Annotated in this window: 76 protein-coding genes (1 of these 76 only partly in view); 33 read left to right on the top strand and 43 right to left on the bottom strand. The window is 55.5% G+C overall.

Going from position 1 to position 115,343, the window contains the following annotated elements:
* Nucleotides 1-275: 275 nt before the first annotated feature.
* The 9 genes from rpsR to waaF all read left to right on the top strand — a co-directional run bounded on the left by rpsR (nt 276) and on the right by waaF (nt 10,243).
* Nucleotides 276-545 carry a 30S ribosomal protein S18 gene (gene rpsR, locus C5Y96_RS27730; protein ID WP_105350180.1) on the top strand — a complete coding sequence of 90 codons (270 nt, stop codon included), beginning with the start codon at nt 276-278 and terminating at the stop codon, nt 543-545.
* A 170-nt stretch (nt 546-715) separates the two neighbouring features.
* Complete coding sequence (locus tag C5Y96_RS03655; protein WP_105350179.1) at nt 716-1,150, top strand: acyl-CoA thioesterase; 435 nt, start codon at nt 716-718, stop codon at nt 1,148-1,150.
* Nucleotides 1,151-1,163: 13 nt separating this feature from the next.
* Nucleotides 1,164-2,108: a prenyltransferase/squalene oxidase repeat-containing protein gene (locus tag C5Y96_RS03650; protein WP_105350178.1), complete on the top strand. Its 945-nt coding sequence runs from the start codon at nt 1,164-1,166 to the stop codon at nt 2,106-2,108.
* A 6-nt stretch (nt 2,109-2,114) separates the two neighbouring features.
* On the top strand, nt 2,115-2,807 hold the full coding sequence (locus tag C5Y96_RS03645; protein WP_105350177.1) for an ABC transporter ATP-binding protein: 693 nt from the start codon (nt 2,115-2,117) through the stop codon (nt 2,805-2,807).
* Between the two features lie 18 nt (nt 2,808-2,825).
* Nucleotides 2,826-6,365, top strand: a complete 3,540-nt coding sequence (locus C5Y96_RS03640) for an FtsX-like permease family protein (protein WP_105350176.1) — start codon at nt 2,826-2,828, stop codon at nt 6,363-6,365.
* Nucleotides 6,366-6,477: 112 nt separating this feature from the next.
* The gene (locus C5Y96_RS03635) at nt 6,478-7,062 is read left to right on the top strand and encodes a hypothetical protein (protein ID WP_105350175.1); all 585 of its coding nucleotides are present in this window, start codon (nt 6,478-6,480) and stop codon (nt 7,060-7,062) included.
* Nucleotides 7,063-7,083: 21 nt separating this feature from the next.
* On the top strand, nt 7,084-7,449 hold the full coding sequence (locus tag C5Y96_RS03630; protein WP_105350174.1) for an amidohydrolase: 366 nt from the start codon (nt 7,084-7,086) through the stop codon (nt 7,447-7,449).
* A 198-nt stretch (nt 7,450-7,647) separates the two neighbouring features.
* On the top strand, nt 7,648-9,153 hold the full coding sequence (gene rfaE2 / locus C5Y96_RS03625) for a D-glycero-beta-D-manno-heptose 1-phosphate adenylyltransferase (protein ID WP_233198755.1): 1,506 nt from the start codon (nt 7,648-7,650) through the stop codon (nt 9,151-9,153).
* A gap of 22 nt (nt 9,154-9,175) precedes the next feature.
* Nucleotides 9,176-10,243 (top strand): lipopolysaccharide heptosyltransferase II, encoded by a 1,068-nt coding sequence (waaF, locus tag C5Y96_RS03620; RefSeq protein WP_105350173.1) that lies wholly within the window; start codon nt 9,176-9,178, stop codon nt 10,241-10,243.
* 85 nt (nt 10,244-10,328) lie between these two features.
* Here waaF and C5Y96_RS03615 read toward each other — a convergent pair whose 3' ends face one another.
* The 4 genes from C5Y96_RS03615 to C5Y96_RS03595 all read right to left on the bottom strand — a co-directional run bounded on the left by C5Y96_RS03615 (nt 10,329) and on the right by C5Y96_RS03595 (nt 13,352).
* Entirely contained in the window at nt 10,329-10,943 is a 615-nt protein-coding gene (locus C5Y96_RS03615) for a hypothetical protein (protein WP_105350172.1), read from the bottom strand.
* Between the two features lie 204 nt (nt 10,944-11,147).
* Nucleotides 11,148-11,387, bottom strand: coding sequence for a BON domain-containing protein (locus C5Y96_RS03605; RefSeq protein ID WP_105350170.1), 240 nt, complete (start codon nt 11,385-11,387; stop codon nt 11,148-11,150).
* Nucleotides 11,388-11,563: 176 nt separating this feature from the next.
* Nucleotides 11,564-12,235 carry an adenylyl-sulfate kinase gene (gene cysC, locus C5Y96_RS03600; RefSeq protein WP_105350169.1) on the bottom strand — a complete coding sequence of 224 codons (672 nt, stop codon included), beginning with the start codon at nt 12,233-12,235 and terminating at the stop codon, nt 11,564-11,566.
* 37 nt (nt 12,236-12,272) lie between these two features.
* Nucleotides 12,273-13,352, bottom strand: coding sequence for an acyl-CoA dehydrogenase family protein (locus tag C5Y96_RS03595; RefSeq protein ID WP_105350898.1), 1,080 nt, complete (start codon nt 13,350-13,352; stop codon nt 12,273-12,275).
* Nucleotides 13,353-13,750: 398 nt separating this feature from the next.
* On the opposite strand from C5Y96_RS03595, the gene glgP reads away from it, so the two are divergent.
* Entirely contained in the window at nt 13,751-15,946 is a 2,196-nt protein-coding gene (gene glgP / locus C5Y96_RS03590; protein WP_105350168.1) for an alpha-glucan family phosphorylase, read from the top strand.
* A 324-nt stretch (nt 15,947-16,270) separates the two neighbouring features.
* Nucleotides 16,271-18,403 (top strand): SHD1 domain-containing protein, encoded by a 2,133-nt coding sequence (locus C5Y96_RS03585; RefSeq protein WP_158261080.1) that lies wholly within the window; start codon nt 16,271-16,273, stop codon nt 18,401-18,403.
* Nucleotides 18,404-18,529: 126 nt separating this feature from the next.
* On the opposite strand, the gene C5Y96_RS03580 is transcribed toward C5Y96_RS03585, so the two are convergent.
* The gene (locus C5Y96_RS03580) at nt 18,530-19,390 is read right to left on the bottom strand and encodes a peptidoglycan-binding protein (protein ID WP_105350166.1); all 861 of its coding nucleotides are present in this window, start codon (nt 19,388-19,390) and stop codon (nt 18,530-18,532) included.
* Between the two features lie 550 nt (nt 19,391-19,940).
* Between C5Y96_RS03580 and C5Y96_RS03575 the strand changes: the two genes are divergently transcribed.
* The 5 genes from C5Y96_RS03575 (at nt 19,941) to C5Y96_RS27005 (ending at nt 23,276) form a co-directional block, all read left to right on the top strand.
* A complete protein-coding gene (locus C5Y96_RS03575; protein ID WP_105350165.1) occupies nt 19,941-20,570 on the top strand; it encodes an antibiotic biosynthesis monooxygenase in 630 nt (209 codons plus the stop codon).
* Between the two features lie 116 nt (nt 20,571-20,686).
* The gene (locus C5Y96_RS03570) at nt 20,687-21,268 is read left to right on the top strand and encodes an antibiotic biosynthesis monooxygenase (RefSeq protein WP_105350164.1); all 582 of its coding nucleotides are present in this window, start codon (nt 20,687-20,689) and stop codon (nt 21,266-21,268) included.
* A gap of 6 nt (nt 21,269-21,274) precedes the next feature.
* Entirely contained in the window at nt 21,275-21,514 is a 240-nt protein-coding gene (locus C5Y96_RS03565) for a hypothetical protein (protein WP_105350163.1), read from the top strand.
* A gap of 272 nt (nt 21,515-21,786) precedes the next feature.
* Nucleotides 21,787-22,776 (top strand): DUF1559 domain-containing protein, encoded by a 990-nt coding sequence (locus C5Y96_RS03560; RefSeq protein WP_105350162.1) that lies wholly within the window; start codon nt 21,787-21,789, stop codon nt 22,774-22,776.
* A 107-nt stretch (nt 22,777-22,883) separates the two neighbouring features.
* Complete coding sequence (locus tag C5Y96_RS27005) at nt 22,884-23,276, top strand: carboxypeptidase-like regulatory domain-containing protein (protein WP_146115500.1); 393 nt, start codon at nt 22,884-22,886, stop codon at nt 23,274-23,276.
* Here C5Y96_RS27005 and C5Y96_RS03555 read toward each other — a convergent pair.
* Together C5Y96_RS03555 and C5Y96_RS03550 are read right to left on the bottom strand one after the other, a co-directional pair.
* Nucleotides 23,195-23,860: a DUF456 domain-containing protein gene (locus tag C5Y96_RS03555; RefSeq protein WP_105350161.1), complete on the bottom strand. Its 666-nt coding sequence runs from the start codon at nt 23,858-23,860 to the stop codon at nt 23,195-23,197. The genes C5Y96_RS27005 and C5Y96_RS03555 overlap by 82 nt on opposite strands.
* Nucleotides 23,861-23,975: 115 nt before the next feature.
* Nucleotides 23,976-24,806 carry a metallophosphoesterase gene (locus C5Y96_RS03550; RefSeq protein WP_105350160.1) on the bottom strand — a complete coding sequence of 277 codons (831 nt, stop codon included), beginning with the start codon at nt 24,804-24,806 and terminating at the stop codon, nt 23,976-23,978.
* Between the two features lie 173 nt (nt 24,807-24,979).
* Between C5Y96_RS03550 and C5Y96_RS03545 the strand changes: the two genes are divergently transcribed.
* Complete coding sequence (locus C5Y96_RS03545; protein WP_105350159.1) at nt 24,980-25,942, top strand: deoxyhypusine synthase family protein; 963 nt, start codon at nt 24,980-24,982, stop codon at nt 25,940-25,942.
* 97 nt (nt 25,943-26,039) lie between these two features.
* Here the strand turns inward: C5Y96_RS03545 and C5Y96_RS03540 are convergent, their stop codons facing one another.
* Both C5Y96_RS03540 and C5Y96_RS03535 read right to left on the bottom strand, forming a co-directional pair.
* Nucleotides 26,040-27,557: a type VI secretion system contractile sheath domain-containing protein gene (locus C5Y96_RS03540; protein WP_105350158.1), complete on the bottom strand. Its 1,518-nt coding sequence runs from the start codon at nt 27,555-27,557 to the stop codon at nt 26,040-26,042.
* On the bottom strand, nt 27,538-29,901 hold the full coding sequence (locus C5Y96_RS03535) for an FHA domain-containing protein (RefSeq protein WP_158261079.1): 2,364 nt from the start codon (nt 29,899-29,901) through the stop codon (nt 27,538-27,540). Before C5Y96_RS03535 ends, C5Y96_RS03540 begins: the two co-directional genes overlap by 20 nt.
* Nucleotides 29,902-30,290: 389 nt before the next feature.
* Here C5Y96_RS03535 and C5Y96_RS03525 point away from each other — a divergent pair, with 389 nt between their 5' ends.
* The 7 genes from C5Y96_RS03525 (at nt 30,291) to C5Y96_RS03495 (ending at nt 47,765) form a co-directional block, all read left to right on the top strand.
* Nucleotides 30,291-31,907: a methyltransferase regulatory domain-containing protein gene (locus tag C5Y96_RS03525; RefSeq protein ID WP_105350155.1), complete on the top strand. Its 1,617-nt coding sequence runs from the start codon at nt 30,291-30,293 to the stop codon at nt 31,905-31,907.
* Nucleotides 31,908-32,155: 248 nt separating this feature from the next.
* A complete protein-coding gene (locus tag C5Y96_RS03520) occupies nt 32,156-36,967 on the top strand; it encodes a hypothetical protein (RefSeq protein WP_105350154.1) in 4,812 nt (1,603 codons plus the stop codon).
* 308 nt (nt 36,968-37,275) lie between these two features.
* Nucleotides 37,276-38,499 carry a hypothetical protein gene (locus C5Y96_RS03515; protein ID WP_105350153.1) on the top strand — a complete coding sequence of 408 codons (1,224 nt, stop codon included), beginning with the start codon at nt 37,276-37,278 and terminating at the stop codon, nt 38,497-38,499.
* Between the two features lie 257 nt (nt 38,500-38,756).
* Nucleotides 38,757-44,066: a hypothetical protein gene (locus tag C5Y96_RS03510; RefSeq protein WP_105350152.1), complete on the top strand. Its 5,310-nt coding sequence runs from the start codon at nt 38,757-38,759 to the stop codon at nt 44,064-44,066.
* Nucleotides 44,067-44,466: 400 nt separating this feature from the next.
* Complete coding sequence (locus tag C5Y96_RS03505) at nt 44,467-44,958, top strand: Hcp family type VI secretion system effector (protein ID WP_105350151.1); 492 nt, start codon at nt 44,467-44,469, stop codon at nt 44,956-44,958.
* Between the two features lie 148 nt (nt 44,959-45,106).
* On the top strand, nt 45,107-47,449 hold the full coding sequence (locus C5Y96_RS03500; RefSeq protein WP_105350150.1) for a type VI secretion system Vgr family protein: 2,343 nt from the start codon (nt 45,107-45,109) through the stop codon (nt 47,447-47,449).
* A gap of 52 nt (nt 47,450-47,501) precedes the next feature.
* Nucleotides 47,502-47,765 carry a PAAR domain-containing protein gene (locus C5Y96_RS03495; protein ID WP_233198753.1) on the top strand — a complete coding sequence of 88 codons (264 nt, stop codon included), beginning with the start codon at nt 47,502-47,504 and terminating at the stop codon, nt 47,763-47,765.
* 67 nt (nt 47,766-47,832) lie between these two features.
* Here C5Y96_RS03495 and C5Y96_RS03490 read toward each other — a convergent pair whose 3' ends face one another.
* From C5Y96_RS03490 to C5Y96_RS03480, 3 genes are all read right to left on the bottom strand, one after another.
* Complete coding sequence (locus tag C5Y96_RS03490) at nt 47,833-49,047, bottom strand: FHA domain-containing protein (RefSeq protein WP_233198810.1); 1,215 nt, start codon at nt 49,045-49,047, stop codon at nt 47,833-47,835.
* Nucleotides 49,048-49,260: 213 nt separating this feature from the next.
* Nucleotides 49,261-54,693, bottom strand: coding sequence for a WD40 repeat domain-containing serine/threonine-protein kinase (locus C5Y96_RS03485; protein WP_105350147.1), 5,433 nt, complete (start codon nt 54,691-54,693; stop codon nt 49,261-49,263).
* Between the two features lie 200 nt (nt 54,694-54,893).
* Complete coding sequence (locus C5Y96_RS03480) at nt 54,894-64,529, bottom strand: beta strand repeat-containing protein (RefSeq protein WP_105350146.1); 9,636 nt, start codon at nt 64,527-64,529, stop codon at nt 54,894-54,896.
* A 445-nt stretch (nt 64,530-64,974) separates the two neighbouring features.
* Here C5Y96_RS03480 and C5Y96_RS03475 point away from each other — a divergent pair, with 445 nt between their 5' ends.
* A complete protein-coding gene (locus C5Y96_RS03475; protein WP_105350145.1) occupies nt 64,975-65,970 on the top strand; it encodes a hypothetical protein in 996 nt (331 codons plus the stop codon).
* A gap of 27 nt (nt 65,971-65,997) precedes the next feature.
* Here the strand turns inward: C5Y96_RS03475 and C5Y96_RS03470 are convergent, their stop codons facing one another.
* The 14 genes from C5Y96_RS03470 to C5Y96_RS03405 form a co-directional block, all read right to left on the bottom strand.
* On the bottom strand, nt 65,998-68,214 hold the full coding sequence (locus tag C5Y96_RS03470; RefSeq protein WP_105350144.1) for an HlyD family efflux transporter periplasmic adaptor subunit: 2,217 nt from the start codon (nt 68,212-68,214) through the stop codon (nt 65,998-66,000).
* 12 nt (nt 68,215-68,226) lie between these two features.
* Nucleotides 68,227-69,063: an efflux RND transporter periplasmic adaptor subunit gene (locus tag C5Y96_RS03465; protein WP_158261078.1), complete on the bottom strand. Its 837-nt coding sequence runs from the start codon at nt 69,061-69,063 to the stop codon at nt 68,227-68,229.
* Nucleotides 69,064-69,150: 87 nt separating this feature from the next.
* Nucleotides 69,151-71,169: an efflux RND transporter periplasmic adaptor subunit gene (locus tag C5Y96_RS03460; RefSeq protein WP_158261077.1), complete on the bottom strand. Its 2,019-nt coding sequence runs from the start codon at nt 71,167-71,169 to the stop codon at nt 69,151-69,153.
* A gap of 284 nt (nt 71,170-71,453) precedes the next feature.
* On the bottom strand, nt 71,454-74,150 hold the full coding sequence (gene tssH, locus C5Y96_RS03455) for a type VI secretion system ATPase TssH (protein WP_105350141.1): 2,697 nt from the start codon (nt 74,148-74,150) through the stop codon (nt 71,454-71,456).
* A gap of 102 nt (nt 74,151-74,252) precedes the next feature.
* Complete coding sequence (gene tssG / locus C5Y96_RS03450) at nt 74,253-75,392, bottom strand: type VI secretion system baseplate subunit TssG (protein WP_105350140.1); 1,140 nt, start codon at nt 75,390-75,392, stop codon at nt 74,253-74,255.
* Nucleotides 75,356-77,188 carry a type VI secretion system baseplate subunit TssF gene (tssF, locus tag C5Y96_RS03445; protein WP_105350139.1) on the bottom strand — a complete coding sequence of 611 codons (1,833 nt, stop codon included), beginning with the start codon at nt 77,186-77,188 and terminating at the stop codon, nt 75,356-75,358. The genes tssG and tssF overlap by 37 nt, the downstream gene beginning before the upstream one ends.
* Complete coding sequence (tssE, locus tag C5Y96_RS03440; RefSeq protein ID WP_105350138.1) at nt 77,185-77,682, bottom strand: type VI secretion system baseplate subunit TssE; 498 nt, start codon at nt 77,680-77,682, stop codon at nt 77,185-77,187. The genes tssF and tssE overlap by 4 nt, the downstream gene beginning before the upstream one ends.
* A gap of 24 nt (nt 77,683-77,706) precedes the next feature.
* Nucleotides 77,707-78,501: a type VI secretion system accessory protein TagJ gene (locus C5Y96_RS03435; protein WP_105350137.1), complete on the bottom strand. Its 795-nt coding sequence runs from the start codon at nt 78,499-78,501 to the stop codon at nt 77,707-77,709.
* Between the two features lie 46 nt (nt 78,502-78,547).
* Entirely contained in the window at nt 78,548-80,140 is a 1,593-nt protein-coding gene (gene tssC, locus C5Y96_RS03430) for a type VI secretion system contractile sheath large subunit (RefSeq protein ID WP_105350136.1), read from the bottom strand.
* A gap of 91 nt (nt 80,141-80,231) precedes the next feature.
* Nucleotides 80,232-81,725 (bottom strand): type VI secretion system contractile sheath large subunit, encoded by a 1,494-nt coding sequence (gene tssC / locus C5Y96_RS03425; RefSeq protein WP_105350135.1) that lies wholly within the window; start codon nt 81,723-81,725, stop codon nt 80,232-80,234.
* A gap of 2 nt (nt 81,726-81,727) precedes the next feature.
* Nucleotides 81,728-82,255: a type VI secretion system contractile sheath small subunit gene (gene tssB / locus C5Y96_RS03420; RefSeq protein ID WP_105350134.1), complete on the bottom strand. Its 528-nt coding sequence runs from the start codon at nt 82,253-82,255 to the stop codon at nt 81,728-81,730.
* 173 nt (nt 82,256-82,428) lie between these two features.
* Nucleotides 82,429-83,562, bottom strand: a complete 1,134-nt coding sequence (tssA, locus tag C5Y96_RS03415) for a type VI secretion system protein TssA (RefSeq protein ID WP_105350133.1) — start codon at nt 83,560-83,562, stop codon at nt 82,429-82,431.
* 208 nt (nt 83,563-83,770) lie between these two features.
* Complete coding sequence (locus C5Y96_RS03410; RefSeq protein WP_105350132.1) at nt 83,771-84,457, bottom strand: sigma-70 family RNA polymerase sigma factor; 687 nt, start codon at nt 84,455-84,457, stop codon at nt 83,771-83,773.
* 3 nt (nt 84,458-84,460) lie between these two features.
* Nucleotides 84,461-84,811 carry a hypothetical protein gene (locus C5Y96_RS03405; RefSeq protein WP_105350131.1) on the bottom strand — a complete coding sequence of 117 codons (351 nt, stop codon included), beginning with the start codon at nt 84,809-84,811 and terminating at the stop codon, nt 84,461-84,463.
* Between the two features lie 507 nt (nt 84,812-85,318).
* Between C5Y96_RS03405 and C5Y96_RS03400 the strand changes: the two genes are divergently transcribed.
* Nucleotides 85,319-87,529: a TolC family protein gene (locus tag C5Y96_RS03400; protein WP_158261076.1), complete on the top strand. Its 2,211-nt coding sequence runs from the start codon at nt 85,319-85,321 to the stop codon at nt 87,527-87,529.
* 107 nt (nt 87,530-87,636) lie between these two features.
* Here the strand turns inward: C5Y96_RS03400 and C5Y96_RS03395 are convergent, their stop codons facing one another.
* Both C5Y96_RS03395 and C5Y96_RS03390 read right to left on the bottom strand, forming a co-directional pair.
* Nucleotides 87,637-89,475 carry a sulfatase-like hydrolase/transferase gene (locus tag C5Y96_RS03395; protein ID WP_105350129.1) on the bottom strand — a complete coding sequence of 613 codons (1,839 nt, stop codon included), beginning with the start codon at nt 89,473-89,475 and terminating at the stop codon, nt 87,637-87,639.
* Between the two features lie 68 nt (nt 89,476-89,543).
* Nucleotides 89,544-90,272 (bottom strand): SAM-dependent methyltransferase, encoded by a 729-nt coding sequence (locus tag C5Y96_RS03390; protein ID WP_158261075.1) that lies wholly within the window; start codon nt 90,270-90,272, stop codon nt 89,544-89,546.
* Nucleotides 90,273-90,641: 369 nt separating this feature from the next.
* On the opposite strand from C5Y96_RS03390, the gene C5Y96_RS03385 reads away from it, so the two are divergent.
* Nucleotides 90,642-91,664, top strand: coding sequence for a DUF1559 domain-containing protein (locus tag C5Y96_RS03385; protein WP_105350127.1), 1,023 nt, complete (start codon nt 90,642-90,644; stop codon nt 91,662-91,664).
* Nucleotides 91,665-91,842: 178 nt separating this feature from the next.
* Here C5Y96_RS03385 and C5Y96_RS03380 read toward each other — a convergent pair whose 3' ends face one another.
* From C5Y96_RS03380 to C5Y96_RS03335, 10 genes are all read right to left on the bottom strand, one after another.
* Nucleotides 91,843-92,271, bottom strand: a complete 429-nt coding sequence (locus tag C5Y96_RS03380) for a hypothetical protein (RefSeq protein WP_105350126.1) — start codon at nt 92,269-92,271, stop codon at nt 91,843-91,845.
* A gap of 52 nt (nt 92,272-92,323) precedes the next feature.
* Nucleotides 92,324-92,674: a hypothetical protein gene (locus C5Y96_RS03375; RefSeq protein WP_105350125.1), complete on the bottom strand. Its 351-nt coding sequence runs from the start codon at nt 92,672-92,674 to the stop codon at nt 92,324-92,326.
* 101 nt (nt 92,675-92,775) lie between these two features.
* On the bottom strand, nt 92,776-94,470 hold the full coding sequence (locus C5Y96_RS03370; protein ID WP_105350124.1) for a type VI secretion protein IcmF/TssM N-terminal domain-containing protein: 1,695 nt from the start codon (nt 94,468-94,470) through the stop codon (nt 92,776-92,778).
* A gap of 121 nt (nt 94,471-94,591) precedes the next feature.
* Nucleotides 94,592-95,233: a DotU family type IV/VI secretion system protein gene (locus C5Y96_RS03365; RefSeq protein ID WP_105350123.1), complete on the bottom strand. Its 642-nt coding sequence runs from the start codon at nt 95,231-95,233 to the stop codon at nt 94,592-94,594.
* Between the two features lie 221 nt (nt 95,234-95,454).
* Nucleotides 95,455-96,918 carry a type VI secretion system baseplate subunit TssK gene (gene tssK, locus C5Y96_RS03360; RefSeq protein WP_105350122.1) on the bottom strand — a complete coding sequence of 488 codons (1,464 nt, stop codon included), beginning with the start codon at nt 96,916-96,918 and terminating at the stop codon, nt 95,455-95,457.
* Between the two features lie 390 nt (nt 96,919-97,308).
* Nucleotides 97,309-98,037 carry an N-formylglutamate amidohydrolase gene (locus C5Y96_RS03355; protein ID WP_105350121.1) on the bottom strand — a complete coding sequence of 243 codons (729 nt, stop codon included), beginning with the start codon at nt 98,035-98,037 and terminating at the stop codon, nt 97,309-97,311.
* Entirely contained in the window at nt 98,037-99,299 is a 1,263-nt protein-coding gene (locus tag C5Y96_RS03350) for a glutamate-cysteine ligase family protein (RefSeq protein WP_105350120.1), read from the bottom strand. Before C5Y96_RS03350 ends, C5Y96_RS03355 begins: the two co-directional genes overlap by 1 nt.
* A gap of 70 nt (nt 99,300-99,369) precedes the next feature.
* Complete coding sequence (locus tag C5Y96_RS03345; RefSeq protein WP_105350119.1) at nt 99,370-100,833, bottom strand: RimK family protein; 1,464 nt, start codon at nt 100,831-100,833, stop codon at nt 99,370-99,372.
* Nucleotides 100,834-100,920: 87 nt separating this feature from the next.
* Nucleotides 100,921-101,655 (bottom strand): C39 family peptidase, encoded by a 735-nt coding sequence (locus C5Y96_RS03340; protein WP_105350118.1) that lies wholly within the window; start codon nt 101,653-101,655, stop codon nt 100,921-100,923.
* Nucleotides 101,656-101,952: 297 nt separating this feature from the next.
* Entirely contained in the window at nt 101,953-102,825 is an 873-nt protein-coding gene (locus C5Y96_RS03335; protein ID WP_105350117.1) for a DUF4410 domain-containing protein, read from the bottom strand.
* Nucleotides 102,826-103,049: 224 nt separating this feature from the next.
* On the opposite strand from C5Y96_RS03335, the gene C5Y96_RS03330 reads away from it, so the two are divergent.
* The 3 genes from C5Y96_RS03330 (at nt 103,050) to mog (ending at nt 105,470) form a co-directional block, all read left to right on the top strand.
* Nucleotides 103,050-104,315 carry a prepilin peptidase gene (locus C5Y96_RS03330; protein ID WP_199188622.1) on the top strand — a complete coding sequence of 422 codons (1,266 nt, stop codon included), beginning with the start codon at nt 103,050-103,052 and terminating at the stop codon, nt 104,313-104,315.
* Nucleotides 104,316-104,381: 66 nt separating this feature from the next.
* Nucleotides 104,382-104,861 (top strand): 6-pyruvoyl trahydropterin synthase family protein, encoded by a 480-nt coding sequence (locus C5Y96_RS03325; protein WP_105350116.1) that lies wholly within the window; start codon nt 104,382-104,384, stop codon nt 104,859-104,861.
* Nucleotides 104,862-104,933: 72 nt separating this feature from the next.
* Entirely contained in the window at nt 104,934-105,470 is a 537-nt protein-coding gene (gene mog, locus C5Y96_RS03320; protein WP_105350115.1) for a molybdopterin adenylyltransferase, read from the top strand.
* A gap of 121 nt (nt 105,471-105,591) precedes the next feature.
* On the opposite strand, the gene C5Y96_RS03315 is transcribed toward mog, so the two are convergent.
* From C5Y96_RS03315 to C5Y96_RS03300, 4 genes are all read right to left on the bottom strand, one after another.
* On the bottom strand, nt 105,592-109,056 hold the full coding sequence (locus C5Y96_RS03315) for a hypothetical protein (RefSeq protein WP_105350114.1): 3,465 nt from the start codon (nt 109,054-109,056) through the stop codon (nt 105,592-105,594).
* Between the two features lie 123 nt (nt 109,057-109,179).
* Nucleotides 109,180-109,383 carry a hypothetical protein gene (locus C5Y96_RS03310; RefSeq protein ID WP_105350113.1) on the bottom strand — a complete coding sequence of 68 codons (204 nt, stop codon included), beginning with the start codon at nt 109,381-109,383 and terminating at the stop codon, nt 109,180-109,182.
* 81 nt (nt 109,384-109,464) lie between these two features.
* Nucleotides 109,465-111,156 carry a dihydroxy-acid dehydratase gene (locus C5Y96_RS03305; protein ID WP_105350112.1) on the bottom strand — a complete coding sequence of 564 codons (1,692 nt, stop codon included), beginning with the start codon at nt 111,154-111,156 and terminating at the stop codon, nt 109,465-109,467.
* Nucleotides 111,157-111,339: 183 nt separating this feature from the next.
* On the bottom strand, nt 111,340-111,786 hold the full coding sequence (locus C5Y96_RS03300) for an Hsp20/alpha crystallin family protein (RefSeq protein WP_158261074.1): 447 nt from the start codon (nt 111,784-111,786) through the stop codon (nt 111,340-111,342).
* Between the two features lie 527 nt (nt 111,787-112,313).
* Here C5Y96_RS03300 and C5Y96_RS03290 point away from each other — a divergent pair.
* The 3 genes from C5Y96_RS03290 to C5Y96_RS03280 all read left to right on the top strand — a co-directional run bounded on the left by C5Y96_RS03290 (nt 112,314) and on the right by C5Y96_RS03280 (nt 114,504).
* Complete coding sequence (locus tag C5Y96_RS03290) at nt 112,314-113,246, top strand: DUF1559 domain-containing protein (protein ID WP_105350109.1); 933 nt, start codon at nt 112,314-112,316, stop codon at nt 113,244-113,246.
* A gap of 99 nt (nt 113,247-113,345) precedes the next feature.
* Nucleotides 113,346-113,624 carry a hypothetical protein gene (locus tag C5Y96_RS03285; RefSeq protein WP_105350108.1) on the top strand — a complete coding sequence of 93 codons (279 nt, stop codon included), beginning with the start codon at nt 113,346-113,348 and terminating at the stop codon, nt 113,622-113,624.
* 124 nt (nt 113,625-113,748) lie between these two features.
* On the top strand, nt 113,749-114,504 hold the full coding sequence (locus tag C5Y96_RS03280; protein ID WP_105350107.1) for a hypothetical protein: 756 nt from the start codon (nt 113,749-113,751) through the stop codon (nt 114,502-114,504).
* A 281-nt stretch (nt 114,505-114,785) separates the two neighbouring features.
* Here the strand turns inward: C5Y96_RS03280 and C5Y96_RS03275 are convergent, their stop codons facing one another.
* Nucleotides 114,786-115,343, bottom strand: partial view of a DUF1552 domain-containing protein gene (locus tag C5Y96_RS03275; protein WP_105350106.1) — the end only. The gene runs 804 nt beyond the window's last position; only the last 558 of its 1,362 coding nucleotides appear in the window; its start codon lies off the right edge, out of view; its stop codon occupies nt 114,786-114,788.

Raw genomic sequence — 115,343 nt, 5'->3', positions numbered from 1 at the left:
TTTTGGCGGGAACGTCGACGTCGTCATGGGGATGGAAGCAGACGTTAGCAAGGGACTTCATCTTCCATTGGCGTCGTCGTACCACCCAAGACAACGTGATTCTGGCATTGGGGGTTGCGACTTCGCCCCGGCAGCTATAAAATCTTGAGTTTCCACTCGAAAGAAATCCGAGGTTAGGGAGCTTCCAAGTTCCTAAACCTAAGTCATATCGAACGTTGCCGCGTCACTGCGTCCTAGAAAGACAGTGCGGCATATCAGACGCCCGAAAGAGAATTATGAGACCAGCCAATAAGACCAAAGCCCGTAAGCGTGCCAAGACCAAAGCTCGAGTATCCAAAAAGGATCCGATCTTCGTCGATGGCAAGCGTCCGCGTCCAATGTTCGTGGATTACAAGGACGTGGAACTGCTCAAGAAGCTGACCAACCGTCATGGTCGTATTGTCGGTCGTCGCAAGAGCGGCTGCACCGCCGTCAGCCAGCACGCCGTTACGCAGGCCATCAAACGTGCCCGCTTCATGGCCCTGTTGGCTTACGTCAAGGACTAGTTCCCCCCGGAACTTTCCGCCCCCAGACACGAAGAAGCCTGCTCTCGGAAAAGAGAGCGGGCTTTTTTCATGCGCTATCCGCTGGATCTCACCACGCAATTGGTAGTCCCTCTGGTTGCCTCGTATTGATTACCGGCCATAAGTGCCAACAATGGGACCAGGAGAACACCATGTCGCAAACCTTTCAAACGACCCGCCGCGTCGAATTCCGAGATACGGATGCCGCCGGCATCGTGCACTTTTCGGCCTTCCTGATTTATATGGAGCAGGCCGAGCACGAGTTCCTGCGTTCGCTGGGGCTCAGCGTTCATCACCAACTGGAAGACACGTCGATGAGCTGGCCCCGGGTATCGGTCGATTGCGACTACCGCGGCCCGGCCAAGTTCGAGGACGTACTGGACGTGTCGCTGATCATTGCCCGGATTGGCTCGCGAAGCGTGACCTACCGGTTCCATTTCCAGCGCGACGAACTGACCCTGGCCGAAGGGACCATGACCGCCGTCTGCTGCCAGGTTCGCCCTGGCCATGCTCCCAAGAGCATGGAGATCCCCGACTGGTTCAAAGAGAAACTCCAACCCTTCGTCGACCCGACGGCCACCACTTAACACCCTGCCCTTCATGCTTTCCTACCACGAACAACTTACGCTTCGTCTGGCAGCCGGGATTGGCGAGCTCGACGAAGCGACTCGCGCGCGGCACACCCAGTTTCTGCTGGCCAAGCAGCAGCCAGATGGTGGCTTTGCCGGCCGTGAAGGGGCCAGCGACCTTTATTACACCAGCTTCGGCCTGCGTAGCCTGGCGATCCTGGGAGAGCTTCACGGAGAGGTTGCCGAGAAGGCCGCGACGTTCCTGCAAACCAGGCTATCCGGCAACGAAGGGGTCGTCGATTTTCTTTCGCTGATCTACGGTGCGAAGCTGCTGGAAACGGCGGCAGGCATTGATATCTTCGCCGATGCCTCGCGCGACTGGCGGCGAAGTGTCGCCGATACGCTGAACACCTTACGGCGTCAAGACGGCGGCTATGCCAAAGGCCCCGAAGGGATGGCCAGCAGTACGTATCACACGTTCCTGGTGCTGTTGTGCCTGCAACTGATCGAACAACCGATCCCGCAGCCCGAAGCGATGGTCACGTTTCTTCTCTCGCAAGAGTCGGAAGAAGGAGGCTTTCGCGAGATCCGGGCCAGCAAGCGAGCCGGCACCAATCCGACCGCGGCGGCGATCGGCGCGCTGCGGATTCTCGATAGCCTGACCGAAGAGATTATCGAAGGCACCCTCGACTTTCTGGTCGAGATGCAAAACGATGAAGGTGGGCTGCGCGCGAACACGCGGATTCCCATCGCTGATGTGCTGAGCACGTTCACCGGCATGCTGACGCTGACCGACCTGGACGCGCTACACGAGATTGAACAAGACGACACCTTGAAATATGTCCGCGCCCTCGAACAAGAGAGCGGCGGCTTCTTCGGGGCGGCCTGGGACGAGGTGGCCGACGTGGAATATACGTTCTACGGACTGGGCAGCCTCGCCCTGCTTCATGTCCCCAACGACTTCACCCTGGAATGAACCATCATGGCAGACCTGGAAATCAAGCAGTTGGCCAAAGATTACCCCACCCGGGCCGAGTCTTTGAAAGTCCTGCGGGACGTTTCTCTTTCGCTTTCCCAGGGTGAAAGCGCGGCGATCCTGGGGCCCAGCGGCTGCGGCAAAAGCACCCTGCTCTACTGCATCGGCACGCTCGAAGAGCCCACCTCCGGCAGCATCACGCTCGACGGTCAGAACCCCTTCACCCTTAGCGAAGTGCAGTTGGCCAAGTTTCGTAGCGAGAACATCGGCTTTATCTTCCAAGACCATCACCTGCTGCCGCAACTGACCGTGCTGGAGAACGTCCTGGTCCCCACGCTGGCGGCCGGCAAGTCAACGCCCCAGCAGATCGAACGAGCCAAGATGCTCATCGAGAGGGTCGGTCTTTCGCAGCGGATCGAACACCGCTCGGCCGAGCTTTCCGGCGGCGAACGGCAACGCGTCGCCGTGGCCCGCAGCTTGATCCATCAGCCCAAGCTGCTGCTGGCCGACGAGCCGACCGGCAACCTCGATAAGACCAACGCCGAGGCAATCGGCAACTTACTGCTGGAGCTACAAAAGGAAGAACGCTCGATCTTGATCGTGGTGACGCACAGCCAGGAACTGGCCGCCATCTTCCAGCAAAAATACCAACTGGACGACGGCCAACTGCAAGGTCAACAACCGGCGGCGCACTCGTAACGTCAAGGAGGCAACATCATGAATCGTTGGCGTTTGATCCTGCGAAGTGCTCAACAGTTCTGGCAAACCAACCTGGCCGTGCTGCTGGGTGTCGCCGCCGCGACAGCCGTTCTGACCGGGGCACTGATCATCGGTGACTCGGTGCGAGGAAGCCTGCGCGACCTGGCACTGTCTCGCTTAGGCTCCATTCAAGAGATTTTGCTGGCCGATCGTTTCTTCCGGCCCAGCGTCGCCGAGCAAATTGAAAAGCAGAACGAGAATACCACGGCCGTTCCGATCGTCCTTATGCAAGGGACGTTGCAAACGGTCGGCGAGAAACCGGACGACCCCACCAAGGTCGCCGGTAACCTGGCCGTGCTGGGCATTGACGAAGCGTTCTGGAAGCTGGGGGATGTCCCCGGCTGGACACCAACCGCCATCAGCGACGAAGAGATCATCCTCAATCAGCCCCTGGCCGATGAACTGGGGGTGAAGCAGGGAGACCTCGTCACGCTACGACTGCCAGGCGGGAACGACGTGCCGGCCGATAGCCCCCTGGGTCGTAAGACCGCCGAGACGCAAAGCCTGCCACGGCTGACCGTGAAAGCGGTGATCCCGGCCGAAGGGCTTGGGCGTTTCGGGATGCATCCCACGCAGCAGTTGCCGCTCAATGCCTACGCTTCCAAGGCCGCCCTGCAAGAGGCGCTCGAACAAGACGACCGCGTCAATGCCGTTATGGTGAGTCACCCCGATGGGCAGACACTCGATCTGAGCAAGCTGTTTCTAACGCTGGCCGACTACAACTTCGAGCTCACCAAGGTCGAGCAGAAGTTCCAAGACCAAACGATCTACGACTATTGGCAGCTGACCAGCAGCCGGATGATCTTCGGCAATGCTGCCGCCGAAGCCGTTGAAAAGGCCTTCGCAGGGGACGCCCACCCGACGTTCACGTACCTGGCCACTTCGATCGGTGTGGGGGAAGTGCCGCAGGGTGAGGACAAGACCTCGATCCCCTATTCGACCGTCACGGCGCTGCAGCCTGCGGGGCTTGATTACCCGCTGGTTGATCTCGACGGGAAACCGATTGAAAAGATCGGCAACGACGAGATCGTCCTGAACTCGTGGACGGTCGATCACTTGAACCTGGCCCGCGCGGCGAAGCTGAAGAAGGACAACCCCGAGCTGAGCAATGAAGAGGCGAAAGCGCAGTCGCAGATCAACGTCGGCGACACGATCTACCTGAAGTTCTTCGAGCCTGAAAGCTCGCATGGCGTGGCCAAAGAGACCGGCCGCACGTTCCGCCTGGCCGCCATCACGCCGCTGACCGAACCGGTAGAACCGTTCCGGCGAAGTCGCCCTCCCGAATTCGATAAGGCACCCACCACCGCGAACGATCCCGACTACACGCCGGTTGTCAAAGGGATTACCGACCAGGATTCGATCAACGACTGGGACCCACCGTTTCCGTATGACAATACCCGCGTCGATGGGGACGACGAAGAATATTGGGACAACTACCGCACCACCCCCAAAGCGTTTATCTCGCTTGGAATGGGGCAAACGCTATGGGGGAGCCGCTTCGGCAAAGTGACTTCGCTCCGCTTCTCTGGCACGAAGTACACCGACGAACATACGCTGCAAACGAAGACCGAAGAGGCCCTGGCACCGCACCGCAGTGAGCTTGGCTTTCGCCTTTTGACTGTGAGAAAGGACGCCTTGATGGCTGCGGCCGGCACGACTCCATTCAACGTGCTGTTCATGGGCTTCTCGATGTTCATCATCGGCTCGGCGTTGATGCTGGTGTCGCTGCTGTTTCGCCTGGGGTTGGAACAGCGAAGCCAGCAGATCGGTCTGCTGCAAGCCGTGGGGCTTAGCCGTAAGGTGACCCAAGGCCTGCTGATCCGCGAGGCGGGCCTGATTGCAGTGGTGGGAAGTATCGCTGGCGTGATCATCGGCATCGGCTATGCGTGGCTGATGCTGGTAGGACTGCGAACGTGGTGGCTGGGAGCGGTCGTTACACCGTTTCTGACACTGCATCTGGATAACCCGAGCAGTCTGGTGATCGGCCTGGTGAGTGGTTCGCTCGTATGTTTGCTGACGATTGTCTTCGGTATGCGAGGGCTGAAGAAGCTTTCCGTGCGCGGCTTACTCCAAGGGAGCACGACCGATACGCAAACCACTTTCGGCAAACGCAGCCGCTGGGCCCTGTTTGCGGGCATCGCTTGTGCCGTGGGAGCGGTCGGGCTGTCGTTTCTGGCCGCTGGCCTGGGCGGCGAAGCCCAGGCCGGGGCATTCTTTGGTTCGGGTGCCCTGGTGTTAACCGCGTGTTTGCTGCTGCTGTGGCACGCGCTGCGTCGTGGGGTTGGTTCAGGCCATGAAGGGACGTTCACCTTGGGGCAACTGGCTCTGAGCAATGCGGCGCGTAACCCGGGACGCAGCACGCTGACGATCGGCTTGATCGCGTCGGCGGCGTTTTTGATCGTGGCGATCGGGGCGTTTCGCTTGTCACCCACCGAGTCTGGCTCTGGAGGCATGAACCTGATCGCCGAAAGCTCGCAGCCGCTGTATCGCGATCTCAACACCGAAGAAGGCCGACTCGAAACCGGCTTCACGGAAGAGGAAGACCAACAGCTTGCGTCGACGACAATTCTTTCACTGCGGGTACAACCAGGAGACGATGCCAGCTGCTTGAACCTGTATCAATCGAACAGCCCTCGCGTGCTGGGCGTGACGCCGAGCATGATGAAGTATTACGCTCAATCGGACGTCACCCATTTCGAGTGGGTAGCCTCGGCAGCGACCAGTGGCGAGTCGAAATGGGAAGCACTGAACAAGAAGGCGGACGGCATCAATGAGCCGATTCCCGTAGCGCTCGACAATAACACGGCCATGTATGCCCTGCATTTGTATGGGGGCATCGGGGAAGAGTTCACCACCACCGACGACGACGGCCGCGAAACGAAATATATTGTCGCAGGCCTCTTATCGAACTGTGTCTTTCAAGGGAATCTGCTGATCAGCGAGGCGAACTTCCTGGATCGTTACCCCGATGTGAGCGGCTACGAGATGTTCCTGGTTCGCACGCCGGAAGGAAAAGAAGAGGCTGTTCGAAGCGTCCTGGAAACCCGCCTGGCGGACCAAGGGTTCGATATCACCTCGGCCGAGAAGATCCTGACGGGTTTGCTGGCTGTGCAGAACACCTACCTGTCGACGTTTCAAAGCTTGGGCGCGCTCGGTCTGCTGCTGGGTACGTTTGGCCTGGCAGCGGTACAACTGCGAACCATTCTCGAACGTCGGTCGGAGTTGGCCCTGCTGCGAGCAGCCGGCTTTGCCAATGGTCGGCTCTACTCGCTGGTGATGCGTGAGACGATGGTTCTGCTCCTGGGCGGACTGGCGACCGGGGTAATCTCGGCCTTAATCACGGTCGTGCCGCATATGGTGTTTGGCAATGCGTCGATTCCGTTCGCTTCGCTGGGGGGCATGCTCAGCATGATCCTGGTGGTGGGGATCGTCAGCAGCAGCCTGGCGGTTCGTTCGGCCTTGAAAGGGGACATTGTGCCGGCGTTGCGTGGTAGTTGAACGCTTCTGTCTGCTGGATCTCGTCAACGGTCGATTCGGTCGTTAGAATGGGGAAAAGTCGTTCTAACAACTATTTTGCGCCCCCCTGATCCAACCTTGGAGTCGTTTTTCCATGCATTTTATTTTCGTCATCTGCGGTATCGCGTTAACGGCACTGGCCTGGGGAAGCTACGGACCTGTTCTGCACGAAGGACAGCATTACCTGGGCAACGATCGCATTAAGCCGTTGATCTGCGTCGGCCTGGCCTATCTGGTAGTGGCGGTGATCATTCCATCGGCCATTCTGATCGCCCAAGGCAAGTTCACCACCGATTGGACCTTCAGCGGGTTCTCGTGGAGCTTTATCGCCGGTACCTGCGGAACGTTTGGTGCGTTCGGTCTGATTCTCGCATTGACCAACGGCGGCAAGCCCTGGATCGTGATGCCGCTGGTGTTCGGCTTCGCTCCGATCGTGACGACGATCATCTCGCTGTTCACCAAGAACCTGTGGAATGAAGCTGGTCCGGTCTTCTACGCCGGGATCATCATGACGATCGCTGGTGCCGTGACGGTGCTGATCTTCGCCCCCAAGGGCGCTCCGCCGCAGAAGTCGGCCCACGCCGAGCCGAAGACCGAAGAGGTCAGCAAGGCCGATCCGACCAAGCAGCCCAGTGCCTTGGAAAAGCTAACCGGCAAATCGGAAGCCGACGGCAAGTAAGTACGAAGGTCTCGTGAAGCGATGAGTGAATCGTCCCTTTCGCCGCACTCCCAGATGGAGGCCATCGACTTGCAGATGGCCCACCTGTGGATGGTGCGTACGTTCCTCAAGCATGCCGAGGAAACGGAAGAAGACGAAGAGCTGCAACAGGTCGCCCGGACGCTGTACGACTACATGCTGGCCCTAGGGCCGGCGGTTCAAGCGAATGACTCGGCCACGTATCTGAAGCAAGCGAAGAAGAAATTCAGCAAGCTGCGCAAAGCGTGCGAACTGTTCGAGGAGATCCAGCCTGAGATCTCGGACCACACTAACTTCAAAATGGCGGCGGTCAGCTGCCGCCAGGTGGTCAACCAGGTCGGAGCGATTTTGGGTGCTAGCACCTCTTAAGGCCTTACAGGGCTAAGAGCCTTCTCAAACATCGAGCGTCCCTCAAAGGTTGTGCCAAATCCTTTGCTGTCAGGTTCTCTATTTGCCCAGTTCACCATTCTGGGTATAACCAGGGTCCGATACACCTTGCCTGGGCTGTCCATGGATCGGAGTTGGCCTGGGTTTTCCGATTAAAAGCCGCGTCAAGGAAGACGAGCCGTGAGCCTCCCCCCGCTCTTGCAAGCGTTTAAATCGATGCGTCCTGCCAAGGTTCTGGTCTTGGGGGACATGATCCTCGACCGCTACACCTACGGCAACGCTCAGCGAATCAGCCAGGAATCGCCGGTGATCGTGCTGCATGCCGACGAGCAGGAACTACGCCTGGGCGGGGCAGCCAACGTCTGCAATATGCTGCGAGGGCTCGACTGCCACGTGGTTGCCGCTGGCGTCCACGGCCGCGACGAGTCTGGCAGCCAGATGGTGGAACTCGCACAGCAGTCGGGCATCGACACTCGCCTGATTGCCTGCGACGCCTCCAGGCCCACGACGCTGAAAGAACGCTTCGTCGGGCGAGCCGGGTCGCGGCATCCAAGCCAAATCCTGCGCGTCGATCACGAACAGACCGAAGCGATCGCCGACTGGCTCGTCGAGAAGATCTACAGCGGCATCGAGAATCAAATCGAAGACTTCGACGTCATTTTGATCTCGGACTATGCCAAGGGAGTCTGCACGCCGAAGCTGCTGCAGATGGTCATTCAACTGGCAAACAAGCACAACATTCCAACGCTGGTCGACCCGATGCGAGGACACGACTACGAACGCTACCGCGGTGCGACGCTGCTCAAAGCCAACCGAATTGAAACCGAACTGGCCAGCGGCGTTACGCTGAAGACGGTTGCCGATGCCTCGGCCGCCGGTAGCCAGTTGTGCCAACAACTGGACCTGCAAGACGTGATCGTCACGCTCGATCGAGATGGCATGGCCTTGGTCAGCCGCGATGGCGTTTCGTGCCACTTCCCCACCCAGGCCCGCAGCGTGTACGACATCACCGGAGCCGGCGACATGGTTCTGGCCATGCTGGGCGCTTGCCTGGGCAGTGGTTTGGATCGTGAAGACTCGGTTCGCCTGGCAAACGTGGCCGCCGGTCTGGAAGTCGAGAAGTCAGGCGTGGCCGTGATTCCCCTGGCCGAGATCGAAGCCGAACTTCGCACCGACCTACTACCTGGCCAGAAGAAGATTGTCACGCACCAGCAGATCGCAGCGATCGCCGAAGAGCATCATCGTCGCGGCGAGAAGATTGTGTTCACCAACGGCTGCTTCGACCTGCTGCACTTCGGCCACGTGACCAACCTGACCGAAGCTTCCAAGATGGGTGAAGTGCTGGTCGTGGGTCTGAACAGCGATGCGAGTGTCTCGAAGCTGAAAGGCCCAACCAGGCCCGTCATCAGCGAGACCGAACGCTCGGCCATGCTCGCCGCGCTGTCGTGCGTCGATTACGTGGTGGTATTCGGCGAAGACACGCCGTACGACCTGATCAAAGCGGTCCGCCCAGACATCCTGGTCAAAGGGGGACACTACGTACCGGAAGAGATTCCCGGGTACGACATTCTGCAGGAATACGGCGGAGAGATTCGCCTGGTCGATATCGTCGGTGGATTCTCGACGACCGACATCATTCAGAAGGTTGCGGCCAACGAAACCATTCGCCGCACGGCTGCTGCTTAGTCTGTTTCCAAGGAGTGGAGCCATGGCGGGCACACGAAACATTGCGGTCGTATTACCGAATTGGATCGGCGACGTGGTCATGGCCACGCCGACCCTGCGAGCCATTCGCGAAGGCCTGAACCCAGGCGATCGCCTGGTCGGCATCATGCGTCCCTACGTGCAAGATGTGCTGGACGGTAGTCGCCTGCTGGACGACGTGATGCTGTGGACCAAGAAGGCAAAGAATCCGAATCAGCGGTTCTTGAACGTTGCCTCGCAGATGCGACGGCGCGGGTTTGATCAGGCCATCCTTTTGCCCAACTCGATCAGTTCGGCCGGTCTGGCCTATCTGGGCGGCGTTAAGCAACGCATCGGCTATCGCCGCTACGGCCGCGGTCCTTTGCTCACGCATGCATTGGATCCACCCACGGAAAATGGCGAGCGGATACCAGTTTCGGCTGTCGATTACTATCTCGCGCTGGCAGAACTTGCCGGCTACGAAGTTCGCTCGCGCCACTGCGAACTTGGTTATACCAATATCGACGACCTGCGTGCCCAGGTTATCTGGCGGCAATATCGTTTCTTCGAGCGGCGCGTGATCATCTTCAACACCGGCGGTGCGTATGGCGGTGCGAAGCATTGGCCGGCCGACTACTACACAGCGCTGGCTCGTCGTTTAGTCGAAGACCCTCGCAACGCGGTGCTGCTGATTTGTGGCCCCAGCGAGCGTGAGACAGTCGCTCAGATCGAACGCGAAGTGAATCATCCGTTCGTACGGAGCCTGGCCGCGGAAGACCCGACCATTGGCATGAGCAAAGCCGTGATCAACATGGCGGCGCTGATGATCACCACCGATTCAGGACCACGCCACTTCGCGGCGGCGTTCAACATCCCATCGGTTGCCATTTTCGGCCCGACCGATCCTCGCTGGGCCGAGAACTACAACCCGTACGAGTTGATTCTCTCGGCTGGCAGCGACTGCGCCCCTTGTGCCCAGCGCGAATGTCCCTTGAAACATCACCGCTGCATGCGAGATCTGGCGGTGAATGACGTGCTGTTGGCTGCCCAGCGACAACTCGACTGGCAAGCGAATCAAACGCGAGCAGCCTAATACTGCCTCCCGTTTCAACAGCGGCCACCCTAACGCCTTCGCAGACATGCGTTTCGCGAGTGCACTGCACTGCTTAAGCAAGTCTTCAGCGCAGCTTTCTTACTTCCAGGGATTTCCAGAACTTATCGATCACCTCTTGCTCCTTGGCAGTGCCATTGGTTTCGATTTGTGTGAAGATCAACAGCCCACAATCACGCCCCGGGATCGAGTAGACTTCTCGGACCCAATTGTCGTCCTTGTAAGTTGTGACGGCTTGCTTTCCCTTCGCTTCAAGCTTGCCAACGTTTTTCGATACCGTCGAGTCTTTGTACGCGTATCCGTATTGGACTTCTTCTTTTGTTAGCTCGTTCAACATTGCGCCGACCAGGAACGTTGGGTCGGTATTGTCATATTCTTGAATGAATACGCCCGTCCCTTCAGGGGTGGCGAGAACAGTTTGGTGTACTCCGCCACCTAAGTCGCTCGTGCTGGGTCGGAACTTGCTCGAGTGCTTGAAGGTAAAGTAAGGGCGGTCGTATTGAAGTTCGTCTTTCATCTTCAATTCGACTTTGAGAACCTCGCCGCCTGGCAGTGTCACCTCCTTCGTCGAGTCGAGCCCGATGTCGTACGGCTTTCCATTGACCGTGAGTACATAGTCATCGGCAGCAAGAGCGTGCGACGCGATTAGTAGCGACAACACCAGCGCAGCAGACTTAATCATGAGATGCAACTTTCTGAGATGAACGACAGACAGGCAAAATCACGAGCCAGAGCGTGAAACGATGACCCAGGATGAACCGGAAGTGTACCATTTCAAAGAGGGGAACACGAACTGGAAGTCGAAGCAATACTTCAAGCTTACGGATCAGGGCCGGCAAACCAATCCCGAGCGGCATAAGCGAACGCTCCGGCGTGATTGCATCTTCTACCAGGTAGAATCGTCTACACGCAGATCATTGCGAACTTCCACGTCGCTGTCGATCGAACGGACCAGTTCCTGGGCGAGTTGCTTTTGATAGAACGAGGCCACTCGGCCGCTGAGGCAAACCGTGTTCTCGTGTTCTTCGTCGAGTTCGACTTGAATGAAGCGTAAACGGGGATTGCTGCTGGCCGCGAGCGCCGTGACGACGCGCGAACGGATATCTTTCATTGAGGAACTAATCATCCGTAAATCCTCACGGGGTGACCATCACCGCGAAAAAACAGCACTTTCGCGCCTGGCCAAGAAGTATGTGCGAGAGTGGGGCATGGGGCATCGCTACGGCAAATCCGTCGCGTGGTGTGTTCATCAGAGCAGCGATGCACCCATTAGTTGTAGGACCTGACCAAGAAATGGTCAAGTTAAACCTGAGGCAACTTCCCTTGCTCTCGAAGATGCGCGATCACTTGATCGGCAAGTTGATCCGGCGTGTAATCTCCACCGGCCAGATGAACTTCGGGTTTGGCTGGGGCTTCGTAGGGATCGTCGATGCCGGTAAACCCTTTGATTTCGCCTGCCCGAGCTTTCTTGTAGAGCCCTTTGGGATCGCGTTGTTCACACACCGCTAGCGGCGTATCAACAAACACCTCGATAAAGTCACCGGCACTTCCGCTCGATTCGACAATTCGCCGCACGGCGTCTCGATCGGACTGGTAAGGACTCACAAACGCGGTCAGCACCAACACGCCTGCCTGGCAGAAGAGATCCGCAACGGCACCAATGCGGCGGATGTTCTCCGCCCGGTCTTGAGCCCCGAATCCGAGACCAAATCGCTGGGCATACTCTGGCGAATAGCTCTCTTCCAGGATCTTGCTACTGGCATTGAGCCCGTGGCGGACGTTGTCGCCATCGAGCAGGAAGGTGTGAATCCCCATCTGATGCAGCTTCCCATCGACGGCATTGGCCACGGTGCTTTTGCCGCTGCCGCTGAGCCCCGTAAACCAAAGCACACCCCCTCCATGCCCGTTCAGCTTCTCCCGATCGGTGCGGGAGACGTGATGGTCGTGCCAGGTGATTTCAACGTTTTCAGACATGGCGATTACTTACACAGATGTATGAAGTTTCGGGGAGCTATCCCTCGATTCTAGCAAGTTCACAGAGGTTCGCAGACAGGACGTTGCTCGGGCAACTCCAGACCAGGAAGAACAACGCCTCGCGGCACCAGCGTCCGACATCGTGGCTTTGCAGATAGCCGGCCCCCTTGGCCGAGCTGAGCGCGGCTTGCGTGATTCGCAGGACCAGGCTATTAGCTCTTGAGCGGATTTGCATCGGATCGCACTGTGGTTCTCCGGCAGCGGCAGCCAGTAGATCGCTCTTGAGGGCCTCGAGTTCCGCCTCGAAGTGCTCGGTTGGCTGGGCGAACTCGCTACGACTTTCGCGCTGAGCAAGCAGAAAACGGTAAGCAGCCATGGAAAGACCAACGGCCAGAGTCGAGGTCTCCAGACCGCCGGTGTTCGCACCACTTCCTTTCTTCATGACATCTTCACGAGGACCATCCAGGATCCACTCGCGTGGGCAAAATGCATCCTTGAAGTTGACCGGGCCAGTTTGGCTGGCCGACAGTCCGACGAGTTCCGCAGGGGCACCCACCTCAATTCCAATTCCCTTCGCAGGCACGGCCAACAGCATTTGTCGGCCATCTTCCAGGCTGGCACCAATGACCAACGTATCGGCCGCTTTCGCCCCGGTGACCCACGGGCTGTAACCATCGAGCTTGTACCCCCCATCCACTTCCGTTGCCAACAGAGCCGTTTTTTTCAAGTGCTGGCGGCTGGTGGTCAGATGAGAGATCCCCACCGTGGCAAAAGTTTTTCCGGACAGCAGATCAGGCAGCAGCGATTGCTTCAGGGGTTCGTTCTCACTTGCAGCAATCCTTCGGCAGGCACCCGTACGCTGCGTAATGACGAACGTAGTGGTCAAACAAGCGGCCGAAAGTTCGAGATACCCCCGCACGACGTCATCGCCTGACCAGCCGAACCCGCCCTGCTCTTGAGCGATGAACCAACGAAAAACCCCGTGCTTTGCACAATTAAGTAGCTGCTCGGCAGGCCAGTCGTGGGCCGTCTGCAGAGAATTCGCCATTTGGCTTAGCTGCGCGCATAAAGCCGCAAGGTTACTTGAATCGGGCGAGATGATTTCTTTATCGGACATCGTCATCCCCATCAGAGGGTCGAGGAGCCAGCACCGCTGGCATGTTGGCATTCGGTTTGCTTGATCAATAATCTTCTATCTCATGGAAACCATCATCCCCAGTGTATGCGATGGTGGCAAGCGATCAGAGGAAGGTCGATCAGGCAGCAGTGCAATAACTGGCCCTTGGAATTGATCTCCCAAAATTGACACTTCATCCGTAAGCTACGCCAAGCTGGCAAGCTACGAAAGAATTGCGGGAAGTGAATCGAGAATGATCACACGCTTGCACGAATTTCCTTACATAAACAGCCCCATGCATTTGCTTGCAGGGGTCGCGTGTCGGAAGTCAACTCGCTACATTGCCAGTGTGCATGGATTCAAAAGCCCTTGTATCTTCAACCAGTTAGGTAACTGAGATGAGCCAGGCTGAAATGACAAGAACCGAGGACGATAACGTGACAGCACCCGTCGAGCTCTCGGCTGAAAAGCTGTACGAGAAGTGCATGTCGTTGGCCAATAATCTTTGGTGGACTTGGCAGCCGGACGTATTCAATCTGTTCCGCGATCTCGATCCCATCCGCTGGCGACAGTTAGACCACAACCCAATCGCCTTGCTCCGCGAGTTCACCCCAGAGCGTCTCGAAACGCGGGTCGCGGAAATGGTGCTTTATAGCCGTATCAATCACGCGTACCGTCGCCTGAAAGAATACATGGTCAGCAGCACCCCGTGGGCCGATACCCACGCAGGCGTGCTTGGTGGTAAGCCGGTTGCTTACTTCTCGGCCGAGTTCGGTATTCACGAATCGATTCAGATTTACTCGGGCGGTCTGGGCGTTTTGTCCGGCGACCATATCAAGAGTGCCAGCGGATTAGGTGTTCCGCTGGTGGCCATCGGTCTGTTCTATGACCAAGGCTACTTCAAGCAATTCCTCAACGACGAAGGCTACCAGGTCGAAGAATATCTCGACACCAAAGTCGAGAACCTGCCGATGACGCCGGCGACCGACCCAAGTGGCAAGCCGATCACCGTCACCATTCAGATGAAGGGTGGCAACTTGCTTGCTAAGGTCTGGCAAATGAACGTCGGTCGCGTGCCGCTGTTCCTGTTGGACTGCGATGTTGATGGGAACAACCCGGAAGACCGCGAACTGACCAGCCGTCTGTACGGTGGTGACGAACGTACCCGTATCCGCCAGGAAATGGTGCTCGGCGTGGGCGGCATCAAAGCCCTCAAGGCCCTCGGCATTACCCCAGGCGTGTATCACTTGAACGAAGGTCACAGCGCGTTCGCCACGCTAGAAGCCATTCGCGATCACATGCACGAAGACGGCATGAGCTTCGACGACGCTCTTCGCGAAGTCGCCAAGCGAACCGTTTTCACCACCCATACCCCAGTGCCTGCCGGTCACGACCGCTTCGATGCCGGTTTGATCGAAGAACATCTGGGCGTCCTGCGAGAATCGATCGGGATCTCGCACGAACAACTGATGGGCATGGGACGTGTCGATACCAACAATCAGCACGAAACGTTCTGCATGACGGTGCTCGGCCTCAAGGCCTCGCGCCGAGCCAACGCCGTGAGCCAGCTTCACGGACATGTCTCGCGCAGCATGTGGGCTCACCTCTGGCCATGGCGTGTCGAGGAAGAGATTCCAATCGGCCACATCACCAACGGTGTGCACATCCCATCGTGGATCGCCTGGCAGATGCTGCAATTGTACGATCGTCACTTCCCCAGCGGTTGGTACCAACGCATGGGCGAATCGGACGTTTGGCAATACATCCACGATGTCGATCCCGGCGAATTGTGGGAAACGCATGCCACGCTGAAGAACCTGCTGTTGCAGTTCGTGCGTCGTCGTATCTCGCGTCAATGTCGTCGCCGAGGTGAAAGCGATGATGCCGTAGAACGCGCACGAACCGTGCTGGATCCGAACGTCTTGACGATCGGGTTCGCACGTCGTTTTGCCACCTACAAGCGAGCGGACTTGTTCATGACCGACGTCGATCGCCTGATCGAAATGATGAGCGATCCAAAGCGTCCGGTGCAGTTCATCTTCAGCGGTAAAGCTCACCCGAAAGATGAACCCGGCAAGGCCAAGATCAAAAAGATCCACAACCTGCGTCACGATCCCGAATTCCGCGACAAGATCGTGTTCATCGAAGACTATGACATCAACGTTGCCCGTCACCTGATCCAAGGTGTGGACGTCTGGCTGAACAACCCACGACAGCCGCTGGAAGCCTCTGGTACCTCGGGCCAGAAGGTCGTGCTCAACGGCGGGTTGAACTGCTCGATCCTCGACGGTTGGTGGGCAGAAGCCTACGATGGTCGTAACGGCTTCGCCATCGGCACCGGCCGTACACACACCGATGTCGCCAAGCAGGACGCCCGCGACGCGGAAGACCTGTACAAGGTGCTGGAAAACGAAGTCATTCCGCTGTACTACGATCGCGACGTCGACGGCCTGCCGCGGGGCTGGATCAAACGCATGATGTACAGCATCAGCACTTCAGCCTGGCGTTTCAGTGCCCACCGCATGGTGGCCGACTACACCAAGCTGTGCTACGTGCCGGCCGCTGGCGGCTTGAGCAGCCAAATGCCTGGTTAATCCCAACCAGCAAAACCTCAGAAAACAAAAAAAGGATCTGGTTCGGCCAGATCCTTTTTTTGTGGTGACTCGTCAATTTCATAGTAAACGGTAAGGGTTTTGTTTGAGTTTGGTCAAATCCACAAGATTCCGGCTGACACAAGGCATTATCGTTGCCATAATAAAGACGGGGATGGCCACTCCCCCCCCGATAGCCGCAGGAATAGAGACTTGGCAAATCGGTTGGACCATCTTTAGGCGATCCCGCGCGCCTTCCCGCCTCCAACCACATCCTCTTGGCATACCTTTATTTACGTCCTAATCGCCACGGGCATGATCAATCTGATGAATCACAAAAGTAAATTCCGGGCATGGCTCTTTGTCCCTCTTCTGTTGCTGCTGCTTCCCTTGGCCGTTGAAGCTGGCAAGTTCAAAGTCGGTGATGTCGTCCAGGTTTACGACGACTGGCGAAAAGAGTGGAAGAACGGCACGGTGGTCGATATCAATCGCCGTGGTGAGTTGCTGATTGAAACCGCCGCCTACGGCAGCCTTCGCCGTGAAGTCTACCAGCCGAAGATCGTTCGCTTTGCTTACGAAGATGGTGCCATCGGCCCGGCACGAACCTGGACCGATACGAGCGGCACCTTCAAGATCATGGCCGCTCCGCTGGGGGTGGTCGAGGACAAGATTCGTCTACGCCGCGAAGACATGTCGGAGATAGAAGTTCCGATCGCCAAACTGGCCGACGCCGACCAGCGACTGATCGAACGCATGAAGGCCGAGATGGGCATCCGCGCCACACCGTCGCCTGACCCAATCGAACCGATTCGTTTTGCTGGCACGGATAACGAAAACCTCAACGCGTTTGGTAGTGTTGGTCTCGCCGAAGAACGCATCGCCATTCTGGCCGATCCGCTTCCTTCCTACATGGTGATTCCCGTCGGCGGTGTTGGCTTTGGCAAGCATTACGAAAAGGAACAGTTCGGCCTGATTCAGCCAATCGGTGGCCCCAGCGGGCTAGTGCTGATCTCGGCCGAGTACCCGGTCGATCCTCGCAAGACGGACGAAATCGATCGTTCGCGCATCGCTTGGATTTCGCTGAAGGACAAGAAAATCACCAAAGAACAGGCGCTGCCTGACGGCGAAATGGTGTTGGACTACCATCCTGCTTCGCGCCGACTGCTGACGTATCGCTACGGCCGCATCGTCACCACCTTCGGCCGCCGGAAGTGCCAACTTTCGATCTGGGAAGTGATGCCGACCGATGAATCGGTGAAGCCGATTATCAGCTGGGAAGCTTACCCGGAAGATGGCTACGATAAAGAGCCTTGGGCGCGTTTAATCAGTGGAGATCTGGTGCTGCATCGCTTTGCCGACAAGCAGTACGTCGGCTGGGATGTCGCCAACAAGTCGGTCGCCTACCGCATCTTCCAAGACAACACGTGGTCGACCCCACCTACGCTCAGTGGAACGGCCAAGTATGGTTTTCTGGTCGAGAACAAAAGCGTTCGTATCTTCGACGCCATGACCGGAACGACAATCACCAAGCTGATTACCGAGAACCCCATTAAGCTGGCCACGCCCAGCGAAGACGGTTCGAAGCTGGCGACCCTGGAAGAGAACACGCTGACGATCTGGAATCTTACCGATCCCAGCGCCGAACCGGTTGCGCATCCGGCCGAGTCGATCGGCGGTTCGATGGCGAAGGAAATGTATTGGGTTAACAACGACATGCTCATGATCAAGAACTTCATGGAGATGATCTTGTACGATCTGAACGAAGGGATCGCCATTTGGAATTACCACCTGGAACATGGTACGGTCACCGCCGTGAAGGAATCGGAAGGACGCCAAACGATGGGCGTGCTTAATGGTCACCTTGTGTATGGTGCCGAACTTATGTCCAACGGCGTACGTGCTGGCTTGGCCGTGGGTAACGTCAAACTTCCGGGACCGAACGTCCGCGAAAAGGTGGAAGGGGTTTCTCGTGAAGATCTGGTCGTGCTCAAGCCTGGCAGCAAGGTCCGCCTGGAAGTTCGCTGCGGCGATCAATACAACCCAACGGTTTACAATGCCTTGGTGGCCAAGATCCAAGAGAACGGCTGGGAGCTGAACCAAGACAACTACGACGCAATCATGCACGCGGAAATCAAGCGAGGCGAATCGATCACGCGGACGTATCGCTTCTTCGGTTTTACCCGAGCCCCCGAGACAGTCACCTATACGCCGATCATCTCGAAGTTGGATTTGACGATCGGAGAGGACACGATCTGGCTCAACCAAACCTCCACCGGGCCAGGCATGTTTGTCAGTGGCGACGAGACGATTCAACAGCAAGTCGATCGCCAGAAAGAAGACGTCAACTTCTTTACACGCAGCCGGATTCCGCCCATGATCCTCGATCCTAAGTATGGTCGCGGCTTTGGTTCGACCAAGGTTTCGACCAAGGGGCTGGAGCCGAGTACGCTGAAAAACTAGCTATCTACACGAACGGGCACTTCGTCGGCTTGAACGACTAACCGTTCACGATTCGGTGGCATCCACACGCATACCAATGGCCGGTCGACTGCTTGTCGTCTGGCCATTTTTTTGTTGGTGTGCCTGTTAAGCCTTGATGACTAGCTGACCGATCTTCTTGCCGGTATTGGTATACATGGCATGCCAGTCGTTGATATCGGGGAACCCATCCAGAAAGATCTGAATGAAGCGGGGCCAGTCGTTCGGTTCCAAAGTTAAACAACCATCCGACCCGCGATTGTTGTTGAATCCGTTATGGACGTTGATCCCCTGCGATGTGGTCTTGGCCGAGTTATCGCTTTGCACGTTAACCGGCTTTCGCATGTTGACCAGCAACCCTGGCCGAATGCCTTCCCGCATCATGACCAGCTTATCAGCCCCTTGCTTGGCGGCACTTCCCCCTTTGTGAAAGCCGATGTGGAGCGGATACGTGCCGTCGATAACACGTCCTTTGACCGTCATATCATCGGGCCAAATCGACCCGCGGAAGGTACCGCTGACTCCACCGCCAGAGAGCGTAAAGGTAGACTCGTACATCCCATTGAAGGTCGCGGCCTCGTTTCCCTTACGCTTCGTTTTTGTAGGCATCTTACCGCCATGCTGGACGGTCAGTGTGATCAGGCCACCGACGGGAATCGGTTTGGCCGTCGGAGGGGCTACCGAGCCAATCACGCTCGTCATCGCTTTCCATGTTTTGCCCCCGACATCGATGCGTCCATCCGGCTTCGCCAGACCAACCCGTCTCGCCTGGAAGCTAATAATGGCTTTCACCGTGTTTGAAGTTGCCCCTACGCGGGAGATTTTTCCGTCGATCCCCTTAGGATCGAAGCTGGGATTTGCCGTCTTCTTGGCAATCTCGGTCAACATCTTTTGAACGGTCGTCACGTCGGCCGCATGATTTGTGGCTCCGCTCTCGTAACTTCCCACCGACGCGCTAATCTTCCACATAATCTGAATCCTTGGCGAAAAGAGATCCTCCAGTTATGGAAGCGTTATCGCCGAGAAAAGGGATTGGTTGCGTAGAAAATCGTCGTTCTCACGAAATGAGACGAAGCACTGCATGCATGGGCGTTCTTAATATATGGCAACACTCGCGATATCCGATTCGCCACCAATTGCACATCCAATTATCACCCTATCCCTCTCGAGAACGACCCGCAGGCACAGCCCTGCCCAGGCTGTTGACGAAGAGATAAGCACCATTCAGCCAAGCTGCATAAGAAAACGACCATCGCGACAGCAAGCGACTCGCTGCGAAGACTTCATCACGAATTCACCCGAGGTTCTTAGCTGCTGAGTTATTCCCTTCTAGACTTCTGACGGCTGGTTTCTGGGCGAAGAGTGGTTTAACACTCCTCTACCGAGTCCTTTCGACATGCTGAGCATGAAAAGACCACCTCCGAGAGGGACTTTGGTGTGGAGTTTGCAGCCCTGAAACGCTAGTTGCTGCTTGGCGGAAGCGAGTGGTCAACGTGTGATCAATCCAAGGAATTTGAGCATGGGCCAGTTTCACATTGCTATCACCCATCAGGCTAGGCCTGGTAAAGAGAAAGAATACGAGGCCGCTTTGCGCGAGTTCGCGAAGCAGTCGCTGGACGAGCCGGGGGCTTCAGGCGTTCTGCTGTTGGCACCTGCGCCTGGCACGCTAGGCAAAGAATATGGAATCCTTCGCACGTTTGAAGACCGCGCATCGTGTGAGGCATTTTATAACTCGGACCGTTATCGAGAATTTCACCAGCGTACGCGGCCCCTGGTAGCGGACGATGCCAAACGTCGACCCCTGAATGGGCTGGAAGTTTTTTTTCACGATCCACGGCTTAGTCCTCCGAAGTGGAAGATGTTCATCGTCACATGGCTGGGTGTGTTTCCCAGTGCCTTGCTCTTTTCGATGACCATTCCTCCGTTAATCGGCTTTCTACCTGATCTGTTGATTCGGGCGATCGTCAACGTTTTTGTCGTTGCGTCGCTGGCTTGGATCATCATGCCATTCTTAACGCGTGTCTTTCGGCCGTGGTTGTCCCCTCCTCAGGAGCAACCCACGATCCCCGACTTTGCCACTGCCCACAGCGCCCATGGCCCGCAGGAGCAGCACCCGTTCTTCGAGCAACTCGAACTGGAACGCATTTGAACTTCCCTTGATTGCGAACCGATCGCCACGTACCGTGTCCCAATGCAAGGCGCTGTCAGTGCGCGCATTTCCGCCGGTTATCGCTGTTCGCATAAGAAGCTCAAGTCGAGGCCCACATGAGTCATGTTCATGTTGCGATTACTCACCAAGCCAAGCCTGGCATGGAGGCAGAGTACGAGGCCGCCCTGCGTGACTTTGCCCGAGAATCGCTGCACGAACCAGGTACGGCCGGTGTATTGCTGTTGGCCCCGGTCCCCGGGACGCATGGCTGCGAGTATGGGATTCTGAGATCGTTTGAAGATCAGGCATCGTGCGATGCGTTCTATCAATCGGCACGGTTCCGCAACTTTCACGAGCTGACCAAGTCGCTCGTGGTTGAGGAAGCGACCCGTCGCAAGCTACATGGTCTGGAGGCCTTCTTCCGCGACCCTAAGCTTAGCCCTGCGCGTTGGAAGATGGCGGCCATCACCTGGCTAGGCGTGTACCCTTCGGTGCTGTTCTGGGGTAATGTTTTGCCACCTGCTTTGAGCAGTCTGCACAGCCTGGTGGCGACGGCCATCACGACCATCTTCGTCACCGTGACATTGGCCTGGCTGGTGATGCCGATCCTCACCCAAGTGTTCGCCGCCTGGCTGCATCCGCCGATCTCGAATGTCCCGATCCTGGGGGAAGTCATTTCGGATGATGCTTCCAGCTAAGAAACGTTGATCAGAGCCACCGTTTCGCAACAGGCTGCCCAGCGAGAGGTTTTCCTGCAGCAGAACGAGCCTGACTGGAACTTTCACGTTTCGCTCTTCGCAAAGAAACTACCTGTTGAATTGGCTCAGAATCTGGCAGCAGCCAAAACGGTCGAAGACGAATTCCGAGTGGCCGATCGAGAGCTCGATTGGCTGCGAAAGGGACGTATGTCGGATTCTCAAGTATGTGACACCTGCCCGAAATGAAGGCCCTTAAGCTCCCCTCACACACGATGCGAAACATAAATACCATTCGCAAGCTAATGACCAAGCACCTTGCGAATTAAGTTGGGCTATCTCCCCTTAAATAGCCCTAGTGAGCCACAGGAACTGGCTTAATGGAGCTGAATTCTGCTTTTATGTTTCGAAATGTGCAAAATCGCGTTGAAAACGCAGGTTGATATCCCGTAAGATCAAACGTCTAGTCTTTTCTATCCAGATTTTACTTTTCTTTTCTCTTCATCTGGGAGGACGTCGTTGTGAAAACGCGCGGATTCACACTCGTGGAATTGTTGGTGGTAATTGCCATCATTGGAGTCTTAATTGCCCTCTTGCTTCCAGCGGTTCAGCAAGCCCGGGAAGCGGCTCGGCGGATGAGTTGCAGCAATAACCTGAAGCAGATTGGTTTGGGCCTGCATAACTATCACGATACCTTCGGGGAGATGCCTCCCTGCTCGGTTGCCCCGGAAGATGGCGATCCGGCAGGCGGTGGGCATGGCCCAACCGGCTGGGTGTTCCTGCTTCCATTCATCGAGCAGTCTTCGCTGCACGATCGCATCAGCCAGACATCGAACAACTTCAATCGCAACTTCTGGCTGGGTTCTGGCAATGCGGCTCCGATTCGAGACGCGGTGCACGAACTTTCGGTGGAAGCGTATTGGTGCCCTTCGAGTCCTCTGGCACGCTTCAAAGCCCAGAACAGCCGCCAGATCCAACAGATCGACTACGTGTTTGTAGCCGGAGCGAACAATCATTCGCGACGAGATCGCGCGGCGGAAAGCAACAGCCATTTTTCCGATGGGGGTGTCTTCCGGCAGCAACTGGGGGTGTCGTTCCGCGACATCACCGACGGAACGTCCAATACTTTCTGCATTGGCGAGCAGTCCGGCTTCACCAAGAGCGGTACGAACACAACCTTCGATGCACGCGCACATGCCAACAGTGGTTGGTACATGGGCTCGAAGAACTATACCCGCCCATCAGGAGCCGATAACTCGTGGGGCTCAGGCGGCGAAGACGACCGCTGTTACAACGTGACCACCATTCGCCAAGGCATCAATACAAAGGTGATTGGAGGCAACTGGGCCAAAGCCACACGCTGTAACACTCCGGTTCAATCGGCCCATCCAGGCGGCTCACTCGTGATTGTCAGCGATGCTTCGGTTCGATTCATACCGGAAACCGCCTCGCTTTCTGTCGTGAAAAACTTAGCCAATCGAGACGATGGCAATCCGGTTCAGTTTCCGTAACCAGGCCGAGTTGCATCTTGAGGAGTGACGCGAGGCAGCGCGTCACTCCTCGCTCTTATTTGTATCTTTTCTCTCATTCTCGAACACGCTTTATCGGAGTGCGCGATATGGCCAGGTATGGTCTTTGGCTGCTCGCATTCGGCCTTTTGGTCGGATGTAGCGAGTCTGGTACTAAGATGTATTCTGTCGACGGAACAGTGACCCTGGGTAAAAAGCCCATGAGCGGCGGGTTCGTTTCCTTCGAAGACACCACCACTGGAACAGCCGCCCAGGGGGTTATTGAAGAAGACGGCAGCTACACGCTGGAACTCCCAGCAGGCAGTTACCAGGTAATGATCGAACCGACGGAAATCGAAGTGAAGTCGAAAGACGGCATGTCGCCGCCTGAGATGAAGTACGCCCAGAACGTCCCGGACCGTTACATGTCGGTCGACACGACCGATCTGTCAGCTGACGTGGGGGACGACTCGACGACCTTCGACTTCATCTTGAAGAGGTAGCCCACCTCCGCTTCGGAGGAAACCTGCTTGGGGATCGGCTCCTTCTTCAGATCAAAAAACGAATCGAGCGTGACCAACACCAGCATGATCACGCCGACAATCAACTTGCCAACCGTCCCTAGGATGCGTCCAATAAACGCACCTTGACCAATCGCCATTCGCTCTTCATGGCTCTTGTCGGTGTTGTGCTCGCCGAGCCAGGCCCCGCCGAACGCTCCCAGTGCGCCACCCAAAAGCGCGCCGATCATCGTTCCCAGAATGGGGATGAAGCTCAGCAGGATGGCCCCCGCCAGGCTACCGACGAATGCCCCCACGAGCGATAAGAACACGCCCCAGCGGCTTCCCCCCTGCTTCGCCGCGCCGGCAGCCCCGGCCAGGAATTCAACGATTTCCCCGATCACGGCCAGCACGGCAATCACGATTACCACGGTCCAGCTAATGCGAGGGTAATAACCAGCCGGCAGAAAATAGGCATATAAGACGGTAAATAGCAACAAGATCCAGTTACCTGGCAGCGTGACGAAGGTCGTCAGCCAGGCAACCGAGTTGACCAGCATGAGTAAAACGGCTGCGACGTAAACCATAAGGGATCACTCTCGATATCGACAGGCACAACGTGACTCACGACTATTCTATGTCCCGATGGAACTCAGGACAGAGAGGTAAGTCTCGACGAGCGGGTTCTGACGAGGTGTTCGCTTACGTCGACGACTTCTTATTACATACGCGAAGAATTATGACGCGACCGTCAACATTGAGAACATCCGTTCCTCGGGGAAGCTGGGCCAGCGGTGTCTCCCAGTGGGCGTGCCCTCGAATAATCAGCCGCGGTGGAAGCAAATCGACCGTCATCCGAATCAGAGCCGAGCCCTTAAGCCCCTGATCCGGAACACCTGGCCCATCGTGCAGAATCAAGATGTCGAGATTATCGTGAATGCAGCGTTCCAGGCACTCGGCAAACTGCTGATCGGTCTTCCTTTGAGGCCGCCTGGGATTACCAACAATCCCGCCAATTCCCGCGATACAAAGACCACTTAGGCGGACTTCTTCACCATCCAGATAATGAATTTTATGCCCCATGCGCGAAGCTGGTCGGTAATATTCACCAAAAGTATCGTGATTGCCGGCAACGCCTGTTACCCATTGAAACTCGCGACCAAATGCCTGCCAGACGGTGGTCACATCGCCAGATCCACCACGCTTGTCAAGCGCAGGAACCGTGTATAAATCGCCAGCGAGTATCACGCCGGTTCGCTGCGAATCGATGCCGAGTTCGGGGAGTATTTCCGTTGCCAAAATTCGGGGCAGAACTTCCCCCAGTAGCCGCAGCGGGCCGCCACCAGCCGAGTCGAAAGTCTCTCTCCCTTGAAGATCGGCCGTGGCAACGATGGCGTCGAGCCCCTCCGGCAACTTATCGACGAGGCCTGTCTGAACGGTAAGTATTTCTCGATAGAATCCCCCAGGCCCTTTCCCTGCGTTAAGAAAGGGAAGGTGCCAGCAAGGCTGTTCGGCGATGGAAATAATCTTCATATGGCTTGAGGGCCCGAGACCCACGGGAAATAACGCTCAGAAATACGGGAGAACGCACATCTGGAACAGGTTCGCCCCGATTTCACACTCTTTCCCCCCCTGGTATAATTTCGCGCCTTGCATCCACCATGTTTGACCAGGGTTTTTACCCATCTTTCGTCAGGAGATTGTCGATGAGCATCAGTGCGTTTATGGAAAAGCATTACCGCCATTTTAACGCTCGCGAGATGGTGGAAGCAGCCAAGACGTATAAGTCGATGGTTGAAGGTGGTGGCAAGATGTTCATGTCCATCGCCGGTGCCATGAGCACCGCCGAACTGGGCATCTCGCTGGCAGAAATGATTCGCCAGGACAAGGTGCACGCGATCAGCTGCACGGCAGCCAACTTTGAAGAAGACTTCTTCAATCTGGTCGCCCACGACGAATACGAGCTGTGTCCGAACTACCGCGACCTTTCGCCGGAAGATGAATTCCAGCTCCGCGAAGGTGGCTTCAACCGCGTGACGGACACGTGTATCCCCGAAACGGTGATTCGCCACTTCGAGCACAACCTGCTCGAGTACTGGAAAGAAGCGGACGAAAAGGGTGAGCAGCACTTCCCGACCGATTACTTCTTCCGTCTGATCAAAGACGGCAAACTTCAAGAGCACTACCAGATCCCGCCGGAAAACAGCTGGGTTCTGGCTGCTTACGAAAAGGGAATTCCGGTCTTTACCCCAGGCTGGGAAGACTCGACGCTGGGTAACATCTTTGCGGCTCGCGTTTACGACGGCACCCTGTCCACGCACAACGTGATTCACCCAGGTACCCGCATGATGCAAGACCTGGTGAAGTGGTACCTCGAGCACGAAAAGAAAGGCATCGGCTTCTATCAGATTGGCGGCGGTATCGCTGGCGACTTCGCGATCTGTGCCGTTCCGCTGATCCTGCAAGACCTGGAACTGCGTGAATCGAGTCTGTGGAGCTACTTCTGCCAGATCTCGGACTCGACCACGTCGTTCGGCTCGTACAGTGGTGCGGTCCCCAATGAAAAGATCACCTGGTACAAGCTGAGCAAGGAAAGCCCCAAGTTCATGATCAACTCGGACGCTTCGATCGTGGCTCCGCTGATGTTCGCGTACATCTTGGGTCGGTAAGCTCTCAGGTTACCCACTGCTCCAAGAGTTCGAATTGGAACCAGGGATGGCACGTCGGTGCTGTCCCTGTTTTTTTTCATGCGGCCAACGGAAGTCACTACTTCCATGACCCTTGCAATTTGCCGCCGCGTAGCGATTGCAGGCCGCGAATCTGGACCCGGTCCTGGTTCTTGAACGAGATCACGGGGCTCAAGCCGATATCCATCAGCTTGGCCGATTCTTCGTCGGTCAGCAGGTACTCGCCGCATGGATGGGCGTCTCCATCATCTGCCGGATCGTAGTAGACCGGCAAATCGCTGAACTGCGAAACCGCGGAAGTGTCCAGGCCCCAGCCTGATTCGTTGTAGCCGTTACCCACCGCCGCACAGGCCAACCACACGGGGCTGCCCCAGGCGAGTTGACTTCCGCCCGGCTTAGAGACCTCTTCGAAGTCGAAGCTATCGGTCGACTTGTACTTCTTGCCGTATGGCAGCCGCAATTGCACTCTTGGCCAGAGGCCGGTGACGTTGAGCATCGGCCGTGTCATGCGGCTGGCATTCCAGGCCTCGTGAAGGGAGGATTCCGGATCGAGCCACTGATCTTTCGTGGCCCGCAACTCGATCGCGGCAGCGGCTCCGGCGGACTGGCAGATGTCACCCAGCTTTGCCGCCAGGATGAGGTCGTCCTCATTCACTCCGAAAGGAAACAGGCAGCCAACCAAGCCCCACGGCGTGGCCCCGGGTGTCTTGGCGGGCATCGTGATCGTTTCCGCCAGCCAACTGGTCTGCCAGTTTTCGCTTTGCAGCATTTCGCGGAATGCCTGGGCCGTGGTATCGAGGATATAGATCTTCAGCTTGGCGTGCGTTTCGACCTGGAAGGTCAACATCCGCAGGCCCCGCCAGTTCATTTCCAAGGCGTGAAACTTCGGCCCTTGTAGTACTCGCCGCATCGTTTCCTGGATGGCTTGATCGACGACAGCGACTAGTTCGTCCTGGCGTGGATCGACCTTTTGAATATTGCTGCCGGAGAGGACCTCTTCGATGAAAGCTCCCCAGTTGCCGGTTTCCAGAGGAGAACCACTGGCGTCAGTCGATTGCGAGAGAACGTCCGCGAAAAGATCTTCCGAACCGGGGGCCGCTGCCGATACGGGGGACGCTTCGACAGGAGCACTCGCGGGCGTTTCTTCCTGCTTGGGTGCCCAGGCCATGACTTCCGCGGCAGCGGCATCAAAATGCTTAGGGTTTTGCAGACGACGACGAAGCGTGCGGAGATTCTCGAAGAGCGTCAGCTTCTCGAACAATTCATCGGGCTCGAAGTCCTCGAACTCTTGGAACTCGATATCCTCGGTCTGGCCATCGGCGGAGGCCAGGATGCCATCGAGACGAACGCCCAGCTTTTCAGGCAACTCGTATAGATTGTCGCGATCGACGCAAACCGGCTTGGGGCTCTTACGTTCCGACTCGTGTCCGGTGCCCCGGAAATTGCCAATCAGCAAGATATGCAGCGGTGTCTTCTCATTGACCTCCGGAGCATGAGAACGCGAACCGCCAACTTGAATTTCCGCCATGATGTCTTCCCCGACATTGCCTTGCTTCAGGTTGTAACGTGGTGCCGAACTATTGAGGCTGCTCGACAACGCGATTCATGCCCAGCTTCTTAAGCGGTTCAGCCCACGATTTTTTGGTGAACAACTGCCAACTGTCGGGCATATCGGCCACTTCAGCCAAAACGCCGACGACCTCGTTACCCAATAACTGGTCGACCGTATCTTGATCGCGCTGCGACAAAAAGGTGGTCAACAGATTTGGTGAAAAGACGGCAAAGAACTGCGGGCCAGGTCCGGGGCCAGGCAGGTCGCCTCGCTTGGGAGCAAACAGGCCTTCCCGGAAATGATCGACAATTCCCTGGGGATCTCCCGTGGTAAACATGCAGCTAATCGCATCCAGGCCCCACAACTCACCAATGATCTCTCGAAACGGTTCAAGATCTTCCGGACAGTAGAGCATTGGCCCGCCGAGTGCGGCAAACTTAGGATCCAAATCGCCGCGCAGGGGTGTTCCTTGCAAATCCTCGGGGATCTGCATTTCGGCTCGCATGAAATGAATCGACAGAACCGGCTTGGCAATCTTCGACAATTCGCTGATCAAAGCGAATGGTGAAAATGGAACCTGGGGGACTCCTTCGATAATGCTGTGATAGACCGGATAGCCGGAGTCTGCTGTTTCCTCTTTGAAGCACAGGCCGCGTACCGAATCGGGCGAGGTTCTGCCCGCGTCCTGCTTTCCCTCGTCGATTTGCGATGGTGGAGGAGCTGCGGAAACGTAATCGGGAATGCGCCAGTTCGATGAAGGAGATGGAGCGGTGGGCTCGACGATGTTTGGGGGACTGCCTATCGGAGGGAACGATGCTTCTTCCGATGGCGGCCCCGTAAACTTATTTGCCGGTGGTTCATCTGACGAAAATCCAACCAGGTTAGGATTTCCGCCGGCAGGTCCCATTTGATTGGTAAACGATGGTCCGCTTCCCCCGGCGAACGATGGGGGACCAAACAGCGGTTCATCTTCCTCATCGGGTTCGTCGCCAAAATCGAGCGCCGGCCCCGTGTTGGGACCGAAGTCATCCCCCTCGAAATCAAGATTGGGATTTCGGCCCTCTCCAAACCCTCCCTGAGCTTCCCAGGGCGGCACATGATGACTGCCAGGTGGGCCTAACTTGTGCTCGGGAGGCGCTGGATCTGGGGAGACCGGAGGCGAAGTGAAACTGGAAAACTGAGGTGGTCCCGAGGGCTCATCGAAATCGGGAAAGCCACCCGAGGGTGTACCTGGAGGAACAGGCGGCGTTCCTGGTGGTAATGGTCTTTCTGGTGGAGGGGGAGCAAAGCTTGAAGGCGTTTCCCGCGGTGGTTGCTGGGGAGCTTCAAAACTTGGAGGTGCCCCACCGACCGACGGAGGATGTATCGTAGGAGGTGCCTGAAATCGTGGATCTCCGCCGCCTGGACTTCCTGGCGGTGTACCCGGTGGCGTGCCTGGCGTATGCCGGAAACCTGGTGGCATTCCAGGTGGTGGTCCAGCCGGGGCACCTTCTCCACCCCCTCTGGCGAACTTAAAGACAGGTCCGTCGTCGCCACCTCGTTTGTGTGGCGGTGGGAACTGCGGCTGTCCGGGAGATGGCGACCCTGGCGGCAATTGCCCCGGCGTGACTTGCCCTGGCATCGGTTGCCCCGGCGTTACCGGCATGGGTGCTGGATGCGCCCACGGAGGACTTTTCGAAGTGCCATGCGGAGTTGGCCCTGGCGGTGGCGGACTACCGGCGGGTGGAAAACCTGGTGGATACCCCGGTGCTGTGCCAGGAGCGGTGCCTGTATCGGGCTTGGCGAATTCGGGCGGAGTGAAGTTTCCTGGCGTAGAAAAATTTGGGGCATCCCCAGAATCAGCAAACTCAAAGTTACCACCCATCGGCTGCCCAGGCATGCCGGCTGGAGGCGGCCCCGGAGCTACCGGCGGCATGGGTGGCCCAGGAGGTGCAGGGTGTGGTTGCCCCGAGGGGGGCGATTCGGACTTAGGGAAACGGGGATCATCCTCTGATAAAATCTGACTGCCGAACGTGGTCGACATGAGCGAACGATTGCGAACCGGTTCGAAAGTACCGATGCTCGTCGACTCGTAGGGACTCTTGGCTCCCCCTTCGATCTTGACCGTGAACTCGGTTCGTCCAGCGAAGACCTTCTGTCCGTCCCGAATGACCAGGCTCTCTTTGACAAAGTCATCGTCCACGCGGGTTCCGTTACGGCTCTCGAGATCGCGAAGCCAGCAATACTTTCCGTCGTTGCGAATCTCGAAGTGTTGGCCGGACATCATCACGTCGTCGGTGAAGGCCTCATCCGAGTAGTTCGTGCGTCCAATTTTGCACGTTCGATCTTGCGGAATTTTGATTTGGCGTCCGACCTCCGAGCCGACAACCACCTCAAGGACAACCAACATGATGATAAAACTTGCGCCTAATTTAGGGGGAACGGATCCAATCATCGATTAGATCAGTATCTAAGTGCCTCGTCAAACAATTACGTCCTAAGGCTTTCAAGCAATGAAGTTTAAAGAACGTGCCGCCTGATAAGAGGTCAATAAGATCGATCGGCTCCGTCAAAAACCATTTAACCGGCAGTATCGCGCATACCCCGCGGTTTACCCCAACTGTCTCGATGACTGCAATCGCCAAGAATCCCCCGGAAAACCGGAAGAATTCGGGGAGTTTCGCGACTTTGCCCACGACACTTTCCCCATTTGAGGGAAGAATGAAACCTTAAGCAAACAAGGGCATTCGGGCCCTGTTACCTTATCCCATTCTTCTGACCCCTTCGTGAAAAGAGCTCATGAGCACTGCCGATAACTTGCAACAGCAATCGCTGGCCGAAGAAGAGTACAGCTACGATGTCGTCCCGTACCCCAGCCACCCTTTTCGCCAATCTCACCCAGAACGCCTGGCAAGCGTGGGCAACCTATTCGGGATCAAACCAGCGGCTATCGAGAACTGCCGCGTCTTAGAAATTGGCTGTGCTGCCGGCGGCAACCTCATTCCGATGGCCGAGTCTTTGCCGGAAAGCCAGTTCATTGGTGTCGATCTTTCCAAAAAACAAATCGAGCGGGGCCAGCTCAACATCGATGCGCTCGGACTGACGAACATCGAACTGAAGCACATGGACTGCACCGACATCGACGAATCGATGGGCAAGTTCGACTATATTATCGTGCACGGCGTCTTTTCCTGGATTCCTGAGAACGTTCAAGAGAAGATCTTCGAGATCTGCCAGAAAAACATGAACGAGAACGGGATCGCCTACATCAGCTACAACACCTATCCCGGGTGGCACTTGCGGGGCATGATTCGCGACATGATGAACTATCATGTCCGCAACCTGAAAGACGCTCCGCGACGCATTCAGCAGTCGCGTGCTTTGCTCGAGTTCCTGGCCAAGAGCGTTTCGGCCGATAAGGGGGCCTATGGGATGTTGCTCAACAGCGAACTGCAACTGCTGCGTCGCCAGTCGGACAACTACCTGTTCCACGAGCATCTCGAGAAGGACAACACGCCGATCTACTTCCACGAGTTCATCGAGCGGGCCAAAAACTACGACCTGCAGTACCTGGGGGAATCGCAGTTGGCGACAATGTGGATCGGCAATTTCCCCAAGGAAATCGCTCAAACGCTCGAGCGCATTGCCCCTGATATCGTGCAGCGCGAGCAATATGCCGACTTCGTCCGCAATCGAACCTTCCGGCAAACATTGCTGTGCAACAAAGACGCCCCTGTCTCGCGAGCACTCAAACTCGAATCGCTGGAAGGATCGTACTTCACCGGCAACATGGACGAACATGCGGAAAAGGGCAAAATGCCGCAGCCTGGCGAACCGCGAACGTTCGCCAATCCGGTGACTCGCCAAACGATGACGACGCAAGATCCGCTGGTGATCGAAACGGTTACGAAGCTCAAAGAAGCCTACCCATGTGCCGTCGCGTTCGACGATCTTTTCCAGAACGCGTTGGATAAGATGGTCGACGGTGTCATTGCGGATGCGTCGAAGATTGAAGCGCTCAAGCGATCGCTGGCGACCAATCTCATCCATATGACAGTGAGCGGGATTGTTGAACTGCAGTACAATCCTTCGATGTACACGGCTGATATCCCTGAGTTCCCCAAGACCTCGGCGGTGGCTCGTATGCAGGCCGAAAGCACGAACCGCCTGACCAGTTGCCGACACGAAACGGTCAATGTCGATGACCTTTCTAAGCATTTAGTGCCGCTCATGGACGGCACGCGATCAAAGGATCAGCTTGTCGAAGAACTGAAACGGCTGGTCGACGAAGGCAAGCTGGTCATTCAACAGAAAGGCGAGAAGCCGCAAGGTATCTCCATGGACGAGGTCATGGGCAAGGCGGTCGACGAGGTGCTCAAGCGCCTGGCGAATGCTTCCTTGCTGGTTCGTCCGTAACCACTGATTCCAACCAGAAACGAGAAGCGGACCGCTGCCAGGCGGTCCGCTTTTTTTGTTTGCCAAGAGATCAGGATTTCGCTGGGAAATCGACTTTAACAATCCGGCAACCAAGACTCGCTGACTTGCAACCCCCTGTGGGTGTGATTTAATGACCGGAAGTGTAATCTGCGGCATCGTTTCTTTCGGACGAGAACCGTTCCGCAGCGACCGCCCACTGAACACAACGCCGTAGCACGAGATTCACCATGGCCAAGCTGACTCCCGGCATGAAGCAGGATTGGAAGCACCGCCCATCCAAAGGCGGTCAGCCGATGAACCGGATGGTTCGCCTGTTCTTTGTGGCGACGCTCTTTCTGATCCTCGTCGGCGTGCTCGTTTGGTTTCTGTTACCCCCAGCCCAACAGCGGACTTACTTCTTTGCCGCGGATCGCGTCGAATACGATCTCGGGGCAACCATGCCGCTGGTTCATAGCTCTGTAGCCCAAGAGTTGGCCTTGGATGGCAATCACGATCCCAAGTCGTTTCACATGGGGGGCATTGCCCTGGAGAAGTCCCTCCCTCCCATCAATCAACTGGCAGCTCAAGTCGCTAGCGGCAACCTACCCGGTCAACACGATGCCTGCGTCCTTTATATTCAAGCGCATACGCTGAGGTATGACGTCGAAGGCACGCCGCACGTAGTGGTAGCCACTCAAACTTTCCTGCGAAAGACGCTGGCAAACTGGGAAAGCCGTGGAGTCCTTCCGCTAAGTGACGTGCTCGATTGGATGGAGACGGCAAATTGCCCGCTGAAGTTGGTCTTGCTCGATGCCGGCACGATTGTGACGGACGGTCGGATCGATCTTTATGAGAACAACTTCACCTCGGCCCTCGAAAGCGAAATGCGAGGGCGCAAAGACCCGAACTTGTTCTTGATTACCTCGCACGAGAACGGCCAGAAGTCACTCTCTTTATCGCTTCAAAGAAACTCGATCTTTTCGCAAGCCGTCCAGGAAGCGTTGACTGGCAAGGGGATCAGCGATATCTCTGGCGACAATGCGTTAGATCTAAACGAGTTGTATCACCACATCTGTGTGCGCGTCCAAAACCACCTCGGCGAAGGGGTCATCGCCCAGACGCCGCGTCTGTTTCAAGGTGGGCAAGGAATTCTTACGAAGAACTTCCCTGCCAAGTTTGTCTGTCGATACTACCAGGAAGAACCTAAGAAAGAAGGCGAGGAAGAAGCCTCGGAAGATTCTAAGGAAAAGGAATCTCCCCCGCCGTCTGAAACTCAACCTGACGCCGAGAAAGACGATGCCAAGCAGGATGGGGAAGCGGATAAGGAAAAAGACCCACGCTGGGCAACCCTCGACGAAGTATGGCATCTGCGAGAGCAACTGGCTCAGCCACCTTCCCGCCGCGGCGATATGATCTGGAGTCCGATCGACTTCGCCCCTCAATACTTCCGTCGACTGGACGATTACCTGATCGGTTACCAGTTTCGTCTGCTGTTCGAATCGGGTGACGTCGAAGCAGCACACCTGGCTGAGATGAAGAATCAGTTGGAAGTCCTCCTGGCCCATCTTCCTGAACAACGGAAAGTGCAGATTACCTCTCCCTTGGGGGACTCGCCGGCCGACAACCTCATTCAAGCCTGGAACAAGTTCGTCGACACACCGTATCAACTGGCCTGGAGTGCCGACTTGACCGATGACGGGATCAAGGCTCGCGATGCGATTCTGGGCTGGAATTATTGTGTTTACCACGTTCCGGAACTAACGCAAATGTTCGAGCACACCGGTAGCGACTCGACATTGGCTCGTTATGAATTGTTACTCAAAGATATTCATGACGTAACGATCGGCATGCTCGAAGTTCCTGCGCATGGCCCCGATGGACCTGAACTAACCCATCTGCCGATGGCGAGCATCATCAATGGTTCGCTGACCGATCTCGACGGGATGCGACGATTTGGCAATGCGGACATGACGATCGTGCCGCGCAATCAAGAGTCGTCGAACCTGAACGCCCAGATGGCCGACGCCCTGCGTCTTATCGGGTATCTACAAACGGCGATGCCCACGGCAGCCGATCGCAAGAAGATGGCCGACTCGCTCCGCCAGTTCTCGCAGCAACCCGTTCCCGATTACACGTACATCGATAACTCGACGCCGTTTCTGGCCCGCCTGTCAACAGCGATGCTGCCGCGTGCTTCCGAGGCCAGCATGGAGAAATTGAGAACTCTTTATCTGAAGATCGCCGGGGCAGGCAGTCCTCCGAGCGACGACTCGGCCGCTCCGTTCATCGAATTGGGTGAAACAATTCAAGCCAACATGCCTGCCGATGCCGAGTATCGCAGCCAGGTTCTTTACCAGGTCCGCGTGCGTTCGCTCGACTGGCGGGACACGCCGCAAATTGTTGGAGAAGTCTCTCCCCTCCCCTTCCGCTTTCCTGTGAAGGAGAAGATCCCGCGACTAACGGTCCGTCCTGGCAAAGAGACGCAATCGCTGCAACTCGATCGCATCGCCGAGAAAGTTGACTTCGAGATCGAATTGGTGGCGGCCAACTTCCCCCCTGGGAAAGTTGTTTTCAACCTGGAATATGACCGAACCGTTTTAGACGTATCGTTTAAGAACGAAGACCTCGCCGCGTCCGGCGACACGCTGGACTATAACATTGATGCCAGCGGCCCGATTACAATCCGAGGTAGTGTCTCTGCCAGGATCGACCGCGAAAAGAATGCCTCGCGACGAAACATGGCCGATATTCGTGCGGCCCAAAGCGAGCCGATCGTCTTTACGATCCCCGCGAAGTACATTCCGCCTGGTGCCGAGTCGAGTCGATCATGCAAGCTCAATGTTTCGCTTCCCTGGGCCGAGGAGGTCGATGTCGTCGTTCAGCAAACGGGTGCCTCTGGGGCAGGTATTTACTACGGACAACGCGTCCAGATTCCCCTGTTCGATAACCGGGAGTCGGAATTCAACCTGGGGCTGATCAATCGCTCGCGAATCAACCGCAAGGTGAAAGTCTCGATCTACCCTGTCGTTCGACCTGAGACGAGCCTGATGCCGACAGGACGGATTTTCTCGGACCAGTACCATCGCAAGCCACTCGACGGTGGTGCAAACAGTCAAGAAGCCGAGATCACTCCCTGGCGTGTGGCCACCTACGAACGCCCTACCATTACCCTGGGTAACGACTTTCTTCCCACAGGCGTCGCAAGCGATGTCAGCCTGGCCTCGTACGACCAAATCCCACCACCATCGACCCGAGAACGGGGACGAATCGTAAATGACACGGTTCAGCCGGATCGCTGCCAATGGCTGAAATTCACCGGTCCCCCTGGCCCACCTGGCCCCGATGGCAAGCCGGGTATCGGGGGCAAGGTCACCCCGACCGATATTTCAAATGGCTTGCTGGTGGTCATCGAAGATCTGGAAAACAAGGACGTCAACAACAACCCGGTCCGCTGGATGCGGTGGATCGAGTGGGTTCCTCGTGCGCCGCAGTCTTACTTGGACGTGCAAACGTCGGTCTTGCCGGTAGACAAGCTTTCTCGACTGGAGATGATCGTTCAGCCAATCACCGGCGAGCATTCTCTTCCGACCGCTACGTGGGATGAAGAGAGGCTGTTTGGTTTTCCGAGCCTCCCCCATAATTTGGCCAAGGTTCCGATTCGCGTAGAGTGGGACTGGAAGTGGCAAGATACGTTTGAAGACTCGGAACTGATCAAGCGTCAGGCATTCGGCACGATTTCTTCACCTGAAGCGACGGCCACCTTGGGAGCGATTCTTAACCTGGATGGAACCAAGCCTGTCCGACGTCCCATTCTGCTGGACATTGCCTGTGCCGAGAAGCTTCCGACGCTGCGTCGCGCGTTTAGAAATGTAATGGATTTGGATTCCGGAAAGCTGGATGCCGATGCCTCGGCCGGATTCGAGGCTTTACGCCTAGACGCTTATTTGCCGCACATCGAAGACGAAGAAAAACCGTCACCTGCCGTCGATGTCATGGCCTCGTCCTGGGCGGACAGTCGGCTTCCGATCATCCTTCCACCCAATATCGAAACCATCGATTGGATGTTGGCGATTTCGACCGATACCAACAGCTTCAATGGTGCCAGCGAGATCAAACCCGACAAAATTCAGCTGGGGTTGCTGGAAAAAGGTAACGGATTTGAGTCTGCTCGGTTGAATTTCACGGAAACAATTTATTCGAACCGGTCCTTCTCGGCCGAATTGACGGCAGCCCAGGCAGAAGGCCCACTCGTGATTACGGCAACCCTGCAAGACGTTGTCGCCAAGGGGTTGAGTGCGAAAACCTACGAGACGTTCGTTGGCGATTTCGTCGTCGAGATATACAACGGCACAAAGCAGGTAAACGATTTAAGAATTCCGGTCGTGATCGACAAGGATCCTCCCACAATCAATATTCAACCGTCGCCACTGACGATTCCGGTTAACGAAGGCCTCAAGGTGACGATCCCTACTCAAGACAACGATTCGGGCATTAAGTACTTAGAGTACGGTTCGCCTGGCCCTGGCGATACGATTGCCGACAAGCCATTGAAGTTGGAACCGTTGGTTGGCAATATCCTGCCCAATCCTAACGACACCTTCCTGAGGATTCCCCAGTTTCTTTTGACCATAAGGCCCGAGGATTTGAAGTGGGATGCCGGCACCACCCAAAAGCTAAGAGTACGGGCAGTGAATCGCGCGGATTTGAAGTCGGCTCCTCTGGACCTGATCGTTCGAGTTGGCCCCAAGAGCAACGCTCCTATGAATGCCGGGGGGCCGATGCAGCCCATGATCATTAAGGCCCAGGTTGTCTTCGTGAACGGACGTCCTGCCACCGATCCGCAGTACCAACCGAGCATCAAAGAGGTTCCCGTTCAACCTCGCCTGGACGCCGACGGCGTGACATGGGTGTTTGAGAGCGACATGCTTAAGCCGGGAACAAAATACACGCTTGTATCGAGCGGTCGGCAATCCTCAGGCGGAATCAAATCGACCGAGACCGAAGCCGAAGCAACCCCGGCCAAAGAGAACGCCCCAGTCTACAAACTGAAGTTCGACTAGGTATTTTCCGCCAATTCAAGCTGATTGCATCGCTAGCATTCGCTTTGCCGCAATAGTCTCCCCAGGCTCTATAGCTTCCCAATAACAGCACTCGACCTGGGAATACTGGCAGACATTGCGGATTTAGTCGAGCTCGCAATTTAGGGAGATCATGGCGCAAGCATCTTGAATACTGTTTTTATGGGACATGGACTCCGATGGTAGTGCATGTGGGGGGGAATTTTAATGCCCGTTGATCCCGTGCATTTGAAATGACCACCCCCAAAGGCATTCCTCGAACTTGCGTCATAAACAACAGGAAGTTACCCATGGTCAGGCCATCTCTGCCGTACGCCGTACTTGCGTGCGTAGCCATGTTCGCTAACGGATGTGCAATTCACTCCGCTCCTCCAACCGTTACGGTCTGGAACAAGCTCGGCATTCCTCAGGCATTTGATGCCGCCAATGCCAACTGGGTGAACCGTCGCGGTAACAATCCGCAGCGCGAACGAACTCCACCTCTCAAGCGCATAGCGGACCCAGCCAACCTGGAATCGCCAAATCCGGCGATCAAGGCTGCCGCCGAGATTAAGGCTGAAGAGGATCTAGCACCACAGAAGATCAAGGCCTTGAAGTATCTCGCCACCATCGGTTGTGGATGCTACGACAAAGAAGGCAAGGTTGAAGCTGCTTTGCTGGCTGGTCTGAACGACTGCACGGAAGAAGTGCGTAAGACGGCCGCTGAGACCGTCCTGGCATTGGCTGGCTCTTGTTGCTGCCAAGATGGTTGTGGCAACGGCTGCTGCACCGAGAAAATCCAAGAGAAGCTGCAGGACATGGCCTACGGCGAAACCGACGGATGCTGGCACGAACCTTCGGCCGAAGTCCGAGCGATCGCGATGCAAGCCCTGTCGGCATGCCCACCGATCAGTGTCGAACCTAAGACCGACGACAAACGTGAAACGGTTCCAACGCCACCAGTACCAGGTCGTGAAACGGCCCCAGGTGCTGGCGAACCGCTGCCACCGATTCCACCACCAACCCCAATGGAAGCCTCGAATTCCAAGCTGCAAAACGCTGACTTCGTCTCGCTTCCAGCGGCTCCGGCCAAGGCACCTGAAACCAACTTCTACGCTCCGATCAACGTCGGCTTCGCTGGCACAGTTCCTGCCGCGGTCGTCAAGAAGTCGGAAGTAAAGATGGTTTCCGCTCAAGGAGTCTCGACGACAGCACCACTGGTCGTTCAGGATCTGGTTGACGACTCCTTCATCGTTCCAGAAGTTCCGGCAGCCAAGGAACCTGTGACCGTGAGCACCAAAGTTGAATTCGTCCTGGATCACGCCAAGACCGCTGTGATGCACATGCCTAAGACCGCGAAAGTGGCTGTTGGCGAAGTGCTGGCCGTTCAGGTCCACAGCCGACGCGGTGAACATACGATCGACGGCAAGGTGCAGGTCATGAAGATCGACGGCAGCCTGGTTCACGTCAGCCCAGTCGATGGGTTGGCCCTGCGAGTGCTGCGACCAGGTAGCTCGATTACGATCGCTCGCTAGTCGATCTGCCTCCGCAAGTTTGAATGCCACAAACGCCACGTCATTGGCTATCCAAGACGTGGCGTTTTTCGTTCTTGCCGCCTCAGAAGACCATATCGAGTCCATGATTTTCGGAGAATCTCGTTCTCTTGGGAAGTGATTATCTGGTAACCTCGATGGAAACGCATCAGGATTGTTCTACAATCACCGCCAGAGAACGATTGCGACCGAAATTCGATGAACTCCCGTGTGCAATAGATAGGAGCTAGGCGAGTATCATGGCCGATTGGCGTGAAGGTAAAGGTAAACCGAATACCAAAGGCAAACCGGCCCATTCTCCTCAGCCTGCTTCCAAGCCGTCTAGCGACCCTTCGGATTGGCGCGGCCGCAGGAAGAACGATCCGGCAACCGGCGGGCATCGTTCCGATAAGACCTACCTGCAAGACAACAAAGCAAAGGGGCCGAAGAACATCGGCATTCTTAACCTTCTGCTCTTCGCGTTGGTACTATTGGTTGGCTCGTTCATCGCCATTATTGGCTGCCAACCGACGAAAACCCCGATGATGCATTTGACCACGCTCGAGCACGATGACTCGCTGTGGGCCCCCAATGCGTTTGCCCAAGAAGATCGCAACAACTTCACACTCTCGATGGAGGACTCGGCCAGCAATATCGAATTGGTTGCCGGCCAAGGCATGGCAGCCGGGGCGGAACAGAAAAAGCCTTGGGCCGACTTGAACGAATCAGAATTCACTTCGGCAGTCACCAAATACCTGGAAATCGCCAACGGTCCTGGAGGTCCTCGTCCTGGCGGCTGGATCTTTTATTTCAGCTGCCACGGAATCACCAACTTCGATGGTGTTCCCTACCTGGTCGCCAAGGACAGCCAGGCCCTGTCGCCTGAAAAGCCTGAAGCAAGCGGCAAACTCGTACCGCTGGAATCAATACTTCGAGCGATCGCCGACCATCCGAAAGTCAAGAAGTATCCCAAGTCATACAAGCTCTTGGTGCTCGACATGGGACGCATGGAGTCTCAATGGGCGGCAAACCGTCTTTACAACGACTTCCCGTCGTCGACCCAGCTTTTAGCCAAGACGCTTCCTCAAGACATTCAGCTTTCCAACACGTTCCTGCTGTTGTCCAGTAGCGACGGGCAAAAGTCGTGGGCCAATCCGTTTGAAGGGGGGACGAATTTTGGCCTCTTCTTCGGACGTGGCCTCATGGGCGAAGCCAACGAAATGCCCTCGTCGGTCGACGACGACAGCGTTTCTCTAGCAGAGCTTGAAGCCTATTTGCAGAAGAATGTCGATGACTGGGCCGTCCAACATCGCAATTCCCGCCAGGTCCCCCTTTTGATTCCCATTGGCCAGTCCCCTGGGCCTAACCAGGTGCTGCTAAGCCGCGTAGGTGACGCCAAGTTTCAGATTAGCCCCATCAATTCAGCAAGTTCAGGTACCTCGGAACAAGAACGCCTATCGCAGATGTGGGAAGCACTCGAGCTACTCGGAGAGCATGATGCGCTGAAGCTGGCACCTTACCGATTCAGCTTGATTCAATACGACCTGACCCGGGCCGAGAGTCTTGCCGAGTCAGGCGTTGCCTATCAATCCGAGCTTACGCAAAGCCTGAAAGCCATCAACCAAGCGATCGACAACCTGGCCATGACACTCGCTCAGTACGATACCGGAGCAAAAAGTGCCATCCTGAATTCTCAGCTGCCCTACTACCAGGGAAGCAGTCTGCAACGTGATTTGGCCGCTGCTGAACCCTTCCCGCTCAGCAGTCTTGCCTGTTGGCGTTCGACTCACACAGGGCCGCTTACCAAGATCCCAACGCTTGCGGAATTGAAGGCCAACTCTGACAAGATTGAAGAAGAAGAGAAAGACAAAGAACTGTCCGCCGAAAAGCGGACGAAACCGCTGGCCTGCGAAGACTACTATGCCGCGGCAGAATTCCTTCTCGATCACTATACGCGGGAAAATCAGCGGGACATGACGCCTGCGAATATCAATTTGATCCTCGCCTATTTGAGCTCGGCTCCCAACTCCCCAGTGCAGGGCGAAAACCAAGGGATGCATGTCATTGAGGTCGAGTTTCTTGCCATGCTACGAGACTTCTTCCAAACCATGCAGACAAACTTCGGAATCGAAGCAAGTTCTTATGAAGCGACCGACTATCGCAATGCCATGGTCGATGCCCTGCAGTGCCGCCGCCGAATCGAAAAGATCGCCTTCGTAGAAGACCAGCGTGTGTTCCCGTGGCTTGAACAAGGGCTCGACAACGCAGACGAAGTACGTCGCGAAGCGGAAGACCGTCTGTTTGCCCTTCAGCCCGAGCAAACGATCGATCTGATTCAGGGTCTGACCGACGGATCGAAGGGATTGGAAGCGTTAGAAAAGAAAAAAGCCCGGTTGATCGAAGCGTATGTTGCCGTCGACAGCGTCAGGGCGTCGGCTCCGTACTTGTTGTCGTGGCTGACTCATCACCCCTACCCTAATGACGATCGTCAATTGCGATTGAGTCAGGTAACCACGGCCCTTGAAAAAGCCCACGAACTGGCAGGGGCGCTCACTCCGCGAAAACTGGAAGGAGAGAGCCGTCCGGACTACACCAAGGTAGCAGTGCCGGACCAACAGTTGATCGATGAGATTACCCAGAACTACAGCGATGTCATCCGTTTTCTCAATCGAGAGTCGCAGGATATCATCGACGCACAAGGAGGCAAGGATCGCTCCGACTCCGAAACGTTACTGGAAATCTACAACCTGATGCGGGTTCGTTACGTCGCGAAGCTAACCCCTTCGATGACAACCTATGACCGCAACTCGCTTCGGGCCAAGATGCAGTCGATCCTGGGGCAATCGCTAGGCAACGTGAACGTCCAGCCCGATTCGATGAGTCCGCTGATTCTTGGGCTCTCGTCGTTTGAAAAAGGCCCCTGGCAATTGGCCCTAAATCAGGCTGGGGGCACGTCTGATTATCGCATCGCTCCGCTCAGTCCTGACCGTCAAGCGAATGCAGAATTGCTACTGAAAGAGAGTGGCCCGGCAGTCGTTTTCGCCGAGAAAGTGGTCGAGCAGGCACTCGAAAGCTCGATGTCGCCAACGCGGCAAATCGAATCGTTCCCGAGTGCTCCGAATGCCGCCGAGGCAACTGCGTTTACAGGGTATGTGGTTCGCAATCGCTCTCGCCTGGATGGCAATGAAAAGACACCTTCCCAGATTGAATTTCGTATTCAACGGAAGGAACATCTGGCCTGGTCAGCCAATCGGGCGATGGAAGATTTCTGGGGCAACGACTCGCTCAATCCTTACTTCGACCGACTATCGCAAAGCTTCCTCGTCCCTTTCAGTCTTGAGTCGGCCAGTGCTCCGAGTGAGTTAGCCGGCAAAGTCATCAATCGCTTGAGCAAGCTGCGAAGCGATTATCGCAACTGGGCCGTGATCGATGAATTCGTCAACCAACCCGAGTCGATCAATGAATCGACCGACGACATCAAGCATCGAATGGTGATTCGCTTTCCCGAATCGATTCCGCGAGGCATCTCAGCGATTGACTTGCTGGTGAACGATGAGACCGCTATCGCCGTTGGGAATTCAAGCGGCACGGTAGAGCCATGCCATCCGTTTGAAACACAACCTTCAGTCCCCTCTCAATCAAGGCGTCCCTTCGAGCAGATCATTAAAGCGAAGCAGATCTTTCAATCCACGTCCCGTTCGGATCGGATTCGTTTTCGTGGGAATGCGCGACATTTCCCATTCGATATCCCTGGCACTCAAAGACCTGACAGCATTACGCAAGTAGTCGATATCAATCCATTCCCGTTCCGTCAGCCCACCGTCTCGGTGACCGGCGAGTTGTCTGGCACCGCGGATGTCATCTTTATCTTGGATTGCTCGGCAACGATGGTGAAGACGGTTCCCGGTAACCCGCCTGCGTCTCGCATGAGCGTCGCGAAGGGAGTACTCAAAGATATTTTGGGTACGATGGCGAGCCCCAAAGGGAAATTCCGTGTGCTCACCTATGCGTTTGGAAGCCGTGTGGGTTGGAATGCAAACAATCAGGCATTCCAACGCCCTGGCGTGAATGTGCCTCCAGGGATCGTTCCGGCGAATGACGTTATGGCCCTGGAAAACCAAAGCCTGGCACCGCTGCTCGATCACCCCCCACGACGCAACGAACCCGGTGTCGATGTCGCGACCATTCAGGACAAGATCGACGAACTACAAGCTTTCGGCGAGACCCCCCTGTACTATTCGATTTACCAGGCCCTTCAAGAGGTCGACCCTAGCAAACCCACCCAGATCATTGTGATCACCGATGGTGCCAACGATCAGGCAGACGATCCACAAGGCCTCCCCTTCCGCACAAGCGCGATCAACTTGATCGATGAACTCGATAAGCCAAAATATCGAAATACTCAGCTTCAGGTCGTGGGATTCGCACTAGGACAACAAGCACTCAACTTAGAGACCGATCCTAACTCCAAGCCAACTGCCAATACGCTTACCGAAATTGCGTGGTTAGCCAAGAATCGTGGCCGAGGCGGCTTCCTGCCGGCAGACCAGCAGATCCAGCTGAAGCAGCGAATCGAAGAATTGGTTAAGACGAGGATCTATTTCTCGGTGCAGCGGACCGACGACCCCAAAGATCCGGTTCCTTACGATTTCGGTGCCATTTGGTACGCCAACGATCGCTTCGATGATCAACGTCATGACTATACTGTCCGTGAACTTCACACCGATGATACGGCCAAGATTCAGCTTCGCGGCGGAGAGAAGGTTCGTCTGGCCTACGATGGTAAGCTCAAGCAACTCGTTTTCATCGAAGACCCCGCCGACGAAGCCGCTCAGGCAAGTATTTCCGTCAACGATGCTTTGAAATACGATGGCGAGTACCTGGCTCGCGTTCTCAATTTTCAGGCCCCAGACCCCGATAGCAATACACTTGAAATCCCAGTCCGACTCGAAAACACCAACAACACGCAATTCACGGTCCGCCCCTTTCATGTTTGGGCGGAAATCGTACCTAGCGTTACCAACGCGTTTGCTCCGAACGAAGTCTTTGAAACACGGTACTTCAGTGACTTACTGCTTCGAAATGAAACGCAGTTCCCAGAATTCCTGATCCGCCTGAATCGATGGCAATCTGCCGCCAAATGGGCGCGAGTGAAGGTCTACACGCAACTCGAACAGCCAATTAAGCCCAAGAAGACGATTTCGCTGAGAGACCTGCTGGTCAACAACGTGACCAATAGTGGTGCTGACTTCGAGTCTGGAAATTTCAAAGTCGAATCGTCGACGAACCTGGGCCAATACAAGTATCACATTGTCGTGCGGGTTGAACCTGGCACACAGGGAATCCAGCCACATCAGGTAGCCATCACACCATCTCCACCGCGAATTCAGCGAACGTATACCCTTGCCGGGGACACGAAGCAGATCCTGAATGTCACCCATCGATTCATGTATGAATCGAAGACGGATGTCGAAGCGGCTACCGATCCACGCATCGAAATTTGGACACGTGAACAACTGACCACCGGGGCTCCATCCTTCACAGTCGACGTTCAGATCCCCAAGTGGTAATCACTTGGCTTTAGCGGCCCCGAGTGAACTTGCCGCCTCTCAGACACTTAAGGCCTGGGGCAACTCGCCAACACGCCTTAGGGGCGTTCGTTGCACGAAACGTCGGCATTCAGCGCGCTCCTCTCTGGGTGCCAACACCCCCGGACTATTGCCATAAAGCATTTCCCTGCAAGGCATTATAGCAATCGACTGCTATCGAGTGCCCAGTCGAAAATGTTTTCCCAGATTCTTTCTGAAAACCACGCAACGATTTCCGGGATGCGCCGTAAACCTAGATACATTCAGGGGAAGCGAGGCCAACCTGAGTTTAAAACACAGGGGTTTCGCATTGGACAAATGAGCCAAAGCCGATTCCATCGTTCCATCTAACACATTTCACGATTTGAGGGAGAGTTAAGTAATGGCTGGTTACATCTTTTTCGACGCCATTCCAGGGGAAAGCACCGATTCGGAACACAAGAACTGGATCAACCTGTTGTCGGTGAGCGAGGCAATTTCTCGCATGGTGCAGCGTGGCAAGTCGGGTTCGTCGCGTAACGTCCAAAGTGCCGTTTTCGACGACCTGGTCTGTGTCAAAGAAATGGACAAGTCGACTCCGAAAATCATCGAGTCGGTCGCCTCTGGTAAGGTCCACCCGGTCGTCAAGCTCGACCTGACGACGTCGCTGGGCGACAAGGGAAAGCGTCTGCCGTTCTTCCAGTGGGAAATGAAAAACGTCATCGTCACCAGTTACAGCGTCAGTGCTGCGATCGACGATAGCGGTACCGTCCCAACGGAATCGTTCAGCTTGAACTTTGAAGAAATCAAGTGGACCTACAATCAGTACGGTAAGGACGGATCGAACCAAGGTAAGGTCGAAGCCACCTGGAAGGTGGAAGAAGGCACCACCTAGTTCGACTGCGGATCAGCGACGCAGGGGAATCGCAATTCGCGCTCCCCTGCGTTTTTGCATTCGCACTGGGCTAGAACGTCGAACCAATATCACATTTTCGGTTCGTTAGTTATTTCTCAGCTAAACCACCTCGGGCGTTCCACCGACCATGAATCAAGCACAAGAGCACCGCGCATTTGCCCTCGAAGACAGCCTGGGGGATGATTTCTTTCTCTTGTCGTATACGGGGAACGAGGGGATCTCGAGACTCTTCAACTACCAGCTTTCCTTGGTATCTCGTCGAGAGAACCTAGAGCACAAGCCCGAAGAAATCATCTACAAAGAAGCCAAGCTTCGCTTTTCGTACGGCGACAACGAAAAACGCTATATCAAGGGTTACATCAATCGTTTCTCGTTCGACTACCAGCCTGGCACCATGGCTCAGTTCCACGCGGAAATGGTCCCTTGGTTGTGGTTTCTGACACAAACGTCTGACTGCCGAATTTTTGAAGACATGACGATTCCAGAAATCATCGAAGTTGTCTTCGGCAGCGAACCGATCAAAAGCATTGCGAAGTACGACAAAAAGCTGCAAAAAAGCTATCCGAAGCTCGAATACTGCGTGCAATATCGAGAGACCGATTTCAATTTCGTCAGCCGACTGATGGAAGAAGCGGGGATTTTCTACTTCTTCGATAACTCTGGAGACGGCCAAAACAGCGACAAACTCATTCTGGCCGACAACGTTCAAGCCTATTTCGACACGGCTGAGAAAGACACCATTCAACGCACAAGCTCGGCCGGAACCCACGGTTACGAGTCCGAGATTCTCGATTGGGAACATCGCTACGAATTCGTGTCGGGCAAGTGGGCTCATTCCGACCATACCTTCAAGGAACCGTACGAAAACTTCGAGAAGAACTCGGAAACGAAGATCAGCAACAAGCTTGCCTCAGACTTCAAGAAGTACGAGCTATACGATCACCCTGGCGACTTTGTCGACTCGAAGTCTTCCGGAAACGCCAGTTCGCAGTCGACAGCACTCTCGGTGGTTCGAATGGGAGAAGAAGAGAACCCATTTGATCGCGTCGTAGCTACGAGCGATTGCACGACGTTTGCTCCTGGAGGAAAGTTCACGTTTAATTCCAAACGTGTCCCAGCAGACGACGGTAAGACGTTCGCCATCATCTCGATTCAACATACCGGATCGAATGCAAGCTACACTTCCGGCTCGGAATCGGGAACAGAGTACAGCAATACGTTTACCTGCATACCCGAAGACTCGCTTTACAATCCTCCGCGCACCACGCCCAAGCCCACGGTGGCCGGCATACAAACAGCGACGGTCATTGGCCCGGAAGGTGAAGAAATTCACACTGACGAATACGCGCGTATCAAGTGCCTATTCCATTGGGCAAGACCGAAAAACAAAGACCGCAAGAAGCCTGATACCGAGACTTCATGCTGGGTACGTGTAGCCCAGGCCTCTGCAGGTAAGAAGTGGGGGTTCCTCTCCATTCCACGTGTCGGCCAGGAAGTTGTCGTCGACTTCCTGGATGGCAACCCAGATCGTCCCCTTGTGGTCGGATCGGTATACAACGAGATCCAAAAGACAGCCTATACCCTTCCTGATGACAAAGCGAAGACGTATTTCAAAACCAACAGCACGCCAGGCGGCAACGGGTTCAACGAGCTCTTCTTTGACGACAAGGCAGAGAAAGAACGTATCTTCCTGCATGCCCAAAAAGACCTCGATGTGCGCGTGAAGAATGACTCACGCAACCGAACCTTTGGCAACCGTTCGCAGATCATCGGCTGGGTGGATCAAGATACGAACAAAAAGGGCGGTTCCCAGCGGGAAATGATCTACCAGGACAAAGAGATCAACGTCAAACGTCACCAGATCGAACACATCGAAGGCAATCATCAAATGATGATTGGCAACGGCGAAGAGCCGTCAGGTGGTAACCTGGCGATCGTCATCGAGAAGAGCGTTGGCATTCTTATCGGACAACAAGGCTTGGGCCTGACGAACGAAGGGGATGCCAAAACCTGGATCAAAGGTTCACAAGACATTGCCGTCGACAAGGACTGGCGGCAGAGTTCCAAATCGCTGCATATTACCTCCGACACGGACTTCAACTCGAAGGCCGGATCGAACATCAGCACCGAAGCTGGGATGGATCTCCAATCCAAGGCCGGCATGAACATGAATTACGCTGCCGGCATGGATTTGAACCTCAAGGGTGGCATGAACGTCAACATCGAGGCCGGTCTCAGTATCTCGCTGAAGGTTGGTGGTAACTTCATCAATATCAACCCAGGTGGTGTTTTCATTCAGGGCACGTTGGTCAACATCAACAGCGGCGGCTCAGCAACCTCCGCGGTCGAAGCCAGTCCTACGGCCCCTGACGCACCTGTTAAACCAGAACAGAACGTTGAAGAAGCCGCTCCGACCCAGCCAGACATGGCTCACAATGAAAAGACTGGTTTCAAGTCCTTACCCGAATAACGGCGTCTTTTAAGTGGGGTCATTTATGCCGCCAGCCGCTCGAATCAGTGACATGCACACTTGCCCGATGGTCAACCCTGGCCCGGTCCCGCACGTGGGTGGACCGGTGTGCATGGGATCGCCTAACGTCATCATTGGCTTCATGCCGGCGGCTCGCGTGGGTGACATGGCTGTCTGCGTTGGTCCGCCAGACGTCATCGCCAAAGGTTCTTCGTCGGTCATGATAGGTTTCATGCCAGCAGCCCGCCTCGGCGATAATACGGCTCACGGCGGCGTAATCACGGTAGGCTTTCCGCAAGTGATGATTGGCGGATAGCAGAGATCATTCTTAGAACGCGATCTCTGCTATGAAACCTCCTACCGATCGACTTTCCAAGTGGGACCTAGCCCACCAGTTCCGGCGGACAAGGCAACCCTAGGGTTCGCCAGGTTCGGATCTCCGAATCATTCTTAAAGATCACCCACCGGGCCCCTCGTTCGATCTCTAGCAGCACGGCCGAGATACCTTCCAGGAAACCATAGTTGGTGTACTGACCATCCGAATAGAGATGATTCAACAGTTGGGCCGGGCTCGCTAGTTCATTGGTCAGGCGGTAAGCCAGGCTCATGAACTCTAACTTGTTCAGGCGACTTGCCATGCAGATCATGGCATCCTGCCCCCACGTATGTCGCAGAATGCCATGGAATGCCACGGCATCTCGTTTGGGAATGAGCAACTGCGTGCTCGAAATCTGCACGGCCCCAGCGGCAATGGCTTCGTTATAAAAGCCGGGCTGCTGCTGTGGCTGCAAACGACCGAAATTAACCACCGCGTAAAGGAAGCGATTCTGACCGATGAAGTCCGCGACGTCGGTCGGTGGTTTTACTTCGTTACGAGGACAGAAATAAGTCATGCCCGAAGGTGCCATCCGGGTTTCATATCGCATCTGCAGCCCTCGGGACAACTCTGCCGCTGTCAACGATCGCTGCGGTAACGATTGGCTGCTAGAGACACTGCCACTGGGCGGAACAGGCAATACCTGCTTCGCTTCGTCGCTCTCGCTAGTTCCGGGAAGTTGTACCGAGCGGCGGCCGGCATAGTCACTGCCGAGGCCGGCATTGCGACGGACATCCTTAAACGATTGGCTACTCAAGCGAGGGTAGTTTTGAATGGTCTTCGAATCGTGCGTTTTGGCGGCCGCCTGGAAGAATGGATTGTTCTCCGGCGAAATCGACTCGGTACGATCGTAGTCAAACTGCGCCGGGTTCATCCCCGTTTGCGAAGATGCAGGCACAGCCCCTGGCGGCATTGGACGAATGTTGCCGATATTGGTACCCGGCAAATCGTTCACAGCGACGACCTGGAACTGAGTTTTGCCAGCGACGATCACATCACCATCATGCAGTTCCAAAGCCGTTCCGACCTTGGCACCGTTCACGAAAGTCCCATTTCGACTCTGAAGGTCTTTTAGAATCAGTGAATCGGACTCACGGGCGATCGAGAAATGGGTACCCGACAAGTGTGGGTCATCAGGAACGGTTAAGTCCGAGCGCGTAGTACGACCAATACGGATCGTTTGACCCGCATCAAGCCAGACGCGTCGACTGCCAGAGTTCATTGAGTAAATTTGAAGCGCGAAACGCAAGGGAAAACTCTCCTTGAGCGAATGAGACCGTTTGCCCGCAGATCTTCGTTTATCGCTATTCTAATTATCCAACAAGAGAGATTTCTCATACCAGAATTTTCCCACTTTTCTGGTGTGTTTTGGGAAAATTGCATGAAATTGGCAAGGATTCTCTGTTACCCATCGCACCCTGTCGATGCATGGACGCTATCGCTGCGCGGCTGGCACCTCCACGGAGGCAACGGTGTCCTTCTCTGGAGCTACGTTATCTGCCAGGTTGTCTGGCAAATCAGCGGTAAACCAAAGTATCGCGCTACGATCCAAGGACGACGTCAACAGCAAATCACTGTTGGGCGAGAAGACAATTGAAGAGATTTCTTTTCGATGTCCCTTCAAAGGCACAAATTGTTGGACGTAAATCTGTCCCTTGGTCGCTTCCCCCCCTCCCATGGCGTCACCGAACATCGGGCGATCCACAAACCAAACCGTCAGAGAGCCGTCGAAGCTACCGGTGACCAATCGCTCGCCATTGGCAGAAAACGCGGCGCTGGTCACATCGGTTGAATGCCCTTCCAGCAGGCGTATGTCCTCCTCCTTCGTTGCTGGCAAATCTGCTAGCGGAATATCAGCCCAGAGACGAACACTGGCATTGCTGCTGGTCGCTGCGAAACGATCGCCACTTTTCGATGCCACCAGGCACCGATAACGCCCCTGGTGCTCGGCAAAAGCTGCCCCGATCGGCTGCCAGGTTCCTCCATCGACGAGGCTCAACGATCCGGCCAGGCGTTCTCCGGCGTCGGCATCCTGCTTCATGCGGCTGGTGGCAATCATCAACACGGGATTGGGCTGCGAGGGGGCCCATGCCAATGCATCAATCGCTGCGTCCTTGTAAGGCAACGTTTGAACAACACTCTTTTTGGCCAAATCCAATACGACGATTTCCCCTGCCGTTCCCCCTACGGCCAACAGGTCGCCTGTTCGTGCCGCAGCTTGAATCGTTTGATATTCAGCGTCGTATTGATCGATAACGTTCCCTGTTTTCGCGTCCCAAATGCGTATCAGTCCGTCGATATGTACCGTCAAGACTTGCTGATCGTTGTTATAGAAATCGCAATAGACCACGGCTCGCGAAGGTGCCATCCGAGCAGTGCTCTTCTTCGAAGACGTATTCCAAATTTCCACATCACGATTGATGAACGAAACCATAAGCTCATCGGGGGAACCAGGAATCACCTCGAACTGAGCGACTTTCCGAGTCGCTGTTCCAGACGCGTCCATTCCCGTTCTCGAATACGAGATGATCTCGCTCTCAGGCTTGTCAACTTCCCAACGTGCGATGTCTCGCTCGCCTGGGCGGTGCAACTGAATGAAGTAGACTTCCTTGTTGTCGTTCGAGATTACCGGAAAGCCAGCAGCTCCGGTGCATTTACCGGTTTTGATTGGGTTTTCAGGTTGGTCCAACGCATAGAAATTAATTTGGGATGCTGTCTCGCCAAAACCGCCTAACTGCGAAGGTGAGAAATTCGTGAATGAAACCGCTACGTAAGCATCGTCCGGCGACAAGGCAAAGTGCAAGTATCGCAGATTGCCTACCGAGGCTGGAAACTTATGAATAACCTTTCGGGTTTTGAAATCAAATAAAGAGAGGGCGCTGCCACCATCTCCCGAACGTTGTCCCAGCAAGAGCGTATCATCCGAGCGGAACTCCATTTGCGTGACCGGCCCGGCATCCGATGTCCAAGTCTCGGTAGCCAGTTTGGTGTCGTTGGCCGATGGCATAGGAAATACACGGATTCCATTGGGACTTCGCATCGCGAAGAAGTTGCCACTCGGCGCGACGGCCACGTCAAGAATCTGTTTCGCTTCTACGAGGGTTTGAACATTGAAGATCGACTCGCCCTTTGCATTTGCGGCACGAATCATGGTCTTCTCCGTCCCTTGTCCATCCTTGACCATATCGACGAAAAGAAATCGATCGGTCTTGGGAATGACCGCCACTTGATACGAATCAGCCAGGGTCTTACGCTGCCAAACGATTTGCTGCGATTTAATATCCCAGACGGCAACACCAACATTGGCATCAGCCGTCACGATATGCTTGCCGTCACCCAATGGCAGCGAGGCCGATCCCTGCGCCACGTTCTGTTTTGTCCAATCACCGACAACAAGTTCCAGCAGTGGTTTATCGCTGCTGGTGTTGCTGTTCCAAATCCGAGCACGGCCGCCTTGATCGCCGGTAATGAACTGCTTTCCACTTTCTGAAAAGTTGGCCCACAGAAGGCTGTCGTCGAGGTCTAGCTCCAAGAGGTCCTTGTACGTTTCATAGTTCCAGAATCTCGCAGTATTATCTTCCGATACCGATACGATGGTCGGCTGGCTGGGATGCAAGGCACAGCCCAAGACGGGACCTCGGTGCCCACGCAGCGTTTTGTACTCTGACAACCCATTCGATTTTGGATCGAATCGCAAGAGTTGCACCGAGCCATCCGACAGCGCAACCGAGATCAGGTTCTTCTGCCGATTGAATACGAGTTGATTAACCTGCGAGGGGAGCGAATAGGCGATCAAGTTTACCTTGCTTGGCCCTCCCCAAAGCATGAGGCTACCATCGGCCAAGGCAATCAATACCAAGTCGTTCGTCAGATAGACACAGTGCGAACCGCGATCGTCCAATGGCAACGTGGCGATTTCATCATGAACATCCCCCGTCGACAATCGCATCGCGCGGTATTCACCTTGAAACTCTTCGGTGTGGACAAATTCCTTACCATTCGGGGAAATCGCCAAGTCGTAAACACTGTCGGCAGTAACCGGTATCTTGCCTTTGACGTCTTGTGTTTTGAGCCTGACACAGCGTCCACTTACCGCGACAAATACAGTCCCCCCATTGCCTGGCACAAACTCAATGGCACTCACGATCGGAAATGGCGAAACTCCGCTAAGCTTTTCTAGCGGAACTACGGTAGGCTTGTTTTTAAGATCCCAAGTCTGGAGATACTTTTGCGGATTATCGGTACCAATCCATAATTGCTTTCCGTCCTCCGAGAACTGAAGAGCCGTGATCCGGCAATCAGGCACATCCAAGTGCTTGGGCATGGCCCCTGGCGCGACCGCATTTTGCGTAGGATAGACATCAATGCCGACTCCGTCGGTTCCAATGGCTGTCCACTGACCGTCAGGAGAAATGGTGACGGAAGTTGCGGCTTTGCTATACGCGATGCGAGGAATATCGGAATGGCAAAGATAGGCCAGGTGTTTCCATTCCCAGCCCCGATACTCTTTCGGAACCTCTTTCAACAGGCTCAAAGCCGAGGAAATATCGTTCGATTCCACTTTGGACTGGGCAAGCCCCACCGACGCAAACATACCAGCGAACGTGGCACGGTTGCGTTCCTGCTCCACGGTTACCAGGGCCGTTTTCAGTTTGTCAGCCTGCTCTTCCAAGTCCATGTTTTGGTTCTGAATGGTTTTGGCATTCATCGCCAAGGTCTCGTTGGCACCTTTGATTTCTAAAATCGCCTTGTCGAGATCTTTGTTGGTTTTCTGCAGCTTATCTCTTTCGTCGGCCAAATCGCCGGCCAATTTTTCAGCCTTTTGGCGCTCTTGATCGGCTTCATCGCGTTTCTCGGTAGCGACCTTTTCGGCGGCGCGTGCCTTCTCAGCGGCGACTTCAGCCTGTTGATACAGACCATTAATAATGAACAAGCCGATCCCGGCTCCGATCAACGCAAACAACAGCGAACCGACCGCCACATAGCGGGCAACCTTGGCATTGCGAGCAGTCCGTTCAGCATCCGCTTTAGCCGTGACCAGGTCATGGTAGATGGGGGCTTCATCGGGGTCGGCGGGACTAACCAGCTGCAACCCCAAGTCGTAGTCCGCCTTTTTAAGAGCACACTTGGCGTACTCCTGCCGGGCTTCATGAATGCCACGATCGGCCGCGTCGTTTTCGCTCCACAGCTTCAGGGCGTCCTCGAATCCAAACATGGCTCGCGAAAAGAGTTCGTAGTTTTCCGTCTCTTTCGCAGTCTCAAGTTCCTTCTGAGCCGTATTGGTAAGTTCGATACTTTGGGCCGTCGATTGATACTTGCGAACTTCTTCCTGCAGGAGGGCAACCGAGTTAAATCGCAGCTTAGGCGAGGTCGCCATCGCCTTGAGAGCAATGTTCTTCAGGCGGCTGGTTGAATCGGAGCGGACGATGACGTTCTGCGCCGCGGCTACCAGGCACTCGGTAATCGTCGATGCCGCGTGAGGGGGAAAGCCGGTGACGATTTCATACAGCATCGCGCCCAGCAGGTAGATATCGCTACATTTACCAATTCGATCCAAGGGGCCCTTGGCCATTTCCGGCGACATGTACGCCGGCGTGCCCCCCATGGTGAATTCTTCTTTGCGATTCAAATCGACCGCCAGCCCCCAGTCCATGACAAGCACTTCACCGTACTCGCCAAGCATCACGTTTTCAGGCTTCAAGTCACGGTGAATGACGTTCTTCGAGTGGGCAAACGCGACGGCGTCGGCGACCTTCAAAAAGATCTCCAGGTTCTCCGCTTCTGATTTGTTGCGGACGACCTTGTGCCACTCGGTGCCGGTCACACATTTCATCGAATAGAAAAGCGTGCCGTCTTCGGTTTGTCCCAATTCGTGAATTGGGACAATATTCGGATGGTCGAGCACACCGGTGATGACGGCTTCACTAAGAAACTTCGCTCGATCGTCGTCACGTTGTCCGATGTCGCGTTTTAACGTTTTGACGGCGACACGGCGGCGAAGCGATTTTTGCTTGGCTGCATAGACGACCCCCATGCCCCCTTTGCCGATCTGATTGATGATCGCGTAGTCGGAACCTTCTTCCTGATCCGAGAGAATTCGGCGGCGCAGGTCGACCCCCAGCTCTTTCGCCTTGCTGACGGTCGCGGTGCGCATCGTCTGCATGGGAGAGCCTTCGCCGGAACCCCAAAATCGCTTGACGTCGCTCGGGGAAAGAGGCTTCGAGCCAAACGTGACATGCAAGTCTTCCTGACCATGCTGACTGTCGCCAATATCGATTGTCTGCTGGTTGTCATCATTCAGCTGAAACGCCATCGTCTGGGCGGTTCGATTGACGTCACCTGAGGAGGAATCCAGGTCGAGTGTTGGCATCGAATCGACACTCCCACCAGGCGGGAGATCGATGGTTTGGTTGATATGAACGTCAGAAGCGTTGTCTTGATCGAGATTGATCGTCTGATTGGGATCTTCCGCCGCGGGAGCCTTATCGGGAACAATCGTGGCAGAGGTATCTTCGCCGCTCAACTGAATGGTTTGGCCGCCGTCCTCCTCTTTATTGTCCATGAACTCTTGGCCAAGATCCGCCCCCTCAGGCAAATCTATCGTCTGATTGATGTCCATCTCGGGTTGGGAATCTTCCATTTCCAGTTGCATCGTCTGTCCACCAGACGGGTCCGGGGAAGCTTCCGTATCTTCGTGTGCATCGTCTCCCAAGCCATCGCTGTCGATATTAAGCGTGGCCATGTTTTCGGCAGCATTTTCCTGAGCTGACGCACCATCCCATTTCGCATCGCAGTAAGGGCAGAAGCCGGCCGATTGCTGAAAATCTGGTAGTTCGGCCTGACAACTTGGGCACTTGAAAGTCGACATGAAGCAAAATCCCCCAATTCGTTGCGCGCACCTTCACTCTAACCCCATGCACTGCGGATGATCGGCGACGCCTTTTCTCGATCCTAACTCAATTCTAGCTTGGGTGAATCAAGGATCTCAAAGAAAGTTCGATGATAACGCGCCGCGAGTCCATTCCCAAGGAAATGGACTCGCGAGTTTGTCCGAATTTCAGACCTTTATCATAGCCATTGACGAACGCGGCGGCGTAGTCGACCGAGAGAAGTTTCGTCTAAAGATTCCTCTGGCTGCGGTCCCTGTCCCTCGGGATGATCATTAGGTGCCTCATCATCTTTACGACCCTGAGCGGCAACAGCAGCCATGAGGGCCGCACCACCGATCATCGCCCCGTTCAGGCTGTCGCGAACAATCGAACGCTTGGCTCGCAACCGATCGGTCATACGATCGATTTCCTGCAAACTAACCGTTGTGACACGCTCTAGGAGGATATCGTCGTCACTCGGGATCATTTGGCCGGCATCACCTTCGGCGGCAGGCACCGACAGGTCATCCATTGGCTGCTGTTCGGCAACGCCTGGGAACCACTTGTCATACTCACGTGCCCATACCTCTTCAGCGGAAAGCTGAGCCGTGGCCTGGTTAGCCGCGGCAAGCTCGACCACCCGAGGTGTGACCGGTTTCGTATCGTTGCTGAACAGGTCGAACGGATCAAGACGGTCCTGCTTCCAGTAGAAGTAGACTTCCGGTTCCTTCGAGCCTGGATAGAGAATTTCAATCTTGTAGAGCCCCACCGGGAATTGAACGCCGTTCTGGATGTACTCCTTGACCGCGTCCAGGGTCATGAAGTCGTCATCCAGTTCGATCTTCTCACCCTTCTCCATGAAGTCGCTCGGATCGACTTCCACGACCGTCACGCCGTCGATCTGGGTCGCTACGCGAGTGTCGTCCGCAATCTCCGTCAAAGAGGCATACGGCGTTGGATTTGCTTCGGGAGGAATGATCGGTGCGATGTATGGGTTATTCGGAGCGACGAAGTTAGTCATCTCCGGCACGTAGTCGATCGGCGTGAGGAAGAAGATCTCGAACTGATCGACAATGACGTTCAGATTGTTGAAATTGGCATCGTCAACGACATTCCCAAACAGATTGATCTGTGGACTGTTGTAAGCTTGGAGCGTCACAACGGTCGAAGCGTTCGTTGTTGCAAACTCCCATGGGATATCATGCAGGATGGCGGTATCCGAATCGATCAGCTGTGGATAGAACTCCTCTTGCAGCGTGGTCGTATCGGCAAAGTCCAGCGTCACCTCGAAATCCAATTCGTCAGGCGTACCAGGCGTACCGAGCTTGTCCAAGACGATCGTTGCGGTGGAATCCTTGCCGGTCTGTGTTCCCAGAACGTACGTGTCGACGTTACCTGGGATACGCGAATAGGCCGGACCTTCGTTCGGTACCAGAGCTGTAGTGGAATTTGGCAACTCGAACTTGTTGGTAGGGTTGTCCGTGAAGCCTTCGATCGTAGAGACCAGGGCGAACGCGGACGCATCTGGATCGGCACCATCAGTAACGTGCAGCCAGCTTCCCGTGGCAATCGACAGATTACCCCGAGCCAACGCCGTAATGACGCCTGAGTTGGCCAGCCCAACCACGAGTCCGGCATCCGTAGTCCCGAAGGTCAACGTCCCATCGTTCATGCCATCGATGCCACCGTCGCCGAGCGAACGCACAAAGACATGGCCCGCATCGTCTCCGTTGGTTCGAATACCGTTGACGGTCGACACATTGCCACCGGTGGTGTCTTCCACTTTTCCGATAACCAAGCCATTGGCATCCATTCCGGCTGACATGTCGTTCGCGTCCACGATAACGATGGAGTAGTTCTCGCCATCGCCAGCCACGAAGGAATCAGCTCGAGCTGCCACTGCAAATGGATCATCGTTGTCATCTGGCAGGTCGGCATCGATAACGTCGGTCGTCAAAACCGTTTCCAGCGTATCGCCCGTCGGGATGAATCCAGAATTGCTGGCGATGCCGGCAGTCCCTAAATCCAAGATGCTATCTGCGTCGACAAATAGCGGCGTATCACCTGCGGAAACAGCCAGCGTTTTGAAACTGGTCGATGTCAGCAGAATACCGCCATTGTTAGAAACCAGCAGGGCACTGTCGGCAAAGATGTGGTTGTATTTCGGTTCCGCAATCACATCAGGAGCTTCCGTACGGAACTCATTGACCTGAACGATGTGCCCATCCGTTTGAATGGCCAAGGTACCGGCGATCTCCGATCCATCCACGATGGCCAAACTATTGCTGTCGTTATTCTCGAAGATGCTGACATCGGCCGTCGACTGAAGGTAAAGAATTCGGAGGTCAACGTTGCGATCGACACTGTCTCCCAGGACGATATTCTCCGCGTAGAGAGACGTCAGGTCGGCCACCGTGAGCGAAGAACCTGCCGTATCGTTGATATCCGTTTCAGATCGCAAGACCGCCGACTTTGCTACGTTGTCGCCAACCAGGTCCATGCCTTCGGTGACCAATCCATACGGCGGCTGGTCGTACTCTTGTTCCGAGATGGTGACATGATGCCCGTCAGCGGAGAAATTCAACGAGCCGAACGCTACATCGGTCCCAGCGTCCTTACCTCGATCCAGGGAATCGACGTCGACACCGAACTTGACACCGACCTCAATGTCTCCTTTGTCGGCAATAAATGTTGCCTTGCCATAGACAATCAGATCGGTACCGCTGACATCATCGGCCAGAATCATCGATCCGGCATCAAAAAGAGCTGTGTCACCGACGAGGATATCGCCGGCCTGAGTTAGATCCCCAGCGATAACAATTCGCAGGTCGTCTGTAATATTGATCTCTGGCAATTCCAGCTTCGTGGCTTTGACGAATTCCAGCGTCAAGTCATCAACGGCCCCCTTCTTGACGACATCTTCGAAGTCGCCTGTGGGAACCGTGTTAACATCAACATTCTCGTTGCGAATCTCGAAGTCCCAGATTCGTTCATCATCGCCGTCCAGATCAAGATCGACGTTCTTCGAGAGATCGTTGCCAACGTTCAGCAGTTCGATAGTTGCTTTGCTGGTCAACGCGAGGTTGGTCTGCATCGAAACCGTGAGTTTCGTTCCGACACTCTGTGTAATATCATCATCAGCCGTCAAGCTAAGTACAGGCGTCGTGATGTCGCCTGTCGTGATCGTGCTATTCTCCGACGTCAGGCTCACCGATTCCTGGGTCACGATAGACGTGCCATCTAATTGAGAAATGGCTCCAACCGCGACTGCCTCTAGTTTATTGCCGATGATATTTTTGATCAGCAGATCGTTGGCATCGTCATTGATGTAGATATCCCCTTGCGCTGGGGTCAACTCATCTTTGCTGGTGACCATGATCTGGGCGATTTCATTATCCGCGTTGGAGAGATCGACCGTACCACCCGTCTTATTGGTGATCATCGTCATCTTGGACACGTCAACCGTTTGCAAGGCGACCTGCTTCAATTCGACAACCATGTCGTCGTCGACGTCATCCACAGTTACGGTGAGATTCGCGGCAACAATATTCTTCAATTCCAGACCGTCGTAGTCGTCGACAATCGTCACGTCGCCGCGGTACTTGGTAACGGGATCCTCGGCGATCACACCAATCTGGTAGAACTTGTTATCACTATTGGCGAGAATGACGTTCCCGCCCACCATGTCGACGCTGTAGCTTGAGTAGTTGTTGAACAGCGACATCGAATTGACATCGATCGTTGCCAGAGCTACTTGCGAAATGTCGACCGCTTCGTCATCCGAGTCGTCGACCGTCACGGTCAAATTCTCGGCCACAATATCTTTCAGGTCGATACCGCCATCGATGTCATTGACTTCCACATCCCCACGAACTCCACCGTTGTTCGTAATCGCACTGAACTGATTTAAGGTGTTGTCATTCCCAAGAAGAATATTCCCGCCAGTGTTGTTGGTGACCGTTGTCATCGACGTGACATCGAGCGACGTAGCGGCGACCTGGATCACATGCACAATGTCTACCGTGTCGTTCACGGTAACATCCAGATTACCAGCGACGACATCCTTCAATGCGATACCGCCATCGTCGTCGACAATCGTCACATCACCGCGGTACTTGGTGACGGGATCCTCGGCGATCACACCAACCTGGAAGAACTTGTTTCCACTATTGGCAAGAATAACGTCCCCGCCTACCATGTCGACGCTGTAGCTTGAATAGTTGTTGAACATCGACATCGAATTGACATCGATCGTTGACAGCGCTACTTGCGTAATATTGACAGCTTCGTCATCCGAGTCGTCGACCGTCACGGTCAAATTCTCGGCCACAATATCTTTCAGGGCGATACCGCCATCGACGTCATTAACGACCACATCCCCACGAGCACCACCTTTGTCGGTGATCGCTCCGAACTGATTTAAGAGGTTGTCATTCCCGAGAAGAATATTCCCGCCAGTGTTATTGGTGACCGTCGTCATCGACGTGACATCGAGCTTCGCACCGCCGAGTTGGGTAACATGCTCAACATCCATCGTGTCGTTGATGGCCACATCCAGATTACCCGCGACGATATCTTTCAACACGATACCGCCATCACTATCAACGACCGATACACTCCCTCGGACTGTCGTCGCGCCGAATTGATTGATTAGGTTATCATCGTTCGCAAGAATAATGTCGCCGCCTGTGTTGTTGGCGACCGTCGTCATCGACGTGACATCAAGTTTGGTCATGCTGACCTGGGTCACATTGACGACGTCCATCGTATCGTTGACGGTAACATCTAAATTCGCAGCAGTGATCGAAGCGAGTACAAGTCCTCCGTCATCGTCCCGAATCGTCACATCGCCGCGGACCCCCATGTCTACTGCCGAAACGAAGATGGTGTTGAGCAGATTTCCGGCATTGGAAAGGTCAACATTACCCCCAGTTTTATTGTCGATCGAGGTACCTGCCGACACATTGATCGTAGTATTGGCGACTTGCGTCACGTTCACTACATTCATGCTGTCGTCGACAGTCACCGTTAGGACGGATGCAACGATATCTTTCAGCGCGATACCACCTTCGGCATCATAAATACTGACGATTCCGCCGAGGGCCGTTGCGCCTACCTGATTGAGCTGATTGCCAGTTTGCGTGATTAGAACATTGCCGCCCGTATTGTTAACGAACGTCGCCATGCCACTGACGTTGAGCGAGGTCGCCGCCATTTGATCGATCAAAACCACGTCCGCGGTATCGTTTACCGTAACCATCAGGTTCGTGGCGATGATATCCTTCAAGACGATGCCACCATCCGCATCGACGATCGTTACGTCACCGGCTGCTGTGGCACCTGTCCCGACCACACCGATGGAACCGAAATCGTTATCGGCATTGGACAGATCGACATTCTCGCCGGTACCGACCTCGACCGTTGTCATGCCACTGACAATCAGCGCTGTGCCCGATTCCTGACTGATCCCCTTGCCGGCCGTCAGGTTCAACATGGGAGTCGTGATGTCGCGAGTTGTAATCGTGCTGCCTGCCGTCAGGCTCGTCGAACTTGCCCCTGTCTTGTCGGCATGGATCGCAGTGCCTGACTCCTGAATGATCGCACCTTCCGTACCTGCTGAGGTCACGGTCAAGATATCGGCCCAGATATTCTTCAGCGTCAGGCCGTCATCATCCGTGCCGAGCATGGCATCGGCATTGTCGTTGCCGCCGTCGTAGATCGTGACCGTACCGGCGTAGACTTCCATGCCAGGCATTGCCATCGTGTTCGAGTCGTTCACCGAGATCGAACCGAGTTCGTTCGTCACTTCCGACAGGTCGACGGTCACTCCTTCGGTGACTTCGACCATCGTCATTCCGCTGACCAGAAGCGACGTGCCTGCTTCCTGGCTGATGGTATCACCAGCGGTCAGGCTCAGCGTCGGCGTGGTGACATCACGCAGGGTAATCGTCGTCCCTGCGGTCAGGTCGGCTGATGTCGAAGCTTTAATCGACGTGCCTGCCTGCTGCGTGATGCTCATACCGGCAGTCGCCGTCAAGGTGACCGAATCGATATCGGCGATGATCAGGTCGTTCACGTCATTCAGGACGACGTCGGTCGGATTGCTGAAGCCGACCACCGAAACCGATCCCGTGAAATCGTTGTCGTTGCCCAGGATAACGTTAAAGCCCGTGGTGGCCCTGGCAACCGTCGTCGTTTCGATATCCAGGGCAGTTCCCATTTCCTGGAAGATATCGCCCGTTTTCGCGTGGACCTCTAAAGAATTGGCGGTTACGTTGCCCAGCTTGATCTCATTGGCATCGTAGACGACGACTGTGGTTCCGGAAAGTGTGATGCTGTCCTGGAAATCGTTCGTGTATTCGTCGAGTTCGATGACGCCCGGCGTCGTAATCTTGGTGGTACCGGTAACCTTCAGCGATCCGGTAAGCTGTTCGACAATTCCTGTCGTGGTTACTTCCAATTGCCCACCAACGCTGCTGTCTCCCAAGAAGCCGAAACCTTTTGACGAGGCCAAACTGGAATCTTCATTGAACTTGGCATCGCCATCGATCTGTAGGGTAATCGCATTAAAATCGTGCCCAGCCCCTGTGTAGTTGGTAAAGTCCAGGCTTCCACCATCGAATGTGCCTATGCCAAAAAAGAGCATTTCGTCTTTGGTATCCGAGATCTCACCGACGGTCGTAACCTGAAGGTCCCCGACCACAATTTTCCCCAACGTGATCCCATTCGCCGCACTGTCACTGTCTTTAAACTTAGCGACAGCGGCGAGGAAACCGGAACCGCTCGCCCAGATCTCGTTGAATTCGTTGCCATCTTCATTCAACGTAATGCTGCCCATAAAACTTACGTCGAATTTGCTTACTCCGGAAACCTTCACGCCGTCTGTGGTCTGTGTGATATTCGTCGCAGAAGTAACGTTCAGGTTCGTCGCGTCGATTGCCCCCAAGACAATCCCACCAGCAGTATTCTCGGCGGTCAGATTCGTAGCGACGATATCGCCGAGCGTGAGGTTACCATCCGAATCTTTGAGCAACACATCGCCGGCAGCCCCGGACTGGCCTTCGGCGTTTACAACGTTGAACCTATTGTTCGAATTGGCACCAAGTTCGATGTTCGCACCATCGGAAACTGTAAACGAACTCGTTCCACCAACTTGAACGTAATCAGTGGCAAACATCATGGTCTGCGTGATGCCACCGTTGGTGCTAATGGTTAGATTGCCGCTCGCTTCGACCTGATCCAGCAAGAGGCCTGTACCGGAGTTATTCAAGGCAACATTGCTAGGGTTCCCCAATGCCCCAATTAAATCGACCTCCCCGCCGAGGACATTGTTAGAACTGGTGTTGAGAAGAATGTCTTTTCCCGAACCGCTTGTAAACTGGGCATTTCCGGCCACATGAATGCCATCGCTGGTCTGCCAGATTTTGCCGTCAAGCGCGGCCAGGGTCGCGCTTGCGGAATCGATGGCACCGAGTTTGAGATCGCCTGACGAGGCAATGATTGATACGTGCCCGGCGGCCCCCGTTGCGCCACTGGCCGACACGGCATCTCCGAAGGAGTTGACCCCCGAAGTGCCCAACAAGATGTCTTGACCATCACCACTGGTGAATGAACTAGTACCAGTAACGACGACACCCGCTGCCGTTTGCCCGATGGTGGTCGCGGCACTGACATTCAACGTGCCAGCGTTGATCGCTCCGAGAATGATGCCGTTGTCGCTATCAGCAATCGATACCGTTCCAGCCGCACCTGACTGGCCTTGGGCACTAACCGTATTGAACTGGTTATTCGTATTGGTACCAAGTTCGACATTAGCACCATTGGAAACGGTGAACGAACTAGTTCCACCGACGCGGACGTAATCGGTGGCCCCCACGTTGGTTTGCGTGATGCCCCCGTTGGTCACGACAGTGAGGTCGCCCGATAACTTAACTTGATCCAACAACAGATCTGTACCGGAATTGTTCACAGCGGCGCTGGCAGCAGTCCCCACACCTGAGAGCAGATCAAGTTCCCCGCCAAATACGTTGTTGCTGCTGTTGTTGAGCAAAATATCCTTCATGTCGCCCACGGCAAACTGCGCGTCCTTAGAAACATGAACTCCAGCGCTGGTTTGCGAAATCGAGCCCGAGTCGAGAGCAATCGTTAGGTACGTGGCATCGATCGCTCCGAGCTTCAGATCACCGGTCGATTGAAAGACGCTAACGAGTCCGGCAGCAGCACTAGCTCCACTTATCGAGATAGCATCACCGAAGGCGTTATTGGCAGCTCCCGCGGTCAGAGTAACGTCTTCACCGTCTTGCACGGTAAACGAACTAGTGCCGGTGACTTTAATGCCCGTCCCGGTCTGAGTGATACCGCCGTTGATGGCCGTAGCGTTTAGGATGGCGGTCTGGATATCATCCAGTGTTAGCGTCCCCAGCGAGTCAACGATCGTAAGCGTTGCGGCAGGTCCGCCGTTTCCGGTCGCCGAAACGTTGGCACCAAACGCGTTGTTGGCGGAGTTCAGTACGATCGCATTAGCGCCCATCGTGGTGAACACGGCGTTGCCCGAGACATCGATCCCGTCGGTTGTCTGAGAGATACCGCCGGTCGTGGTCAAATCGAGCGTGGTGGCCAGGGTACTGCCGAACTGGAAGCCGCCATTGCTGTCGTAGAAAGTAACAGCGCCAGCACGATCGGTTTGCCCGGTCACCGAGACCGTACCTTCGAATCGGTTCGCCATCTCGTTGAGCGTGATGGCACTGGAGTCACCCACGGTGAAGTCGGCGATGCTGTTGGCCCGTAGCACACTGCCAGCCGTTTGTCCGATGGCTCCGCCCGTATTAACCGTCAACGCGCCAGTGATGATGGACAGGCCAGTGAAATCGAACCCATCCGTTTCGACGATGCTGGCGAAACTCGTCGTATTGAGAGTCAGCTTATTAAAATTGTGCCCGATGGTCGAACTATTGAGACTGACACTATCAGCGCTGAATGAAGCCGTTCCCGATACGTTGACCTCCGTCGACGCGACATCGAAAATCGAGCCTGCTGCGGTCAGCGAGAGATCGGTTGCATTGATGTCCTGCAGCAGAAGGTTTCCGCTCTTATCGGCCAACGCGATCTCAACCTCTTGCTCATTGGCAACCAGCCCAGTGACGTGGTTATCCCCCAGGGACAAGTTGAGAGAGAGATTTCCAGTTGCACCGACCGCCTCTTGCAGACTGATCGTTCCAACCGTGACACTCCCGTTCATAGTGTCCGTGACCGACGTTGACTTGGTGCTGGTTGAAGATGCGGTCAACGTCAAATTACTTGTCGTCAACTTGCCATCAAAGTTGATTGTGTTGTCGTCCAGATCGCCGCTGTTAGTGACGTGCCAGAACAGCGCTGAAACTTCAAAGTCGGCCCCATCCTGGACATTGACTTGGTCCACGTTGTTGAAAATCATGATGTTCGACACGAGCCCCGTCAGGGCATCTGTTCCCACACCACCAACCAGCGTGAACTCGGAAGCCTTTCCGGTGTTGTCGATGATGTTAATCGTCCCGACATCATTGAGTTTCCCAACAAAATCCGCCGTAGCCGCTGCGGTAAACGAAATACTATCGCCACCGATTTCCAACTTCCCACTCGCATCGCGCCCCAGAGTGACATCACCAGCATCCGTGTAGGTGATGGTCAGCGTATCCGAGCCCAGGGTGTAGTCGACCGTCGCATCGAGCACGACGCGGGGCTCCAACTCGCGAAAACGCAGCTTCGTGTCAAACTGCTCCTGGAAAGCTTGTTGCGCCTTGACCTTCTTGTTCGGGTTCTGGCCGAAGATACGCTTCCAGAGGGTCTGCTTTTTCATGGTTCGCTGCTCAGCGGTTGGAAAGGAGAGAGGGGTCTTCGTTAGCTTGATAAGGATGAGAAGCCTGCAGACGCACAACACGCCGCAAATTGCCCAATTTGCGCCAAATCCCCCAAACTAACGAATTCTCAGATAGAAGTTCATTCAAATCACGCCTATGGGGCATGTCAATGAAGTTCCGGGGAAATTACTTACGACCCCGTAATTTGGGCAAAAACTAGAATTGCGGGCACTGAATTTCCCTTAAAACACCACAGACCAGGCGATCGCATTATGCTGCCAGAGTGCCACAAGATAGGAAAGATGGGCAATCCTTTTCATTTCTCCCCATAATTGTGTGGGGGAGGATATTGACTGGTCGAAACTTCTTTTGAACCGTTCCCCCAGCGGAGCGGATCGTACAGTGTGCCAATCGAGTGCCACGTCTGGTAGAGGAAGCCTCGCAATGCCCAGCGTCTTGCAGATTCAAAAACTTTGTTTTCACAACTTGGGTCGCGCCTCCATGCTGCTGATTCTCACCGTATGCCTGGTGAGCACCCTTTCCGCAGCAGAACCAGCGGCAAAACCAAGATTGCGTATTCAGCCTGTGGTCAAAAAGACCCAGCCAGCTTCCGCTGAATCTACCCCTGAAATTCAGGTGACGGCAGCAACCGCGCCGGCCGCGCTGAAACCGGTCGTTCGTGCGGCGGCACTCACGCTGTTCCAGGAAGAACCCCCGACACCGGAACCGATGCCAGCTGTTGATCCGCCTGCGGCAGCAGAACCGGCTCCGATGGCCGAAGCCGCCGAGCCCATGGCCCAGCCGCCCGCTGCACCTATGGCCGAGCCGATGACGCCGGAACCGATCAGTCCTTCCGATGCCGCTCCGGCCCAACCACAGCCGCTCCCTTCGATCGCCAACGATCGTGGCCGGTTGTCTGGCAAGCCGGAAAGCTTCTTCGAAAGCTTAACGCCGGAAGATCGTCAAATTCTTTACGATGGCAAGATGGCCAATCAGTTTGGCATCGGCCGTACGTTCAACTACAAAGTCGACGGCAAGGAAGTCTCGCCGCCAACCAACATCGCAGCCAAGGTATTCTCGCAAGAACCGGAAGAAAACTTCCCCAACGGTTATCACCGCGACTGGTACCCAATGGTTGCCATGTGGGAAGCTCCAGCTTTCTATCACCGTCCGCTTTACTTTGAAGAAGTCAACCTGGAGCGATACGGCCACACTCACAAGCACTTGCAGCCGGTTTACTCGGCAGCTCACTTCTTCGGCAATACATTGGCTTTGCCGTACAAGATGGGTGCCTATCCTCCATGTGAGCGAATCTACACGCTGGGCCATTACCGGCCTGGCGACTGCAACCCGCACGACATCCACACCACGCCATTTACGTGGAAAGGGGTTGTCTACACTGGAGTGGTTTACTCCGGCATCGGCGCAGCGTTCCCTTAATCGAGTCACTTGCTTCCGCTTCTTCAGTTAAGAGAAGAAGCGGAAGTTCAACTGGATGAATCGTGACGCAATTTGCCATAGAGTTTGCGTTCGCCCGATAACGACCGCCCGGCCGCAAGTGCCAGGCAGAATCTCTTTCGGCGAACTTTCATCAAGCATGACGGTAACCGAGTAAGCGCCATCAATCAGGGCCACGGTGCCGTCTTCTTTGCGTTCCAGCCCAAGTGCCGCATTCGCGGTCAGGTTACGGGGAATTTGCACGGACTGATCCGTAGAGACTTCCTTTACCGTTCCTTGAATACTATGAATCGAATTGCCGTCGAATAAGATCGACACCGCATCGCCAGGACGGATCAATTCAATCTGATCCTGATCGACAAACAGTCGAGCCTGTAGCGCACCAGCGTCTCCGATCAAGCACAAGAGTTCGCCACGCTGGAGCAGGCACCCTCGATTCTTCTCGTCGAGAGCGCTGCCAGACCACTGCGCTAGAAAACGATCCGATTCTCCCTTGGCATCCTTGTGGGGAGCTAGTATCACGACGCCATCGACCGGCGCGCGGATGGTTAGCTGATCTAACTGGCGTTGCAGGACTTGTCGTCGCTGCTGAAGGTCTTTCAGAGCAGACTCGGCCGTCGGTATCTGCGCGGCGGCCTCGGGATTGTTGTTGGATCGCAGCAACAAGCTGTCCAAGTGTTGCTGCTGAATTGCGATTTCACCATCGGTCACCAGCAGGTCGGCTTCAATGTCCTCATTCTTCAGAACCGCCAAAACGTCCCCTTGGGCAACACTTGCTTCCGCGGCGGTCGTCTGGACCACACGTCCGTCAACCTGCACGTAGACGCGATGATCGGAATCGATTTCGGAAATGACCGGCACATGTATTCGCGATGGCACCGGGATCATGCCAAGCCCGCAGCCGACCAGCACAACAACTACAACAGCGATAGCGACTCGGCCTTTCACCATGGCATCTCCCCTTCCCTTTGGTCTCCTTAACCATTGAACGAAACTGATCGCAGGCTTCAGCAACAGGCCAATGACAAATGTCGCCGCAACCATATGCCAAAGGGGCAATATGTCGTTCTGCCGACAGGCCTTGTAGAGAAACCAAAAGATGAACCCAAAGACCATCGTGCGATAGATAATCGCCAAAACCGCGTATGTACGAAGTGTTGTCGCACGTGGCTCTGGCATGACATGTCGTGGATATCGATAGAACCAGTTCTTGATGGGCGACCACAATGCATCAGTCGCGCGCGAGCTCAAGTTCGGCAGATGCAGGATATCGGACAAGATGTAGTAGCCATCGTATCGCAGCAGCGGGTTAGCATTCACCAAGACGGTGCTCACGCCGCAAACAAACACCACGTTCAATAGCCAGTCGCTAACCGCACCGGGCTCCGAGAAAAACCAGAGCACGAATGCAATCGTGGCCAGAATGACTTCAACGTACATCCCTGCTGCAGAGACAAACACCCGCTGCCATCGCCTCGGAAAGAGCCATGCGTCGGATACGTCGCAGTACATCGCCGGCGTGAACACCATCAGTAGAATACCAATCTGATGGCACTCTCCACCCATCGCTTTACAACAATAGGCATGCCCCAGTTCGTGCAGCACTTTGACCAGGGCAAACGTGATCACCAGCACGACGAGATTCTCGCCGCGAAAAAATTGCGACTCCTGCGGCAAGCGGGCCGTGATCGCCTCGATGTTAATCAGCCCCAAAAGCAGTGTCATGGCGGCACAAAGCAAGACAATCGCGACCGTTGCACGATGAAAAAGCCAATCCACAGCATGGTGAGTCGCTGCCAGAAATCGCTCGGGATCGACGCCTGGCAACCGAATCGACAACACCTGCAGTGGCAAGCTGGCTCGCTGCATCCAGGCCTGTTTCTGTCGACGCTCAAGCAGTCCTTCGGCCTGGTTTTCGGCCGGGGCCACTAATAGGCCTCGCTGATATAAGCTGTGGCAAAAGCCGAGGATTTCCTGCTGCGAGATACGATGCGGGGCAAACTCTTCGTCATATTCCTCTTTGATCGATGCCAGTGAGTTCCGGCCATCGATCCGCCGCATGATGTAAACCTCGGACGGACCGAAGTGAAAATATCGGAGCGTAACAGGATCTTTTACAACCCAGGTTTCGTCCCCGTCTTCCGTCCTTCGAGCGTAGATCAAGTCGGGACGAACTCGGACCTTGCTGCGCAAGTTCGTTTCAGACTGGATGGTCGCCGTCGCCACTGAGAAGTGCCTTTACTGCTTCGGTTGAATCGTCATCGAAGCGCGAAGGCCGGGTCGCAGCTTAAGATCTTCGTTTTCCAAGTCGACCCAAACCCGCACCTGACCATTGACCGGATCGACTTCCGGATCGACAAATGTCACTTCCCCTTCTACGTGAATAGGCTCCCGATTGGGAATCTCGACAGTGACGGTCGCCTTGGAGCCAATCAGTTCGATCATCGCTTCTTCATTGCGAATAAACCCTTCCGCCCGCAAGCGATCGATACGGACCACCTTAACCACCGAATCACTCGTCTCGACCCATTCGCCTGAACGACGAAAGACAGCGACCACCATTCCCTGGATTGGCGATTCAATTTGATGCTTTTTCAACTGCGTTTTGACGATCTGCAGTTCGGCATCTCGCAGTTGGGCCGTTAGCTTCGCGATCGCGGTCTTCTCTTCCGATTGTTCAATCTCTAAGCGGCTCTTCTCTACCAGCAAGCGAAGGCGATCCATCTCGGTTTGTGAAACGCTCTTTTCGGCGATAGATAGCGCTTCTTCCGAACGCATCAGCTCTGCCGCCGCGACTTCCAGGCTTTTCCTGGCAAAACGAATATTCACGTCGTTCTTCGCTTCTCGAGAAGCGATATCAAAGTCGACCTTTGCCTTTTCGACTTCCAGGATCTTTTCTTCGTCGTCGATCTTCGCGATCACTTCCCCACGATCGACGATGGTCCCTTCCTGGGCTTTGACCATCTTCAGGACGCCAGACTGCTGGGCAGGTATCTCGACCGATTCAATAATCTTCAACAGCGTCGCCGAGACTTCAATGTCTTGAGCGATCACGGGAACTGCGCAGAGCAGCATGACGAGTGAACCCAACACTGCGTTTGTGAACTTTCGTTTCCCTGTCATGAATCAATCTCGTTTTGGATCTTGCAGAACTAAAAGTGATTACCAGAACAAATAGCGGCGAACGGTTTCTACCAACTGATAGGTCCACACATAGGCAACCGAACGCTGGCCGCACTCGATGCGGCCAACAACGCTTAACCCATGACGCAAATGCGGGATTTCGGACTTATCAATCTCCGCCTCCAGCGGCACGAAGGGTTCTTCCGAGTTTTCGTCCAAATCCACAATCGAAGCAGCTGATTTCAGCTCCCCTCGGTAGGTTTTGCCGGGCTCGTTCACCAACTGAAATCGCACAGCAAGCGGTTCTTTCGATTGGTTCTGTGCATTGACCACGTGATAGGTCCGCTTGTCAGGCAGTTCCAAGTCCAACACCCATGGGCCGTCGATATCGGCAACCTTCATCAATAATTCGCCGCGACTAACCGGCCTGGCCGCAAGAACCTGTTCGACTTCCCAGTCGAGGACCTGGCCATTGATAGGACTCAGCAGTTTCAGTTCATCTTCACGCTTCTGCAGCAGATCGCGGCGTTGGATCAGGTTCTCGATCTGCTTGGTCAGTTTCAATTGGTCGGCAGAAAGATTCTCGAATGACTCTGGCGTGCGGTTTTCGGCGCGTGGATCGCGTCGCATACCTTGAGAGCGTTTTACGAGGATGGCATCAAGCTCTGCCTGAGCCGTTTGCAATTGCCCGACGATCTCGGCTCGCTGCAGATTAAATTCATTCGACCGCAATTGCATAAGCGGTGCGGCTTTCTCGACGGGTTGGCCATGCTTAACGAAAATCTCTTCGACATAGCCATCCGACGGAGCAAACACGTTGCGTTCAACCGCCGGTACCAACTGCCCGTGAACCTCGATCGAGAAGTCCATTGGAATCAGAAAGAGCGCAGCGATGATCACCAATAGGGGAATGACAACTTTGAGGGTTGTCGGCAGTCGGTACCAACCGATCGTTGCCAGGCCATTTCTCAGCGGAATCAGCACAGAAGCAAATGGCAACTGACGATAGGCCCGGGCATTGCCCAGTGCGGTGGTAGCGTGCTGGATGATCGGTTCAGCACGATGCAGCAGTTCGTGCCCGTTGAGTTGCTCGATACTCTCGATAGCAATCGCTCCGACCGGTTCGCTGGCTCGCAGAGGCTTCTTCTCGTCGTCGTCGTCAATTGGATTGCTTACTTGTAGAGGAACAATTGCCAGAACCTTCGACGGCGTTTCTTCCAGGTACTCGAGCAAAGCCTCTTCAATCTGAGGGGGCAGGTTCTCCGTTTCGCCCGTGTAGAGCAGTGTTTGCTTCGATCCGACAACCGCTGACGCAAGCTTTTCAAGCTTTTGCACCGTGTTGGATCTACGGTGCGGCTTGTCTACGCCGGAGATCGCTTCGATACGGCATTTGGATCCGCGAGCAGATAGTACCGCGACCCGATCGGCCTCCAGGCAATTGCGAGCCTCGTTGGCAATGCGGTAGGCCGTCTTGTCGTACGAAAGATCAGTATGAACGAGGCTGGCGAAATCGAGCTGCCGTTTCCAGTCGTACTGATGCTGCTGGAAGTCCCGCAGCAAGGCTTGCTGTTGATAATGCTGTGCTACTTCAGCAAATGCATGCGTGATCCGCAGGTACGTTTGTCGTACCGACTTGGCCAGGTTAGCAGGCTGATAGAGGGCCATAACCCCCCAAGCTTCCCCTGCCACTTGAAGCGGAACAGCGACGATATCGTACTTCGGCTGCACCGTCTGGCTGCCAGGTACGATGTCTGCTTCACGCCGATTGAAGATTTGAAAAAGGTGGGCTTCGTCGTCACTCAGGGCTTTGGCGGCTTGCCCAGTCGGATAACACTGCTGAAGATCGGTCTGGTGGGCTAAAAGCAAATGCCCGTTGGGGCTCTTCGTCCACACGGCGGCTCCGATTGCCGAAGTGGCGAACGTCACGCGGTCGAGAACCTGGCCAAAGAAGACATCGGGCGCAATCGCCAAGTCCGACAGATCGGCCACTTCGTCGAGCAGCGACTCGATGCGACGCCGTGCCTCGTCTGCCGTTCGCGGTGCGTCTTGATGATGCAACGATGATTCCATGGTTCGCGTAGAACGCTTGTCCTCTAGACGTCCTTACCAAGTAAGGATCAAACCTGAATTATCAGAAAATCGGTCAATCGCGGCAAATGCTTTTCAGCGGAGACATGTCCCCTTCCGGGGGCAAACGAGGATTCACTATAAACGCAAAGCGCGCAAGTCCCCCGATTTGACGAGCGAAACAGGGCAAAAGGTCCATAAAAAAACGGCAGCGAATCGCTGCCGTTGGAACAATCGTCAGAGGTTAGCCAACCGACTTAATCGGTACTACCAGCCTACCCGATCGTGTAGACAAAGTTGCCGTCCTTGTCGACATCGACCTCCGCGGACTTGATTTCCTTCCCCTCGGCCATGCGTGAGAGGAATTCGCCCGACATCTCAGGCAACAGCGTTCGGGTTAGAATCTTGTCGACGTTACGAGCACCTGTGTCGACTTCCGTGCAGCGGGCAGCAATGGCATCTACCAATGCTTCGGAATAGTCGAACGTTGCTCGATAGTGATCGTGTACGCGACGTCCCACCTTCTTCAACTTGAGACGGATGATCTTCTTCATCACTGCGTCATCGAGCGGGAAGTATGGAATAATCGAAATACGCCCCAGGAAGGCAGGCTTGAACGTTTTCAGAAGTTCCTCGTGCATGGCGTCATGCAACCCCTGCGGATCGGGACGAGTTTCAGGATCTTTACACAGACTCATGATCAAGTCCGTACCGGCGTTCGAGGTCATGATAATGACGGTGTTCTTGAAGTCGATATCGCGTCCCTCACCATCTTTCATGTGCCCCTTGTCGAACACCTGGTAGAAGATGTCCTGCACGCCGGGGTGTGCTTTCTCCATCTCGTCCAGCAGGATCACGCTATACGGCTTGCGACGAACGGCTTCGGTCAGCACGCCACCTTCGCCATAGCCAACGTAACCAGGAGGCGAACCCATCAGAAGCGACACTTTGTGCTCTTCTTTGAACTCTGACATGTTGATCGTGGTCATGTTCTGCTCGCCACCGTAAAGCAGGTTGGCCAGCGTCAACGCTGTTTCCGTTTTACCAACACCACTGGTACCGGCCAGCAGGAAGATCCCGATCGGTCGATTCGGATCTTCGAGATTGGCCCGCGAGGTCTTGATGCTTTCGGCAATTTGCAGCATCGCGTGCGACTGGCCGACCACACTTTCTTCCATCAAATCTTGCAGCTTCAGGACAGTCGCAATCTCGTTGGCAACCATCCGTCCTACCGGAATACCGGTCCAGGAGCCAACCGTTTCTGCAACGGCGTTGGTATCGCAACAGATATGCACCAGCGGCGATTCTCCTTGGATCTCCAGCAGTTCGGCTTGCTCTTTCTTAACCTTCTGCTTGATCTCGTCTCTTTTCGCGTCGGTCAGCAATTCAGGTTTGGGCTCACCTTCGACAACTGGCTTTCGACGTTTTACGTCATCTTCGGCCAATTCATCCTGAAGCTCGCGGATCTGATTCACTAACTCCTTTTCCTGCTCCCATCGCTTGGTAAGCGTTTCCAGGTTCTCTTCGGAAGCTTTCTTTTGTTCCTCAAGTTCGGCAATCGTGGCTTCGTGTCCTTCAGCCCCAGATGCCATTTCTCGATTCAGGATCTCGACTTCCGTTTCGATTCGGTCGATTAGCCGAGTCAGATGCTCGACTTGCGGAGGAGTCGAGTTTTGGCTCAGACCAATCCGTGCACATGCCGTGTCAAGCAAACTGACCGCCTTGTCCGGCAACTGTCGACCGGAAATGTATCGGTGAGAAAGCTTGACCGCAGATTCGACGGCCTCGTTCAAGATACGAACGTTGTGGTGATGCTCGAGCGTCGACACGAGCCCACGCATCATACCGATACACTTGTCCTCGCTTGGCTCTTCGACTTTAACAACCTGAAAACGACGAGCCAGCGCGGCGTCCCGTTCAAAGTACTTCTTGTACTCGGCCCAGGTCGTGGCGGCGATCGTACGCAGTTCGCCACGGGCCAAAGCTGGCTTCAGCAGATTCGCCGCGTCGCCTTGGCCTGCCTGACCGCCGGCACCAATCATCGTGTGGGCTTCGTCAATGAACAGGATGATCGGCTTAGGGGACGATTTAACCTCTTCGATGACGGACTTCAGGCGGTTCTCGAATTCACCTTTCACGCCGGCACCGGCCTGTAGCAAAGCAAGATCCAGCGTACGAATCGAAACGTTCTTTAGCGCATCCGGCACGTCTTCGGCAGCGACTCGCAGGGCGAACCCTTCGACCACAGCCGTTTTACCAACGCCTGCTTCACCCGTCAGAATCGGATTGTTTTGGCGACGACGGCAAAGGATATCGACAATCTGACGGATCTCGTCATCGCGTCCCAGGACCGGATCGATCTCTCCCTTTTTAGCTCTTTCGGTCAGGTCAACCGTGAATTGATCGAGTCCCGGTGTCTTGGTTGGTCTCGCGGGACCACCACCTGGGCCGCCGCTGGCCGGGGCCGTCGCCAGCGAGGCTTGCGACTCATCCTCTTCTGAAGTTTCAGCCGTTATCTTCGCGAGATGGGTCTTCAGGTCCTCCAGACTGATCTTCTCGAACTCGGGGCAGCTAGAAAGAATTGCCTGGGCCGTGATCCGATCGGAAAGCATGGCCACGATCAGGTGCCCCGTGCGGACACTCGGCTCGAGATAATCGACCGAGGCCAACAGCCACGCATCGCGGGCCAGGTCGACGACGGTTTGACTGAGTGCCGGTGGCCGGGCATTGCCAGTCTTCAGCTTATCCATTGCCCTGGTCAATTCGGTGACCAGTTTACTGGGATCGATCTCGTAGTTTCGCATGATCGCGTCGAGATCGGTGTTCGGGGTTTCCAATACCTTGGTCAACCAATGCTCAATCTCGACGTTGTAATTCGTTCGCGAGAGACACAACCCCGCCGCAGCTTCCAAGGTGCGCCGACAAGTTCCGTTAAGTTTCCCCACCAACGATTTCAAGTTCACGGATGCCATGGTAGGTCGATCCCTTTCAATTCAATCTTTGAATGTTTCCCTAGTTGATCCGACATGCCCCAATTCGTTCTCGAATTGCCAACTCGCTCTCGAATTGATCTTCTATTTCCCCGATGCGCCTGTGGTTCCCAGCGGGTACCCCGAGTGCTGGAACACCGCATCTTCTACGTCGTTGACAAATTCGCCAACCCGCAACCACATGTTATACCCCAAAAAACAGGGGTCTTCCTCGCTCCCCAAGATGCATTGAGGAACCTCTGAATTTTTTAACACCAGTTGGATATCAAAATCCAATGAATTCCCCACATAGGTTCGTGTCAGCTGGGCAACCTCGCCTAGTTGATCACCGCTGGGCATCAGTTGCTGGTACTGTCGGTAATCGACAGGACCAATCCGCAGGCGGAACCGTGTTTCACAGTTCCACATACGATGCCCTATGACTGTTTCTTCCCCCAGCCGATTGTTTCCGCCGAGTATGCCAGCCGAATCAGGCAATCGCGATTGATCGGCTGGGTCGATATACAACCAGTGCCCTGTGTATTGCTGCACGACGACATCAAACGAGAAGTAATCTTCCAGGATCTGTTGAAGCCCGAGCGCCGAGCGTGGCCGGTGGGCGAAGTGCCCGGCGTAGTACAGAAAGGTTTCATCGTCGATCAGCAGTCGATCTCGGATGCCGTGGGTTCCCATCCCGACCAGTGCGTACAACGTCTCGGTAAAGAGATCAAGTTCCTTAGGCTTCAGCGAATTGCGTCGAGCCCTTTCAAAAGCAATGGGAAAACGATACTTTTCCCAAGCTCGATAGAAGAAGGACAAAATGCGGTGGTGAAATAGATCAATAAAGTCACGCAGCGCAAAGTCTTTACGGCGGACGCGATCGAGAATGGTTTGCGTGTAATGCAGCGGCATCACCCCTTGGGCACCGAAAACCCCCATGAAGGTCGTGGTCATCGTGAAGGGAGGTTCCCCTTCCGGAGGTGCATCTTCCGCATCAGGGCGGCGGCGAACGATCGAAGCAACTTCGCTGGGAGGAAAGGTCCGCGCGCACAAGACCTTCAGCTGGACCAACTCGCGATGGGGCGGTCCATCTTGTCCAATCGGTTTCCAGTTCGGGTAGGTCTCAGGATCTTCCTGAGCCATCTTTTCCAGCAGCCGCATCGCCTGGAAAAAGTCGAACTGGTAAGGCTGTTCGATGAGGCGATTGGCTACAGTAGCACGTTTTCGCCGGCCCTCGGTGCCCAACGATAGATCTCCTCTCCGGTCTCGTCATGCATGACCGTCTGGGTGAATGAATTGATCGTGCAATACAGGGCGAAGAATCGCTCTAACACACTCGCCATCAAAAACATACCGCCACCGGTGTAACTACTTGAGTCAAAGGTGACATGCAGGCGAGTACCACGGCAGAATACGGTTCCATTGGGTGTCTTCACGCGTGCCGTACATGGTTCGCTTCGCAGCGAATCAATGCCTTCGATATAGGCTCGGCTTACACCCGAATCGACGTAGTCGTATAAGCCCAGGATTTCCCGCAACGCATGCGAACCTTCCGTATCGTCGCTCAGCGAAAGGTGATTCAGCGACAAATGGGAAATCAATCGCCACCGGATCCCCTGCTCGACATCTGGACGTCGCGTAGGCGTAGGAGGCTGCAGACATTTGATTTTGGTAATGGGTGCCAAACCTGACATGCTCAGCTTCGGCTGGTCGCCCCCAAATGGAAGCCGCTCGGGCAGATCCCGGTTGAAACACGTCAGGTCTGCATGCAAGCTCCACTGCTGCTCGGCACTGGGATTAAAGTTGAGGTCGACCACGGAAAGGAACAGTTCGGTACCTTGATCCCCCGTTTCCTCGCCACCAGGGTTCGGCCGGCGTGTCGCGTGCCAGTACGTTTCCGCATCATGCGACTCAGAAGAATGCTTGAACGAATAGAACGGATGGTAACTTACCTCGCGATGATCCTGCGAAACGGCAGTGACCTCGTCGATAGAGTAAATCTCATTCGCGAACGGCCGCCGCGAATCTGGAATCACGTGATACTCGGTCTTTTCGTGCGTCAGCCGGATCGGTTCGGCCTCCTGTCGAAAGAGATTGGTAATCGGCGTGCAACCGATCCGCAGGTTATCCGCCTGGAGCCGGCGTTCGAGGTCGGAGTTCCCTTGCTTCAAGAAGATATAGATCTCGGCCTGCCCGCCGCCGATCTTCTTCAAAACCGACTCCATGTTCAGGTCAAAAAACAGAAACTTATCGGGAAAGGTAAAGAACTCCGTTAGCAGACGATACCCCAGAAACGATCGAGCCGGGTAATCGAACATCCCTTCGTCCCGACTGAACCCCACCGGCTGGATACAATTGCGTCCCAGCATTTGAAACTCGGCTGATTTGTGGTTCTGGGCTACCGCGACACCCACGACCGAGGTCATCAACAGTTCGTACAAATCGAACTTGTAGGGTGCTTGTTCTTTGATGAAGAATCTCAGCGTTTTCAACTTCAATTGGCTCAGGTCGATCGTCGAAGTGAAGCTCTTCAGGCCGATTCGGATCATCGCGGATGCTTCCGCGTTGTAAGGTGTCTGCGGAGCCTCGAAGGGATGGCTCATCATGCTGACATCGCTGATTTCGATCGGCCAACACGTTACCGGATAGCAAGTCCGAAAACGACACGGATCGCCGTTGATCGGCTCCGTCTCAAGGCTGGTTCCCTTGGCAACCTGAAAGCCATTGACCGCTTCGACCTGGGCACGATCGAGCCCGAACTGAACGACCGACATCGAGGGAATCGGACGCAGCAAATGCGGGAAGAGAACCTCCAGCATCGATGCGGCGATCTCGGGAAAGTCATCCTCCAGCTTGAGTCGCGTTCGTGCGTTAAGATACGCGAATGATTCAACCAGTCGGCCAACGTGTGGATCTTTAAAGTCGTCTCCACCAAGGCCCAGTCGACTGGCGATCTTCGGGTTGGCCCGAGCAAATGCTTTGCCCTGATCTAACAGGTAAGCGCGTTCGCGGCGGTAAAATTCGAGCAGTTCGTCGCTCATCGATCCTTCCGTCTGACATGAAATAGATGATCCGATGGCTCCAGCTTCGAATCAAACACAATCGGTTCCGGTGCTGGCGTCGCGTGGAGTTCGGCCCGGATGATAAAGTGCAGCGTCCGGTCCTCAGACCTGCTCTTCTCAGGGATTTCGACATGCACCGAAACGAAACGCGTCTCAAACGTGCGGATCGCAAATTCAATCGCCTCGCGTAGCGAGTCGCGGTCCATGTCGGAACTCAGGTCGATCGACGAGAAATCGGGAATCCCATAGTTGATCAACGAGTTGTTCAGTTCGTTCAGCTGTGGCGGCCATGACTTGCAGCGCCAACGCGTGTTCAAAAGGTTTTCCAGATCGCGCATCACGGATTCGCGAATCTCCCGCATGGTCTGCGTTTGCGAATGCGGTGCCTCGCGAGAGTTGAATGGATCGTTATCAATCAAGCGATCGAAGACCGACGGCATGAGTGGTTCTTCATCCGGATTCCCTCTGGACATCGTCGTTTCCCGTCTATGAAGAACTTAATGAGTGAATTCCAGCGTACCGATCTCCATGATCGACTTTTCTTGTTCACCAAGCCAAAGCATTCGCTGGCCGAGTCCGCGACCAGGCTCTCCTTCTTCCCCTAGCCAGGCAGTGCTCTGTCCCAGTTTGTGCGTCATCTCTTCACTTTGAGAACTGCCTGGGTAGAGTGCGTTGATGAAAACGTCCCCTTCCTGGCCGTAGGCGTTCATCGTCGCTCGCCGCCAGATCAAGTCGCACGGCTGCTCAGGGGCATGAAACTCGACCGAATCGATCGCATCGAATGGAATCCAGAAATACTTCCCGTTGCTGGTGATCGTTTCCAGAAAGAACGCCGTCCGATCATCCTGGTCGCGGATGTCTTCAAATTCGACACCGTCGCATGTGCCCTTCACAATCGGACGTTCTTCTTCGATTTCGTTGACCAGCTGAGCCGCTTCCTCCATGTTGTTCTCTCGCAGGGCGAGGATCAGACGAAGGTTCTTCTCGACCAGCGGGGTCGGTTCTTGATTCTGCATCAAGTCTGGCGTACGTCCTTGCTGCCAACATTCGTTGCGGGTCATTTCGCCGCGAATCATCTGGCGATACATCGAGATGCGAAGGATCGCATCGGGAGATTGAATCTGGGCCGTTTCCAGGTGGTTGTCGGCTCGCTCGATATCTCCACGCAAGCAAAGCAACTGGGCCAATGCGATTCGCAAGTCCCACTGCATGGGCTTCTTCTTGACATCCTGAATGGCCGCATCGATGGCTTCATTCAGTTGCCCCGCTTTTAGTTGTTCGCCGATGCTCATACGCTTCCCCCCGAAGTTGATTCTCAGCCAATGATGGATTGTAAGCTTATTTCCGGCGGCCTTCGATATTGGTCTTCATGCGAATCGAAGCAACCAGGTCATCCAGTTGATAATGCGGCCAAAGCTTGAACGTGCAGCGGTACGAACCTGGTTTTCCCGGGTCGTCCCGCAATCGAATCTCAGCCTGACGCAGTGGCCGCGCGGCCTTGGTTGCCGGCTTGGCCTTTTCGTCCGGCGTGACATATTCATGGATCCAGTCGTTCAAGAAACGCTCGACCGCTTCGCGATCCTCAAAAGTACCGACTTTGTCCCGCGCTATTACCTTCAGTGCATGGGCAAACTGCGATGTGCACAAAATGTACTGCAGCATGGCCGAGATTTTTGCGTTCTGGGTAGCCGCCTCGTCTTCGTAAACCTTGGGTTTTTGTACGGTCTGGTTAGAGTAAAAGGCGCTCAAGTCGGTATCATGACATCGCGTAAGGGGAATGAAACCCAGATGGGCCAGTTCCGCTTCCTGCCGATCCGAGATAATGCAGTCGGTGGACGACTTCGGAGCTACCCCGTAGCGATCCGTACCAAAGTGATGGACGGCCAGGCGGCTCACCAGCCCTCCCCCCACGACGTTTCGTTGCACGCCGCGAATTTGAGCCAGCCAACCACATTCCGAGAAAGCTCGAATCAAGACTTCGGCAAACGCATACGAGGCGTTCCCCCACAGATAATTACGACGGTCGCGACCGCCGACTTCTTCTCGAAAACTAAAACCATCGGCCCTGGCATCAAACGTTTCGTACGGCAATCGCATCAAGACCCGCGGCAAGACAAGCCCGACGAACCTCGCGTCATCCGTTTTGCGAAATGCATGCCACTGGGTGAACTCGGCCTGATCAAAGCCGGATCGCAGGTTCTCGACATGTTCGAGCCCTGTAAACTCGTCCAGACCAAACATCGTGGGACTGGCACTGGCAATGAATGGACAAAAAGCCGCAGCGGCGATGCCTGCGAGTCCTTGCAGGGTATCCAGATCACGGTGAGGATGATTTCTAGTCGGGTTAGGGTGAATCTCGTAGTCCCCAATCATCACGCCAAACGGCTTGCCGCCAGCAGTACCGAATTCTTCCTCGTAGATCTTCTTGAACAGTTCGCTTGAATCAAACTCAACCGCGCGTTCGATGTCGCGTTCGACATCTTTCCAGCTCGCATTGAGCACACGAATAATAACGCGTTCGCGATCGGCCTCGTCGTCGACCATGTTGGTCAGGTACTCGAGACCTCGCCAGGAAGCTTCCAGCTTTTGAAACTGAGGATGATGCAGGACGGCGTTCAGCTGATCGGTGAGCCATTGATCGATCTGAGCGACATCGGCGTTCAGACGAAGCACGATCGACTTCTTCGAGAGCCCGTCGATCTTGCCTAGCCAGGCAATAAGCTTTTCACGAACGTTATCGGCGTTCATGAATTCGTCCCAGCGATGAGCTGCCCGATTGGATTGCTGGACGTTCTCGTTGGAAACGATCCAATCCAGGATCGAACCGGAATAGGCTTCTTCGCTCGGCGCGCTAGATTCTTCAACCGGCGATGCCTGCTCGGCGGGCACCTCGGCATACTCTTCGGGTTGCGACTGAAACTCGGCACTCATTGCAACATCGCGCAGAGAAGAGGGTAAAAAAAGAGGCACAGAGGAGCGGTTCCCCAATGTGCCTCTGGGATTGCTTACCTATCGCAGCAGACTAGCCTGCTTTCTGCGGAATCGATGCCACCATGCGGAGCGAGGCGGTCAATTCTTCCATTTGCAGCCAAGGTCGCAGGTAGGCCACCGCGTTGTACGAACCGGGCTTGCCGGGCGTTTCGGTGACTTCCACGCGTGCTTGGGCCAGTGGCAAACGAGCTTTGACTTCGGCACTGGGGCGTTCGTCGGCACAAACGTAGTTGTGAATCCAGTCGTTCAGCCAACGTTCGCAATCGTCTCGTTCCATGAACGAACCGATCTTGTCTCGGGCGATCACCTTCAGGTAATGCGCGAAGCGAGACGATGCCATAATGTACGGCAAGCGAGCCGAGATCTCGGCATTGGCCGTCGCATCAGGATCGTGGTATTGCTTCGGCTTCTGGGTTGTCTGACCGCCGAAGAAGACCGAGTAGTCGGTGTCTTTAAAGTGGCAGAGGGAGAGGAAACCCAGCTTGCTCAATTCCGCTTCACGACGATCAGTGATCGCCACTTCCGTCGGACACTTGACGCCTGAGTCGCCGTCGCTGCTCTTGAAGACGTGAACCGGCAGACCTTCAACCTTACCGCCGTTTTCGACACCGCGGATAGCAGTGCACCAGCCGGTTTTGGCGAATGCGTCGGTCAACTTGGCACCCATCACGAATGCCGTGTTCATCCAGCAGTACTCGCCGTGATCGACTTCGATCGGCTGACCACCAGGACCGGTTTCCACTTCTTCGTAGTTGAATTCTTCGATCGGCTTGGTCGCGGCACCATAAGGCAAACGAGCCAAGGTACGCGGCATGCACATCGTCACGAAGCGGGAGTCTTCCGACTGACGGAACGAATTCCACTTGATGTACTCTTGCGAGTCGAAGATCTTCGCCAGATCGCGCGGCTTGGAGAGTTCCTCCCAGTCGTCGAACCCGAAGAACTTCGCACTCGGTGCCGTCAAAAACGGAGCAAACGCCGAAGCGGCAACGCCCGACATCTTTTCCAATGCGGCGATATCGTCCGGGGTGTTGTCCCATTCGTAGTTGCCGATCAGGGCACCGTAAGGCGTACCACCGGCCAGACCAAATTCGCTTTCGTAGACCTTCTTGAAAAGCGTGCTCTGGTCGAATTCGACGGCACGTTCCAGGTCCTTCGAGATATCCTTCTTCGAAGCGTTCAGCACGCGAAGCTTGAGCATTTCGCCCGTTTCGCTGTTGCTGACCAGATAATGCAAGCCGCGCCAGCTCCCTTCCAGCTTCTGGAATTCGGGATGGTGCATCACGGCTGCGAGTTGTTTCGACACGGCCTCATCGATCGCGGCAATCCCTTGATTGATCGTGCGAATGATGTCTTTGTCGAAGGTGACCGTCCCCTTCATGGCCTCTTGAACCAGAGTTTGAATCAACTCCTTGGCTCGCGGTTGCTCGGTCTGCTTGGTCGCGGTGATCGCGGCATCCAGCAGGCTGGTGGCCTCTTCGTTTTGTGCCGCCGATTGGGCGGATTGTTGTTCGCCTGCACTCATAATTAACTATCCCCCTTACCGGCTTCACCCGATTCGTTAACGCCCAGTTCGCCGGCCAACTTCTTCAGTTGATCTGCGTCGTTCATTACCTGCTCCAAGAGCGTTTCCAGATCGTCGCTACGATCGATCTTGGTCAACAAGTCGCGAAGATTATCGCGCGTGGCGAGCAGTTTCTTAAGTGGTTCGACTTGCTTGGCGACATTGGCTGGACTGAAGTCGTCCATCGACTCGAACTTCAAATTCACGGCCATTTGCGAGCCGTCATCTGCCAGTGTGTTGTCCACCCGCATGTTCAGTTCGGGACGAAAACGCTTCATTACGTCATCGATGTTATCGCGATCGATCTGGACGAACTTGCGTTCTTTAAGCGGTTCCAGTTTTTCAGACGGGTTGCCGGAGAAGTCCCCCATGACACCCACGACGAACGGAAGCTCTTTCTTTTCCATCGCGTCGCCCGTTTCCACGTCGTAGGTGATGTGGACGCGGGGCTTGCGGACGCGGTTGAGCCTCTTTTGATAACTTTCAGCCATCGTTTCCCCTCAATGTCAGTTCTATTAGATGCGTTAGTGAAAAGCCGTTTGCAGCCCCAATGGACAGCACGCATCGTCACTGGCCAAGTTTGCCCAAACTTAAACCTGCCTTCAATTTCGGAAATATGCGGACAGATTTCAATCAATGAATGCAAGATATTAGAGGAATTTCATTAATATCCACTTTCGTCCTCGGGTATCGGTATCCCCGTTCGACGATGCAATTCGCCCATGGCGCTGTCGTCTCGAAGTAACTCTTTGAGCAGTTCAGGAAAGGGCATTTCGGCCCAGCGGGCTGCTTGTTCCAATTTAAAGGAAATGAACGATTGCGGTTCGGTCTTGCGGAAATACTCAGCCGCCTTGCGGATCATCTTGATCGCATCGGCTCGGCTTTGAATCGGACCGGCTGGCCCTTTTTGCTGCACGACCGTGCCCCCTTCGTCCGCATCGTCGGTCGCTGCATCAGGCGTATCGCCCACTTCGTCCAGCAGCAGTTCGGCCATCAATTGCTGGACCGTCGAGCGAATCGATTCGAGTCGCTGACGAAACGATGTCATCGACGGAGCGGTCTCTTCCCCGTACGAATTTCGCAAGCATCGCTCGTCCAGGTACGTTTCCAGTTCCCGAATCGTGGAGATCAGCGTATCGAGATCTTCGATCACATTGTTCCAGTGATCCCGAGATGTCGCGCGAAATGATTCGTCGAAGGTGTGACGTTCGATAGCTCCTTCCGCAATTCGACGCTGCTTGTCGTCGGAATCCATTCCATCGATACGGTTTGCTTCGTTGAAATCAAAGAGGGAGTACCTCCCCCCTCCGCCGTTGGTAAGCGGAAGATTATCGAGTACGCCGTACGAGCGATCACTCGTCAAACCGGTTAACTGCGAGACGGTCTCGGCATACCCTTCGTCTTCGTCTGGCTCGGGGTGAATGTTGTCCCAGTAGCGACGAACCAACTCCAGCATCAACTTGAAGCCATCCCGCAGTCCGGGAATACCGTCCATTCGCATGACGGCTTCGATCAGCCAGGAAGCGACCGAGACGTCCTTCGAGTAACTGCTCAGAATATGGATCGAGCGATCCCGAACGTCCTCCCATTCCGGATCTTTCAGGTCTGGGAATTCCTCGTCCGGAAAAGCCATGGCCGTCTGGATATCACGTTCGGCCTTGTTCGACTGATTGAAGATCTCGCGAAGATCGAAAAACTCGTTGGCATGCTCCGAGCTGCGAAGCTCGACGCCGCTAGGGCTTTCCTCTGAGATCGGATTGGTCAGCGATTCTATATCGAGTACTTGCGGAAATGCCATGGCGGTTCATCTCGAACGGACTGGGGAACAAATTCGCCGCGAAAGTATAAGTGTCAATCTAGGAACTTCAACTAATTTATTCCGGCGGAATGGGTTCGGCCGAATCGTCGTCAAAAGTCTCCTTACCCTCTTTCTCGGCAATCCTCAGTGGTGCGAATCATTCCGATCGATTTAATCGCTACGCTTTAACCCTACACTAGGCCCCGCTCTAGGTCGTCTGACGCAAAGCCCTGGCAAGTCGCTCCAAGATGGCTTGGTGCAATCGACTAGCCCACGACTTGCTTTTACCTAGATGGTCGGCGGCCTCTTTCAGGCTATAACCTTCGTAATAGGTCATCCGAATCAATTCCTGCTCGTGGGGTGCCAACGTCTGTAGCAGTTTCTGGAGCAGACCTTGAATCTCTTCATTCTCAAGCTGTTCGGCCGGTTGCTGTGTCCGAGCATCTGCGACGGCCTGGAATGCGTGCTGCGTTTCCTCTCCATGGCTGGCCAAATAGACGACAGCCAGCTTTTCCGTCAGGTTGCACAGCCATTTGGCATTTTCCTGAGCGGTAGCCGACGACGCACTTCCCTCTGAGGCATCGGCTTGCAGCGTATCGGCAGCCATTTGCTGATACTTATTCTGCATTCTAGCGGCGTGGGAATTCCAGCTCATCTTCGAGATGCCGTCGTAAATGGCACCCCGGATACGATAGTACGCAAACGTCGAGAAACTTGCCCCTTTGTCGTCCTCGAACGACTGGGCCGCCTCGGCCAAACCAAGCTGTCCGTAGGCAATTAGATCGTCCATACCGATCTGCGGGGGCAACTTGCGGTGGATTGATTTCGCCAGCGAAATCACCAGACCCTGGTTTTCTTGAATGCGTTGCTCGAGTTGGGTCGCTTCAGTGGTCATGGCTCAACTCAACTGGGACCATAGGAGTCGCATACGTTCACTAGCCACGGGGTCCTCGACCAATGACTGGGCAATCGTCGAGGCCATAGTGAGGACCTTTTCACTCTTCAGCGGAAGATCCGGATAACGACGCTTGAGCAGAGCCAAGACAAAACGCGTGATCGTATCGATCTCGTGCGGCTTGGCTTGAGGGTGACTACCCTTCAGGTGCTTGATCGTTTCCAGGACATCGTCGGCCTGGCCCGAATCGGCAGTCCGGCGCAGAACGTCCTCCATCGACCAAGCACTCTCGGCATTCTCTTTCCGAGATTGGTCGTCGCCAGATGAATCGGAATTCCACCCCTTGGAATTCATACTTCCCCCTTGGTTCTTAGTCCGGCCAGCGGATTATCGTGTGGCCGTTAATGGAGTCGAATTGTCCAGGCAACCCCCATCGCCTGAACGCTCCACCTTTCGTGAGTATACCAGCCAGCAAAATCATTCCAATCGGTCGACGGTGCAATCGGATCAATTGCTATCGTCATCGGCCGAGTTTGACGGTTACGAAAACAGTATGCCGCAAAAGAGCGGTGCTAGCCGTTGGATGCATGATAGCGTTCCTACCAGATCCTCAGAAAGTACGGGTTTTATTGAGTTTAAGATTTGCCACAGCCGAAAATGAACCAGGAGGATTCAACCCATAAGCGTGGTGCTATCGACCCAGCCGGCTCGACCCAGAGCCGGAGATAGAACCACCGACATCCTCGCGAAAACGACCGTACCCAGTTTTACGACGGCCAGTTTGTCCGCACGATCGACCCCAGGAGGGAATTAGCGATGCTACGTCGCTACACGCATTGGTTTGTAGTTTTAAGCACTTGTATGACCACTGGTCTGAGCGGCTGTTTACATCCGTGCTGGAACAACTACGACTGCCCGGATCCGCCTGCTTACGATGAGTGTCTGATTTCTGAGTACGCAGATCGCGGCCTCAAGATCGAAGACCCTGTCCCCAGCGTTTGCGAGGACGAAGACTGGCTTGAAATTCCAGATTCGCCCGATGCGATCAATCCGGACAACATCGACCTGGAATCTGGTTACTGGGACCTCTCTTTGGAAGAAGCCGTTCGCCTGGCTCTGCAGAATTCGCAGGTCATGAAAGACCTCGGCGGTGTTCTACGTAGCCCTGAAGCACTTGTCTCGATGTACGATCCCGCGATCGTTTACACCGATGGACGCTTCGGTGAAGAAGCTGCATTGAGTGCGTTCGACGCCACCTTCGGTGCCAGCGCCTACTTTGAATCCAACGATCGCCGCGTGAACAACTTCACCGTCGGCGACAACGGTTTCTTCCAACAAGACCTTCACAACTACGAAGTCAACCTGAGCAAGCGTAACGCGACCGGTGGTTTGGTGTCGTTGCGTGGGATTACTCAGTACGACTACAACAACAATCCACAAAAGATCTTCAGTGCCGGGTGGGATACTTACATCGACGCCGAAATGCGCCAGCCATTGTTGCAAGGTGCCGGTGTCATGTTCAACCGTATCGCGGGTCCCAATGGCGAACCTGGGTTTGCCAACGGTGTTCTGATCGCTCGCACACGTACCGACATCAGCCTGGCTGATTTCGAGATCGCCGTCCGCAACCTGGTGAGCGACGTCGAAAACGCCTACTGGGACTTGTTCTTCGCCTACCGCGACCTGGACGTCAAAATCAACGCACGCAACAACGTGCTGGAAGTCTGGAAGAAAGCCTACGCCAACGTCGAAGCAGACAAGAAGTCGGCGGATACCGAAGCTCAAGCTCGCGAACAGTACTTCCGCTTTGAAGTCGAAGTGGTCAACGCTTTGAATGGCCGTCTGGTCGAACGTACTCGCGACAACAACGGTTCGCTCGGCGGTACCTTCAACAACCCAGGTGGTGTCCGTGTCTGTGAACGTCGCCTGCGATTTATGATGGGCCTGACCCAGACCAACGGCCGCCTGATTCGTCCGGTTACCGAAGCACCGGTTGCCAAGGTTAACTTCGACTGGAATGCCGTTGCCACCGAAGCCCTCGCTCGACGCTCCGAACTTCGCCGTCAGAAGTGGGTTATCAAGCAGCGTGAACTGGAACTGCTGGCCAACCGCAACTTCCTGATGCCGAACCTGGACTTGATCGCTCGCTACCGTCAGCGTGGCTTTGGCCCGACCCTTTCGGATCAAAGCAGCATTCCTGGCGAAGCTGGTGCCCTGCAGAGCCTGACCGATGGGGACTTTGCTGAATACCAACTCGGCGTCGAATTCGAGATGCCAATCGGCTTCCGCCGTGCTCACTCGGCTGTCCGCAGCAGCGAACTGGCCTTGGCACGAGCCCGAGCAATCAAAGAAGAACAAGAAAAGCAGATCATGTATGGTCTCTCCAACACGTACGCCGAAATTCAGCGTGCCTACGAGATCATGGAACTGCTGTTCAATCGCCGCGAAGCTGCCAACGCTCAAGAGGCAACCGTCCGAGCAAGCTACGAAGCCGGCAAGGCTCCGATCGACCTGCTCTTGGAAGCCCAGCGTCGTGTGATCGACTCGAGTGCCTTGTTCAACCAGGCCCGTATCGACTACGCCCTGGCCATCAAGAACATGCACTTCGAGAAGGGCTCGTTGCTAGAGTTCTACCAGATCTCGTTGGCTGAAGGCCCATGGCCGCAAAAGGCTTACAACGACGCCCTGATGCGTGACTTGAACAAGCGTGCCGCTCATCACAACTACGTGATCAACGAAGCAGTGATTGGTCAGCCCAAGCAAGCCGGCAACACCCTGGTTGCCAAGCCTGCCGACGGCGAAGTGGCTCCCTCGGTCGAGAAGATCGAAGTGCCAACGCCTGCCGAAGTGGACACTACTCCAACAGCACGAACCACTTCGTTGCCGGTCATGAACAACCCGCTGCGTTCGGCCTCGACCAACACCGGCGGCTTGATTAAACCAGCCGGTCACGCAGCTGCTCCGGTTGAACGGGCCACCTTGGCACCAATCATCCGAGCCGAAGAAGTCAAGTCCAGCGAGAACTTCTCCTTCGGGGGTGAAACCCCGCGAGAAGCGATCTGGCTGCACTAAGCCTCGACATCGAGTCGATGATCTCTCAGACGTCCGAGTCATTCTGAAGTGACTCGGACGTTTTTTTATGCGCTGCCAACTGTTGTTCCAGCCGTCGCGCAGCCGCGTTACTTTTCGGTGAGATACTCCAACCGTCGATTCAACTCTCCCCGATCTCCCTTCAAATGCTTGAAGTCCGATTTCTGGAAGTTGAATTCGTAGCCAGGCTGGCCATCCTGCAAAAGAACGACCGTGTTAAGAATCAAGTTCGCTTCGGTCGCGGTCTCTGCATCGGCAATCGCCTTCTTGAGAACGGCCACCGGGTTCACATTTGCATGCAAAGCCAGATACTCCGCCGCACGGACGCGTACCAGGTTCTCGGGGTCGGAAGTAGCGATCGCTTCCAATTGCTTCACCAGTGGCGATGCTGTCTTGCCGTGCGAGGTGCAAGCGATCACACCCCAGTAGCGCTGCCACGGATCGGATGAAGCCAGGGCTTCTTCCAACCGCGGACGAGCTTCATCGAACGAGAGCACCTCTAGATTCGCCGTCTCGATCAACTTGGCGATCTCGTCTTTATGCTGCTGGCCGAATGCTACCGGGTTGTCCGCCGCATGGGCAGCCAGGTAGTTTTCCGGATAGAAACCAAGATCTGGCATGCCCTTCAGCATGATACTCAGTGCCCCTCGCATAACGGACAATGTTTTGGCATGGGCAGGATCGTCCGCCAGGTTCTTCGTCTCGTACGGATCGGCCTCGACGTCGAAAAGCATCTCGGCTGGCCGTGTCTTGAAAAACTGAGCTTGAACTTCGTTCAGCTTACCGGCATCGTAAAGTTCGCGCCACTCTTGGTAGGCTGCCATCTTGTAGCGATAGTTATTCATCAGACCGTCAAAGTTGAACGGCTGAAAGTTGCGAACATAGCGGTACTTCCCCTTACGAAGCGTTCGCACGACATCGTACTTCTCGTCAAAGCGATCGGCGTACCCGAACGACTCGTCCACTTCCATCAACTGAGCGTTCCCCAGTGCCAGGAAGGCATGCCCGTCGATCCCGTCGGGAATCTTCGCCCCAGCCAGATTCAGGACCGTGGGTCCGAAGTCGACAAAGCTGACAAACGATTGAATTCGGCTGCCAATCTTCTCCGGCATTTGATCGCGAAACTTCTCCGGCACACGGATGACCAGCGGAACGTGCAGGCCGGTCTCGTAGGCATAACCCTTGCCGCGAGGCAGCACGCCGCCGTGGTCGCCGAAGTAGAAGATGAAGGTACTTTCGAGCAGACCATCCTGCTTCAACTGATCGACCAACTCTCCGATCTGCTGATCGACATCCTGAATGCGATCGTGGTATCGAGCATAGGTGTACTTGAAAGTCTCGGTCTTAGGATGATGCGGTGGGACAAACACGGTTTCCGGATCGGTCTTGGTCGGTTTGTTTTGTACATCCTGGACCGGAAAGTGAAGCGAACTTTCGTGCGTGGTAGTGAAGGTTTGCACATGGAAGAACGGCTGGCCTTGCGCGCGATTCTTCCAACTCGCCTTGCGCGACGAATCATCCCAGACATCGTCCGACTTCTTCGCGTTGTAGTCTTCCTTGCTGTTGTTGGTGGTGTAGTACCCTGTTTCGCGCAGATAAGCGGGGAACATCTTCACCCCTTCCGGCATCGGCACCATGAAACTTCGGCGGTGATGAAATGTCCCGATGCGTGGAGCATAACACGACGTGATCAACGTGGTGCGTGCCACGCTGCAAACTGGAGCATTCGAGAAAGCGTGCTCGTAGATGAGACCTTGCTGTGCCAGGGCCTCGATGTTGGGTGTCTGCGCACCGGTGGAATCGAACAACGAGAGAAAATGGCTCGAGTTGTCCTCGGACATGATCCACACGAAGTTTGGCTTCTCAGCAGCCAGCAGAGAACCACACGATAAAAGTAGAAGAAATACGCTCAACAGACCGCGCAGCATGACTTAATCTCCAGGGGGAAATATTCGAGATTATTTCATCATAGCACGACGCCGAAGCAATCTCGAACTCACGGAGCACGCTGGGCGATGAAAAATGCATACCCATATTGCGTCCCGAACTGGTCGTACATCCGCATCTCTTCTTGAAACATCTGGTCGACCATTCCGGCATTTTCCGGGTCAGAATATGCCGATTTCCACTGCGGCAAGTAATTCTTGAGCGGCCGGTAGTAGTTCTGCCAGTCGCGATCCGGAAAGACAAAATCGTCGATCATCTGGTACCCGAGCGACGTAAAAAGCGCTCGCGTATCGTTTGGGTACCTCAGAATTTCCCCTTGGTCTTTCCAGTACTGCTGGACCTCCTCGTCCGGGTTGGGGTCGATCCACACCAGGTCGCTCAGGGCAATTCGCCCGCCTGGGCTTAATAGTGGAAGCCATTGCCGCAGGGCGTTCTCGACCCCGATGGCATAGGCCGATCCTTCGCACCAGATCAAATCGAACTGAGTTCCTTCTGGCCAGGCAACATCCATGCTTTGCTCGCGGACTTGAACTTGCTGGCCGAGCCCTGCCTGATCGATCTTCTGCTTCAATTGATCCAAGAAAGGGGAACTATTATCAATCGCGACAACCGAAGCACCACTTTGCCGGGCAAGTTCCAACGTCGAGATTCCGCTGCCGCAACCGAACTCGACAATGGTCTGAATTTCGTGATCTTGTGCGGCAGTATGAAACGCCTTAGCCGTCGTTTCATGGCTGCCTGGCGACATCCGCTCGAGCCCCAAAAACAAATCGATCATCGCTTCCATTGACATTCTCCGAAATGGTTCATCCTATCCATCACCACAGCCCCAGCATGTCACTTTAGATGACACGGCTGTCGACTCAAGTAACACGAGCAGAAAGCCTGTCATCTACGGATGGCCTGTCATCCACAATATTCCTGGCCCGATTTCCAGGCGTGAAAACCGTGTTCTTTCGAGAGGAGATACGATAATTCGCCTGCTAACCGTTTTCAAGCGAACCGCTTTACGCCGCATAGGCATATGAATTGCATCCTTAGGGCAGTTTGCGCGGGTTTAGGTTCGTTTGGTTTACCCGCCTTTTGCCATGGGGTCACAAACCATGGCGGTTATCTCACCTCCCAGGACAGTAGAAGACGCATAACGATGTTTCCAACCCCCCGGAAATCGCCACGTACGGGTTTCACACTGGTTGAGCTTTTGGTCGTCATCGCGATCATCGGAGTTCTCATCGCCCTTCTCTTGCCTGCCGTGCAGCAAGCACGCGAGGCGGCCAGGCGAATGCAGTGCAAGAATAACCTGAAGCAAATGGGCCTGGCCCTGCACAACTACGTAGACACCTACCGTGTTTTACCTATGGGCTGCACGGTCGATCTTTCGGTATCCTCAACCGGCAACAACGGTTCGTGGGGCGTGCACGGCCGCATCCTCAATTTCCTGGAACAAGGCAACCTGTACGATCAGGTCGACCTCACAACGGCCTGGGACTTTCAAACGGCCATCGATGGTTTGAAGATCCCTGGCTATAGCTGCCCCAGCGACCCTGGTGCCGGCCGCGAACGCGACCCAGGCGGCGGCAAGTCGAAGCTGTGGCCGACCTCGTACGGTTTTAACTACGGAACCTGGTTCGTGTTCAATCCAAGTACCAAGCAAGGAGGCGACGGGCTGTTCTATCCGAACTCGAAGCTTTCGTTCCGCGATGCCACCGATGGCTCGTCGAACACAATGCTGGGTGCCGAAGTGAAGGCCTGGACGCCGTACCGACGCAATAGCGGTCCCGACTCGACCGCCATTCCCAATACGATCTCGGCGGCGGAAACGCAGATTGCTTCCGCTTCCGACGAGAAAGACACCGGCCATACCGAGTGGCCCGATGGTCGCGTCCACCACACCGGCTTCACCGCTACCATGACCCCCAACACCCAAACCAGCTGCACCATCGGCGGCAAGACCTACCCCGAGTGCGACTTCAACTCGTGGCAGGAAGGAAAAAATGGCAGCAGCGGCAGTCCAACCTACGCCATCGTCACCAGCCGTAGCTGGCACCCAGGCGTCGTCGACGTGGTGATGTTCGACGGCAGCAGCCGCTCGATCAGCGAAACCATCGACCTGACCACCTGGCGTAGCCTGGCTACCCGCGCCGGAGGTGAAGTCGTCAGTGAATTCTAGGCGAGAGTTCCCCAAACCCCTCTCGTCTGGTTGTACAAGAGTCGCAGCCCACTGCCCTGGATGCGACTCTTGTCTTTTTCGAAAGCGAATCAACTTCAATCGCTAATCATGGCCCCAGAGCGGGAACAGCTTGGCAAGAGTTTACGGCTTGAGCGTGAATGCTATCTGCACAGAAATCCTACTTCTCCTCGCGCGAGGCATCCATTGGTGCTTCTTGCACGGGCGTCTCCGGCGTAGGCTCGGTCTCCATCGGAGCCGGATCCGTCGCCGCAGGCTCTTCAGCATCCGGCTTGGCATTGACGTCAACATAGATCGTTCGATCTTCCACCTTGGTGACCTTGCCGAAGTCGATTTGCTTGACGAATGCATCCACGTCCATCACCGGTCCCACATTCACCGTGTAGCTGTCGTTCATGTGGTAGCTACTGATGTAGTGGCTGCTTCCTTCGATCAGGGACTTGGCCTTCTCCGAGATCTTCTCACGCTCTTCGCTGGTGCTCGTACCAGAAATCTTCAGCGTCACCGTATGCTCGCCGGAGCAGCCCAGCGAGGTCACAAGTGGCATCAGCAGAAAAGCGATCAGCAGTGCGAAACGTGGCGTTGGCATGGCGTTCTCCTGTTGTAGGTGAATCAACAAAGCGAGCAAAGCTCGCCCCAAGCTACTGGGTATACGTGATGAACACGGTTCGGTCTTCGATCTTGTCGACCTTCCCGAATTGGACCCGCTCGGCAAACTTCGCCGGATCGGCGACCGGCCCAAACTTGATCGTCAGCGGCTGCCCCGTGGCCCAGCGCATCGACGTGTTATGGTTCCCTGGCAGATCGGAAATATCCTCCAGCGCTGTCTGGATCGCATCGCGGGCCTCGTCGCTATCAGCACCGGTGATCTTCAGACGAATCTCTTCCGGTCCCAGCGGTTCGTCCGCCGGAGCACCACAGCCAGATTGAGTGGCCAAGAACAGGCCAAAAGCAAGCAGAAATAACGAGCACAGTTTGGCAGCCGAATGCATAGCCGGAGACCTTGTGGGAGAGAATGAAATGCCCTACCTATGGGCAATCCCATCTTACCGCAGTGTGGGTCTCAATGAAATCAGAAAACGGCCGGCCCCGCTTATTGGTCCTGATGCCACGGCATGTATTCGCCGAACGCCGAGTTCAGACCAAAGCCGATCAGAATCAACAGGCACACACCACCGATCAGTGCCGCAATATTGGCCGTGAATTCGGCACCCGTGTTTTCTTCCAACGCTTCCTTGTTCCAGTCGAGTTCGGCGTCTTGCTCCATCACCTTGTACAGCACGCTGCGTACAAATGCCTGACGGTCTCCCGTATCGCCAGTCGCCGCGAAGTAGCAGCCGGCAAACAGCAGCGAATTGCCAGCGGCACGGGGATTCTTATCAGGCTCGAAACCAAACGAGTTGGCGATAATGTTCGTCATGCACTCGCTGAACTTACCGCGGATCTTGCACAGCAGTTCAAACAGCTTCGGATTGCCAGGGCGACGCAAACCATCCTTTTCACGGAACAACAAGTAAGTCCAATCCTCGAACGCCCCAGTGGCGTGCTGCGATACGGCCTCCAGTTGCTCGGCGATCGGTGGATTCCAGACGTTAAAGCCCTTACCGAAACGCTGCTCTTTGGCCCGCTTCTCACCCACGCGTTTAATGAGTTCAAGGAAGCCTTGAGCGCTTTCCATCTCGGTAATCAGCGCGGTCACGGCGCAGCGCAGGCGCGTGGTCGAACGGATCACATCCAGATCGCTCTGGACGGCCAACTGGATGGGCTCACTCGAATCTTCGATCATGTCAAATGGTATCGTAACCAGCAGACCATTGATCGGGCAGACAGGACGGCGGGCCTTGTTGATCAGCTTGCAGACGTACTTCAAGCGTTCCATCTGATCGGTCAAATCCGACTTGGATTGCCGCATGCCGGCCTTCGACATCGAAGCGGCCTGGGCAGCATCGTCGGCACCAAAGTTCATCGTTTGCCCACCGGCCATCCCTTGGCCAAAATCCATCGTCGCTCCGACACCGGCCTGCATGCTGCGAGGCGCTTCCATGAATCGCTGTTCGTCTTCGTCTTCATCAGCCCCCAAGGTATGGTCGAGTTGCTCGTTGATCAGGCTCTGCTGACCAGCTCCGGCGACGATCGTCTGCCCCCCGGGAATCTGCTGAGGAGAAGGTGTAGCCAACTGCGAGTGCTTCGTCGCGTGGTTCTTGTACCCATCGGTCAGCGTCGACAGACAGGACGTACCGGTCAGGAAGATAAAGACCGCGTCAGGGTTGGCATACCAGTGCAAAGCAGCCGGCCCCTGGGCAGGATCGGAAACATTGAATCCGAAGCCAGAGGCCCGCATCAGGTTTCTCGCGCGGCGATCATCCGGGTTCCCCAGCACCAGGAACAACGGCGTGCTCCCTAACGGAATCCCATGCTTGTCGAGTTCGGTGATGCCTTGCTTCCAGGCCTTATCGATATCGGGATACTCGGACGAATCCTCTTCCATCCAGATCTTCACAACATAATACGAGACGATCGGGATGATGATCATCAGCGCCAGTACTGTGAGCCCTGTTTTCCAATCCAACAGGTAATCGGTCCACTGGGCAGACGTGTCAGAAAACTGGAACGTGACGCAAAACGAAACCAACACAAAGAAAAGGAAAACGAACACCAACAAGGCGATTCGCGTGGGAAGGGTAATTTTCCCAAGATTACGTATACCGGGGATATTCGTTGCCAGCGTATTAAACGCGGTGAACGGCAACGTCATGTAGTAAACGATTTGGTAAACGAATGCCATCATAGGTCGAACCTTTGGTTCTCTTGATCAGCTTGAAGTTTTCAGTGTTCGGTTATCAGTAAGGGAAAGAAACCCATGTTCCTGCTTACTGAAAACTGAACACTTCACACTGAAAACTAATTCTTTACTTCATTCCGAACATCAAAAAATAGCCGACGCAGATCGCAACCATAATGACAGCGAACAGCGACATGTTGATCAGCTTGTTGTAGCCGGTCAGTGGGGGTGCCCCTTCACCAGGTTCAGGGCGGTCCATAATGGGGCTACGGCCGATCGCCAACTGCAGGGCCGAAGCCGTTTGCTTCGCCCAGGTATCTAAGTCGGCCGGCAGGCCGTAGTGCTGAGTGTACTGCAGCGAGTGCGGGTGCCCATACAGGCCGCGGAAACCAAGCACAACGCACACGTAATAAACTTCGAGCGCGTCTTTGTTGGGCAAACTCTGAGCTTCTTTGGCCGCCACAAAGAAGTGCTCGAACGCCTTACCACTGTGGAAGCACTCAAATTCAAGGTCGTTATTCTGCCACCAGTTGGCACCGTTCCAGGGCGCGGTGATCAGCATCTGATCGATCCAGCCAACCAGCGCGTACTTGGCGAGTTCCCATTCGGCCGTCTGCCCCAGTAGGTTCTCAGCCGTATCGATCCGCTTCTTCACGCGAATCCGCTCCTGGCTTGGATCCAACGAGTTGCCATCCCGCTCGATGCGATCCAACAGATCCAGCACGCACAGAAAAATGGGATCAACCGCTTTAGCAAACTTTGGAGTCATTGGGATTTAGTTTTCAGTTTTCGGTTTTCAGTTTTCAGTCGCGAAGAAAGGGAACCGTTTCCGTCGCCTCGCTCATTCCCACGTCCTGTCCCCTCGCCCCATAGGGGAGAGGGCCAGGGTAAGGGGCAAATAAGGCACCAGCCCCTCGTTAGTCATCCGCTTTCAACGTTCCTCAGCAATGACTCTTGCTGAAAATGGAACACTGAAAACAGAACACTCAATTAAACTCGTTTCTGCTCACCATGCCGCAGCGCGAACACGGCGACATGCAGCGCGATCAGCTGGTTGCGAATGTTCAACACCAGCCGTTTCTTGCCTTGCAGTTCTTTGACGTCGTGAATGTATTCTTCCTGGAAACGCCAGCCCATGGTCTGGGTTCGTTGGACATCATCCCAAGGCGGGCCTTGGCGCTGAACCTGGAAGTAAACCCAATTGCCACCCTGCGGCAGCACACGCGGCGGCTGAGCCACCGGCCGCAATCGCACGCCGGGCATGTTGTTGCGGAACAAGGTTTCGACTTGCTCGCCGCTACCAAACACCCAGTGGAAACCTTGGGTGACCAATTGATAGGTGTCTTCCTTGGAAATGCTGACCCCTTCAAACCCGATGTACCATTCCCAGCTGGGATCGAACCATTTCGGATCCAACTGCACGTGCATCGACTGGCCGCTCCCCAGGAAGAAGCGATGCTCGTAGGTCGCATCGATTCGCCCTTCGCTGAGCCGGCGGATCTCTTTGTAGGCCCACTGGAAAATCTCGGCCAGGTTCTCGTGGTCGTACTTCGGTATGTTCTCGATGCGGCGTTCTTTGTCGTCGAAGATCGCCAGTTGGCCAACGATGCGGCACAGCGCGGTGTAGACCTTCAGCGGGTGAATACCATCGCTGAACGCCAGAATGCGAAGCTCTCCGTACGCTTCGTTCAACGTTCGCAGACGCATCATCTTTTCGAGGTCACCAATCTCGCGCGGGTCCCAGGTAATGTTCTGGTTAAGAATATCATTACGGAATCGCTCGATGCGTTCGCCAATCAAGTCGAATACCCGCCGCACAATCCCCGTCCCCAGCGGAGTCCAGGCATCTACGGCCAGACACGGCGGATGGTAATTCGGATCGATTCGCGGTGTGCCGTCCGACTCGTTGCGAACGATCTGGCAGATCGGCAGCAGTTCGAAGCCCGACAGATCGTCGGTCGACAGCATGATGCGAATATTCAGTTCGCGAAACGAAACCTCTTGAGGATTGCCACCGCGATTCTCTTCTTCATCTTCACGCGAAAACTCGTAGTACCGTGTGTTAGGCGTATGGGCATCGCGAGCCGTGTTCTCGTGACCGAGCTTGATACGCGGGACAGCCAGATAAACGCGAATCGTTTCGTTTTCGAGGAAAACCTCTTTCAGGTCCTGCAAGCCCTTGATGCCCTGACGCAGGTCGACCCGGTCCATCTGGTCGTTACCGCCGATTGAAATGATCGACCCATCACGCATGCGGGCCTCGCACTGCGAAACCTCGATTTGATAGTTCGCGATGGCCTGCTCGCTGATTTCGATGTAGCGAATCCCATAAGCGTAGGGGATCAGATCACGGATCGAGTTCTCGAAGAACTCGTACCAATGCCGATCCTGCGCTTGAAAATGATGGGGGCGAAGAAACATCCCTTCCGACCAATGGATGGGTGGGTTCTTCATGCAAAATTCCTATTCCACAAGCGAGTCAGGTTGCCACAGTGAGAAGCGGCGAATCGTAAAACCCTGGCAGGAGATACGTCGTGTTGCCACGAACGCGGTCAGCTCACAAGACAAGCGTCTGTGTGCCGGATATTCCCCGACCTAAGATCCCAATCGTTCGACGTTCCCCCGAACTTGAACAGAAGGTGATGGATGAGAGACCAGCAAGCTGTCGCGCGCAATGACAGACTGCCCAGGAGCCCCTCCCTGTTTGCCAAGTCTTAGAATAACATTCCCAGAAGGAATCTCAAGTAGCAAGGAGGCAACCGGTTACGTCTACCATGGGGGTCTGGTCGAACCTGGTAAACCGTGCCGACCACCCAATTCCAGCAAGATCAAGCCCATCCAGCGCTAAGCAGCGCCAGTCGTCTGCCGCACGGCCTGATGCCAGCTCTGATAAAGTCCCACGATCAACGGCCTGACTTGCCGGGCCGACTGCTGGAAAAGCTGCTGATTGACTTCCAATTCAATCCCGCTGTACTGCTGTGCAGAGAACTGTTTCCGCAGGGCGGTCGTATGCCCGTCCGATATCCCGCGGTAAGGGTAGTTCAGCCGCACGCGAAACTCCGGGAATGTCTCGCGAATTGCCTGTCGCCAGCAATGACAGAAGTCTCGTTCCGGGGCTCGTCCAGGATCGTACAGCAGGCCAATCTCGGCGGTTCGTACTTGGCCATTGAGCTCTGGCGTGAAACTATGAAACGAGAGATGACGAACAAACAGGTTACGCTTAGCCTGGCTCCTGATCCAATCGACCACCTCCTGACGCCAGGGACGATAGTAGGTCTCCAGCAGTTCCTCCCGCTGCAACTGGCTGGGGGGTGGCACGAGCCTGGAAAACAACGCCGGGTTCGTCTCCGATCGATTCAGATCCACCAATAGCCGCGACGTCTCGCTGGCAAACAGCTGCGAAGGAACTTGTTGATGGAAGTAGTTCGACGCTAGCAGCGTGCCAGGGTCCCACCCGCGATGCGTTTGAAGCAACTCTTGGTACTCGGCAAACCTGGGGGCATATTCCCTGGGAATCCGATTGCCGCCGTGCTCGCAGGTAAAAAGGATCGAGTACTCGGAACTCGCTTTCATCAGATGCTCAATTCGCCAGGCCGAAACGAACGTCCCTGCTCCAGGCAATCGCACAGTTCGCGATACACAATCGGTAGTCTTTGCTGGAAGTTCCCTTCCAGGGCCGTAACAATGCGTCGCGCCAGGGGCCCTTCGGTCAGGATCGTATCGAGCGCATCGGCAAGGGGCTTCTCCTCCGTCGGAAAACGCTCGGCCAACGATCGCCACAAATCACCGGCGGTGCATATCCCCTGCGTCCAGCCGAAGAACTGCAGATAGTCCGGGTCGATGATCATCGTTTCGTCGGCATTGTCGACAACGTTCAGGAAGATATCACGCAGACGCAGGGTCTCGGCCTTTTGCTGATCGGCAATGCTGCTCCAGGTTTCTTCGGTGAGCGTCTTGGCAACGTTGGCCACCAGTTGGCAAATCGCCACATCCGCGGCCGGGTGTTCCTGCACGTCCATCACGCGGATCTCGATTGTGTTTCGCATGAAGCGAGCGATCGCGCCACGGCTGTTAACCCATTCGTGCCGCAGCACACCGGCCAGGTCCAAGGGGGCCATCGTCTGGTAGATCGGCTCTAAGATGTATTGTTCGTAATCTTGCTGTGTATAAAAACCCTCTGGGATCACCATGCCAGCAACTTGGGGAATCCGGTCGGCATTGTGCCGGTAGGTCTCGAGCCGATGATCCAGATGCGGCGTCAACTGGCGTTCGCAAACAGGGCTGCTGGCTGTCAGGGCCGGCAAGATCGGCAACAGCAAACGGATCGCCGCGTGCAACCGCCCGAACTCCTCGTCTCCGTCAAACGGCAGATTAAGATGGCAGCTCTGCAGATTGGCCCAACCGTGACCGCTGCAATTGAAGATCACGTTGAACGCTTCGTAAACTTCGTTATAGCCGTGCGGCCAAAGCTTCATCTCGACATCGGGACGCATCCACGGATGCATCGCACTGGGCATCAGGCGGGCTCCGATCTTTCCTAACCGTGCGTTGATATCGTGAACGTTGGCCTGAAACCGCGAAGCCAGACCATTCAGCGAAGCGACCGGACCGTTCGTCTTCAACTCGACCACGTGCAGAGCCAACTCGTTCGACCAGGCAATGTCCCCCAGTTCGATCTCCTCGCTTGGGTTGCCTTCTTCGTCGCGCAGCAGTTGATCGGCAATCGGCGCAACGTCGAGCGAGTTTTCATGAACGATCATGTACTCGACCTCGACGCCGAACGCTTCAAACAGCGGGATCGAGTCTTTCGCAGACCGGGACGATTCGGCCAACATACGCTTGGATGCCTTACGCAAAAATGAAATGAATGAATTGGTACGGGATGCCTGGGCTACGCGGCACAACCTACGCGATGCCTGCCTTTTGTTGTTCGATTCGCCGTACGAAAATCGAGACCATGCGGCGATATAGCTCGTCTTTCAGCACGGCATCTTCGCAGCCGGAATTGATATTCGGGTTGTCGTTGACTTCGATGACCGAAAACTTACCGTTCGACTCTTTCACGTCGACGCCGTACAAACCATCACCAATCAAGTTGGCCGCTTTGAGAGCGACCTGCACGGCCTTGCGCGGGGCCAGTTCGACCGGCAATGTCTCCAGTTTGCCGTAGCGTCCTCGGTTGGCGTTCTCGTGCTTGATGATCTGCCAGTGCCCCTTGGCCATGTAATACTTGCACGCATATAGCGGCTGCCGATCAAAGATACCAATCCGCCAGTCGAAGTCGGTCGGCAGGAACTCTTGGGCGATGATCAGCTCGGAATCGGCGAAGAACTCTTTCAGCTTCTGCTGCAGCTCCTCAGGCGTTTTCACCTTGACCACCCCCAGCGAGAACGCGCTGTCAGGCCGCTTTAGCACGCACGGAAAGCCCAGTTCCTGGGCCAAGGTATCGGCGTTATCACGATGGACGACTACCGTCTTGGGAACAGGGATCTTATGCCGCGCGAGCAGTTCGGCCAGGTACACCTTGTTGGTACACAAGAGAATCGACGTCGGATCGTCGATCACGACCAGCCCTTCGGCGTGAGCCCGGCGAGCGAACCGGTACGTATAGTGATTGACGGCGGTCGTATCGCGGATGAACAGGGCATCGAACTCGGCCAGGCGGCCGTAGTCGTCGCGCGAGATGTACTCGGTCGACACCCCTTGCAGGGCCGCAGCCTTGGCGAACTTCTGCAGGGCAACTTCGTCCGACGGTGGCTCGGGGTCTTCCGTATTGCGCAAGATGGCCATGTCGAAGCGGGTCTTTTTGACCTTCGCCACGCTGCGACGTTTCGAGAAGTGATCGAGCGCCGTTTCGACAATGAACGGCCAGTGAGCTTCCGGCACGTCCGCAGCCGAGATGCCCCCCACGCTGGTCAATTGCCAGCGATCCTTTTCCTGCATGAACTTGGCACGCAAGAGCGGAGCCTGAAACAAGTTGAACAACCGCCAGGCCAGCGCGTCGTAGCGTTTGGCCATATTCTTTCCGAAGTAGATGCTGAGCGTGAACTTGTTCGACTTGATTGGGGCCAGCGACTTTTGAATCAACTCGTCCAGGTCTTCGCTGACCAGACGAATAATACTGCGGGTCTTCCAGTCCTGCATCGCGGCGACACTCGGCACCGGGCGATGACCGCGGGCCTCGGCCAATAGCGAGACATAATAACCGACGCTCTGATAGCGATAGGTTTGACAAAGGTTAAAGACCTTTGCCCCCCTCATTTCGCTGTACTGCGACTGGGTGATGTAGGCTTTCGGATCGACTACCTCGACGCCGGGGCCGTTGCTCGGCCAGCGATCGGTTTGGTCGGTCACTATCAATATTGCCATGGGGAAGTTTCTATACGTCAGATCGGATGGGGGCGAAGAACTCGCAGGCTTCCGGGGAAGAGCCGCAAGCGGGAATGAATTAAGCCATCATGGCGAGTTTTTGCCTTTGGCAGCCGAGCCCTGCTTCTTGGGTTCGATCACCAACAGGTTCGAGTCATACGTCAAGATGCCCAGCAAAATCGAGCACACCAACCGGTCGAAACTAACCGGATAGTGATGCAATTCGCCCAGTGGATTGGGCAGATACGGATCGGCGACATACACGCGATCCTGGTTTTCGTTAATGCCGTACAGCACGACGAAGTGCCCCTGGGGCAGCCCGCGAATATCGTCTGGGGTATTCTTTAAACCATGTTCGCGCGGGCCACTGTATAGGTAGGTCGAGCTAAGCCCGGTCAGGATCGGCACCGATTGATGCAAGTAGCGGCTAATCAGCATCGCGCTCAAATCCCGCATCTTGAGCTTGCCCCCCAGGACTAGATACTCGACGTAAGCCTTACTGGCCAGGTGCAGCTTGGGCTCGGTCTTAACGGCCATCTGGGCTTCGAGACGCTCCGTCAGATCGTAGCTGCGCGTAAACCAGATCGGGTCGAAGACCTCGAGGTTGTACGTGAAGATCGTCGCGTCGAAGCCGCGCTTCAACGCATCGATCCCCAGCATCACGCCCAGGGTACCTCCCTGCTCTAAGGTAGGCACTTCCGAGATCAACTGGTGTAGATCTAGGTTCAGGCCAAAGTACTGGTAGACGGCGTGCAGGCTCGTCGGCCCACAGGTCGTATCATCCGGCTGAGGCAGGATCTCGAAATCGAACGGATTGGCCATCCCAGGACAGCACTCAAGCGAGCTGCACCGGGGCAGACCTTGGGGTTAAGAATTCAGGTCTGGCATGCCTCGGGCACTGTATCGCAGAATTGTAGGAACGGTCGGCATATTTCAGCAAGATAGGATCAACCAAATTTGCGGTTTGCGGATAGCCGTTGCCGCGGCAATCATTGATCCATCGGGGCGAGCAGATCGATCAACCGCTTGTCGTACGGTCGCCCAATCAACAGCCAGGCTGGCGGCCACAAGTTCTGGGAATTATGCGTCATCGCGTGAAGTCCTTCCCCGGTTATTATGTCACATCAAGCGTTTACTTAAGTACGCCAAAAAGATCGGCAAGGCACATAAGATGCCCAATAAGATTCGCTGGCCGATGATCGAATTCACCCCAGAACTGGCCCGCAGCCAGATCAGCGTCTTGCTTTTGAGCACACTATCTGGGGCCGCGGCGAGTCCTCCGAACAAGATCGAAATGAATGCCAGGGCACTCTGCAGTAGCACATAGCGGCCACGATGTTCCATGGCGATCCCGTCGTGACGCTCGGGAGCCGCCATCGCCCAACCGTGGGCATAGCCTCCCACAATCACCGCGGTAATGATGGCCGCCAACGCGACCATCCCCAGGTACAGCCAGGCGTTCACCGGTGCCGACAACGCGCCCAATCCGCCACTGCTGCCCCCTTGCTTCAGTCCCGAGGTTTGTTGTCCCACCAAGCCTGCGTCGGCGGCGATCTTCATGCCTGCCAATCGCAGACCACTTTTGATCATACCCTTGCTGCTTCCACCGAAGGCCCCCATCGAAAAGGTCTTCTTGATGTGGAATGGCTTGCTGGAGTGAACCCCTTCGATGACCTCTCCCTGAATCTCGACCATTGCCTCGCCAGCTAGAAACGGCAGGAGGTACCGCAGGATCTGACTCCCCTGCTCAATTTTGACGATCTCGCCCTTGATGGTGTACTGGGCCTTACCTTTGACGATCTCGAATCCCTGCTCGCTACAAAAGGAAGCCAACTCTTTGGCCAGCATCTCGGCGACCTGATCTTCGGTGAAGACCTGGCAATTAAAACCGGAAGAGCGAACCCGAAATGGCTCGATACAAATCGAATTACTACTGACCGGCCCGTCCGTAGAATCGCCTGATCGTGTCTTGAAAGGATTATCGAGATCCATCGTTGCCCATTACGCAGTTAAGAGAGGTATCAACACTCCATTCCCTAGAGGGAAAGAAGGGACCAGCAGTTTAATCAGCCATCGATCGACTGTCACTTATTATTTAGGATAACTTTTCCGAGCCCAAGCATTCCATCCTCCGCAAGCCGTACCCTGGGTTTTTCTCGTAAGTCGTTCTAAAATAGCCCCTTCCTTATGCTCCCATTGCCTTGGCCGAAAGCATCATGCCTCGCTCACGTTTACGACTTACCTGGCTTCGCTACACGATCGCGATCGTCGTGTGCCTGGGTATAGGGGCTGTTCTGGCATGGCCGGCGTTCGAGATGCTGTGGCTAGCCGGTTCGGATGAAGACTTCATCAGCCGCCAAAACCGGTTGGACCAGGTGCAGTGGATTCAATCGATCCTGATTGCCGGCTTCCTTTACACGTGGTTCTTCTTCTTTGGAGCCACCGTCGGTAGCTTTCTGAATGTCGTCATCTGGCGGATGCCGCGGGGCGAAACGGTCGTTTCCCGACCTTCGCGTTGCCCCTTCTGCAGTACCCAGCTCAAGTGGAACGACAACGTCCCGGTACTGGGCTGGATCATGCTGGGTGGCCGCTGCCGAACGTGCCGACTACCGATCTCACCCCGTTACCCAATCATTGAAACGGTCGTGGGGCTGATCTTCCTGCTACTGTTGCAGTTCGAAGTCCTCAGTGGTGGCGGCAACCTTCCAGGGGTCGATGCCGTTCGGCTCAGTCATTCCCGAGCCATGCTGGAACTTCAGTTCCCGCTGCTCTCGATCTATGTTTTCCACTGCTACCTGTTCAGCCTGATGGTCTGCTGGGCCATGATTGCCTGGGACCGCTCGCGCATGCCGCTCACCCTCTGCGTGCTGGCCTACGGGGCTGGATTCCTGGGGCCGATGATCTGGCCGGAGTTGTATCCGGTACGCCTAGGCAGCGTCGACCTGGGAAGCGTCGTCGATGCCCCACGACTCGAGGTCTTCCTTTCGGCGCTCTGCGGAGCCGTCGCAGGCACCGCTTGGGGGATGCTCTTGAGGGCCTTCGTTTCCCAACCCACAACAGAGGACCAATCGCGCCGGCTGGGCATTCCGATCATGATGGTAGCCGTCGGGCTCTATTTCGGCTGGCAAGCAACCTTCGTCATTGCGGCCCTCAGCATGTTGTTGTCGGTGGTAATGTGGCCTGCGATGAAACGCATCGGCCGAACCGATTTCGCTGGCGGCGTGGAACTGTCGATCTTGGCCAGTAGTTTTGTCTTCGTGCTTTACTGGAAGTTCTGGGACCAGCCGTACGGCCTGACCGATTTGCCTAAGGCCATCGCATTCGCAGCGGCAGCCGTGGTGCTGGGGCTTCTGCTGCGGAAACTCACGTGGCGACCGACACTCGACTTGCAGCGATTTCAGCGCCCTGCCGAGAAGACGGGTACAGATTCGCCCGAACTGCAAGTCCTTGCCTCGGGTGGCACATTGCCAGAGAATAGTTAGTAGATAAGCATTTGCCCCATCCCTGGGGCCCCCAATCCTGGAAACCAAAGTCCAGGGAGAACTGATATGAGCCTGAGCATTATGCGGCGCATCAAGTTTTGCGCCGGACATCGACTTTACAAGCACGGCGGGAAGTGCGAATTCTTCCACGGCCACAACTATATTGCCGACTTCCACGTCAGTGGAGATGAAGTCGACGCGGTAGGCCGCGTGATCGACTTTGCGGAACTGAAACGCTTGTTCAAAGGGTGGATCGACGAGCACTGGGATCACGCGTTCATCCTGAACGAAGACGACGAGAACGGCATCAACGCCCTCAAGCAGGTCGTCCCGTGCAAGATGTACATCCTGCCGACCAACCCAACCGCCGAAAGCATGGCCACGTACCTGTTGGAGAAGGTCTGTCCGAAGCTGCTCAAAGGAACCGGGGTGACCTGCCGCAAGGTCGCCATTTGGGAAACGGAAGACAGCTTCGCCGAAGCCAGCCTCGACACCGGCGGCAACGTACACACGATCGCCGAACTATCGGAACCGATGGTCTCTTAAATTTCACGCCACGGCTTTAAGCCGTGCTCAGTTCCCTCTCCCAGCGGGGCCGCAGGGGACAGGAATTATAGAATGCCCAATACACCTGCGAAGATTGGAATCGTCACCGTTTCGGATCGCGCCTCGCGAGGCGACTACGAAGACCGGGGCGGTCCGGCCATTCGCCAGTACCTGGACGAAGTGATGGCCTCTCCCTGGGAAGCCGTCGCCAAGGTGATTCCTGACGATCGCGACACCATCGCCCAAACGTTGATCGGCCTGGCCGACGATGTCGGTTGCTGCCTGATCATCACCACCGGCGGCACCGGCCCCGCCAAACGCGATCTGACGCCCGACGTTACCATCCAGGTCTGCGACAAAGAAATGCCAGGCTTCGGCGAACTGATGCGCAAAGTCAGCTTAGAAAAGGTCCCCACCGCGATTCTTTCTCGCCAAACGGCCGGCCTCCGCGGTAACTCGCTGATCGTAAATCTACCAGGCCAGCCCAAAGCGATCGCCGAATGCCTGGACGCCGTCTTCCCGGCGATACCGTACTGCATCGATCTGATGGAAGGCCCCTACCTGGAAACCAACCCCGATCGCATCGTGGCCTTTCGTCCGAAGAAGTGATGCTTCGCAGCCAGCAAGACCAGGCCAGGCAAAGCTACGACCACCGCCAATATTCCAGATCCTATGCGCACGATGCCCCCCAACCCTCTCCCCCGCAGACGGTGGAGAGGGGACCAGAGTGTTACATCGGCTGAACACCAATTGCTCCGATCTGGGTTTGCAGGTAATCGGCAGCTTGCAGCTTGGCCAGTTGGCGTTCGACGTACTGCTTGCGGCGTTCGAGCTCTTCCCCCATGCCGTCTTCCAAGTAGACCGACTCTGCCAGGAAGCTTTCCAACGACTTCATATGCCCCTGCCACAGTTCGATATCGCGCTGCTGCTTGGTGGTCAGACGCTCCTTGTACCACTCACTGGCCAAGAGCGATTCGCGGGTAAACAGTGCCCGGAATTCAGGGTCGTGAACCGTCATGCCTTCGTAGCTGCCTTCGGCCATGATCGCCAGCAAAGCCTTCAGCGGCGGACAGGCATCTTCGATCGAGCCATCTTCGAAGTATCGCTTGGCAACGCGCTGCTGCACTTCGGCGATATGCTTGATGCCGTCGACGTACGCTTCCATGTCCTGCGTTTCCGGCTTCAAAATCGACTCGTCGAACACCGACAGCGGGTAGTCGAACACGCGGCCGAAGAACATCCGCACGAAACCACGCGTAATACGGTACCCCAGGCGGCTGCCAGGGATGGCCTCCCCTTCGTAGTCGAAGTCGTCGATCTTCTCGAGCATTCGCTGACGAATGAGGAACTCGGGATCGCGTTCTTCCGCCGACAGACGGCACCACACTTCCGGAATCAACAGACTGACGTCGTGATCGACACGCACGTTCGGGCCGATGTGCCCTGCCGCCGTCGAGAAACCACCCAGCCCAGTCAGGATATAACCCACCAGGGCCTGGTTCAGGTCGGCCGTCGGACGCAAGCAGTTAAACGGTCCCTTGGTGAGGGCCCCTTCACTACCGGCACCGGTCGTCGAAGGGCTCTTACCGGTCAGCGACGCGATGAAGTCCATGAACAGTTCCGGCAGTTCCTGGTAATGGATCGGACCGTACACGGCCAGACCGCGGATGCCTGCTTCCTTGTCTGGCGGATTGTTACGACGTCCGCACAACACCGCGCCCACCGGCTGATACAGCGGTTGGCTCGGCTTCAACTTGCGATACAAACGCACGCCCATCTCACCCACGTACTTCGGCAGCGGGTTCTCGAGATCCGGGCGAGTTTGCAGGTACCGCGGATTCTTGGTCGGCACGCCGTTCACCAGGCGCGGATCAGCCGAACTCACGACATACTCGTTGTCCGAATTGAGAAAGTTGCTCAAGAAGTTCTTCATCGGCAACGTGAACGAGTCGAAGTCGACGGCGTGAGTCGCCATCTGGTCGACATACTCCTTGGTCAACGGCTCGAAGTTCGAGATGAAGTTGTTCGGCTTGGCCAGGTCGATTTCGGTCTTCTTGTCGAAGCCCCGATGAATTGCATCGTCGGGCCGCTGGAACAAGCGGTTCTCGCAGTTGACGGTGAACTTCGACGAGATACCGCCTGGCAGCGGCTCGAAGTTGTGCAGCAGTTCGTTCGGCACAATAACCGAAGCACTGATGTCGTCTTCGGTTTGCACCTTGTCCGACGGCATGAAGTCTTGCCGTAGCTTGTAGGTTCGCCAGCGGCTGTCCTTATTGAAACCAACCCGCAGGTACGTTCCCACCAGATGCCGGTCGAGCACTTTCAGTTCGTGACCAGGCACACCGTTGACGATGTCGACGCCGAAATAGTCACGCCAGTTCTCGCCCCATTCCGGCAACATCAATCGCTTGATGATGAACACAATCGAGGTGATGTGATGCGGAATCGTGCCGAGCCAATCGTTGTACTCGTCGGTATAGTCGATTGATGGGGTCAGCAGTTTGATCACGCTACCCAGCGTTCGATCGGCCGACAGAATGGCACGCGATGGCCGCGCCGAGTAGTCAGGCCGCTTCGTGGAGCCGGCCTTCCAGCGGTTCGAGTAATCTTTCTGGAAGATCTCCTCGACCTGGTCCAGGTCCTTCTCGATATCGGAAACGAAGATCGGGCCATACAGCGTGTAGTCGGTCAGCGACTTGCTGATTTCGCTCTTACCGCCACCACTCACCGTGCATGGCTTGTGGCAGAAAATCCCTTCGGCGGTCGAACCCACCAAACGCCAGCTCGGGGCGGCCGGGTGCTTCTCCATCCGAATTTTGTAGCCGGAAGGAGCAATGTAGTAACGGTTAGGCAGCAGCGGCAAACTGTGCTCTTGGCCGTCGCGGGTCCACTTGATGCACTGGTCGAGCATCGTGGCCCGGGCATCTTCAGGAATGTAGAACACCTCGGGATGCTTCTTATCAACGCCGTAACCTTCCGGTTTGAAATCGATGATGTCGCCATAGTCCTGCATCACGTCGTCGATCGTGCGGCCGTTGTACTTCTGGCTGTTCACGACAAACTCGTCACCCAGGTTCCAACTGGTGTACGCGATGCAGCCGCCGGCGTGTTCTTCCTCGGTATCGCCGTACAGGTTCGCGGCAAAGCTGATCTGCGTTTTGACTTCCTTCTTGCAGTAGCCGTAGTAGTTGTCGGCAATCAACGTGATCACGACCCCGCTGGCATCGCGACAAGTCAACTTGAACGCCATGCCGTCGTTGTAAAGTTCCGACTCGTCCTTCCAGCACATCGAGTCGTTCCGCTGACGTTCGGTCGCATCGTCCCAATGCGGCAGCCCCAGTTCCTTCTTGGTATAGGTACCCAAGTGCGGAGCTAAAATCACGCAGCCGGTGTGGCCGGTCCAATGTTCGACGTCGAGCGCCGCGTTGTTCTTCGAGATGTACGGATCGCCTGCGTTGCCGAAAATCGATTCGACAAAGTCCAGATTGCTGACCAACTGCCCAGGCACGAAGAAGCGGACTTCCATCGTCTTCTCTGGCGTCACGCCCGGAACTTCCGGACAAACGATCGGCCGCAACAACAGCGAGACAACACTATGCGCCGCGTTCTCTTGATCGGCGGTGAACGGCAGCAGCGTGTCCGACTCCGGTGGATTGACCGCGATCTGGAACATCTTCATGAAGACTTCCCGCGGAACGGCCCGCTTGTCGCCGGCGATCGGCAAGCCCCCTTCGGTGACGTGGAACGTCCCCTTGGTTGTCCGGCGATCATTTCGAGGGTTGTGCAGTACGCCGTTGGCAATGCGATACGACTGGACCAGATCGCTCTCGAAGGAGGAACGATTGACCGGAATCGAAAGCTCGCGGGCGACACCGTGGCGTTCCAGCGTGAACGTCTTGCGTGGCAGGCGTAGCGGTTGGCTCGGCTTCAGGTCGCCGAAGTAGCGTGCCAGGAACGCTTCGATACGTTGATCGATCGGTGCCGGTCGATCGTACAGCATCCGCGTTTTTTCGTGATAGTTGGCAAGCAGTCCTTTGGCCAGGCCGGCGAATTCCACATCGCTTGCATCCAGCGCCGGAGGCAGTTCGTTGGCAATCAGTTGCAAGTTGATGTAGCGAATCAATTCTTGCCGATCCGATTTCGGATCGAAGACTTCACCAGGTTGGCGAATGCCGAGTGATTCTCGTAGGTCCATGCGTCGCACCAAAGAGGATAAGGATCACTTGTAAGTTGTTGTCTGGCCTGATCCTAACCCACATTTTTACGGTGGTCACGGGTCACCACTCGTCTGGGATTTCGAACGGCAAACGAGCCCGCCTTAGCCATCCACTAAAGGAAGATGTTCGAAATGGTCGATAAAAAATTTTCTGTCCACCCCCCAAGCACCGATCTCTGGGACTCCTGGCACGCAGCTTTGTGAAGCCCAAACACCACCCAGGGTGGCCACGCCCCAGTCCGCTTGGGCATCTGCGATAAAGAGTTGCGCGGCATCAAGAAGCAGGCGTCCCGCACGAATTCGCATGGCCACCTGTCACGCAACTTTGATCGTTTCTATCAGCATCGCACGCTCAAGCAGACTTGAGCGTGGTACCCGCTAACTAGGCTATTCGGTATCGGGTAGAAAGGCCTTGCTGACACAGCCATGGTGGGCTTGCGATACGGTCGCGGCGAAGTCGGCCAGGTAGCCACGAGTCCGCGGGATCTCAGGTGTTTGCCACGCACGACGACGTTCGTCCAGCACGGCATCGTCGACATGCAGGGTCAGGTCGCCGGCCGTCAGGTCGAACGAGATCTCGTCGCCGTCTTGCACCAAAGCAATCGGCCCGCCGACGGCCGCTTCGGGGGCGCAGTGCACCCCAATCGCTCCGTGCGAAACGCCTGAGACGCGGGTATCGGACAGAAACGCGACCTTACCGTCGAGCTTCGGTGTCGCCAAGGCTGCCGTTGCCACCAAGACCTCCGGCATGCCAGAGGCCACCGGTCCCAGGTAACGCAGCACGATCACGCTGCCTGGCTGAATCTCGTCGCGTTCGACCGCTTCGACAATCTTGCGAGCATCGTCGAAGCAGATGGCCTTACCGCGAAAGGTTGGCTCTTTCATGCTGCTGACCTTGAACACAATCCCGCCGGGGGCCAGGTTGCCGAAGCAGATCTGCATGTCGGCGTATGGCTTGAAGGCCTTCTCGACCGGCACGATCAAATCCTGGTTCCAGTCTATGTCGGGGACCTCGGCCAGATTCTCGGACATCGTCTTGCCGGTCACCGTGATACAGTCCCCGTCCAGCATCCCCTGCTGCAGCAGATACTTGAGGAACATCGGCGTGCCACCAATCTTGAACAGGTCGTACATCGTCCGCTTGCCACGCGGGGCGAAGCTGCACAGCACCGGCGTCTCGCGGCAGATCTTTTGAATGTCTTGCAGATGGAAATCGACGTGGGCCTCGCGAGCCAGCGCCAACAAGTGCAGCACCCCATTGGTTGACCCACCCATCGCGGCCACGGCTCGCGTGGCGTTGATCATCGAGGCCCTGGTGACGATGTCGCGCGGGCGAATGTCTTCGGCCAGCAGCCGCTTGACTAGCACGCCAATCCCTTCGCACTCGGCGATCTTCGAGGGATCATCGGCCGGGTTACTGCTGGAATAAGGAGCCGATAATCCCATCGCTTCCAGGGCGATCCCCCACGTATTGAACGATGCGGCAATCCCGCAGCCGCCAGGACCAGGACACGCGGTCCGTAAAATCTGGTCGGCCTCGTCATGGGTCATCGCCCCAACACTGGCCGCGGCCTGCGAGTCGTACACATCGAGAATCGACGTATCGTGCCCGCGATGACATCCTGGCTTGATGCTGCCGCCGTTGATGATCAGCCCCGGGTAGTTCAGCCGAGCCAGGGCCATGGCGAAGCCGGGACCGTTCTTATCGCAGTTGTGCATCCCGATCAGAAAATCGTACCCATGCGAACTGGTCACACACTCGGCCGCGTTGGCAATCATATTGCGCGACGGCAAACTGGCGTTCCCGCCTTCGTGCCCCTGGGTGATGTTATCGCTGACGGCCGGTGTGCCGAACGGAAACCCGATCAGCCCTTCTTTCTCGCAGCCTTGCTTAATGAGCGTCGCCAGGCGATACGCATGCACATTGCACAGGTTGCCTTCCAGCAGCGGCACCCCGATACCGACTTGAGGCTTGTGGAAATCTTCTTCCTGGAAGTTCAGCCCGTAGTAAAACGCGGTCACTCCGCGCTGCCAGCCTTGGGTGAGGTTGCGGCTATTCCAGTTGAGCGGTCGGTCCATGAGAAGCGGTACCCTTGGTTGGCATGAATGAGGAAGGATGCAACCAAGTAGTATGGCGGGCCTTCGGACAAACCTCAAGCTCGCTGCCGTGTCCGCAAGAAAACAAAAAACGCCGGCCGCTTAGAGGAGTGCGGACCGGCGTTTTTCTCACCCAAGGAAAATGCACGATGGGGATATGCAGGCTTAGCTGTTCTTCACTTCAATTTTGCGGGGCTTGGCATGTTCCGATTTGGGAATCATCACCGTGAGCACGCCGTTCTTGAAGTTGGCCGAAACGTTTTCTTCGTCGACCGGCGTACCGAGTTTGAGCTCGCGTTGGAACTTGCCATATACGTGCTCGACACGGTGCCAGCGTCGGTCTTCCGATTGCTCTTCCGTCTTACGTTCGCCAGAGATGGTCAGCTTGCCATCATGGAGTTCCACGTTGACGTCTTCCGCATTGAGGCCTGGCAGTTCCAAGTCGATCTGATAGCCAAGTTCCGTTTCCGAGATGTTCATGGCCGGCAGCCATGCCCCAGAAGCGCTTTGACGTACCGGACGGAAGAACGACTCGAACAGGTTGTCCATCTCGCTCGACCAGTTGGCCAGAGGATGCGACTTCGATTCGGTTTGTGCTTGTGGGCGTACCATTTTGATCAACCTTTCCATAAAGAGTTCCTACAGAAGTTGAAACAAAACCTCACCAAATTATTTGGGTTTGCAAACTCGTATTTTGTGGGTTGCTTTGTGCCTCAACCGTTGGTGAGGCAAACGATAGAAATGCAACGAGTGTGCCAACTGCCACGCTTCCTTTGCCCGGTTTTCGCAAATCGCGGTTTCTCAAGGATTTAGGAAAGATCGAATTCGCCGCGAGCTTTTCCTCTCTCGTTTTACCCAGCTGCCAAAATGGCAAGCGTTGTCATTTCGACAGTCCGGCCGCAGGGACATTCGTTGGCCTGGGGAACATCGTTTTCGAAAACTTCGACCTGAACCCTTGACGCTGCGTCCTGGCTCCCTTAAAACGGAATGCAATTGAGACTCAGTTTCATTTAGCAAACTAACAAACCGAGTTTTTCGCAGCCAGCGATCGCCTTTGCGATGCCAGCCACCCCGAGTGTTAGGGCCTGACAATCAGCCCTAAGTTATTCCCTGGTTGGTATTTACAAAGGTATTTTACGATGTCGACAAAGACGTCTCGCACTGCATTTACCCTGGTAGAGCTGTTGGTGGTGATCGCCATCATCGGCATTCTGATCGCTTTGTTGCTGCCTGCCGTCCAGCAAGCCCGCGAAGCGGCCCGGCGGATGAGCTGCTCGAATCAGCTGAAACAGGTCGGCCTGGCGACCCACAACTTCCACGATACGTTCCTCGAGTTTCCCTATGCTTCCCGCGATCGAGCCGAGGACGACCCGGAAGACACCTACTCCACCGGTTGGATCCAGATCCTGCCGTTTCTCGAGCAAGATGCGATCGCCCAGCGCTGGAACCCCGAACTCAAACGCAACGACACGACGGACCCCGATGGCGATGGCTGGTCGAACGCGACCTTGCAGCAAGAATCGATCCCTTCGCTTCTATGCCCCACGATGACCATGCCCACCGGCCCGATAAGCTCTGAGAACCGTGGCCCGAGCAGCTACCAATGGTGCTCGGCCGGGAATGTGGACGTACTATACGGCATCGTCTATGGTTCGCCGGCAACTGCCGCGGATGGAGCCATCATTCCGATCCAGCAGCATGTCGACACCTCGAAGGGGGAAGTCGTCGGTCCCAATCACCGCGACGCAACCAAGTTCCGCGACATCACCGACGGCACGTCAAATACCTTCATGGTAGGTGAAACCGACTTTTTGCCCCAAGGTGTTCCTTCCACCAACTACGGTGCGATTTGGGCCTATGGATATCTGTACGGCTGGGGGACTGGCTACTATCCGCTGAACAAGCACGACCATGCTTCGCCAGTCTACGGCGGCTTCCGCAGCCAGCATCCTGGCGGGGCGCACTTCACGATGGTCGATGGGTCGGTGTCGTTCGTTGCCGAAACGATCAACCAGGAAACCTACCAGGCCTTGTTCACTCGCTCAGGTGCCGAAGTCGCTTCACTGCCGTAACTCTTGAATTGGATAGAACGCTGTTTTGGTCGTCTCCACCCAGATGGCCAAAATGGCTTCTATCTGTTTTCTCCGAACCTCTAATTCGTAGATTCAACCATGAGAGCTTTCATTTATTGGCTCACCTGCGTCTTTCTGACTTCCCTGTTGGCATGCAGCGAAAACGCTCCGCAGACGGCCCTGCCCACTGAACCAACCGCGCTGACGGTCGATCAGTGGAAGCAGCTTCCCGTCGGCGAGAAGTACGACGAAGCGACCCTCGAGCGGTTGCGCATGGAAGAGAAGAGCCTTCAATCTGGCCGGTCTTGGAAGAAGTTCATGAATGAGGTGGTCATGCCAGAGATGAAGAAAGACATTCCACCTCCCACGGCTCGCTAATCGCCATCACGTTAACCCCTGAACACAATAAAGACCTCAGCAGATGCTGTGGTCTTTTTTTGTTGGGATCGCAAGATAACGGCCTGCGAAAAAACACCAGCGAAAGAACTGGACATAAGTACACATGTTCAATATCCTAGAAACTCGCACGGGGACGCTTCCCCGCGAGCGTCTGTTTTCACCGCGAGTCACCATCACAAGTACCAGCATGTCTTCCTCTCACGCCAATCCCGATCACCACGGAGCGTTCTCGAATGAGAACGTCCCGCCGGTCTTCGTGCGCGCTGGGAAGGCCTTCGCGTGCACGTCGTGTGGGACGCTGGTCGAAATCCCGGCCGATGTCGTCGGGAAGCTGGCGTGGCGGGGAGAACAAACCACACTGGATCTGCTGAACATCAAGCCACCGATCACGATCTCCGCAGCCAACCCAGATCCGCCCGACGAGCAGCCTGCCAGTTCCCAGCACGCTGACGCGCAAACCTCGCGTCAACAAGCGCCCAGTTCGACCAGCACGACGACCGACAAGCCGAGACCTGCCCGCCCCGATCGGCCGAAGCAGCCGCCGCGACCAACCTTCGCCGGCAGGCACGTCGACGGGCTCATCGTCCCATCCGGGCAGCAGCTCGATTACGCACTGAAATGGGTCTCGTTCCACCTGAAGGTCCTCGATCGGCAAACCGGCGAGATCAAGCGGCTGCAGAAGCTGATCAAGCAGCAAACAAGAGAACAGGCACCATGCTCACGTCCGCGTGGAGAGGCGAATAGCAAGCCAGTACCAGAGCCGGTGGAGGCAGGCAAGCCAACCGAGCCAAGCCAAGCCCAAGCAGACTTGGGCGTGGCCCCCAACAGGGATAACGAAACCGAGCGTGGACCGCCGTGACAACCTCTTATCCCCTCTCCCTTGCAGGGAGAGAGCCTGGGCGAGGGTTTGAGAACGAGCGATGCCCTCTCTTCGCCAGATGAAGTTCCGCACCAATCGGAACATCGCTTGCGCATGCGCTTCGAACATGCGAAAGCCCCCTCACCTTAACCCTCTCCCCGCAGGGGCGAGGGGATTAAAACGCGGGGGCATGCTTAACTTCCGTTAAGATTCACACAAGATACCGGGTGCCACGCCCAAGTCTGCTTGGGCGTGCGTGATATCATGCGATTAGCGACCGATTAGGTCAGACCGGTCAAAGGACCGTCGCCGCAGTAGTCTGGGTTGCCGAACGTCTTCTGAGGATAGCCCATCGCTTCGCACAGGTTCAACAACAGACGGTTGTGGGCAACCTTTTTGACGTCGATGGCCTGGCCCATTTTGAAGCCCAGACCGCCGCCAACCAGGACGAACGGGATGTCGTTGTGGGTATGGGAGTTCCCCTTGCCTAGTTCGTTCGTCCAGATGATGGTGGTGTTGTCGAGCATGCTACCGTTTCCGCCTGGCTCCGGAGTTTCCGCAAGCCGCTGGGCCAGATGGGCAACCTGTTCGCAGTACCACGTGTTGATCTTGATCAGCTTTTCGTAGGCGTCCTCGTTGCTGTCTGGCTCGTGCGACAGGCCGTGGTGCCCTTCGTCGATCCCCAACCACTTCATCTTCGGCTGGCCGACGCTGTTGGTGATCTGCAGCGAGGCGATGCGGTTCATGTCGTGCACGAAACCGTTGACCATCAGCTCGATCTGCATCTTGGTGATCTGCGGAATGTTGTCGTTATCTTCGCGAACATTCGGAGGAAGTTC

Source organism: Blastopirellula marina, from assembly GCF_002967715.1.
Classification (GTDB): domain Bacteria; phylum Planctomycetota; class Planctomycetia; order Pirellulales; family Pirellulaceae; genus Bremerella; species Bremerella marina_B.
Note: the sequence above shows the minus strand (reverse complement) of the source record. Positions and strands in the feature narration are given on the sequence as shown.

Coding starts and splice junctions, on each gene's coding strand:
- C5Y96_RS03315 (WP_105350114.1), bottom strand. CDS start 109,056: ATGGACCTACGAGAATCACTCGGCATTCGCCAACCTGGTGAAGTCTTC.
- C5Y96_RS03380 (WP_105350126.1), bottom strand. CDS start 92,271: ATGCCAACGCCACGTTTCGCACTGCTGATCGCTTTTCTGCTGATGCCA.
- C5Y96_RS03525 (WP_105350155.1), top strand. CDS start 30,291: ATGAGCACTGCCGATAACTTGCAACAGCAATCGCTGGCCGAAGAAGAG.
- C5Y96_RS03515 (WP_105350153.1), top strand. CDS start 37,276: ATGGTCAGGCCATCTCTGCCGTACGCCGTACTTGCGTGCGTAGCCATG.
- C5Y96_RS03310 (WP_105350113.1), bottom strand. CDS start 109,383: ATGCGAATTCGTGCGGGACGCCTGCTTCTTGATGCCGCGCAACTCTTT.
- C5Y96_RS03285 (WP_105350108.1), top strand. CDS start 113,346: ATGAGAGCTTTCATTTATTGGCTCACCTGCGTCTTTCTGACTTCCCTG.
- C5Y96_RS03435 (WP_105350137.1), bottom strand. CDS start 78,501: ATGAGCATCGGCGAACAACTAAAAGCGGGGCAACTGAATGAAGCCATC.
- C5Y96_RS03615 (WP_105350172.1), bottom strand. CDS start 10,943: ATGATTAAGTCTGCTGCGCTGGTGTTGTCGCTACTAATCGCGTCGCAC.
- waaF (WP_105350173.1), top strand. CDS start 9,176: ATGGCGGGCACACGAAACATTGCGGTCGTATTACCGAATTGGATCGGC.
- C5Y96_RS03640 (WP_105350176.1), top strand. CDS start 2,826: ATGAATCGTTGGCGTTTGATCCTGCGAAGTGCTCAACAGTTCTGGCAA.
- C5Y96_RS03570 (WP_105350164.1), top strand. CDS start 20,687: ATGAGTCATGTTCATGTTGCGATTACTCACCAAGCCAAGCCTGGCATG.
- C5Y96_RS03355 (WP_105350121.1), bottom strand. CDS start 98,037: ATGAAAGCGAGTTCCGAGTACTCGATCCTTTTTACCTGCGAGCACGGC.
- tssA (WP_105350133.1), bottom strand. CDS start 83,562: ATGGCATTTCCGCAAGTACTCGATATAGAATCGCTGACCAATCCGATC.
- C5Y96_RS03550 (WP_105350160.1), bottom strand. CDS start 24,806: ATGAAGATTATTTCCATCGCCGAACAGCCTTGCTGGCACCTTCCCTTT.
- C5Y96_RS03650 (WP_105350178.1), top strand. CDS start 1,164: ATGCTTTCCTACCACGAACAACTTACGCTTCGTCTGGCAGCCGGGATT.
- C5Y96_RS03410 (WP_105350132.1), bottom strand. CDS start 84,457: ATGACCACTGAAGCGACCCAACTCGAGCAACGCATTCAAGAAAACCAG.
- tssF (WP_105350139.1), bottom strand. CDS start 77,188: ATGAGCGACGAACTGCTCGAATTTTACCGCCGCGAACGCGCTTACCTG.
- C5Y96_RS03535 (WP_158261079.1), bottom strand. CDS start 29,901: ATGTTGGTTGTCCTTGAGGTGGTTGTCGGCTCGGAGGTCGGACGCCAA.
- tssK (WP_105350122.1), bottom strand. CDS start 96,918: ATGAAGAACCCACCCATCCATTGGTCGGAAGGGATGTTTCTTCGCCCC.
- C5Y96_RS03385 (WP_105350127.1), top strand. CDS start 90,642: ATGTTTCCAACCCCCCGGAAATCGCCACGTACGGGTTTCACACTGGTT.
- tssH (WP_105350141.1), bottom strand. CDS start 74,150: ATGGCATCCGTGAACTTGAAATCGTTGGTGGGGAAACTTAACGGAACT.
- C5Y96_RS03300 (WP_158261074.1), bottom strand. CDS start 111,786: ATGGTACGCCCACAAGCACAAACCGAATCGAAGTCGCATCCTCTGGCC.
- C5Y96_RS03390 (WP_158261075.1), bottom strand. CDS start 90,272: ATGATCGATTTGTTTTTGGGGCTCGAGCGGATGTCGCCAGGCAGCCAT.
- C5Y96_RS03645 (WP_105350177.1), top strand. CDS start 2,115: ATGGCAGACCTGGAAATCAAGCAGTTGGCCAAAGATTACCCCACCCGG.
- tssE (WP_105350138.1), bottom strand. CDS start 77,682: ATGTCCAGAGGGAATCCGGATGAAGAACCACTCATGCCGTCGGTCTTC.
- C5Y96_RS03350 (WP_105350120.1), bottom strand. CDS start 99,299: ATGTTGGCCGAATCGTCCCGGTCTGCGAAAGACTCGATCCCGCTGTTT.
- C5Y96_RS03655 (WP_105350179.1), top strand. CDS start 716: ATGTCGCAAACCTTTCAAACGACCCGCCGCGTCGAATTCCGAGATACG.
- C5Y96_RS03485 (WP_105350147.1), bottom strand. CDS start 54,693: ATGTCGACTTTCAAGTGCCCAAGTTGTCAGGCCGAACTACCAGATTTT.
- C5Y96_RS03365 (WP_105350123.1), bottom strand. CDS start 95,233: ATGACTCCAAAGTTTGCTAAAGCGGTTGATCCCATTTTTCTGTGCGTG.
- C5Y96_RS03490 (WP_233198810.1), bottom strand. CDS start 49,047: ATGAACTCTGGCAGTCGACGCGTCTGGCTTGATGCGGGTCAAACGATC.
- C5Y96_RS03595 (WP_105350898.1), bottom strand. CDS start 13,352: ATGTCCGATAAAGAAATCATCTCGCCCGATTCAAGTAACCTTGCGGCT.
- C5Y96_RS03305 (WP_105350112.1), bottom strand. CDS start 111,156: ATGGACCGACCGCTCAACTGGAATAGCCGCAACCTCACCCAAGGCTGG.
- C5Y96_RS03635 (WP_105350175.1), top strand. CDS start 6,478: ATGCATTTTATTTTCGTCATCTGCGGTATCGCGTTAACGGCACTGGCC.
- glgP (WP_105350168.1), top strand. CDS start 13,751: ATGAGCCAGGCTGAAATGACAAGAACCGAGGACGATAACGTGACAGCA.
- C5Y96_RS03465 (WP_158261078.1), bottom strand. CDS start 69,063: ATGCTGCTCTGCGCAGTTCCCGTGATCGCTCAAGACATTGAAGTCTCG.
- C5Y96_RS03520 (WP_105350154.1), top strand. CDS start 32,156: ATGGCCAAGCTGACTCCCGGCATGAAGCAGGATTGGAAGCACCGCCCA.
- C5Y96_RS03585 (WP_158261080.1), top strand. CDS start 16,271: ATGAATCACAAAAGTAAATTCCGGGCATGGCTCTTTGTCCCTCTTCTG.
- tssC (WP_105350135.1), bottom strand. CDS start 81,725: ATGAGTGCAGGCGAACAACAATCCGCCCAATCGGCGGCACAAAACGAA.
- tssB (WP_105350134.1), bottom strand. CDS start 82,255: ATGGCTGAAAGTTATCAAAAGAGGCTCAACCGCGTCCGCAAGCCCCGC.
- C5Y96_RS03405 (WP_105350131.1), bottom strand. CDS start 84,811: ATGAATTCCAAGGGGTGGAATTCCGATTCATCTGGCGACGACCAATCT.
- C5Y96_RS03580 (WP_105350166.1), bottom strand. CDS start 19,390: ATGTGGAAGATTAGCGCGTCGGTGGGAAGTTACGAGAGCGGAGCCACA.
- rpsR (WP_105350180.1), top strand. CDS start 276: ATGAGACCAGCCAATAAGACCAAAGCCCGTAAGCGTGCCAAGACCAAA.
- C5Y96_RS03500 (WP_105350150.1), top strand. CDS start 45,107: ATGAATCAAGCACAAGAGCACCGCGCATTTGCCCTCGAAGACAGCCTG.
- C5Y96_RS03340 (WP_105350118.1), bottom strand. CDS start 101,655: ATGGCCAATCCGTTCGATTTCGAGATCCTGCCTCAGCCGGATGATACG.
- C5Y96_RS03555 (WP_105350161.1), bottom strand. CDS start 23,860: ATGGTTTACGTCGCAGCCGTTTTACTCATGCTGGTCAACTCGGTTGCC.
- C5Y96_RS03290 (WP_105350109.1), top strand. CDS start 112,314: ATGTCGACAAAGACGTCTCGCACTGCATTTACCCTGGTAGAGCTGTTG.
- C5Y96_RS03280 (WP_105350107.1), top strand. CDS start 113,749: ATGTTCAATATCCTAGAAACTCGCACGGGGACGCTTCCCCGCGAGCGT.
- C5Y96_RS03495 (WP_233198753.1), top strand. CDS start 47,502: ATGCACACTTGCCCGATGGTCAACCCTGGCCCGGTCCCGCACGTGGGT.
- mog (WP_105350115.1), top strand. CDS start 104,934: ATGCCCAATACACCTGCGAAGATTGGAATCGTCACCGTTTCGGATCGC.
- C5Y96_RS03330 (WP_199188622.1), top strand. CDS start 103,050: ATGCCTCGCTCACGTTTACGACTTACCTGGCTTCGCTACACGATCGCG.
- C5Y96_RS03395 (WP_105350129.1), bottom strand. CDS start 89,475: ATGCTGCGCGGTCTGTTGAGCGTATTTCTTCTACTTTTATCGTGTGGT.
- C5Y96_RS03475 (WP_105350145.1), top strand. CDS start 64,975: ATGCCCAGCGTCTTGCAGATTCAAAAACTTTGTTTTCACAACTTGGGT.
- C5Y96_RS27005 (WP_146115500.1), top strand. CDS start 22,884: ATGGCCAGGTATGGTCTTTGGCTGCTCGCATTCGGCCTTTTGGTCGGA.
- C5Y96_RS03375 (WP_105350125.1), bottom strand. CDS start 92,674: ATGCATTCGGCTGCCAAACTGTGCTCGTTATTTCTGCTTGCTTTTGGC.
- C5Y96_RS03370 (WP_105350124.1), bottom strand. CDS start 94,470: ATGATGGCATTCGTTTACCAAATCGTTTACTACATGACGTTGCCGTTC.
- tssC (WP_105350136.1), bottom strand. CDS start 80,140: ATGAGTGCCGAGTTTCAGTCGCAACCCGAAGAGTATGCCGAGGTGCCC.
- C5Y96_RS03325 (WP_105350116.1), top strand. CDS start 104,382: ATGAGCCTGAGCATTATGCGGCGCATCAAGTTTTGCGCCGGACATCGA.
- C5Y96_RS03400 (WP_158261076.1), top strand. CDS start 85,319: ATGACCACTGGTCTGAGCGGCTGTTTACATCCGTGCTGGAACAACTAC.
- C5Y96_RS03605 (WP_105350170.1), bottom strand. CDS start 11,387: ATGATTAGTTCCTCAATGAAAGATATCCGTTCGCGCGTCGTCACGGCG.
- C5Y96_RS03335 (WP_105350117.1), bottom strand. CDS start 102,825: ATGGATCTCGATAATCCTTTCAAGACACGATCAGGCGATTCTACGGAC.
- C5Y96_RS03345 (WP_105350119.1), bottom strand. CDS start 100,833: ATGGCAATATTGATAGTGACCGACCAAACCGATCGCTGGCCGAGCAAC.
- C5Y96_RS03575 (WP_105350165.1), top strand. CDS start 19,941: ATGGGCCAGTTTCACATTGCTATCACCCATCAGGCTAGGCCTGGTAAA.
- cysC (WP_105350169.1), bottom strand. CDS start 12,235: ATGTCTGAAAACGTTGAAATCACCTGGCACGACCATCACGTCTCCCGC.
- C5Y96_RS03510 (WP_105350152.1), top strand. CDS start 38,757: ATGGCCGATTGGCGTGAAGGTAAAGGTAAACCGAATACCAAAGGCAAA.
- C5Y96_RS03480 (WP_105350146.1), bottom strand. CDS start 64,529: ATGAAAAAGCAGACCCTCTGGAAGCGTATCTTCGGCCAGAACCCGAAC.
- C5Y96_RS03545 (WP_105350159.1), top strand. CDS start 24,980: ATGAGCATCAGTGCGTTTATGGAAAAGCATTACCGCCATTTTAACGCT.
- C5Y96_RS03630 (WP_105350174.1), top strand. CDS start 7,084: ATGAGTGAATCGTCCCTTTCGCCGCACTCCCAGATGGAGGCCATCGAC.
- C5Y96_RS03505 (WP_105350151.1), top strand. CDS start 44,467: ATGGCTGGTTACATCTTTTTCGACGCCATTCCAGGGGAAAGCACCGAT.